The sequence below is a fragment of the Serratia sp. CY37869 genome, assembly GCF_052168895.1.
Lineage (GTDB): Bacteria > Pseudomonadota > Gammaproteobacteria > Enterobacterales > Enterobacteriaceae > Serratia > Serratia ureilytica.
Window position 1 is genome coordinate 1,978,812 of the sequence record NZ_JBJNLU010000001.1, and the last position, 107,822, is coordinate 2,086,633.

The 107,822-nt window shown below is 56.9% G+C and carries 126 protein-coding genes, 5 tRNA genes, 4 other RNA genes and 1 pseudogene (1 of these 136 only partly in view); 43 read left to right on the forward strand and 93 right to left on the reverse strand.

The window, feature by feature from the left end; all coding sequences use genetic code 11:
* The 6 genes from ACJ8J1_RS09480 to ACJ8J1_RS09505 all read left to right on the forward strand — a co-directional run.
* On the forward strand, positions 1-232 hold the 3' portion of the coding sequence (locus ACJ8J1_RS09480) for a fimbrial protein (protein WP_033642747.1). 302 nt of this gene lie to the left of the window's left edge; only the last 232 of its 534 coding nucleotides appear in the window; the start codon falls outside the window, past its left edge; it ends in the stop codon at positions 230-232.
* A gap of 89 nt (positions 233-321) precedes the next feature.
* Positions 322-1,044 carry a fimbrial biogenesis chaperone gene (locus tag ACJ8J1_RS09485; RefSeq protein ID WP_033642746.1) on the forward strand — a complete coding sequence of 241 codons (723 nt, stop codon included), beginning with the start codon at positions 322-324 and terminating at the stop codon, positions 1,042-1,044.
* Between the two features lie 20 nt (positions 1,045-1,064).
* The gene (locus tag ACJ8J1_RS09490) at positions 1,065-3,599 is read left to right on the forward strand and encodes a fimbria/pilus outer membrane usher protein (protein ID WP_033642745.1); all 2,535 of its coding nucleotides are present in this window, start codon (positions 1,065-1,067) and stop codon (positions 3,597-3,599) included.
* Positions 3,600-3,626: 27 nt separating this feature from the next.
* Positions 3,627-4,967 (forward strand): fimbrial protein, encoded by a 1,341-nt coding sequence (locus ACJ8J1_RS09495; protein ID WP_033642744.1) that lies wholly within the window; start codon positions 3,627-3,629, stop codon positions 4,965-4,967.
* Positions 4,967-5,716: a fimbrial biogenesis chaperone gene (locus ACJ8J1_RS09500; protein WP_033642743.1), complete on the forward strand. Its 750-nt coding sequence runs from the start codon at positions 4,967-4,969 to the stop codon at positions 5,714-5,716. The genes ACJ8J1_RS09495 and ACJ8J1_RS09500 overlap by 1 nt, the downstream gene beginning before the upstream one ends.
* 44 nt (positions 5,717-5,760) lie before the next feature.
* Entirely contained in the window at positions 5,761-6,627 is an 867-nt protein-coding gene (locus tag ACJ8J1_RS09505) for a hypothetical protein (RefSeq protein WP_033642742.1), read from the forward strand.
* Between the two features lie 5 nt (positions 6,628-6,632).
* Here ACJ8J1_RS09505 and ACJ8J1_RS09510 read toward each other — a convergent pair whose 3' ends face one another.
* From ACJ8J1_RS09510 to ACJ8J1_RS09530, 5 genes are all read right to left on the reverse strand, one after another.
* Positions 6,633-7,226, reverse strand: coding sequence for an ATP-dependent Clp protease proteolytic subunit (locus tag ACJ8J1_RS09510; protein ID WP_033642740.1), 594 nt, complete (start codon positions 7,224-7,226; stop codon positions 6,633-6,635).
* Positions 7,227-7,271: 45 nt separating this feature from the next.
* The gene (locus tag ACJ8J1_RS09515; protein WP_033642738.1) at positions 7,272-7,601 is read right to left on the reverse strand and encodes an SRPBCC family protein; all 330 of its coding nucleotides are present in this window, start codon (positions 7,599-7,601) and stop codon (positions 7,272-7,274) included.
* Entirely contained in the window at positions 7,598-7,912 is a 315-nt protein-coding gene (locus ACJ8J1_RS09520; protein ID WP_033642736.1) for an ArsR/SmtB family transcription factor, read from the reverse strand. The genes ACJ8J1_RS09515 and ACJ8J1_RS09520 overlap by 4 nt, the downstream gene beginning before the upstream one ends.
* Positions 7,913-8,022: 110 nt before the next feature.
* The gene (locus ACJ8J1_RS09525) at positions 8,023-8,448 is read right to left on the reverse strand and encodes a universal stress protein (RefSeq protein ID WP_033642735.1); all 426 of its coding nucleotides are present in this window, start codon (positions 8,446-8,448) and stop codon (positions 8,023-8,025) included.
* A 147-nt stretch (positions 8,449-8,595) separates the two neighbouring features.
* Positions 8,596-9,114 carry a hypothetical protein gene (locus ACJ8J1_RS09530; RefSeq protein WP_033642734.1) on the reverse strand — a complete coding sequence of 173 codons (519 nt, stop codon included), beginning with the start codon at positions 9,112-9,114 and terminating at the stop codon, positions 8,596-8,598.
* Positions 9,115-9,350: 236 nt separating this feature from the next.
* On the opposite strand from ACJ8J1_RS09530, the gene metQ reads away from it, so the two are divergent.
* Entirely contained in the window at positions 9,351-10,166 is an 816-nt protein-coding gene (gene metQ / locus ACJ8J1_RS09535) for a methionine ABC transporter substrate-binding lipoprotein MetQ (protein WP_015377546.1), read from the forward strand.
* 46 nt (positions 10,167-10,212) lie between these two features.
* Here the strand turns inward: metQ and ACJ8J1_RS09540 are convergent, their stop codons facing one another.
* The 5 genes from ACJ8J1_RS09540 to ACJ8J1_RS09560 all read right to left on the reverse strand — a co-directional run bounded on the left by ACJ8J1_RS09540 (position 10,213) and on the right by ACJ8J1_RS09560 (position 15,646).
* A complete protein-coding gene (locus ACJ8J1_RS09540; protein WP_033642733.1) occupies positions 10,213-10,977 on the reverse strand; it encodes an SDR family oxidoreductase in 765 nt (254 codons plus the stop codon).
* A gap of 137 nt (positions 10,978-11,114) precedes the next feature.
* Positions 11,115-12,035, reverse strand: a complete 921-nt coding sequence (locus ACJ8J1_RS09545; protein ID WP_033642732.1) for a sugar ABC transporter substrate-binding protein — start codon at positions 12,033-12,035, stop codon at positions 11,115-11,117.
* A 65-nt stretch (positions 12,036-12,100) separates the two neighbouring features.
* On the reverse strand, positions 12,101-13,141 hold the full coding sequence (locus tag ACJ8J1_RS09550) for an ABC transporter permease (protein ID WP_033644254.1): 1,041 nt from the start codon (positions 13,139-13,141) through the stop codon (positions 12,101-12,103).
* 15 nt (positions 13,142-13,156) lie between these two features.
* On the reverse strand, positions 13,157-14,641 hold the full coding sequence (locus ACJ8J1_RS09555) for a sugar ABC transporter ATP-binding protein (RefSeq protein ID WP_033642731.1): 1,485 nt from the start codon (positions 14,639-14,641) through the stop codon (positions 13,157-13,159).
* A 75-nt stretch (positions 14,642-14,716) separates the two neighbouring features.
* Complete coding sequence (locus tag ACJ8J1_RS09560; RefSeq protein WP_033642730.1) at positions 14,717-15,646, reverse strand: sugar ABC transporter substrate-binding protein; 930 nt, start codon at positions 15,644-15,646, stop codon at positions 14,717-14,719.
* Positions 15,647-16,142: 496 nt separating this feature from the next.
* Here ACJ8J1_RS09560 and ACJ8J1_RS09565 point away from each other — a divergent pair, with 496 nt between their 5' ends.
* From ACJ8J1_RS09565 to dcuR, 3 genes are all read left to right on the forward strand, one after another.
* Positions 16,143-16,985 (forward strand): class I fructose-bisphosphate aldolase, encoded by an 843-nt coding sequence (locus tag ACJ8J1_RS09565; RefSeq protein WP_033642729.1) that lies wholly within the window; start codon positions 16,143-16,145, stop codon positions 16,983-16,985.
* Positions 16,986-17,110: 125 nt separating this feature from the next.
* Positions 17,111-18,724 carry a sensor histidine kinase gene (locus tag ACJ8J1_RS09570; protein ID WP_033642728.1) on the forward strand — a complete coding sequence of 538 codons (1,614 nt, stop codon included), beginning with the start codon at positions 17,111-17,113 and terminating at the stop codon, positions 18,722-18,724.
* A complete protein-coding gene (dcuR, locus tag ACJ8J1_RS09575; protein WP_033642727.1) occupies positions 18,717-19,436 on the forward strand; it encodes a two-component system response regulator DcuR in 720 nt (239 codons plus the stop codon). Before ACJ8J1_RS09570 ends, dcuR begins: the two co-directional genes overlap by 8 nt.
* Before the next feature lie 37 nt (positions 19,437-19,473).
* On the opposite strand, the gene ACJ8J1_RS09580 is transcribed toward dcuR, so the two are convergent.
* The 6 genes from ACJ8J1_RS09580 to fabV all read right to left on the reverse strand — a co-directional run bounded on the left by ACJ8J1_RS09580 (position 19,474) and on the right by fabV (position 23,409).
* Entirely contained in the window at positions 19,474-19,809 is a 336-nt protein-coding gene (locus ACJ8J1_RS09580) for a hypothetical protein (RefSeq protein ID WP_033642725.1), read from the reverse strand.
* Positions 19,810-19,842: 33 nt separating this feature from the next.
* Positions 19,843-20,268: a hypothetical protein gene (locus tag ACJ8J1_RS09585; protein ID WP_050440156.1), complete on the reverse strand. Its 426-nt coding sequence runs from the start codon at positions 20,266-20,268 to the stop codon at positions 19,843-19,845.
* 61 nt (positions 20,269-20,329) lie between these two features.
* The gene (locus ACJ8J1_RS09590; RefSeq protein ID WP_033642724.1) at positions 20,330-20,629 is read right to left on the reverse strand and encodes a hypothetical protein; all 300 of its coding nucleotides are present in this window, start codon (positions 20,627-20,629) and stop codon (positions 20,330-20,332) included.
* 637 nt (positions 20,630-21,266) lie between these two features.
* A complete protein-coding gene (locus ACJ8J1_RS09595; RefSeq protein ID WP_025302459.1) occupies positions 21,267-21,482 on the reverse strand; it encodes a helix-turn-helix domain-containing protein in 216 nt (71 codons plus the stop codon).
* 7 nt (positions 21,483-21,489) lie between these two features.
* Positions 21,490-22,053 carry a DUF2975 domain-containing protein gene (locus tag ACJ8J1_RS09600; RefSeq protein WP_033642723.1) on the reverse strand — a complete coding sequence of 188 codons (564 nt, stop codon included), beginning with the start codon at positions 22,051-22,053 and terminating at the stop codon, positions 21,490-21,492.
* A gap of 156 nt (positions 22,054-22,209) precedes the next feature.
* A complete protein-coding gene (gene fabV, locus ACJ8J1_RS09605) occupies positions 22,210-23,409 on the reverse strand; it encodes an enoyl-ACP reductase FabV (RefSeq protein WP_033642722.1) in 1,200 nt (399 codons plus the stop codon).
* Between the two features lie 276 nt (positions 23,410-23,685).
* Here fabV and ACJ8J1_RS09610 point away from each other — a divergent pair, with 276 nt between their 5' ends.
* Positions 23,686-24,642: a DUF4225 domain-containing protein gene (locus ACJ8J1_RS09610; protein ID WP_181006764.1), complete on the forward strand. Its 957-nt coding sequence runs from the start codon at positions 23,686-23,688 to the stop codon at positions 24,640-24,642.
* Positions 24,643-24,813: 171 nt separating this feature from the next.
* Here the strand turns inward: ACJ8J1_RS09610 and ACJ8J1_RS09615 are convergent, their stop codons facing one another.
* Complete coding sequence (locus ACJ8J1_RS09615; RefSeq protein WP_033642720.1) at positions 24,814-25,164, reverse strand: DUF4377 domain-containing protein; 351 nt, start codon at positions 25,162-25,164, stop codon at positions 24,814-24,816.
* 248 nt (positions 25,165-25,412) lie between these two features.
* On the opposite strand from ACJ8J1_RS09615, the gene ACJ8J1_RS09620 reads away from it, so the two are divergent.
* A complete protein-coding gene (locus ACJ8J1_RS09620; protein WP_033642719.1) occupies positions 25,413-25,757 on the forward strand; it encodes a hypothetical protein in 345 nt (114 codons plus the stop codon).
* Between the two features lie 74 nt (positions 25,758-25,831).
* Entirely contained in the window at positions 25,832-26,050 is a 219-nt protein-coding gene (locus tag ACJ8J1_RS09625; protein WP_004940942.1) for a hypothetical protein, read from the forward strand.
* Here the strand turns inward: ACJ8J1_RS09625 and ACJ8J1_RS09630 are convergent.
* The 3 genes from ACJ8J1_RS09630 to umuD all read right to left on the reverse strand — a co-directional run bounded on the left by ACJ8J1_RS09630 (position 26,047) and on the right by umuD (position 28,587).
* Entirely contained in the window at positions 26,047-26,451 is a 405-nt protein-coding gene (locus ACJ8J1_RS09630) for a hypothetical protein (protein ID WP_033642718.1), read from the reverse strand. The genes ACJ8J1_RS09625 and ACJ8J1_RS09630 overlap by 4 nt on opposite strands.
* Positions 26,452-26,896: 445 nt before the next feature.
* Positions 26,897-28,165 (reverse strand): translesion error-prone DNA polymerase V subunit UmuC, encoded by a 1,269-nt coding sequence (gene umuC, locus ACJ8J1_RS09635; protein WP_442520337.1) that lies wholly within the window; start codon positions 28,163-28,165, stop codon positions 26,897-26,899.
* Complete coding sequence (umuD, locus tag ACJ8J1_RS09640) at positions 28,165-28,587, reverse strand: translesion error-prone DNA polymerase V autoproteolytic subunit (RefSeq protein ID WP_033637997.1); 423 nt, start codon at positions 28,585-28,587, stop codon at positions 28,165-28,167. The genes umuC and umuD overlap by 1 nt, the downstream gene beginning before the upstream one ends.
* A 449-nt stretch (positions 28,588-29,036) precedes the next feature.
* Here umuD and ACJ8J1_RS09645 point away from each other — a divergent pair, with 449 nt between their 5' ends.
* Genes ACJ8J1_RS09645 through ACJ8J1_RS09655 form a run of 3 tightly spaced genes read left to right on the forward strand, consistent with a single transcriptional unit; the run spans position 29,037 to position 31,757 of the window.
* Positions 29,037-29,393, forward strand: coding sequence for a GtrA family protein (locus tag ACJ8J1_RS09645; RefSeq protein WP_122004117.1), 357 nt, complete (start codon positions 29,037-29,039; stop codon positions 29,391-29,393).
* Positions 29,390-30,301 carry a glycosyltransferase family 2 protein gene (locus ACJ8J1_RS09650; RefSeq protein ID WP_060447306.1) on the forward strand — a complete coding sequence of 304 codons (912 nt, stop codon included), beginning with the start codon at positions 29,390-29,392 and terminating at the stop codon, positions 30,299-30,301. Before ACJ8J1_RS09645 ends, ACJ8J1_RS09650 begins: the two co-directional genes overlap by 4 nt.
* Position 30,302: 1 nt before the next feature.
* Positions 30,303-31,757: a glucosyltransferase domain-containing protein gene (locus tag ACJ8J1_RS09655; RefSeq protein WP_240993284.1), complete on the forward strand. Its 1,455-nt coding sequence runs from the start codon at positions 30,303-30,305 to the stop codon at positions 31,755-31,757.
* A 13-nt stretch (positions 31,758-31,770) separates the two neighbouring features.
* Here ACJ8J1_RS09655 and ACJ8J1_RS09660 read toward each other — a convergent pair whose 3' ends face one another.
* The 24 genes from ACJ8J1_RS09660 to ACJ8J1_RS09775 form a co-directional block, all read right to left on the reverse strand.
* Positions 31,771-32,328 (reverse strand): tail fiber assembly protein, encoded by a 558-nt coding sequence (locus ACJ8J1_RS09660; RefSeq protein WP_122004116.1) that lies wholly within the window; start codon positions 32,326-32,328, stop codon positions 31,771-31,773.
* A 2-nt stretch (positions 32,329-32,330) separates the two neighbouring features.
* Positions 32,331-33,842, reverse strand: a complete 1,512-nt coding sequence (locus ACJ8J1_RS09665; protein WP_342183463.1) for a hypothetical protein — start codon at positions 33,840-33,842, stop codon at positions 32,331-32,333.
* A 1-nt stretch (position 33,843) separates the two neighbouring features.
* Positions 33,844-34,431: a DUF2612 domain-containing protein gene (locus tag ACJ8J1_RS09670; protein ID WP_089191830.1), complete on the reverse strand. Its 588-nt coding sequence runs from the start codon at positions 34,429-34,431 to the stop codon at positions 33,844-33,846.
* Position 34,432: 1 nt separating this feature from the next.
* Positions 34,433-35,680 (reverse strand): baseplate J/gp47 family protein, encoded by a 1,248-nt coding sequence (locus tag ACJ8J1_RS09675; RefSeq protein WP_122004114.1) that lies wholly within the window; start codon positions 35,678-35,680, stop codon positions 34,433-34,435.
* Positions 35,677-36,033: a hypothetical protein gene (locus ACJ8J1_RS09680; protein WP_038875867.1), complete on the reverse strand. Its 357-nt coding sequence runs from the start codon at positions 36,031-36,033 to the stop codon at positions 35,677-35,679. Before ACJ8J1_RS09680 ends, ACJ8J1_RS09675 begins: the two co-directional genes overlap by 4 nt.
* A complete protein-coding gene (locus ACJ8J1_RS09685) occupies positions 36,033-36,719 on the reverse strand; it encodes a Gp138 family membrane-puncturing spike protein (protein WP_342183467.1) in 687 nt (228 codons plus the stop codon). The genes ACJ8J1_RS09680 and ACJ8J1_RS09685 overlap by 1 nt, the downstream gene beginning before the upstream one ends.
* 1 nt (position 36,720) lies before the next feature.
* Positions 36,721-37,566: a baseplate hub protein gene (locus tag ACJ8J1_RS09690; RefSeq protein ID WP_342183468.1), complete on the reverse strand. Its 846-nt coding sequence runs from the start codon at positions 37,564-37,566 to the stop codon at positions 36,721-36,723.
* Positions 37,563-37,865: a phage baseplate plug family protein gene (locus tag ACJ8J1_RS09695; RefSeq protein WP_182264660.1), complete on the reverse strand. Its 303-nt coding sequence runs from the start codon at positions 37,863-37,865 to the stop codon at positions 37,563-37,565. Before ACJ8J1_RS09695 ends, ACJ8J1_RS09690 begins: the two co-directional genes overlap by 4 nt.
* Positions 37,865-38,671, reverse strand: coding sequence for a phage baseplate protein (locus tag ACJ8J1_RS09700; RefSeq protein WP_342183470.1), 807 nt, complete (start codon positions 38,669-38,671; stop codon positions 37,865-37,867). Before ACJ8J1_RS09700 ends, ACJ8J1_RS09695 begins: the two co-directional genes overlap by 1 nt.
* A complete protein-coding gene (locus ACJ8J1_RS09705) occupies positions 38,668-40,602 on the reverse strand; it encodes a transglycosylase SLT domain-containing protein (protein ID WP_342183471.1) in 1,935 nt (644 codons plus the stop codon). The genes ACJ8J1_RS09700 and ACJ8J1_RS09705 overlap by 4 nt, the downstream gene beginning before the upstream one ends.
* A gap of 208 nt (positions 40,603-40,810) precedes the next feature.
* A complete protein-coding gene (locus ACJ8J1_RS09710) occupies positions 40,811-41,215 on the reverse strand; it encodes a hypothetical protein (RefSeq protein ID WP_342183473.1) in 405 nt (134 codons plus the stop codon).
* On the reverse strand, positions 41,215-41,652 hold the full coding sequence (locus ACJ8J1_RS09715; protein WP_284595102.1) for a phage tail fiber protein: 438 nt from the start codon (positions 41,650-41,652) through the stop codon (positions 41,215-41,217). Before ACJ8J1_RS09715 ends, ACJ8J1_RS09710 begins: the two co-directional genes overlap by 1 nt.
* Positions 41,652-43,136, reverse strand: a complete 1,485-nt coding sequence (locus ACJ8J1_RS09720; RefSeq protein ID WP_342183475.1) for a DUF3383 domain-containing protein — start codon at positions 43,134-43,136, stop codon at positions 41,652-41,654. Before ACJ8J1_RS09720 ends, ACJ8J1_RS09715 begins: the two co-directional genes overlap by 1 nt.
* Positions 43,117-43,668: a phage neck terminator protein gene (locus ACJ8J1_RS09725; protein WP_149572530.1), complete on the reverse strand. Its 552-nt coding sequence runs from the start codon at positions 43,666-43,668 to the stop codon at positions 43,117-43,119. The genes ACJ8J1_RS09720 and ACJ8J1_RS09725 overlap by 20 nt, the downstream gene beginning before the upstream one ends.
* The gene (locus tag ACJ8J1_RS09730; protein ID WP_047730615.1) at positions 43,653-44,018 is read right to left on the reverse strand and encodes a hypothetical protein; all 366 of its coding nucleotides are present in this window, start codon (positions 44,016-44,018) and stop codon (positions 43,653-43,655) included. The genes ACJ8J1_RS09725 and ACJ8J1_RS09730 overlap by 16 nt, the downstream gene beginning before the upstream one ends.
* On the reverse strand, positions 44,015-44,494 hold the full coding sequence (locus tag ACJ8J1_RS09735; protein ID WP_038875748.1) for a hypothetical protein: 480 nt from the start codon (positions 44,492-44,494) through the stop codon (positions 44,015-44,017). Before ACJ8J1_RS09735 ends, ACJ8J1_RS09730 begins: the two co-directional genes overlap by 4 nt.
* The gene (locus tag ACJ8J1_RS09740; protein WP_038875751.1) at positions 44,495-44,965 is read right to left on the reverse strand and encodes a DUF4054 domain-containing protein; all 471 of its coding nucleotides are present in this window, start codon (positions 44,963-44,965) and stop codon (positions 44,495-44,497) included.
* A gap of 3 nt (positions 44,966-44,968) precedes the next feature.
* Positions 44,969-45,313 (reverse strand): hypothetical protein, encoded by a 345-nt coding sequence (locus tag ACJ8J1_RS09745; protein WP_038875754.1) that lies wholly within the window; start codon positions 45,311-45,313, stop codon positions 44,969-44,971.
* A gap of 3 nt (positions 45,314-45,316) precedes the next feature.
* The gene (locus ACJ8J1_RS09750) at positions 45,317-46,345 is read right to left on the reverse strand and encodes a DUF2184 domain-containing protein (RefSeq protein WP_038875757.1); all 1,029 of its coding nucleotides are present in this window, start codon (positions 46,343-46,345) and stop codon (positions 45,317-45,319) included.
* Positions 46,345-46,827 (reverse strand): structural cement protein Gp24, encoded by a 483-nt coding sequence (locus ACJ8J1_RS09755; protein ID WP_342183481.1) that lies wholly within the window; start codon positions 46,825-46,827, stop codon positions 46,345-46,347. Before ACJ8J1_RS09755 ends, ACJ8J1_RS09750 begins: the two co-directional genes overlap by 1 nt.
* Before the next feature lies 1 nt (position 46,828).
* The gene (locus ACJ8J1_RS09760; protein WP_342183483.1) at positions 46,829-48,154 is read right to left on the reverse strand and encodes a DUF2213 domain-containing protein; all 1,326 of its coding nucleotides are present in this window, start codon (positions 48,152-48,154) and stop codon (positions 46,829-46,831) included.
* A gap of 3 nt (positions 48,155-48,157) precedes the next feature.
* Positions 48,158-48,841 (reverse strand): phage head morphogenesis protein, encoded by a 684-nt coding sequence (locus ACJ8J1_RS09765; protein ID WP_342183630.1) that lies wholly within the window; start codon positions 48,839-48,841, stop codon positions 48,158-48,160.
* A 40-nt stretch (positions 48,842-48,881) separates the two neighbouring features.
* Positions 48,882-50,423 (reverse strand): DUF1073 domain-containing protein, encoded by a 1,542-nt coding sequence (locus ACJ8J1_RS09770; RefSeq protein ID WP_342183484.1) that lies wholly within the window; start codon positions 50,421-50,423, stop codon positions 48,882-48,884.
* The gene (locus ACJ8J1_RS09775; RefSeq protein WP_342183632.1) at positions 50,423-52,042 is read right to left on the reverse strand and encodes a TerL protein; all 1,620 of its coding nucleotides are present in this window, start codon (positions 52,040-52,042) and stop codon (positions 50,423-50,425) included. Before ACJ8J1_RS09775 ends, ACJ8J1_RS09770 begins: the two co-directional genes overlap by 1 nt.
* Positions 52,043-52,116: 74 nt before the next feature.
* Here ACJ8J1_RS09775 and ACJ8J1_RS09780 point away from each other — a divergent pair, with 74 nt between their 5' ends.
* Together ACJ8J1_RS09780 and ACJ8J1_RS09785 are read left to right on the forward strand one after the other, a co-directional pair.
* Entirely contained in the window at positions 52,117-52,305 is a 189-nt protein-coding gene (locus ACJ8J1_RS09780) for a YodC family protein (RefSeq protein ID WP_099782372.1), read from the forward strand.
* The gene (locus ACJ8J1_RS09785) at positions 52,292-52,558 is read left to right on the forward strand and encodes a DUF6953 family protein (RefSeq protein ID WP_099782373.1); all 267 of its coding nucleotides are present in this window, start codon (positions 52,292-52,294) and stop codon (positions 52,556-52,558) included. Before ACJ8J1_RS09780 ends, ACJ8J1_RS09785 begins: the two co-directional genes overlap by 14 nt.
* Positions 52,559-52,601: 43 nt before the next feature.
* Here the strand turns inward: ACJ8J1_RS09785 and ACJ8J1_RS09790 are convergent, their stop codons facing one another.
* From ACJ8J1_RS09790 to ACJ8J1_RS09910, 25 genes are all read right to left on the reverse strand, one after another.
* On the reverse strand, positions 52,602-53,624 hold the full coding sequence (locus ACJ8J1_RS09790) for a terminase small subunit (RefSeq protein WP_213928133.1): 1,023 nt from the start codon (positions 53,622-53,624) through the stop codon (positions 52,602-52,604).
* A 145-nt stretch (positions 53,625-53,769) separates the two neighbouring features.
* Complete coding sequence (locus ACJ8J1_RS09795; RefSeq protein ID WP_154746957.1) at positions 53,770-53,973, reverse strand: hypothetical protein; 204 nt, start codon at positions 53,971-53,973, stop codon at positions 53,770-53,772.
* A gap of 93 nt (positions 53,974-54,066) precedes the next feature.
* A complete protein-coding gene (locus ACJ8J1_RS09800; protein WP_154746956.1) occupies positions 54,067-54,549 on the reverse strand; it encodes a hypothetical protein in 483 nt (160 codons plus the stop codon).
* A gap of 208 nt (positions 54,550-54,757) precedes the next feature.
* Positions 54,758-54,991 (reverse strand): hypothetical protein, encoded by a 234-nt coding sequence (locus ACJ8J1_RS09805; protein WP_213928134.1) that lies wholly within the window; start codon positions 54,989-54,991, stop codon positions 54,758-54,760.
* Entirely contained in the window at positions 54,978-55,247 is a 270-nt protein-coding gene (gene lysC, locus ACJ8J1_RS09810) for an Rz1-like lysis system protein LysC (protein ID WP_422663727.1), read from the reverse strand. The genes ACJ8J1_RS09805 and lysC overlap by 14 nt, the downstream gene beginning before the upstream one ends.
* Positions 55,147-55,533: a hypothetical protein gene (locus tag ACJ8J1_RS09815; protein WP_342183488.1), complete on the reverse strand. Its 387-nt coding sequence runs from the start codon at positions 55,531-55,533 to the stop codon at positions 55,147-55,149. Before ACJ8J1_RS09815 ends, lysC begins: the two co-directional genes overlap by 101 nt.
* A complete protein-coding gene (locus ACJ8J1_RS09820) occupies positions 55,530-56,060 on the reverse strand; it encodes a lysozyme (protein WP_213587103.1) in 531 nt (176 codons plus the stop codon). The genes ACJ8J1_RS09815 and ACJ8J1_RS09820 overlap by 4 nt, the downstream gene beginning before the upstream one ends.
* Positions 56,060-56,314, reverse strand: coding sequence for a phage holin (locus ACJ8J1_RS09825; protein ID WP_342183490.1), 255 nt, complete (start codon positions 56,312-56,314; stop codon positions 56,060-56,062). The genes ACJ8J1_RS09820 and ACJ8J1_RS09825 overlap by 1 nt, the downstream gene beginning before the upstream one ends.
* 123 nt (positions 56,315-56,437) lie before the next feature.
* Positions 56,438-57,160 carry a PACE efflux transporter gene (locus ACJ8J1_RS09830; protein ID WP_342183491.1) on the reverse strand — a complete coding sequence of 241 codons (723 nt, stop codon included), beginning with the start codon at positions 57,158-57,160 and terminating at the stop codon, positions 56,438-56,440.
* 590 nt (positions 57,161-57,750) lie between these two features.
* Positions 57,751-57,825: transfer RNA gene (locus ACJ8J1_RS09835), tRNA-Gly, on the reverse strand.
* A 2-nt stretch (positions 57,826-57,827) separates the two neighbouring features.
* Positions 57,828-57,902 (reverse strand) — tRNA-OTHER (locus ACJ8J1_RS09840).
* 2 nt (positions 57,903-57,904) lie between these two features.
* A tRNA-Ile gene (locus tag ACJ8J1_RS09845) sits at positions 57,905-57,981 on the reverse strand.
* A gap of 197 nt (positions 57,982-58,178) precedes the next feature.
* On the reverse strand, positions 58,179-59,015 hold the full coding sequence (locus tag ACJ8J1_RS09850; protein ID WP_172756092.1) for an antitermination protein Q: 837 nt from the start codon (positions 59,013-59,015) through the stop codon (positions 58,179-58,181).
* A complete protein-coding gene (locus ACJ8J1_RS09855) occupies positions 59,012-59,299 on the reverse strand; it encodes a DUF1364 domain-containing protein (RefSeq protein ID WP_342183494.1) in 288 nt (95 codons plus the stop codon). Before ACJ8J1_RS09855 ends, ACJ8J1_RS09850 begins: the two co-directional genes overlap by 4 nt.
* On the reverse strand, positions 59,296-59,889 hold the full coding sequence (locus ACJ8J1_RS09860; protein WP_342183496.1) for a DUF1367 family protein: 594 nt from the start codon (positions 59,887-59,889) through the stop codon (positions 59,296-59,298). Before ACJ8J1_RS09860 ends, ACJ8J1_RS09855 begins: the two co-directional genes overlap by 4 nt.
* A 69-nt stretch (positions 59,890-59,958) precedes the next feature.
* On the reverse strand, positions 59,959-60,150 hold the full coding sequence (locus tag ACJ8J1_RS09865; RefSeq protein ID WP_342183498.1) for a hypothetical protein: 192 nt from the start codon (positions 60,148-60,150) through the stop codon (positions 59,959-59,961).
* 156 nt (positions 60,151-60,306) lie between these two features.
* Positions 60,307-61,134: a hypothetical protein gene (locus ACJ8J1_RS09870; RefSeq protein ID WP_342183500.1), complete on the reverse strand. Its 828-nt coding sequence runs from the start codon at positions 61,132-61,134 to the stop codon at positions 60,307-60,309.
* Between the two features lie 86 nt (positions 61,135-61,220).
* Entirely contained in the window at positions 61,221-63,392 is a 2,172-nt protein-coding gene (locus ACJ8J1_RS09875) for a DNA cytosine methyltransferase (RefSeq protein WP_342183501.1), read from the reverse strand.
* Positions 63,393-63,498: 106 nt separating this feature from the next.
* Positions 63,499-63,744 carry a hypothetical protein gene (locus ACJ8J1_RS09880; RefSeq protein ID WP_274851939.1) on the reverse strand — a complete coding sequence of 82 codons (246 nt, stop codon included), beginning with the start codon at positions 63,742-63,744 and terminating at the stop codon, positions 63,499-63,501.
* Positions 63,745-63,747: 3 nt separating this feature from the next.
* Positions 63,748-64,170 (reverse strand): hypothetical protein, encoded by a 423-nt coding sequence (locus ACJ8J1_RS09885; protein WP_342183502.1) that lies wholly within the window; start codon positions 64,168-64,170, stop codon positions 63,748-63,750.
* Between the two features lie 44 nt (positions 64,171-64,214).
* Positions 64,215-65,630, reverse strand: coding sequence for a replicative DNA helicase (locus ACJ8J1_RS09890; protein WP_342183504.1), 1,416 nt, complete (start codon positions 65,628-65,630; stop codon positions 64,215-64,217).
* On the reverse strand, positions 65,620-66,357 hold the full coding sequence (locus tag ACJ8J1_RS09895) for a helix-turn-helix domain-containing protein (protein WP_342183506.1): 738 nt from the start codon (positions 66,355-66,357) through the stop codon (positions 65,620-65,622). The genes ACJ8J1_RS09890 and ACJ8J1_RS09895 overlap by 11 nt, the downstream gene beginning before the upstream one ends.
* Positions 66,358-66,359: 2 nt before the next feature.
* Positions 66,360-66,578, reverse strand: coding sequence for a hypothetical protein (locus ACJ8J1_RS09900; RefSeq protein WP_047568246.1), 219 nt, complete (start codon positions 66,576-66,578; stop codon positions 66,360-66,362).
* Positions 66,579-66,602: 24 nt separating this feature from the next.
* Entirely contained in the window at positions 66,603-67,055 is a 453-nt protein-coding gene (locus tag ACJ8J1_RS09905; RefSeq protein ID WP_195880698.1) for a toxin YdaT family protein, read from the reverse strand.
* 60 nt (positions 67,056-67,115) lie between these two features.
* Positions 67,116-67,349: a YdaS family helix-turn-helix protein gene (locus ACJ8J1_RS09910; RefSeq protein ID WP_072269162.1), complete on the reverse strand. Its 234-nt coding sequence runs from the start codon at positions 67,347-67,349 to the stop codon at positions 67,116-67,118.
* Positions 67,350-67,458: 109 nt separating this feature from the next.
* On the opposite strand from ACJ8J1_RS09910, the gene ACJ8J1_RS09915 reads away from it, so the two are divergent.
* From ACJ8J1_RS09915 to ACJ8J1_RS09955, 9 genes are all read left to right on the forward strand, one after another.
* Positions 67,459-67,917, forward strand: a complete 459-nt coding sequence (locus tag ACJ8J1_RS09915) for a helix-turn-helix domain-containing protein (protein WP_195880699.1) — start codon at positions 67,459-67,461, stop codon at positions 67,915-67,917.
* A 536-nt stretch (positions 67,918-68,453) separates the two neighbouring features.
* Entirely contained in the window at positions 68,454-68,768 is a 315-nt protein-coding gene (locus ACJ8J1_RS09920) for a hypothetical protein (RefSeq protein WP_342183510.1), read from the forward strand.
* 10 nt (positions 68,769-68,778) lie between these two features.
* Positions 68,779-69,057 (forward strand): hypothetical protein, encoded by a 279-nt coding sequence (locus ACJ8J1_RS09925; protein ID WP_338910070.1) that lies wholly within the window; start codon positions 68,779-68,781, stop codon positions 69,055-69,057.
* Between the two features lie 108 nt (positions 69,058-69,165).
* Positions 69,166-71,280 carry a hypothetical protein gene (locus tag ACJ8J1_RS09930; RefSeq protein ID WP_442520338.1) on the forward strand — a complete coding sequence of 705 codons (2,115 nt, stop codon included), beginning with the start codon at positions 69,166-69,168 and terminating at the stop codon, positions 71,278-71,280.
* A complete protein-coding gene (locus tag ACJ8J1_RS09935; protein WP_077038959.1) occupies positions 71,277-71,777 on the forward strand; it encodes a siphovirus Gp157 family protein in 501 nt (166 codons plus the stop codon). Before ACJ8J1_RS09930 ends, ACJ8J1_RS09935 begins: the two co-directional genes overlap by 4 nt.
* A gap of 41 nt (positions 71,778-71,818) precedes the next feature.
* Complete coding sequence (locus tag ACJ8J1_RS09940) at positions 71,819-71,995, forward strand: hypothetical protein (RefSeq protein WP_168166355.1); 177 nt, start codon at positions 71,819-71,821, stop codon at positions 71,993-71,995.
* A gap of 50 nt (positions 71,996-72,045) precedes the next feature.
* Entirely contained in the window at positions 72,046-72,252 is a 207-nt protein-coding gene (locus tag ACJ8J1_RS09945) for a hypothetical protein (protein WP_060450650.1), read from the forward strand.
* Positions 72,218-72,559 (forward strand): excisionase, encoded by a 342-nt coding sequence (locus tag ACJ8J1_RS09950; RefSeq protein WP_080435747.1) that lies wholly within the window; start codon positions 72,218-72,220, stop codon positions 72,557-72,559. The genes ACJ8J1_RS09945 and ACJ8J1_RS09950 overlap by 35 nt, the downstream gene beginning before the upstream one ends.
* Entirely contained in the window at positions 72,534-73,616 is a 1,083-nt protein-coding gene (locus ACJ8J1_RS09955) for a tyrosine-type recombinase/integrase (RefSeq protein WP_342183515.1), read from the forward strand. The genes ACJ8J1_RS09950 and ACJ8J1_RS09955 overlap by 26 nt, the downstream gene beginning before the upstream one ends.
* Positions 73,617-73,932: 316 nt before the next feature.
* Here the strand turns inward: ACJ8J1_RS09955 and ACJ8J1_RS09960 are convergent, their stop codons facing one another.
* From ACJ8J1_RS09960 to ftnA, 4 genes are all read right to left on the reverse strand, one after another.
* Positions 73,933-74,274, reverse strand: coding sequence for a YebY family protein (locus ACJ8J1_RS09960; protein WP_016928154.1), 342 nt, complete (start codon positions 74,272-74,274; stop codon positions 73,933-73,935).
* A gap of 69 nt (positions 74,275-74,343) precedes the next feature.
* The gene (gene copD, locus ACJ8J1_RS09965; RefSeq protein WP_033642717.1) at positions 74,344-75,225 is read right to left on the reverse strand and encodes a copper homeostasis membrane protein CopD; all 882 of its coding nucleotides are present in this window, start codon (positions 75,223-75,225) and stop codon (positions 74,344-74,346) included.
* A gap of 2 nt (positions 75,226-75,227) precedes the next feature.
* Entirely contained in the window at positions 75,228-75,611 is a 384-nt protein-coding gene (gene yobA / locus ACJ8J1_RS09970; protein WP_004940886.1) for a CopC domain-containing protein YobA, read from the reverse strand.
* A 326-nt stretch (positions 75,612-75,937) separates the two neighbouring features.
* Positions 75,938-76,456 carry a non-heme ferritin gene (gene ftnA, locus ACJ8J1_RS09975; protein WP_033642716.1) on the reverse strand — a complete coding sequence of 173 codons (519 nt, stop codon included), beginning with the start codon at positions 76,454-76,456 and terminating at the stop codon, positions 75,938-75,940.
* A 340-nt stretch (positions 76,457-76,796) separates the two neighbouring features.
* Here ftnA and ACJ8J1_RS09980 point away from each other — a divergent pair, with 340 nt between their 5' ends.
* On the forward strand, positions 76,797-77,027 hold the full coding sequence (locus ACJ8J1_RS09980; protein ID WP_033642715.1) for a DNA polymerase III subunit theta: 231 nt from the start codon (positions 76,797-76,799) through the stop codon (positions 77,025-77,027).
* A 31-nt stretch (positions 77,028-77,058) separates the two neighbouring features.
* Here the strand turns inward: ACJ8J1_RS09980 and pip are convergent, their stop codons facing one another.
* Positions 77,059-78,012, reverse strand: coding sequence for a prolyl aminopeptidase (gene pip / locus ACJ8J1_RS09985; RefSeq protein ID WP_033644252.1), 954 nt, complete (start codon positions 78,010-78,012; stop codon positions 77,059-77,061).
* Between the two features lie 177 nt (positions 78,013-78,189).
* Positions 78,190-78,615: an RNA polymerase-binding protein DksA gene (dksA, locus tag ACJ8J1_RS09990; RefSeq protein ID WP_033642714.1), complete on the reverse strand. Its 426-nt coding sequence runs from the start codon at positions 78,613-78,615 to the stop codon at positions 78,190-78,192.
* Between the two features lie 369 nt (positions 78,616-78,984).
* Here dksA and ACJ8J1_RS09995 point away from each other — a divergent pair, with 369 nt between their 5' ends.
* On the forward strand, positions 78,985-79,731 hold the full coding sequence (locus ACJ8J1_RS09995) for a carbon-nitrogen hydrolase family protein (RefSeq protein WP_033642713.1): 747 nt from the start codon (positions 78,985-78,987) through the stop codon (positions 79,729-79,731).
* Positions 79,732-79,757: 26 nt separating this feature from the next.
* Positions 79,758-80,426 (forward strand): exodeoxyribonuclease X, encoded by a 669-nt coding sequence (gene exoX, locus ACJ8J1_RS10000; RefSeq protein WP_033644251.1) that lies wholly within the window; start codon positions 79,758-79,760, stop codon positions 80,424-80,426.
* A gap of 35 nt (positions 80,427-80,461) precedes the next feature.
* Here exoX and ACJ8J1_RS10005 read toward each other — a convergent pair whose 3' ends face one another.
* The 6 genes from ACJ8J1_RS10005 to ACJ8J1_RS10030 all read right to left on the reverse strand — a co-directional run bounded on the left by ACJ8J1_RS10005 (position 80,462) and on the right by ACJ8J1_RS10030 (position 87,351).
* On the reverse strand, positions 80,462-82,495 hold the full coding sequence (locus tag ACJ8J1_RS10005) for a S9 family peptidase (RefSeq protein ID WP_033642712.1): 2,034 nt from the start codon (positions 82,493-82,495) through the stop codon (positions 80,462-80,464).
* 68 nt (positions 82,496-82,563) lie between these two features.
* Positions 82,564-83,217 carry a tellurite resistance TerB family protein gene (locus tag ACJ8J1_RS10010; RefSeq protein WP_033642711.1) on the reverse strand — a complete coding sequence of 218 codons (654 nt, stop codon included), beginning with the start codon at positions 83,215-83,217 and terminating at the stop codon, positions 82,564-82,566.
* A gap of 149 nt (positions 83,218-83,366) precedes the next feature.
* A complete protein-coding gene (locus ACJ8J1_RS10015) occupies positions 83,367-83,945 on the reverse strand; it encodes a TorD/DmsD family molecular chaperone (RefSeq protein WP_033642710.1) in 579 nt (192 codons plus the stop codon).
* Positions 83,946-83,987: 42 nt separating this feature from the next.
* Positions 83,988-84,725: a phosphatase gene (locus tag ACJ8J1_RS10020; RefSeq protein ID WP_033642709.1), complete on the reverse strand. Its 738-nt coding sequence runs from the start codon at positions 84,723-84,725 to the stop codon at positions 83,988-83,990.
* 90 nt (positions 84,726-84,815) lie between these two features.
* On the reverse strand, positions 84,816-85,757 hold the full coding sequence (gene ghrA / locus ACJ8J1_RS10025) for a glyoxylate/hydroxypyruvate reductase GhrA (RefSeq protein ID WP_033642708.1): 942 nt from the start codon (positions 85,755-85,757) through the stop codon (positions 84,816-84,818).
* 127 nt (positions 85,758-85,884) lie between these two features.
* Positions 85,885-87,351: a peptide MFS transporter gene (locus ACJ8J1_RS10030; RefSeq protein WP_046686867.1), complete on the reverse strand. Its 1,467-nt coding sequence runs from the start codon at positions 87,349-87,351 to the stop codon at positions 85,885-85,887.
* Positions 87,352-87,797: 446 nt separating this feature from the next.
* Here ACJ8J1_RS10030 and ACJ8J1_RS10035 point away from each other — a divergent pair.
* The 6 genes from ACJ8J1_RS10035 (at position 87,798) to ACJ8J1_RS10060 (ending at position 89,169) form a co-directional block, all read left to right on the forward strand.
* Positions 87,798-87,887: transfer RNA gene (locus ACJ8J1_RS10035), tRNA-Ser, on the forward strand.
* 44 nt (positions 87,888-87,931) lie between these two features.
* Positions 87,932-88,052, forward strand: a non-coding RNA gene (locus tag ACJ8J1_RS10040) — RtT sRNA.
* A 529-nt stretch (positions 88,053-88,581) separates the two neighbouring features.
* Positions 88,582-88,671, forward strand: a tRNA-Ser gene (locus ACJ8J1_RS10045).
* 46 nt (positions 88,672-88,717) lie between these two features.
* Positions 88,718-88,837: non-coding RNA, RtT sRNA (locus ACJ8J1_RS10050), on the forward strand.
* 46 nt (positions 88,838-88,883) lie between these two features.
* A non-coding RNA gene (locus tag ACJ8J1_RS10055) (RtT sRNA) lies at positions 88,884-89,003 on the forward strand.
* A gap of 46 nt (positions 89,004-89,049) precedes the next feature.
* Positions 89,050-89,169, forward strand: a non-coding RNA gene (locus ACJ8J1_RS10060) — RtT sRNA.
* 223 nt (positions 89,170-89,392) lie between these two features.
* Here ACJ8J1_RS10060 and ACJ8J1_RS10065 read toward each other — a convergent pair.
* Positions 89,393-89,749 (reverse strand): helix-turn-helix domain-containing protein, encoded by a 357-nt coding sequence (locus tag ACJ8J1_RS10065; protein ID WP_033642706.1) that lies wholly within the window; start codon positions 89,747-89,749, stop codon positions 89,393-89,395.
* 297 nt (positions 89,750-90,046) lie between these two features.
* On the opposite strand from ACJ8J1_RS10065, the gene sdeA reads away from it, so the two are divergent.
* Together sdeA and sdeB are read left to right on the forward strand one after the other, a co-directional pair.
* Positions 90,047-91,234 (forward strand): multidrug efflux RND transporter periplasmic adaptor subunit SdeA, encoded by a 1,188-nt coding sequence (sdeA, locus tag ACJ8J1_RS10070; RefSeq protein ID WP_033642705.1) that lies wholly within the window; start codon positions 90,047-90,049, stop codon positions 91,232-91,234.
* Between the two features lie 24 nt (positions 91,235-91,258).
* Entirely contained in the window at positions 91,259-94,402 is a 3,144-nt protein-coding gene (sdeB, locus tag ACJ8J1_RS10075; RefSeq protein WP_033642704.1) for a multidrug efflux RND transporter permease subunit SdeB, read from the forward strand.
* Positions 94,403-94,622: 220 nt separating this feature from the next.
* Here the strand turns inward: sdeB and ACJ8J1_RS10080 are convergent, their stop codons facing one another.
* The 7 genes from ACJ8J1_RS10080 to hinT all read right to left on the reverse strand — a co-directional run bounded on the left by ACJ8J1_RS10080 (position 94,623) and on the right by hinT (position 100,154).
* Positions 94,623-95,927, reverse strand: coding sequence for an NAD(P)/FAD-dependent oxidoreductase (locus ACJ8J1_RS10080; RefSeq protein WP_004928794.1), 1,305 nt, complete (start codon positions 95,925-95,927; stop codon positions 94,623-94,625).
* Positions 95,928-96,259: 332 nt separating this feature from the next.
* Positions 96,260-96,802, reverse strand: a complete 543-nt coding sequence (gene ycfP, locus ACJ8J1_RS10085) for an alpha/beta hydrolase YcfP (protein ID WP_015377468.1) — start codon at positions 96,800-96,802, stop codon at positions 96,260-96,262.
* A 79-nt stretch (positions 96,803-96,881) separates the two neighbouring features.
* A complete protein-coding gene (gene nagZ / locus ACJ8J1_RS10090) occupies positions 96,882-97,901 on the reverse strand; it encodes a beta-N-acetylhexosaminidase (protein WP_033642702.1) in 1,020 nt (339 codons plus the stop codon).
* Positions 97,902-97,938: 37 nt separating this feature from the next.
* Positions 97,939-98,805, reverse strand: coding sequence for a thiamine kinase (thiK, locus tag ACJ8J1_RS10095; RefSeq protein WP_033642701.1), 867 nt, complete (start codon positions 98,803-98,805; stop codon positions 97,939-97,941).
* On the reverse strand, positions 98,786-99,376 hold the full coding sequence (gene lpoB / locus ACJ8J1_RS10100) for a penicillin-binding protein activator LpoB (RefSeq protein ID WP_025302429.1): 591 nt from the start codon (positions 99,374-99,376) through the stop codon (positions 98,786-98,788). Before lpoB ends, thiK begins: the two co-directional genes overlap by 20 nt.
* Positions 99,377-99,402: 26 nt before the next feature.
* On the reverse strand, positions 99,403-99,792 hold the full coding sequence (locus ACJ8J1_RS10105; protein ID WP_025302428.1) for a YcfL family protein: 390 nt from the start codon (positions 99,790-99,792) through the stop codon (positions 99,403-99,405).
* 11 nt (positions 99,793-99,803) lie between these two features.
* Complete coding sequence (gene hinT / locus ACJ8J1_RS10110) at positions 99,804-100,154, reverse strand: purine nucleoside phosphoramidase (protein ID WP_004928776.1); 351 nt, start codon at positions 100,152-100,154, stop codon at positions 99,804-99,806.
* 221 nt (positions 100,155-100,375) lie between these two features.
* Here hinT and ACJ8J1_RS10115 point away from each other — a divergent pair, with 221 nt between their 5' ends.
* Positions 100,376-101,281, forward strand: coding sequence for a transporter substrate-binding domain-containing protein (locus ACJ8J1_RS10115; protein ID WP_033642700.1), 906 nt, complete (start codon positions 100,376-100,378; stop codon positions 101,279-101,281).
* Here ACJ8J1_RS10115 and ACJ8J1_RS10120 read toward each other — a convergent pair.
* Positions 101,278-101,655, reverse strand: coding sequence for a winged helix-turn-helix transcriptional regulator (locus ACJ8J1_RS10120; RefSeq protein WP_080273385.1), 378 nt, complete (start codon positions 101,653-101,655; stop codon positions 101,278-101,280). The two genes, ACJ8J1_RS10115 and ACJ8J1_RS10120, sit on opposite strands and share 4 nt — an antisense overlap.
* A gap of 99 nt (positions 101,656-101,754) precedes the next feature.
* Here ACJ8J1_RS10120 and ACJ8J1_RS10125 point away from each other — a divergent pair, with 99 nt between their 5' ends.
* Entirely contained in the window at positions 101,755-102,504 is a 750-nt protein-coding gene (locus tag ACJ8J1_RS10125; protein WP_033642698.1) for an SDR family oxidoreductase, read from the forward strand.
* A gap of 49 nt (positions 102,505-102,553) precedes the next feature.
* On the opposite strand, the gene ACJ8J1_RS10130 is transcribed toward ACJ8J1_RS10125, so the two are convergent.
* Positions 102,554-103,072: a YybH family protein gene (locus ACJ8J1_RS10130; RefSeq protein WP_033642697.1), complete on the reverse strand. Its 519-nt coding sequence runs from the start codon at positions 103,070-103,072 to the stop codon at positions 102,554-102,556.
* Between the two features lie 158 nt (positions 103,073-103,230).
* On the opposite strand from ACJ8J1_RS10130, the gene ACJ8J1_RS10135 reads away from it, so the two are divergent.
* Positions 103,231-104,136, forward strand: coding sequence for a LysR family transcriptional regulator (locus ACJ8J1_RS10135; RefSeq protein WP_033642696.1), 906 nt, complete (start codon positions 103,231-103,233; stop codon positions 104,134-104,136).
* 9 nt (positions 104,137-104,145) lie between these two features.
* Here the strand turns inward: ACJ8J1_RS10135 and ACJ8J1_RS10140 are convergent, their stop codons facing one another.
* Positions 104,146-105,450 (reverse strand): Nramp family divalent metal transporter, encoded by a 1,305-nt coding sequence (locus tag ACJ8J1_RS10140; RefSeq protein WP_033642695.1) that lies wholly within the window; start codon positions 105,448-105,450, stop codon positions 104,146-104,148.
* A 230-nt stretch (positions 105,451-105,680) separates the two neighbouring features.
* Between ACJ8J1_RS10140 and mntR the strand changes: the two genes are divergently transcribed.
* Positions 105,681-106,151: a manganese-binding transcriptional regulator MntR gene (gene mntR / locus ACJ8J1_RS10145; protein WP_016928182.1), complete on the forward strand. Its 471-nt coding sequence runs from the start codon at positions 105,681-105,683 to the stop codon at positions 106,149-106,151.
* A gap of 14 nt (positions 106,152-106,165) precedes the next feature.
* Complete coding sequence (locus ACJ8J1_RS10150) at positions 106,166-106,531, forward strand: DUF4180 domain-containing protein (RefSeq protein WP_033642694.1); 366 nt, start codon at positions 106,166-106,168, stop codon at positions 106,529-106,531.
* Between the two features lie 187 nt (positions 106,532-106,718).
* On the opposite strand, the pseudogene ACJ8J1_RS10155 reads toward ACJ8J1_RS10150, so the two are convergent.
* A pseudogene (locus tag ACJ8J1_RS10155) lies at positions 106,719-107,822 on the reverse strand (hypothetical protein); the annotation flags it as partial.

Consider the following 107,822-nt stretch of genomic DNA (forward strand, 5'->3'; position numbering starts at 1 on the left):
CCTGGGCAACGCGGGCGATGCGGCCAAGGTTTCCATTCAACTGCTGGACAGCGACGCCACTACACCGTTGTCATTCGCCAGCGGCTCTACCGTCACCACGTCGGCGATGACGCTGGCGAAAGACGCCACGTCCACCTCGCAGAACCTGGTGGCTCGCTACTACGCGGAAGATACCGGCGTAGCGGCCGGTTCGGTGATCGCCACCGCCCAGTTCGCCATTACCTACAGATAAGCCGGCGTCAGGCGCCATACCTGTTGATGACAGCGCCGTTCCTTAGCGGACGGCGCTGAATGACTCGCTCCCTTTATCGGTTCACGTTTATGCAGCAGATAACCCGTTACGCCCGCCGTTGGGCCGCCCTATCGTTTTGCCTGATGAGTTTTGCCGCCAGCTACGCGTCGGCCAGCGTCACGCTGCTCGGCAATCGCGTGATCTACCCCGCCGAGGCGCGGGAAAAAACGCTGCAATTCACCAATGACGACGGCGCCCCGGCGCTGATGCAGATCTGGCTCGATATCAATAACCCCAAGTCCACGCCGGAAAACGCCGATGCGCCTTTTGTCGCCTCGCCGCAAATCTTCCGCATGAATCCGCACAGCGGGCAGATGGTGCGGCTGTCGTTCGTCGGCCAGCCGCTGCCGCGCGATCGCGAATCGCTGTTCTACCTCAACTTCCTGCAGGTGCCCGCCGTGCGTCAGACGGACAGCGACAAGAACAAACTGCTGCTGGTGGTCACCAATCGCCTGAAAGTGTTCTATCGCCCGGCCGGGCTGGCCGGCGACGCCAATCACGTCATCGATAAGCTCAGCCTGCGCCAGGTCGGCAACGCGCTGCGCGTCGATAACCCGACCGGCTACTACGCCAACGTCAGCCAGGCCGCGATACTCAGCGGCGCAAAACGCACCGCGATCCCGCAGGCGGACCTGATCCCGCCGTTTTCGCAGGCCAGCTGGCCGGTGAACGGTGAGGTGCGGCAGATCGCGCTGCGCGTCATCAATGACTATGGGGTGGAAATCACACGCACCCTGAACGTCGCGCGCTGAAACCAGACAGGGAGGTTTTCATGTTCGATGCTCGCAAGGCGACGCCGCTTCCCGCACGCTGGTGTTGCGCGCTGCTGGCGCTGCCGCTGGGCTGCGCCGCCGCCGATGGCTACACCTTCGATCCCGCGCTGCTGCGCGGCAGCGTGCTGAGCAACAGCGCCCTGAGTCAATTCAACCAACAGGACGCCGTCGCCCCCGGCAGCTATCAGATCGATCTGTACCTCAACGGCCAGTTTCTTGAGCGCGATCAAATTCGTTTCGTGCGCGATGGCAAGCAGGTACTGCCCTGTTTCGATCGCGCGCAGCTGACGCGCTTCGGGCTGAAAAATCCGCCGGCGGCCGCCGAAGCAGAATGCCTGCTGCCCGGTCGGGATCTCAAGGACATCGCGGTGAACGCGGACATTTCGCGGCTGCGGCTGGATCTGAGCATTCCGCAGGCGCTGTTGAACGGCCAGCCGCGCGGCAGCGTCAATCCCGCCAGCCTGGACAGCGGCGAATCGATGGCCTTCGTCAATTACAACCTCAACCAGTACCACGTCAGTTATCGACAGGGGCAAACCCGCGATCTCGACTCGACCTACGCCAACCTGAACGGCGGGTTCAACCTCGGGCTATGGCGCTACCGCCAGCAGTCCAGCTACCGCTACGATCGGGAGTTCGGCGGCCACCTGGACACCAGCCGCCGCTACGTCCAGCGCGCAATTTTGCCCTGGCGCAGCGAAATGCTGTTGGGCGAAGGCTTTACCGACGGGCACTTCTTCTCCGGCCTGGGATTTCGCGGTATTCAGCTCAGTTCGGACGACCGCATGCTGCCGGATTCGCAGCGCGGCTATGCGCCGGTGGTACGCGGCGTGGCGAAAAGCAACGCGCGCGTGACGGTGCTGCAGGGCAAAAGCACGCTGTATGAAACCACCGTCGCGCCGGGGCCGTTCGCCATCAACGATCTGTACGCCACCAACTACGCCGGCGATCTCACCGTGGTGGTGACGGAAGCCGACGGCAGCGTCAGTACCTTCACCGTGCCGTTCGCCGCGGTGCCGGAATCCATCCGCCCCGGCCAGTCGCGCTACTCCGCCATCGTCGGCCGTTCCCGCTACGTCGGCGACAACGATCTGTTCAGCGAAGTGACCTGGCAGCACGGTCTGACCAACGCCCTGACCTTCAACGTCGGCAACCAGCTGGCGGACGGCTATCAGGCGATGATGCTGGGCGGCGTGTACAGCAGCGAACTGGGCGCCTTCGGCATGGACACCACCTATTCCCACGCCAGCCTGCCGGACGGCGGCGCCTCAGGCTGGATGCTGCATCTCTCTTACAGCCGAACCTTCAGCCCGACGGACACCACCTTATCCATCGCCGGCTACCGTTACTCCACCGAAGGCTTCCGCGATCTCAGCGACGTGCTCGGCGTGCGGCGCGCCGCCGTCACCGGCCAACGCTGGCAGTCCGACTCCTACCGCCAGCGTTCGCGTTTCGAGGTGGCCGTCAATCAGGGCATGGGCGCGTTCGGCAGCTTGACGATGTCCGGCTCGACCCAGGACTACCGCGATCAGCGCGGCCGCGACAATCAGCTCCAGCTGGGCTGGGGGAAAACCTTCGGCAACGGCGTGGCACTTAACCTCTCCGTCACCCGCACCCGCAGCCTGGGCTACAGCAACGGCGACTATCGCGGCTACGGGCCGTTGGATAACGTCTACAGCGCGCCGCTGGCGCAGAACACGCAAACCGTCACCGCCCTGTCGCTCAGCTTCCCGCTCGGGCGTTCGTCATCCGCCCCCAGCGTCTCGCTGCTGGCCAACCACAGCCAGGGTCAGGGCGGCAACTATCAGGCTGCGCTGTCGGGCAGCGTCGGCGACGAACAGCCGGTCAGCTACGGCCTGAACTTCACCACCGACGACGATCGCCAACAAAGCATCTGGGGCGGCAACCTGCAAACCCGCCTGCCTTACGCCAACGTCACCGGCTCGTTCTCCACCGCGCGCCAGTATCGACAAGGCTCACTGTCGCTGCAGGGCGCGGTGGTGGCGCACCGCGGCGGCGTGACATTAGGGCCGTATGTCGGTGACACCTTCGCCCTGATAGAGGCGCCCGGCGCCAACGGCGCGCAGGTGATGGGCGGCCAAGGCGCGCGCGTCGATCGCTTCGGCTATGCGCTGGCGCCGGCGCTGGTGCCCTATCACTACAACACCGTCGCGCTGAACCCCGAGGGCATGAATGATAAAGCGGAACTGGAGGACGGCCAGCAACGCGTCGCCCCGTACGCCGGCGCCACGGTGCGCCTGCGCTTCAACACCGTGCGCGGCCAGGCGCTGCTGATTACCGCACAGCGTCCCGACAACGCGCCGATCCCGATGGGCGCCAACGTGTTGGACAACGCGGGCAACAGCGTAGGCATGGTTGGCCAGGCCAATCAGGTGTATCTGCGCAGCGACCGGAATGCCGGCACGCTGATGCTGAACTGGGGCGACGCGCCCGGCCAGCAGTGCACGCTGCACTATCGCCTGCCCCCCGCGGAAGACAGCCCGATTCAGCGGCTCAGCGCTCCGTGCCGCTAACCCGTTTAACTTATCTCAGGAGAGACGATGAAACGCATTTCTTATCTGGTCGCCGCCCCGGCGCTGTTCGCCCTGTCGCTGTTCGGCGCGCCCGCGGCGCTGGCGCAATGCACGCGCGTCGCCCCCTGGATCGACTCCGGCTGCGATCCTTGCGGGGTGGGCACGGCGCTGGGTCGGGTCAACCTGACCAGCACCTATCTGCAGCCCGTCGGCACGCCGCTGGGCACCAGCGTGTTCGATCTGACCTCTGGCACCCGCTATCCCGACCCAAACAAGGTGCTGTATGAATGCGATGCCGGCGATGTTGGGCAAATTTATGAAGTCTTCGCCACCAACGGCGACGATCGCGTCGGCGGCTATTACGATCTGGGCGCCAGGGACGGCAACCCCAACTATTACGCCACCTACTTCCCTTACGTCGGCATTCGTTTGACCCATCTGGATTCCGGCAAGGTTTTTACCCGTTACTGGCAGTCGGCGCCGATTACCCGCTACGCCACCGTCGGCAGCAAAATTCAGATCCGGGTGAAAGATTTCAGCGCCATCCGTGCCGACCTGATCCGCATCAGTTCGCTGCCGGGCGCGGGCGCCAGCAACTACTGTGGCTACAGCGCCGGCAACCCGCTGGTGGGTATGGCCTCGACCACCGGCAATTCGAACTATACCTGCACGCAGCCGAACGGCTATGTCACCTTTCAGGGGCCCGGCATCGCCTCGGATCCTATCGGCAGCGACTCCGCCACCAACTACGCCACCTGGGGCACTGGGCGCTGGAACGCGATGGGCATGGGCACCGCACCGATCTCCTCCTTGACCTATACCGCCACCTGCGTGGCGCGCAACGTCACGCCGCTGGTGATCCTGCCGACCCTCTCCGTCAGCCAGTTGACCGCCGGGCAAACCTCACAGGCGCAGTTCACCCTCAATATCGAATGCGACAACGCCGCCGTGTCCGGCGTCAGCAGCAACAATACCGCCCTCGGCCTGCAGGTGCCGTATGAAAGCTATGTCGCGGCGCAGCGGCTCGGGTTGGTCAGCGCCAACGGCGGCGTAAGTTACCTGCTCTCCAGCGGCTACGGCACCGACAGCAGCGTCGCCACCGGCGTGGGCATCGCGCTCGCCAACGCTGGCAACGGCGCGCCGATGAACTTTGTCGGCTGGGCGCGCTGCAGCGCCGGGCAATGCCCGCAGGGCAGCGACGCAGGCTGGTATCCGGTGCTCAACGGCGCCAGCGGCGGCGGCAGCACCGCAGCGGGGTTTACCCACTACACCACCCAGCTCACCGCCACGCTCGCCCGGCTGCCCGGGCAAACCGTCACCGCCGGCAAGGTGGATGCCAGGGCCTACGTCTGGGTTAAGGTGCAATGATGAGAAAGAAATACCTGATTATGGGATGCGCCCTGCTGCTGGCGCTGGCCTCCATCGGCGCGCAGGCGGGCATCATCGCCTCCGCCACGCGGGTGATCTTTCACGAGGGCGAGACGGAAAAAACCCTGATGCTGCTCAACACCAACGGTTACCCGATCGTGGCGCAAACCTGGGTCGATAACGGTGACGTCAACGCCGCCCCCGAACTGTCTCGCGCGCCGTTTGTCGCCCTGCCCAGCGTATTCGCGCTGCAGCCTTCGGCGCTGAAAGGGCTGCGGATCCTGTTTGCCGGCGCGAACCTGCCCGCCGACAGAGAGTCGGTGTTCTGGCTTAACCTGTATGAGATCCCGCCCACCCGGCCGGCCACGCCGCCGCTGGCGTCGCGCGTAACGCTGGCGATGAACACCCAGATGAAAATCTTCTACCGGCCCAGGGCGCTGAAGGGAAAAGCCGAAAACGCGGCCGAGGCCGTCTCATTCACGCTGCAAAAATCGCCGGACGGTTATCTGCTGCGCTGTCAAAACCGATCGGCGTTTTATCTCTCGTTCGCGCGCATCGCCGTGCACGCCGACAGGCGCGATTACCCGGTGCGGCAAGAAAGCGACATGATGACCGCGCCATTCAGCTCGCGGGATTATCACCTCGACGGCGTTTCGGCATCCGAGTTCCCTTCTCGGGCCACCGTTCAGGCCACCCTCATCAACGACCAGGGCCAGCAGATCGTCAAGCCATACACAGCAAACCCATAACGATAAAAAGCAGCGCATTTTTTTAAGTACAGGAAATAGGGAAAATGAGTCTAAGCAGATTCCAGCTACAGTTTCATCTGGAGAAACAGGCCAACAACATCAGGCAGTCAGCGGCGTTTCACACCGCTATCGTCAAACACGGGGAATTATTGAGAGAGACCTACAAGAAGCATCCGCTGTTTTACAAAATCATTTTCAGGAACAGCCGGTTCATCATCTGCTCCACCATCCTGTCCATTTATTACCACCAGCCCGCCGCCGCGCTGAAAGACATCAAAGCCTTTTTCAAAGGGAAGAATATGATCAGCGAGAACTCCCTGGATTCCTTTCTGTTCTTTTTACGGGTCGGGCGCCGGCTGGAGGTCAAACCCTGCGAGCATGACAAACGCCAGTTGCGCTATAAGCCTACGCCGCACGCGCTGGCGGAAACTCAGGCGCTGATCGCCTCAATGGCGCGGCCTTATCAGGCGCTGGCGCCACAGATGCCCATCGCGGCGCTGCTGACGGCGCCCGACTTTCTCCCCGCCTTTTTCGCCGCCTACGGGCAACTGATGCTCAAGGAGATCTACCTGATCGATCTGGTGCCACAGTCCGGGCTGTTTATCAGCAAGGACGCCGGCCACATGGTGCTGCTGATGCTGCATATCGAAAGCATCCGACAGGACTCCCCGTTTCTGCTGCTTTCCTCGGCGAAAATCGCCAAGTCCTGCTCCGTTTCACGCGCGCACGTGAATCGCATTCTGCATACGGCGGAAAAATCCGGCCTGCTGACCACCACCAATAACGTGGTGATCGAACTCAACAGTTCGTTTTTCATCATGGCGGAGCGCTATTTCAGCCTCTATTTCGCGATGGTCGAATTCGGACTTGAACACGTTTGGCAAACGCAACAATCCGCCACGCACTCCTGAGCCCTTTACCGCGCCCGCAATACCCGATCGATCAATCCCCAGGCCGCCGCTTCGTCGGCGGTCATAAAGCGATCGCGATCCAACACCCGCTCCACTTCCTCTTCGTTCAGGCCGCAATGTTGGGCATACAGCCGGATCACCCGGTCTTTGGTGCGTTTCATTTCCTCTGCCTGGATCAGAATGTCGGACGCCTGCCCCTGAAAGCCACCCAGCGGTTGGTGCACATGCAGGCTGGCGTTGGGCAGCGCCATGCGGTGCCCCGGTTCACCGGCCATCAGCAGGAACGACCCCATCGAGCGCGCGGTGCCCATGCACAGCGTATGCACCGGGGCGCGGATATACTGCATGGTGTCGTAAATCGCCAGCCCGCTGGTGATCGCCCCGCCCGGCGAGTTGATGTACAGGTGGACCGGTTTTTCCGGGTTTTCCGCTTCCAGAAACAGCAGCTGGGCGCACAGCATTTCGGCCACGTCATCGTTGACTTCGCCGTTGAGGAACACGATCCGATCGCGCAGCAGGCGCGAGTAAATGTCAAAGGAACGTTCTCCCCGGCTGGTCTGCTCCACCACCATCGGGACGAGCATCATCTTCTCACGCATCGGTGAACTCCTGGGTTGGCAACAAAGAGAAAGGTGTTTAACGCGTCAGGCGGCGCGCATTACCGTCGTCGGGCCATCGTTGGCGGCGTCGAGCTGATGGATCACCCGCAGCAGGCTGCCGCCGCCGGCGTCCGGCACGATCTGCAGGGTGACGACGCTTTCGAGAAACGGCGGTTGGTCGTCGCGCAGGCGATAGCTCACCACTTCGCCCGGCGTGGCGGCCAACGGTTCTGCCTGCGCCAGATCTCCCGTCGGCAGCCACTGCTCGCGCAATTCGGGCACGCTGAGCGCTCGCCACACTTTTTCCGGCGGCGCATCAAGCGAATATTCCAACACCAGCCGTTCCTGCGGCGGCGACTCGGCCTGTTTGTTCATTGATCCATGTCCTTCAGCAAGGTTTGCAGCGCGTCGATGCGCGCCGGCCAGTAAGCACGGTACTTCGCCAGCCACTGCGCGATCTGCGCCAGCCCCTCCGGGTCGACCTGGTAATTGACGAAGCGCCCCTGTTTCGCCTCGCGCACCAGTCCGGCATTGCGCAGCACCGCCAGGTGTTGCGACATCGCCGACTGGCTGATGGTCAGCCCTTCGCGCAGCGCGCTGGCGTTCATGCTGCCGGCGGCGAGTTTGTCGAAGATGCAGCGGCGGGTCGGATCGGCCAACGCCTTGAAGATGTCATTTTCGTTCATACAAACACATTAGTATTCACTTATGTATTATGCAACCGAGCAAGGCATTTTTTGCTGCAAAAGAAACTCCGCACCGCAGCGCGGAGTGAATGGACGAGGCATGATCGCGCTTATGAACGGATCGGGATCACCAGCACGTCGATATTCAACTGGTTGATGGCGTTGCGGGTGGAAGAAAACAGATTGCTCCACAGATCGTGGTGATGGCCGAACACCAGCAGATCGATGTCTTTATCCACGATCGCCGTGCGCAGTTCGTCAACGAAGCCGCCGCGCCCGATAATCACTTCCGCGATCGGGTAATTGACGTTTTGCGTGGTGGGTTCCAGCTCTTTGCGGATCTTCTCTTCGAACGGCACGCCGTCGTCGCTGCGCTCAGAAAAGCCGATCGCCGCGTGGTAGGTGTCGTAATGAACGTCCACATAGATCAGCGAGAGTTTGGCCTTCAGCGCTTCCGCCAGCAGCGCCCCCTTTTCGACCAGCCGTTTGCCGTCATCGCTCAGATCGGTGGCGATGACAATATGGTGGTAACACATAGCGCCTCCTGTCATGGACTCGGTAGAGCCGAGGCTCCGATATCACGCCGGGGTCATATCGTTATGGTTAATTTTAGTTCAGAAATGGCACTCGTGGCGGGAGGTGATGCGGTGGGAAAGCCCCGTTGCCGGGGCTGAAGGCAGAAATTACTTCTCGCGCTGCGCCTCAAACCAGACGTTGCACAACGACAGGATCAGCGTGTTGGCGTCTTTCACCAGCACGTTGTCGCCGGGCACCCCTTCGGTGCCTTGATCGGTGATGCCTTTGATAGCGATATCGGCATGCTGAATGGCCACGCGCTCGACCGACGGCGTGCTGATGCCCAGCATCGGGAAATCGATGTAGGAACTGCTGCCGGCGTTGTCCTCGACAAACTCCTGCGCCTCTACGGTGCTGACGGTAGCCCCCTCGCTTTTCAGCGCCGTGCCGTTCCAGCTGAACGCATCCGCTTTATAGCTGATCTTGCCGCCGATCAGGCTCTGCGCCTGCTGCTGATCCCAGCAGCCGGTGGTTTGGGTCGGCACGATTTTGCTGACGCGCCAGTTGCCCAGCAGCTGTTTAGGGATCGGCCCGGTATCGCTCTCCGCCGCCCGAACCTGAGTCGCCGAGACGCAGGCCAACACCACCAGCGGCAGCAGCGCCTTGCTCCAAGTGTTCAATCGCATTGTCTTTTCCTTCGTTTCAGTACCCAGTCTGCCCTCGCGGGCCAGCGGCTATCATAATAAGCCCGCCGATTCGCCGTCAAAGCAATCCGCATCGCGCCGGGCGGCGGCTACTCATAGCCAATCGCTATTAGTCATAGTGAATCAGTATTTTGTTTTAGCTCAGCGATTACCTACAGTCACTGCCACTATTCTGCCCGCCTAAATTAGCAGGCAATGTTGACAAGGACCCTGGGGAAATGACATTTACGCTGAAAAACCTCACGCTGGCGCTGGCCGCCGCCGGCACGCTGTTGCTGACCGCCTGCGGCCCGACCGCACAGGACGATCACCACATCAAGGTCGGCATCAGCGCCGGCATCGATCAGTCGCTGTGGGCGGTGGTGCAGAAAGTGGCCAAGCAGAAATACGATCTGGACGTGGAGGTGGTGACCTTCAACGATTACGTGCTGCCGAACGAAGCGCTGAACAACGGCGATCTGGACGTCAACGCCTTCCAACACAAGCCGTATCTGGACAAACAGATGCAGGAGCGCGGCTACAAGCTGGCGGCAGTAGGCAACACCTTCGTCTACCCGATCGCCGGCTATTCGAAGAAAATCACCGCGCTCAGCCAACTACCGGACGGCGCGCAGGTGGCAGTGCCGAACGATCCGACCAACCTGGGCCGCTCGCTGCTGCTGTTGCAAAAACAGGGGCTGATTACGCTGAAAGACGGCGTCGGCCTGCTGCCGACCGCGCTGGACATCGTCAGCAACCCGAAAAAGCTGAAAATCGTCGAGATTGAAGCGCCGCAGCTGCCGCGCGCGCTGGACGACCAGCAGGTGACGCTGGCGATCATCAACACCAACTATTCCAGCCAGATCGGTCTGTCGCCGGCGAAGGACGGGCTGTTTGTCGAGGACAAAAACTCGCCTTACGTCAACATCTTCGCCAGCCGCATCGACAACAAAGACAGCGAGAAAGTGAAGGATCTGGTCAAGGCCTATCAGACCGATGAAGTGGCGGCCAGCGCCGCCGAAATCTACAAGGGCGACGCCGTCAAAGGCTGGTAACGCCGCGCGTAGGGCCCGTGGCGCCTGGCCACGGGCGATGACAGCCTCAGCCGCGCTGGATGGAAACGCCGCCGTCCACCAGCATTGCGGTGCCGGTGACGAACGAGGAAGCGTCAGACGCCAAATACAGCGCCGCCTGCGCGATCTCCTCCGGCATCGCCAACCGCTTCAGCGCGTGCAGCTGGGCCACCTGCGCCAATGCTTCCGGGGTATTGCTCATCTGCCGCCCCATCGCCGTGTCGGTGCCCCCCGGCAGCAGCGCGTTCACCCGAATGCCGTGTCCGCCAAACTCCACCGCCAGCGCCTGCGTCAGGCCGATCAGCCCCGATTTGCTGGCCGCATAGGCCGCCGTACCGGGAAACGCCGCGGTGTGGCCGACGAACGTGGAGGTGAAGATCACCGAGCCCGCGCCGCGCGCCTGCATGGCGGGGATTTGATATTTGGCGCTGTAGTAAGCGCTGGACAGGTTGGTTTCCAGCACGTCGCGCCATTCTGACGCGCTGAGCGCCAGCGACGGCCCCAGCGGCCCCAACGTGCCGGCGTTGTTGAAGGCGATATCCAGCCCGCCGAATTCATCGACGGCCGTCGCCGTCAACCGTTCGGCGAAGGCTTCGTCGCGCACGTCACCGGCTACCGCCAACGCCCGGCCGCCCTCGCGCCGAATGTCCCCCACCAGTTCAGCCAGTAGCCGCTCGCGCCGGGCGCCCAGCACCAGCGTCGCCCCCTGCCGGGCGAACAACAGCGCCGCCGCCCGCCCGATCCCCGAACTGGCGCCGCCAATCACCGCCACCTTACCGTTCAATGCGTTCATCTCTTATCCTCACACCGTAAAAGAGCCTCAGTGTGAGGCAAGATCCCGCGCCGCGCTGGCCGCAAGCGGACATGCAATTGGCGCCATGAAAAAGGCGCTGCAAGCAGCGCCCCGGCAACGCGGATCCGACGGCGAACTCACGGTTTGGCCGCGTATTTCTCCTGATTGGCCGGCGTCACCAACTCGAACGGGATCCAGTAATACGGCTCAAGCTTTTCGCCGTTGATCATGCGCTGCGCCACATCGACCGACGCCTTGCCCTGGCCGACCGCATCCTGGAACACCGTGACCTGCATCTTGCCGGAGGCCAGCGCCTTGAGGCCGTCGGGCGTGGCGTCGATGCCGCCGATCAGCACGTTCTTGTCCGCTTTGCCGGCCTGCTGCAGCGCCATGATCGCGCCGATCGCCATCTCGTCATTGTTGGCGGCGACGATGTCGATCGTTTCGCCGTTGGTCAGCCAGTTCATCATCAGGTCCATACCTTCACTGCGTGAATAGTTGGCGCTCTGTTTCTGCACCACCTTCATCTTCGGGTATTTGGCCACCACCTGCTCCACGTCTTTGGTGCGCTGCAGCGCGCCGGCGTCGGTCAGGTTGCCGATCATCACCGCCACATTGCCCTGATAGTTAGCCAGCCGCGCCAGTTCTTCCATCTGCAGCGTGCCGGACTCCCGCTCGTCGGAGCCGACGAACACCACCCCCTGCGGCAGCCTGGCGTCGCCCGGCGTGCGGTTCACGTATACCAGCGGCACGCCGGCGGCCTGCACCATTTTGGTCATCACCGGCGTGCTGGCCGAGTTGACCGGATCGACGATAATCGCGTCCACCCCGGCGCTGATAAAGCTCTGCACCTGATCGGTCTGGCGGCCGACGTCGCCGCGCGCGTCCTCAAACTGCACTGTAATGCCGCGCGCTTTGGCCTCCTTGTCGATCGCCTGGCGGATAATGGTGAGGAAGTTCTGGTCGAAATAGGCCATCGATACGCCGATGGTTTGCGCCCATGCCGGCGCGGAAGCGCACAGCGCCGCCGCCAGCCACAGCCCTTTCAGAAAGTTCATGATGTGTCCCCCCGGGTAAAAAAACGCCGCCGGCCAACCTTGGCGCCGGCGGCAATTCACGGCAATCAGTGTTTTTTGCAGTTGCGACGCATGTCGATCGACACGGCGGCGACGATAATCACGCCTTTGATGATGTCCTGAATGTAAGAATCGACGCCGATAAAGGTGAAGCCGCTTTTGATAAGGCCGAGGATCACCGCGCCGATCAGCGTGCCGGTAATGCGCCCGACGCCGCCCATCAGGCTGCTGCCGCCGATCACCGCCGCGGCGATGGCGTCCAGCTCATAGGACATGCCCATGCTCGACTGGCCGCTGCTGACGCGCGCCGCCAGCACCACGCCCGCCAGCCCCGCCAACCCGCCGGCGATGGTGTAAACCGTCACCAGGTACTTATTGACGTTGATGCCGGAAACCCGCGCCGAGGTCATGTTGCCGCCGATGGCGTAGATGTATTTGCCGTAGCGGGTATGCTTCAGCGCGATGTGGAAGATCACCGCGATCACCAGGAAGATGATCACCGGCATCGCGCCCTGGCCGATCGCCGTGAAGCCATCCGACAGGAAGCTGACCGGGTTGCCCTTGGTGTAGTACTGCGCCAGACCGCGCGCCGATACCATCATCCCCAGCGTGGCGATGAACGGCGGAATGCCGGTGCGGGTGATCAGGAAGCCGTTGATAAAGCCGCAGACGATGCCAACCCCGATCCCCGCACCGATCGGGATCGCCGCCGGCAGATCGAGCAGCCCCGGATACATCGGCGAAATGCTGTCCGAGGTCTGCGCCAGGCTGGCCGCCACCACCGCGGTCAACGCAATCAGCGAACCGGATGAGAGATCGATGCCGGTGGTGATGATGACCTGGGTGACGCCCACCGCGATGATGCCGATGATCGCCACCTGCAGCACGATCAGCAGCAGGCGGTTCGGGTTAAGCAGGAACGACTGATCGCGCATGTACCAGCCGAGGATTTCGAAGATCAGCGCAATGCCGAGCATCACGATGAAAATACCGGTGTCTTTCGGCATTTTGCCGCTCAGCCCGGAGAACAGCGATCCCTTGCCCGTTGAATCGGCGGAGAGCGGCTTCTCAATCTTTACGTTACTCATGATGTTCACCCTTCGTTATTCTGAGGCCAGCGCCAGGATCTTTTCCTGGTCCGCGTCGTCTTTGTCCAAAATGCCGGTGATGCGGCCGCCGTGCATCACCATCACCCGATCGCTCATGCCGAGGATCTCCGGCAGCTCCGAAGACACCAGAATGATGGCGACGCCGCGGTTGGCCAGCTCGCTGATCAGGCGGTAGATTTCCGCTTTGGCTCCCACGTCGATGCCGCGCGTCGGTTCGTCGAGGATCAGGATTTTCGGCTGCGCCAGCAGCCAGCGCGCGATCAGCACCTTCTGCTGGTTGCCGCCGCTGAGGTTATTGATGATCTGATCCATGGTCGGCGTTTTGATGTTGAGCTTCTTGATCTGCGCCATGCAGTCTTTGGCCATCTGCACATGGCTGACGAAGCCGTTCTTGCCGATGTATTCCGACAGGTTGACGATGCTCATGTTTTCGACCACCGACAGCACCAGAAACAGGCCGGACTTCTTGCGATCTTCGGTGAGAAACGCCAGCCCGCTCTCGATCGCCTTCGCCGGGGAATCCACCTTCACCGCCTGGCCTTCGATAAAGATCTCGCCGCCGTCCGCCGGGTGCATGCCGAACAGGCTTTCCATCACTTCGCTGCGTCCGGCGCCCACCAGCCCGGCGACGCCGAGGATCTCGCCGCGTTTGACGCTGAACGAGACGTCGTGGAACCAGCCGCTGCGGCGCAACCCGGCCACCCGCAGCACTTCCTCGCCGATGTTGTTGTTGAATTTGGGGAACATCTGCGTCAGCTCACGCCCCACCATCATGGTGATCAGCGACTGTTTGGTCAGATTTTCGGTTTTGTCGCAGGCGATGAAGGTGCCGTCGCGGAAAATGCTCACTTCGTCGGTGATGGCGAAGATTTCGTCCATCTTGTGGCTGATGTAAATGATGCCCTTGCCCTGCTCGCGCAGCTCGCGAATGATGGCGAACAGGTGCACCACTTCACCTTCGGTCAGCGCCGAGGTCGGCTCATCCATGATCAGCACGTCGGCGTTGTAGGATACGGCCTTGGCGATCTCCACCATCTGCTGGCTGGCGATGCTCAGTTCGCCCACCAGCGTTTCCGGCCGCAGTTTGATGTTCAGCCGCGCCAGCAGCTCGCGGGTTTGTTCATTCAGCTGTTCGTGGTTGACGAACCCCAGCCGCGCCGGCTCACGCCCCAGCCAGATGTTTTCCGCCACCGTCATGTAGGGCACCAGGTTCAGCTCCTGGTGAATCATGGAAATGCCCGAATGCAGCGCCTGCAGCGTGTCGCTGAAGGTCACCGGCCGGCCTTTGATTTTGATCGAGCCCTCATCCGGGTGATAGATGCCGATCAGGCATTTCATCAGCGTCGACTTGCCCGCGCCGTTTTCCCCCATCAGCGCGTGCACGCTGCCGGGTTTGATTTTAATCGAGACCTTATCCAGCGCTTTGACGCCGGGGAACTGCTTGCTGATGCCTTCGGCCTCAAGAACATAAGGGTACATACCGCTTACCTCCGCACTGACCCACGTTTTCTGCGGCGGGCGCTCAGGTGGAGCGCCTGCGGCAGGCTTCAAGGCTTATTTTTTGTTTTTATCGGCGAATTGCTGGTAATTGGCCTGGGTGATCAACTGATAAGGGATCAGCACGTTGCTCTCCACCTTCTCGCCTTTCACCAACTGAACGGCGGTTTGCACCGCGCCTTCGCCCTGGCCTTTGGCGTCCTGGAACACGCTCAGCGCCAGATCGCCCTTCTTGATGAACTCCAGCGCGTCCGGCGTGCCGTCAACGCCGGCCACCAGCACGCCGGATTTCTTGGCCTGCTTCAGCGCCAAAATAGCGCCGATGGCCATTTCGTCGTTGTTGGAGGCGATGGCGTCTATCTGCTGGCCGGACAAAATCCAGTCGGTGGTAACGTCCACCGCCTCTTTGCGGAAGAACTTGGCGGTTTGCTTATCGACTATTTTGATGCCGGGATAGTTGGCCGCCACCTCTTCCACGCCGCGGGTGCGGTCGCGCGTGGCTTCACTCGACAGCTCGCCCATCAGGATCATCACGTTGCCCTTGCCGTTCATCAGCTTGGCCAGCGCTTCCATCTGCAGCTTGCCGGCCAGCTTGGAGTCGGAGCCGACGTAGGCCATGCCGGCCGGCAGCGCCACTTCCGGCTTGCGGTTGACGAACACCAGCGGGATCTTGGCCTTCTCGGCCAGCTTAATCATCGGCTTGACGCCCTGGGTATCCACCGGGTTGAGGATGATGGCGTCGACGCCCTGGCTGACGAAGTTTTCGATTTGTTGAATTTGCTGCGCGATGTCGCCCTTGGCGTCTTCGAACTGGCCGCTGACGTTGCCGTCGGCTTTCATTTTGTTTTGCATCGACTGGCGCAGAATAGTGAGGAAGTTGTCATCGAAGTAAGCCATGGAAACGCCGATCTTGATGTCTTTCGCCAACACGCTGGCCGGCAGCATGCACATCAGTACGGAGGCGGCGATCAGTTTCTTCAGCTTCATGTTCGTTACCCTTTAATCGTTAGAATGAAGTGGTCTGTTGATTGACAGCTAATGAAAGATATTTTTTACATTCAAACAACATTACGGTCGGTGTTATCCCTTTGATACGGCGAAATTACCGCGTTATCACCGTATTAAGGCCGTGAACAAAATGGTGATCGATATCTCAAAACAGATTAAAAACAATCAATTGAAATAAACCCCTGGCAGAGCAAGCCGCGTCTTCGCCGCTTTTTTAAATGTTTATTTCATAATTGAGATTATTGAAACTTTTTAACCCAAACAAGCGAAACATGCGTTTTGGAATGGCTTATTAACAAAAACATGACACGGATCTAACAAATGCAGTGAAAGCCATCGGGTAACGCGCCCCGCGCGTGCGCCACGCCGGGCGTCGGCAAAAACTGCGAGCGGGCGCGCAGTTTGCGGTTTCCGCGTTTCCCGACCATCCTTACTCGGCAATAATGGACATATCCCTATCTCAGGAGGACCTGACATGCAGCTCAGCAGTAAGGTGCGGATGAACCGCCTGTTCAATAACGGCAAGTGCCTGGATGTGGCGATCGATCACGGCATCGCCAACGAACCGGATTTCTTAATCGGTCTGGAAGATATCGAACGGGTGATGGGCAACCTGATCGCCGCGCGCCCCGACGCCATTCAGGTCAACTACGGCCAGGCGGAGCTGCTGCAGCGCGCGCCGCAGCGCGAAAAGCCGGCGCTGGTGATGCGCACCGACGTCGGCAACGCCTATAACGCCGCGCGCCACCGTGAGATGTGGGCGGTGTTGCACAACCCGGAAGCGCCGATCCTCGCCGCGCTGCAAATGGACGCCGCCGCGGTGGTGGTCAACCTGTATATGATCCCGGATGAACCCGGCATTTTCCGCCAGTGCGTAGAGAACATCGGCCGCCTGCGCCACGCCTGCGATCGCTACGCCATGCCGCTGATGATCGAACCGCTGGTGATGGCCCCGGCCGGCCAGGGCGCCGCCTACGGGTCGCTCGGCGACGTGGAAAAGATCGTGCCGCTGGTGCGGCTGGCGCGCGAACTGGGCGCCGACATCATCAAGGCCGACCCGACCGAACGGGTGGAAGATTTCCACCGCGTGGTGGAAGCGGCGCGCTGCCCGACGCTGGTGCGCGGCGGCGGCAAGGGGGAGCTGGGCCCGGTGCTGGAGAAATCCGCGGCGCTGATGGCCCAGGGCGCGTCCGGCATGGTCTATGGCCGCAACGTCTATCAACACAGCAATCCGTCGCAGGTGGTGCGCGCCCTGATGGCGATCATCCATCAAGGCGCCAGCGGCCAACAGGCGCTGGAGATCTACCACCAGCAGTGACCCGCTTTTGTAACTAAAATAACCCCTTCGCGACCCGGCAGCATGCTATAACCTGCTGCCGGTAACTGCAGCTTGCCTCATTCCTCGCTAGAATACGCCGTGATATCGCCATTCGGAGAACCGCCATGCCAAAACAACGGGTGCCGCTCAAGCTGAGCACCTCCATCACGCTGATGGTGTCCGCCATCATCGCTTCGGTGCTGCTGGTGGTGTTCGCGCTGTTTTTCGTGCAGATGAGCCGCGAAGGGCAAGATCAGCTGCAGCAAAAAGCCATCGCTATCGCCAACACGCTGGCGCTCTCGAGCACCGTGATAGACGGCCTGCAGCGACGCGATCAAAGCGGCGCCGTGCAGCGCTTCGCCGAGCAGGTTCGCCATCAAAACGAGCTGCTGTTCGTGGTGGTGGTGGATATGCAGGGCATCCGCTATTCGCATCCCAAACCCTGGCTGATCGGCAAACATTTCATCGGCGAAGATCTGGCGCCGGCGCTGCAGGGCAACGTCAACAGCGCCATCAACCGCGGCACGCTGGCCCCGGCGCTACGGGTGTTCGTGCCGGTGTATGACGAGCAGCGGCGGCAAATCGGCGTGGTGGCGCTCGGCATCGCGCTGGACACCGTGCAGCGGGTGGTGGCGGAAAGCCGCTGGATCATCTATTGGACCATCGCCTTCGCCGCGCTGGTCGGCAGCCTGGGCACTTTTTTCCTGGTCTCCGCGCTCAAACGCATCATGCTGGGTTTCGAGCCTTACGAAATCTCCACCCTGTTCGAGCAGCGCAACGCCATGCTGCAGTCGATTAAAGAAGGCGTGATCGCGGTCGATAATGATTCCCGCATCACCATCGTCAACGACGAGGCCAAGCGCCTGCTGCGCCAGAGCGGCCCGGTGGAAAACCTGCTGCTGGACGCCGCCAGCAAGCATTGGCCGGCGCAGCTGCATCTGGCGGAAGTGCTGGCCAGCGGCAAACCGCTGCGCGATCGACAGATCAGCTTCAACGGCAGCGAACTGCTGACCAATACCGTGCCGGTGATCGTCAATGGCCAGGTGACCGGCGCCATCGCCACCTTCCGCGACAAGACCGAGGTCAGCCGGCTGCTGCAGCGCCTGAGCGGCATGGCGCACTACGCCGATGCCCTACGGGTGCAGTCGCACGAATTTATGAACAAGCTGCACGTGATACTCGGCATGCTGCACATGAAGGCTTATCAGCAGTTGGAAAACTACATCATCAATACCGCCAGCAACTACCAGGAAGAGATCGGCGCACTGCTGCGCAAGATCCACTCGCCGGAAGTGGCGGGCTTCTTCATCGGCAAGATCAGCCGCGCTCACGAAGCCGGCATCGAACTGACCATCGAGGAAACCAGCCTGCTGCCGGAAACCGACGACGCGGAAACCACGCACGTGCTGATCAGCGTGCTCGGTAACCTGATCGAAAACGCCATCGACGCCATCGACGGCGTTGAAGGCCACGAGATCGGCCTGAGCTTCCATCACCACGACGATCAATTACACTGTATCGTCAGCGACGACGGCCCCGGCATCGATCCGGCGATCGCCGCGCACATCTTTGAACACGGATTTTCCACCAAGGGAACGGGACGCGGCATCGGCCTGGCGCTGATCCGCAGCCATCTGGAGAAACTGGGCGGCGGCATCGATGTCGAGTCCGAACCGGGCGAGCTGACCCAATTTTTCGTGCACCTTCCCTATCAGGCCAAGAGCGAAACCCATGATTAACGTACTGATTGTCGACGACGACCCGATGGTGGCGGAGCTGAACAAATATTACCTGAGCCAGATCGGCGGTTTTCACTGCCAGGCGACGGTCGCCACCCTGGGCCAGGCGCGCGCCCTGCTGGCCGACGCCAGCGTCAGCATCGATCTGGTGCTGCTGGATATCTACATGCAGCAGGAGAACGGGCTGGATCTGCTGCCCGGCCTGCGCGAGCTCGGCGAGAAGACCGATGTGATCATCATCTCTTCCGCCAGCGATGTAAACACAGTGCAAAAGGCGCTGCACTACGGCGTGGTGGATTACCTGATCAAGCCGTTCCAGTTCAGCCGCTTCAAAGAGGCGCTCAGCCACTATCGACAACAGTCGCAGCTGCTGGCGCAGCGCGAGTTTTCGCAGGCTGACGTCGACAGTCTGCTGCGCCGCCAGCCCGGCGGCCAGGAGAGCAAAAAGCTGCCGAAGGGCCTGACCAGCATCACCCTGAGCACGGTCTGCGAGTGGATAGAACAGCAGCACGACAGCGAATTCTCCACCGACAACCTGGCCAACGCCATCGGCATTTCGCGGGTGTCCTGCCGCAAATACCTCATCTATCTGGCGGAAAGCGGCATTCTCGGCACCCGCATTCTGTACGGCGCGACGGGCCGCCCGGTTTATCTATATCAGCTGAAGCCGGACGCGATCGCCATGCTGAAAGAGCATTGCCGCCCGGCATAAACGACGCCGGGCGCTGCAAGCGCCCGGACGTTGAAAGCTAGAAGTTGTACATGTAACACCTCGCCTCGCGGTGGGGATCTTTCGAGTGTATCCGCAGGCAGCGCTGCTTTTTCTGCTGTTGCTCCAGGTGTCGCTGCTGCCGCTTGGCGGCTTCTGCGGCCTCGCGCTGCTGTTCGCGTGCAATCGCCTGCTCATTGGCCTGCGTCAGGCTGTCGACATTCCACACCTTGTGGCGCAGCGCGCTGCGTTTTTTCTGGTACTCCTCGGGGACTTTATTGTCCTTCGGCGGCGCCGCGTGGTATTCCAAATCCACCCGCGCCTGCGCAAAGCAGGCGCAACACAGGGCCACGCCGACCAACACTAGCCTTTTCATCGATAAACTCCTGACAAATCCCTGTTCTCATCTTTAGCAATTCAGCGGCCGGCCATTCAGCCAGGCGCGGCAATAAACGCCGACAAACGGTCGATGCGGCCCCGTCAGAGACGTCCTCCGCAGACGCAGCGACAGGCAACGGACGATATCGGCACCCTGCTCACAGGCCGATCGGGCGCTCTGATGCCCCTGTGCGGAAGGTCTCGCCGCTTCCTGCGTTTGCAACCGGATTTCCAACGCTTCCCGCTCCGCACGCAGCAGCGCCAGCTGCATGCGCTCCGCCTGAATCTGTTCAGCCAACCAAATATGCTGCAACAAGCCATCCAGCCGCGCCGGACACCCCGCCGCAGAGGGACTTTCCGTCGAGGCGCCGGGCGAGGAATGGCGATCGATGAACGCCTGACTGCAAAATGAGGCCAGCAGCGCCAGCGCCGCAGCGATTAACGAAGGTAGTTTCAATACACAAGCTCCATGAATAAGCCGACTGGGGCGCGCCGCGAAAAACGACGCAGAGAACCGTTCAACAGCCGTTGAGTGAAGACACCTGAGGCTCCGCGGGATCGGGCGCATGTTGCCCTCCCGTCGCCGGCGCTTTCGCGTTTTCGGCATCGCATTCCGCCAGACGCGCCAGGGTTTCGGCCTCATTCTCCGTGGGCGGGGTCGGCTCAGCCATCTCTTGTCGCAGGCCATGCGCCAGCTCTTTCAATTTCTTCTGAAACAGCACGGGAGAAATTCCCTCGCATTGCCGATCGTAACGGGCCGCATTTGCTTGCAGACTCAACAACGACATTATCAACATGGCGACAATACGCTTTGCCATTGAAAACTCCTGTAAGGATGTCTGGGTATGTTGATATATATTCAACAAGCAGAGATTCATCGTTTAAAGATAAATAACGCATCGGAAAAACAGAGTAGCGAATTAATAATAAACCGTTCCACAATATCTTTGAGATAACGTCTGCCGCCCCGCCGAATAAAGAGCGGCGGTTAGCGCCCCCCTATTTTCGACCAGTCCAGCGTACCGCCGATACCGACCCGGCCTTCATTCAGCACGGCAGCGGCGGATTCGCCGGCGATAATGCGCTGTTTCTGTTCTCGCGTTGCGGGCTGCGGTGTCCCCCAATTCCCCCAGTGAGTGGAGGAGGATGAGGATGAAACAGTGGGGTGAATGGCACTGCATCCGTTTAATACAAGACACAATGCCAGAAGAGAATTACGCCATGTCATACTATTTCCCTTAAAATAACGCTATTGGTAGTGACGGTAAATGAAAAACGAGTTTATTTAGTTTAATAACTTTCGCCGTATGCAATCGCCTGCGACAAAAAGAATACGCAAGTGTTAATCACCCGTTATTTTAATTAACCTGAATCAAACAAATATCGTTCAATAAGACAACGCTAATCGCAGAAATGGGCCAGCAGGCTCAGCGCACTTCCGAGTGCGCTGGGATCTTACTCTTCGCCGTCCGGCTGCCAGGCCAGCAGATCACCAGGCTGGCAGTCGAGAATGCGGCAGATCTTGTCCAGCGTTTCCAGCCTGACTCCCTTGACCTTGCCGTTTTTCAACAGAGACAGGTTTTGCTCGGTGATCCCCACCTGCTCCGCCAGCTCCTTTGAACGCATCTTCCTTTTGGCCAACATGACATCAAGACTTACGATTATTGCCACTCTATTCTCACACGAAAGAAAGCTGTTCTTCATTCAGCCGCAACGCTTCCAGAAATACCCGGCTAAATACCAGGATTGCGCAGCCTACGATCAGCGAGCGCACCGACTCGCTATTGACGCCATAATAAAGGATAAACAGCATTTTTTCATCGGCGGTCAATACCATTACCTGCAGCAGACCGGCTAACGACGGGAACAACACATCTACGATCAGCAAGATGCCAATGATCTGCAACAGCACCATATTGTTACGATGCCACACGTTGCCGCGGAAGAATTGATAAAACAGCCCGGCGCCGCACAGCAGCGCGCTGTAATAGGGCAAATAACCGAGCATGTCGATAACCAGCGTGGCGAACAGCGCCCAGCGTTGCTGCGGGATCGCGTAGGCGAGCAGCTCCGGGTAATATTCCCGGTAAGAGGCGACGATATCGCGATAGGCTACGCCCTGCAGCCAGTCCCGCACGATGATGAACATCTCAACGCCGGTGCTGACGATCAGCATCGCCATAATGAGCAAACACAGACAACGCACATACAGCGGCAGATGGATCCTTGGCGCAGCGCCCATAATTTTCTATCCCTTAATCAACAGCAATAAATTATCGTAAAACGATAATTTATTGCTGTCAATGATCAAGTGGACTGATGAGTCAGGCGGTGGTCGCCAACGCGCGGACAATAAAAAGGCCGGGCTAACCCGACCTTGTTTGACCGCTCGACGCGCTTAGACCAGTTCGATCACATCGAAGTTGGCTTCGCCGCTCAGATCGGCATCGTAATCAACGCCCTGCAGACCGAAGCCGAACAGGCGCAGGAATTCCGCCTTGTAGCCCTGGTAATCGGTCAGTTCGTTGATGTTGCTGTCGTTCAGCTGCTTCCAGATTTCACGGCAGGTTTCCTGCACTTCGTCACGCAGTTCCCAGTCATCCAGGCGCAGACGGTGTTTCTCGTCGGTATCCGGCGCCGCACCGCTGTACAGCTTGGTGGCGAACAGACGCTGGATCTGCTCGATGCAGCCTTCGTGAATGCCCTGCTCCTTCATGATCTTGAACACGATGGAGATATACAGCGGCATCACCGGAATGGCGGAAGAAGCCTGCGTCACCACCGACTTGAGCACCGCAACGTAAGCCGCGCCGCCTTTGGCCTGCAGCTTCTGGTTGATGGCGTGCGCCGCGCGATCCAGATCTTCTTTCGCCTTGCCCAGCGTACCGTGCCAATAGATTGGCCAGGTCAGATCGGTACCGATGTAGGAGTAAGCGACAGACTGCGCGTTATCCGCCAGCACGCCCGCTTCGTCCAGCGCGTCCATCCACAGCTGCCAGTCCTGGCCGCCCATCACCTTCACGGTGTCGGCGATTTCTTGCTCGTTGGCCGGCTCGACCACGGCCTCAACCAGCACGTCTTTGTTGGTGTCCAGCGCGACGGATTTGTACGGCTCGCCGATCGGCTTCAGTGCGGAACGCACCACTTCGCCGGTTTCCGGCATCTTACGCACCGGCGAAGCCAGCGAGTAAACCACCAGGTCAACCTGACCCAGGTCTTTCTTGATCAGATCGATAACGGTCTGACGGCACTCGTTGGAAAATGCGTCACCGTTGATGCTTTTCGCGTACAGGCCTTCTTCTTTAGCTGCCTTGTCGAAACCGGCGGAGTTGTACCAACCGGCGGAACCGGTTTTGCCTTCGCTGCCAGGCTTCTCGAAAAATACGCCGATGGTGGCCGCACCGCTGCCGAAAGCGGCATTGATGCGCGAGGCCAGACCGTAACCGGTGGATGCACCAATGACCAGCACCTTTTTAGGCCCGTTTTTCAGTTCGCCGCGCGACTTAACGTAGGCGATTTGCTCACGGACGTTGGCTTCACAGCCTGCCGGGTGAGCGGTGGTGCAGATAAAACCACGAATTTTAGGTTTGATAATCATAGTAATTTTTTCTTGGTAGCTAAAAACCGAAGGACAATATACCTGATTTTCTCGATATACTTAAGAAAGTGCGAAAACAAGCGCAGTGAACAGACCAGTTTAGTCGAGGGATCAGGGTTGCCCAACTCCGCATCGTGATGCCTCCACGCGCCACGCTTCGCACCCTCAGCGCGTTCAAGCCTTCCCTCTTAAAATCAGCAAAAGTTGATCATGCTTCTGGCGTTGCGTTATGGTGTGGCTGTTTTTCGGTCGAAATCCAGGGAGGAACAAAGAAAAATGGATAATCCACTGTTACTAAAGGAACGTTTAAATACCTACTCGCAAACGATGGCTCGTCAACAAGGACGTATGCTTTTAGAACTCTCAGAGCGCGTTAATAGGGACTTTTTAAAAGATCGGACAGTCGGTAATGCCTTCAGACATGAGATGCACTGCTTTGTGAATGATAAATTGCAAAAATGCCAACAAGTAGGTGAAGCGGCGAATGTTGCAATGAGAGAAATGAAGCAAGAATATCAATCGCTTTCTGAGCAAGAGCGCTTATTGCGAACTGACGCCGTGACACCTTATGCCGTAATGAGAAAGAAAGTCAGTCATGACGCCGTAGTGACCTACGTGTTAGCCGGCGTTGGCTTCCTCTCGGGAATAGCACAAATTTTACTCGGCGTGGGCTTGGATTGGACTGGCGTCGGAGCCATTCCAGGAACGTTACTTTTAATCAATGGCATCAATAATGTCTACGAAAACGGTTATACGCTGTTATTTGGCAAGAATACTATTGGTCCAGGCCGAATGATGTACCGTTCTGCGGCTTCAACGCTAGGCTATTCCCATTCAGCAGCAGACATGGCGTTAGGTGGCGTAGACTTACTGTTATCAGGCTATGGTTTACTAAAACTGTCGCTGAAACCAGAAGCCTGGCGATTATTTCGCTACATCAATACAGACTATATTCGCGGTTGGAGAAACATGGGAAGAACCAGCTTGATGCTTGAAGGTGGCGCAGATGTCTCACCCTTAATTCCATTTAAAAAGGCAGCCAGGAACAGTGATGGAACCAACTTTATATTATATTCTTTCTACTCTCGCTGCCGCGGCCTGTCTGGCCGTGAAATACGGCTTCAGACCGCCTCTGGGTTCCAAGGGTTATGTCGTTCTGGTTACGATATGTTTTTTAATCCTTTGCTGGCAATTTACCCTTTTTGCCAACGGCAACGCGATGTTTATTGCTGACTCTGAAACATGGACCAAAGAAAATTGGCCTCTACGCTACTGTGCGTTGGGGTTTGCTCTTGCACATGCCTTCGCCACTTTCGAATCCTCCAGAAGAAAGAAAAAAGACAAACTTTCCTGAAGTTGTCACCACCAAATGAAACGCCATTTGGTGGTGACAAGGTAGATCCATTACGCCTTGTTCTTTTCCAACTGCTCGATCAGCGTGTAACGCAGCGATGAGGCGTCGGCCGGTACGTTCTCCACCGGGGTGACGCGCACTTTCAGCCGATACTGATAGCCCGGTTCGAAGGTGAAACCCTCGATGCCGGTATAGAACAACTCCCACGGCTGCTGCGCGGAGCGGCGCACCTGCATGCACTTCATCGGGCCGACGCCCACGCAGTCCACCAGCGCGCTGTTGACCAACAACACTTCCGTTTGGCCTTCTTTCGCGTTTGCGGGTTGATTCATCGAGGTTCCTTCCTGGCTGCAGCCGGCCAGCGCGGCCAACGCAACAAATAACAACGCTTTAATTTTCAATGTACTGCACCAATAGTCATCCAGGGGCGCCATGCTAACAAATTAACCGGCTCAAGAGAACGGATAGCGATACGGATCCACACGCCCAAAATATCATTCCTCGGTGCTCTATCAGTCTGGAAAATATCGCAAAATAAACCCCCTGTTCTTATCCGAACCGGTAATTACCCCCGCTATTTTTTCTGTTAAAAACAGCTGGCTTGCGCAAGCTTTACTGAATTTAACTGAATCGATAAAGAGGGAATTTTATGCAAGAGATCGATGCCAAACACTTTCACCTGATCGCCGGCGCCGGTAACTTTGCCGACAACCGCGGCAGCAATGGCCGCGTCAACAACAACGGCGGCAACAAGAACGGGGGCGGGTCATCCAATCAGGGATTCTACGGCAAGCACACCTCGCCGGATTGCGTTAACGGCGTGATCACCGGTTCTCTGGGCGGCCTTGGCGGCCTGGCGGTGGGCGCGCTCAACGGCGGCTGCTTCAAGGAAGGCAGCAAAGGCGGCGGCAACGTCGGTATGGGGAAAGGCGGCAACAAAAACAGCGGCAGCAACTGCAATAGTAATAAAGGCGGCAATACCTGTTCGCGCTAAGCGGTTTTAATTAATCAAAGCCCCGGCTGAGCCTCTCCGTTCGGTCGGTGCTTTCCGTATTTTTGGTGATAACCATGTTTAAACTGTTTCGTACCTTATGCCTGCTGCTCGGCTTCTGGATCGCCACCCTGCTGCTCAGCGGCGCGGGGGTCTCCTTTACCCACGGCTACGCCGCGCCTAAAAATCTGTCGCATTTCGTCGTCTCGCTGGTGGTGGTCGGCGCCATCCTGCTGTGGACCCATAAATTGCTGCGGTTCTTTTTTGCCGAGAAATTTGAGAAGAAACCGCGTTAAACCGTGTTCTTATTGGGAGCGCTGCCCGCAACGATAAAACCGGCATCGCGAATCGCCGCCTTAACCTGCCTGGCGTCCATCACGGCCGTTTTCACATAGCCAAAAAAGGCCACCCGTGCGCTGGGCAAACGGATTGGCGTCGCCAGTTGGACCATCAGATCACGATTGCGCTGCGCCATCAGCTCGGCGCGCGCATGCCAAAACGCGGTGGCGTCGGCGCGTGTTTCAGTGGCGGAGTCGAACCGAGAGGCCAACTCGCTGAGCGCCTCCCACTCCGCCAACAGGGCGGCGATCACTTCAGGATTAGCCACCTGCTCCCAGTCAGAGGGTAAGGCCCCCTCACGCCACGCCTCGAGATAGCCGGGCAACATCATCTTTAATTGACTCAGTTGCTCGTTCACTGCGGGTTACCTTTTATAGCGCCTGATGCCGGGATATTTCCCATAATGACACTCTCGTTAAACCGTTGATGGGAGCAATGGTCGAAGCTTATCAGCGCCATAGATGACGTAATGACTTTTGGTGCGGCCAAATTAGCGATAGGTGCGGTTGGGGAGTGAGACGGGAGCTCGGGCTGATGGCTGTGACGCGAAAAGAGAAACGGGGATTGTTGCTGGCGTCTTAGGTAAAATTTACTTATAAATCAATCACACAAAAAAAGACCGAATACGATTCCTTTATACGAAGAAGAATGAAAATATCCTTTTTTAACAACGACTTATCAACCTTTCGGTCTTTGCAATCCCTTGCTATACCTTGCATTCCATGCTTTTAATTTCAGATAGTTACCAGAACCCTCGGAGCAATTCGGAATAATTTAGGTACTAAAACTCTCAATCACAAACGCTAATATACTCGCGCACGCGGCAGATCACTCAGCCGTGTCGTGTATGCCGGCGACAGTAGCTCACGCTTCATTGACCACACCTGATGCGCCCCTTGTCCTGCAAACCACAGTTTTGCCCTCCCCGAGTTATTGATCCGATCAAGCACCCCCATCAGTTGCTCGCTGTTATGCCGTGGCTTGTACTCATCGAACAACCCCAACTGAGCCACACCTTGACTGTAAAAATCCTGCAGCATCACCCCGCCTTTCTGATATCGATGGCCAGGTTGCCAAACCGCATCCAGGCAACGCATAGCCGCAGCGATAATGTCCCGAGTATCCTGCGTTGGCGTGCTCAGTTTTATGCTTGCGGTGTTGCCATAGTATTCCTCATTGATGGCAAATGGGCTGGTTTTGAGCCACGCGCTGACATGCCGGCAATACTGATGCTCCTCCCTCAACTTCTCCGCTGCACGCGTCGCGTACATGCAAATAGCCTGATGCATCTGGCCATACTCGGTGATCCGATCTCCGAAGCTGCGGCTGCAGATGATCTGTTGTTTTGTCGGCGCAAACTCCTCCAGCTCGAGACAAGGCTGACCACGTAGCTCGCGGACGGTTCGCTCTATCACAACGCTGAAATGCTTGCGGATCATCGTAGTGCTTGCATCGGCCAGTTGTAGTGCCGTTTCTATACCCATCATGTTGAGCTTTTTCGATATCCGGCGTCCGATACCCCAGACCTCATCGACAGGCACGAGGCCCATCAATTTGCGCTGGCGCCCTTCATTGGACAGATCCACTACTCCGCCAGTCTTGTCCCACTTCTTCGCCGCGAAGTTTGCCAGCTTGGCTAACGTCTTGGTTTGGGCAATGCCAACGCCTACAGTTAGCCCAGTGTTGCGCAGTACCTTGGCCCTCACCTGGCGGCCGAAAGTATCCAGATCAATGCAGTTACGAACTCCAGTCAGATCAAGAAAACTTTCGTCAATTGAATACACTTCTACGCGTGGCGCCATCTCTTCTAAAACAGCCATCACACGCTGAGACATGTCGGCGTATAGCTCATAGTTGCTGCTGAACGCGATGCCACCTGCGCGCTCAAATTCCCGCTTAATTTTGAAATAGGGTTCTCCCATCTTTAACCCTAACGCCTTCGCTTCCTTGCTCCTTGCTACGACGCATCCGTCATTATTCGACAGAACGACGACAGGACGCCCTCGCAGATCTGGGCGCCACAACGTTTCGCAGCTCGCGTAGAAGCTGTTCACATCAGCAAGCGCGTACATCACTTGAGCCTCGTTATCGAAGACACAACAACGCCCATCACCTCCAGATCGTCACCGCCATCATGAAGCAGGATCGGCTCATACTTCGGGTTCATGGGTTCCAATTGCGCACGAGGATGCAAACAGAGACGCTTCACGGTGAACTCGCCGGCTATGCTGGCAATAACAATATCTCCATGGGCTGGGCTGATGCTGCGGTCAACAACAAGCATAGAGCCCTCAGTGATCCCGGCCTCAAGCATGGAATCACCTGTCGCATAGAGAAAATAGGTCGCATTGGGATGGCTGATGCAGTACTCGTTCAGATCGATGCGCGAACTGACGTAATCTGCTGCAGGACTGGGAAACCCCGCCGGCACCTTGTCGGCGAAAAGCGGGATTTTGAGCTTGGTTGGGTTTGGTGTTGGATAAAAGAAAGTCATAATGTTGCCTTGTTACTGTGTTTTTATACAGTATATGCGCAAGATTTTGACGGGGGAAAGTTCGGATTTTTGTTAGAAAGGTAGGATATTGATCGGTAAAGAAAGATAGTTTCGATGAATGGCCGAGTTCCCTCCAGGCTACAACTCACGATCGAAGTTCGACCTTCAGCGCGTTTTCGCATCCACAAGTAGAACACTGTGCTGATGTTTATCGCGACATTATCCCTTGAGATATCAGTCTGAGAGGAGCGCCAGAACCCAACTATCAGGTGGCGTGAGGCAACGCTGACGGACGGCGTGCTGGGAGTCATACGTTGTTACTACAGTAAGTCACCATGCCCCAACGATAGTGATTGTGCTTACTTATCATCTTGATGGGCTAGAAAATTTTGCCATCAATATCATGCGATGGCAGAATATAGCAAACCAACATTTAAGAATTTTACGCATTGAATACTTTTATACGTTATGCATCTGTAGGGGTAATGAATACCCTGGCTCACTGGGCTGTTTTTGGGCTCATGCTCTTTAGCGGTTTCTCACAATCAGTTTCAAATGTTGTCGCTTTTGGCATCGCTGTAACCGTTTCGTTCTTTGCTAACGCCAAGTGGACGTTCAAGGCACAAGCTACAACTTACCGCTATATGGTGTATGTGTTGTTTATGGGAGGTATGGCATTCTCTGTCGGTTGGGCAGCAGATATGCTACATGCAAACCCAATTGTAACTCTCGTTACTTTTTCAGTGATCAGCCTAATCTGTGGCTTCATTTATTCTAAGTTAGTTGTCTTCAGGGAAGATAAATGAAAATTTCACTTGTAGTTCCCGTATTCAACGAGGAAGAAGCAATTCCTCTATTCTACCAATCTGTGCGTCAGTTTAAACCTTTTCAGCATATAGATGTAGAGATCGTTTTCGTCAACGATGGTAGCTCAGATAGAACGGAAGAAATACTGTCTTCCTTATCTAATGATGATCAAAATGTTAAATCGATAAATTTTTCCAGGAATTTCGGGAAAGAACCTGCATTATTTGCTGGTTTGGAAGCCGCTACCGGTGATGCTATTATCCCAATTGACGTTGACCTTCAAGATCCAATTGATGTTATCCCACTATTATTGAATAAGTGGCAAGATGGTGCAGACGTGGTGTTGGCTAAACGTATGGATAGGCAATGCGATGGCCGAATGAAGAGAAAAACAGCAGAATGGTTTTATCGAGTACACAATAAAATAAGTAAACCGGCCATAGAAGAGAATGTAGGTGATTTTAGGCTGATGACCAGGGAAGTGGTAGAAAGCATTAAATTACTTCCAGAGAGAAACCTATTTATGAAAGGTATCCTTAGCTGGGTTGGCGGAAATGTTGAAATTGTTGAATACTCTAGAGCCGAGCGAGTCGCAGGAACCAGCAAATTTAATGGCTGGAAGCTTTGGAATTTGGCAATAGAGGGAATTACAAGTTTTTCCACCTTCCCTCTTCGTGTTTGGGCTTACATTGGATTTTTTGTTGCTGCAATTTCCTTCATGTATGGCGCATGGATGATCATAGATAAGGTTATTTGGGGAAACCCGGTAGCTGGCTACCCTTCAATTATTGTTTCCATTCTTTTCCTTGGCGGTGTACAGCTTATAGGAATCGGAGTGCTTGGGGAATATATTGGTAGAATATACATTGAAACCAAACGTCGCCCACGCTATATAATAAAGAAGTGAGATGAGAATTAAAATGTTTTGTAAAATCGACAAAAAAGCACTGCTCCTTTACTCAGGGATTGCTCTTCTTTTTATTTATCCATTAATCCAAGCTGGTATTTTTTATAGGGATGATCTAGATAGAGCCATAACTGGTCAGTATGGATGGAGAGGATTAGGTCGGCCTGTTGCAGATATTCTCATGAAAGTTTTATCCGCCAGTGGCCACTATAACCTTGATCTATATCCCTATACTATGATTGCTTCCTGCTTGTTTATCGGTGGGGCATCGCTTTTACTTAGCGACCATTTATCGAGGTTAGAAATTCCTTCACACAAATTAGTTGCGGCTCTTCTAATTTTTAATCCATTCATGCTGCAAAATATCGCTTACAGATATGACTCTTTAGGCATGTCCATTGCTTTTTTCCTAGCGGTTATGGCTTATACCTATACAGCCAGTAATCCTACCAGACAAACTTTAGTAAAACTTTTCGCTGGCGTACTATCTTTAACCATATACCAACCATGCGCAAATGTATTTATTGGTTTACTTGCTGTAGACGTAATGATCGCAGCAGTAAAAAATGACTGTAAAGCCACTGACATTATAAGAAGAATACTTAAAAAAACAGCTTTATTCGTCTCTTTTTACATGGTTTACATGTTATTCTTTGCTGCAAAAAGTAATTCACGCGCAGAGATCATATCAGCTAATACTGAAGGGCTAGAGCATTTAGCCTCTACGCTTAGTTCATTAAAAAACATGGTGCTATCATATTTCTATGGCCCGGTTTATATTTATTTTTTGATTCCAGTTGTTGCTGGCTTGATTTTCATGTTGTTTGCAAATCGCCATAAGAAAAAATCAATATTATCATTCAGCCTTTATTTGGTTATTTCCCTAATTATATTTTTAGTTTCACTGATGGGGCCAACCATATTTCTTAAAGATGCTCCGGTATTCCCCAGGACTTTAGTTTCCTTCTCAGCGTGTCTTGTTTTAATTTCGATTCCCATTGTTTATTTTTTACCAAAAATGAAATATTTATCACTAATTCCCGTTATTACAGCAATTGCATTCAGCGCACAATTAGGCAGTGCCATTAAATCACAGCGCGAGTATGAAGATTTTATTTTTAACATGATCAGTCGTGACTTGCTCACTCATAATGAAATTACCACCATCGGAACAGTTGGCCAGGTCAATATAAATGAAAGGGCTAAATTGTTAGTGGACAACAAACCATTAATAGGCTATTTCCTTAGCCCTGCATCTGAGTTTTTAGCCTCTTTTCAACTAATTAACAAAGGGTTCCCGCAGACTCTGCATGGTTATGGAGATGAACAAAACAATAAAAATGTGCTTTCTCGTATGATTAGCAGTGGGATTAAACCAATCTCAACTAATAAGGAATATTCTCTGTTCATTTCAGGTAATACAGCCATTGTATCATTGGGAACGGATAATAATTGACCTATTCAGCCCTCTACCATGAGGGCTTTATTTTTGGTTCCGGCCACACGATTTTTTCAAGATCTGTGTCATCGCTGATCTTCTCGATCTCGTTAACGTAGTCCATCCATACCCGCAATTTGGCTTTCTCTTCATCGGTAGCCATACCCAATAGCAACTTGCTATTGAGGGTTTGCGTAACGTGGTTAACACGTGCGATACGACGTTCTTTCTCCCCCTGTAACATCTTGCGTTTTTCAGCAGAGCTGTAGGTGCGCTTAATCACCCTTCCGTCACGATATACCCACGTCATATCGTTGCACGCTTCAGGTGGGGTTTCGCTAATCGCCACCTCTGCTACTGAGAAACCAGGAGGGAAAATTGCTGTGACGTCTTTTGATATACAGACGATAATGCCATTCTCGTCATACATGACCTTCAGCGTGTCTGGACTAAAATCCGCCTGACAGGCGTACCAGTCTCGCCCATTTTTATCTCTGGCGTAAAGAATATCAGGTCTATATGCTGGCTCATTCTCTTCGGTGGATTTAAAATCAGGCTTGTAAATAGCAAAGTTTTCAAATTTAACCATGATTAAGAAGTCCCTATATTTCGCCAAGAACCATTAATTAAAACTTGGACATATGAATAAGAAGCCCAAATAGATGGGTTATAGTTGGCCCCAGACATACCAGTAAACACGCAACCGTCAGGAGCTCTAACTTGCCCCCCAGTATCAGGCTGGTTAATTCGTCCAGTGAGCCTGACGTTTTGGACAAGATTTTGATAAGCCCAGTTTTGAGCGTTATTTTGCGCATTTGATATATTTTGATTCAGCCAGTTACTAAGATACCCACCCCAGATATTACCGGTAATATTACCGTCGACATGAAAAATAGCATTATTTGCATAAACTCCGCCTGGACAATAGAAGTTCCCGCCATTTGCGTCAAATCGCCAATTTACATCTGTATTATCGCCCTTTGCATGGATGCAGGCTTGTGCAAAGCTTGGCGTACCACTGAGCAAATATCCAAAACTCACTGCAGTTGGATAGCCTTGCCCTTGTCGAGTTGACACCCCTTTAACTATTGGCACATAAACACCGCCTGATGTTACAGGCCATTGCCAATTAGGCTGAAAGAATGGCGCCTGATTGTTCAACTGTTCGGAAAATGGCCCAGCTCCCCACGGAATTGCTCCTGGCGTTGTGGAAATAGCGGGGGAAAACAATTGTCCCGTCATAGTGTCGCCAGTCTTAGCAACAGCATTAATATCAGCAGCAGTAGGTTTAAACTTATCGGTATAAATTCTCGCCCAGGTAATCCCACCAGCCACTGCTTGAGAAACACCAACATACGCAGCCATATTACCGCCAACAACAGCAACGTAGCCTGAGGACGGTGCGGCATCCATAGGCAAGCATACAACGCCAGCTGATACGTTCCCGGACACCGCTGGGGGCTTATTAGCTGCCGAGGCATTTACGCGGTAAAACTGCGCGATGTTACTGTAAGCGTCGCTTTTGGCTATTGGCCCGACACCCAAACCCGCCGTGCCCATTTCCATTACATTACCACTGCCAGTGCCGACGTTTTTCGTCGCAGCAGTACCGAGCTCAAGATTTTTCCGGCCCTCCGCTTTATTTTGTAAATCCGCCAGGTTTTGTGACTTTTGAAGAAACAGCCCATTGGGATCCGCCAACAGATTTTTCCAGCCCGCTGCACTGGCGCCATCCGGATCTGTTGTGTTCGCTTCAACTGTATTCCACCAGATTTTCGAGCCGTCAGCGCTTAATACCGTTGCGCCTTTTGCATATCCGCCGATAGCCTGAGCAAAAGCAGAATCAAAGGTATAATGGCCGCCGGCTTGAGAAAAACGAATTGCCGCAGTGATGTCGTTCAGCAGTCCGTTAAAATCCTTCCCGTGCGGTGGGATACCGCCAGCCGCGATTGCTGTCATTGTGAGTGGCGGAAAGCCAGAGTCATAGGCAGCTTTGCCCTTTTCCTTGGTTTCCTGCGTGGCATTATTGGGGATCGTGTTTTTGTCAGCTGTACCGCTGGCGAACGGCACTGCAATCTGACGCGGTTTATCTGTCAGTTTCATTTTATGCCTTCTGAATTATTGAAACGTTAATACCTGGCGGCGCCGGCAGCGCGCCGGAGGACTGGACGATAGCCAGCTCTGCGGTCGACAGTTCAAACTCGAACACATAGCTCATCTTCATTCCGCCATCGTTCTGGATATAGGCGCGCCCCCGATCGCCGAACATGTAACGCAACATCCGATTGATATTCGGTATTGAGCAATCGGTGATATTGCTCATGGCTTTCATCATGATCAGACGGCGATAGATCGGGTCCGCAAGTTCAATGGTCTGCGTTGTGCTCTCACCGCTATAGAACGGCGCCTGGTCAAATGGGCGGGGATCTGTCCGCGTTGGCGTATCCAGCCGCGCCTCACTGAACCCCAAATAATTAAAGTCGTCGTCGACCGTTAGCCGCCGGCTTACGTCCACAATTTTTCCCCACACATCGAGGCCATAGGTCTCTGCGGTTTCGATGTTCCAGATCAGATCGTAAAAATCATCGACGAACTTGTCGGGGGAAACGGCTTCGTTGAAGCTGCCGATCAGGGCGTTAAGGCGGGGGCTGGCGGCGTACTGTGCGAGCACAGTGGCGGCCACATTCTGCAATTTAGACCTCCTGCAGCTCTACGCTGATATTGTTCGGATCCAGCGTCGGAATTTCGTCGATTCCAAACTGGAGGGATGAGGAAAAGGCGTTACCATCCCTGCTCAGTGCCAGGCTGAGAATATCGATGTTTGAAGGGTCAATGCTGTAAATGCCCGCATAGAATCGCCCGGCGGCCAGCGCAGCCGCTGCACGCGCACGATTGCCCCCATCAGCGCCATTGAATGCCGCGATCACTTTACCCTTTACCTGATCGGTAATGTCCGATGGTAAATATTCGCTTTTTTTCAGGATACCCCTCACTGACACGCTCACCGGCTTCAACCCTTGCCAGGTGATCACATACTCCGGGTATGGCGGCTCATAGCCGTCGGTATCTGCAATCGTGTATGAAGAATCACCGTTCATGTCGACACCGGGCGGCGCCTTGCGCCAGATAGCATCCGCGATATCCTCAGCCTTTCCGCCATATACGCCAACGTAGAACGAGTTTTTCTTCAATGTATATTTGGATGAGCCGACTTGTCTGTCTACCGGGGTCGGGTTATGCGTAACGTATACATCCACTACGTTGGGAACTTTGGCGAGGATCTCGCCGCGGATCGCGTTCAATGTGTTCCGGGCATTGTTGGCAACGGAATTGCGTCGGCGGTGCTCAAAGTCGGCTCTGCTCTCCTCATTGTTGCCCGGCACCCCGGCGGCGCGGTTCGTCACACCAGACCAGCCAGGGATCGCTTTGTAGACCTTGCTGAGCGCACCAATGGGGCAACCGATCGGGCCTGTCGTGAGGTTCTGGAAAACCACATCAACGCTACCGGCGGCGCCGATCGTGGCGTCGGACAGGCTGGCGTAGAGATACCCTGCTTCATCCTGTGCCAGGCTTCCAGCAGGGATCAGCGTATCCACCAGCCCTGAGCACGTCCCGGTTACTGTCGTGCCGGTGGCACCGATGCGGTCGAGGAAATAAACCCGGCCAATCGCATCCTGAAACCTGCCGCTGCTGTAGTCCGCGTTCACCTGGTTCGCGATCGCCAGCAACTGATCGTTCTTATCGGCGATGATGGCCGAATCGCTCATCGCCAGCTGTCCCTGTGGGCTCGTAAGGCTGGTCCCCATCGAGCTCCCCAGCGCGGTGGAGAAATCGGTTAGCCGGCCGTTTAGTATGTCCACCTCATCCGGCACCAGCAGCCCCGTTTTTGAAAACGTAACCGCCGGTACCGCAGTTGTGTAATTGGTGTTTTCATCCGTCATAACAGCACCGTGTAATCGTTGAAATTGGTATCGGTGATCGTCATTACGCCACCAATGCGGCGATCGCCATCTGAGACTGCCGTACACAACGCGCTGGAGACCGTCGGCAGTTTCATCGCCTCCTGCTGCATTTTTGTGTTAATCAGCTGCGTGCCGGGCCAATGGCCGAGGATCCGCGGGTAATAAGGAATTCCGAGCGTGTTGTCATACCAACACTCGCCAAGGAAAGTGCTGCAGGCGCACGCCACATCCTGCGCCACCGCATAAGGATTGTCCGTGACCGCCAGGTTGCCTTTGTCGTCCAGCATCAGATCCCAGGTATTCGTATCGAGAAGAAGTGAGCGAGTTTGCATCATGCCCCCTGTTGCGGTTTATTCGTCTGCGCGCTACCTGATTGCACGCCACCATGCACGTGGTCACCAAACTCGATGCCACCAATCGTGGCGCCGCCGGACAAGTCCGCTTTGCCTTTAGCTGTAAACTTCTGGCTCACCTCGGTCGCGCCGTTCAGTGCGATTTCCGGCGAGTTAACGGCAAAGCGCTTCGATGCACTGGTTTCAACATCCGGCGCATTCAGCGTGATTTTCCAGGGTGAAGTTACATTGATCTGCTGATCAGCAAACTCGACAAATTGCACCGGGTCGCCATTCAGCACACCACCCAGATAGATCGCATCTGACAGGCTGTGCGTGCGCCTTGATCCCGGCATCGCGGGCTGGCGCGTGGCTTTAACCCCGCTGATATCCCGATCGCAAATCGCTATGAACCCAATATCACCAGCTTTCGGTGGCATAATCACCGCACTTTGGCCACCCTGCAGACGCCATACCGGCACGTTGTAAATTACCTCATGCGGGATAGGTGAGCCGTCACCAGCGACGGCCATCACCATAGGGCGAATGTCCACGTGCTCCCCATTGGCATTGATCACCCTACCCAACGTGATAAACGCATGACGCCCCAGAAACTGGCGCATAACGAAGTCCTGCGCGTTGATATCACCATTCAGATCGGAGCCGTTTACATGAAAATTTTCCATATCAGCCCCCAGGTTGCCGCAACAATTCGCAGGATGTTGAACATTGGCCGCCCTCAATCCATGAGGTTAACGTGTGCATTGCACCGAGCACCGCATAGCGGCCGCTGGCGTTCGGGAGTGAGGTCACCAACGACAATTTGCGACCAATAAAAATATCAGGACAGAACAGACACGAAATGCTCAGCCCAACATTGGTAAAAATGGGATACCCGATTAATCCGTGGTCGGGAGAAACGAGCAATGCCGGCTCTTTTCGGGATACTCCCTTTGGCCAGAGCGTCACCTTCTCCACGTTGATATCGATCTCGGCATCAACAGCCCGTGCCGCCTCGATCATCTGCTGCGTGATATCTCCCTGGAAATACGGATCGGGCAGTGTGCGTTTAACGCCCTGATTCTCATATTTCAGCCCCACTGATGATGCCATTGGCATCAAAATGTCATCGATCGAAACGGGACCTTGCGCACTGAATGGCGACACCTTTTTCGCCCGCAGATAAAACATCATGTTCGCCGTAATAATCAGCGGCACATCCGGCGCCTGGTTGTAATCCGCATATGCATCGCTGATAAACCCTTCGAAAATCAGGCGGTCAGCAGCCCATACGCGGATCCGATTAGGCTTGGCCCCATCAATCCAAATCCCTTTGTAGCTCAGCGCCGCCATCTGCTGGGCCACGAGCCCCCACAGATAAAGCGTAATTTGCGTGCCGGCAATCCCGCCATACGCCGCCAGGCTTATATAGCAGCGCGCATTCTTGACGGTAAGCACGTTACCCCGATCGTCAAACGTTCGCCCCTCTGCCAGGGTAAACTCCACCCTGATATCCCGTTGTTGATAGCTCACGGCATTTCCTCCGGCGCAAGGTAGTAAAGTTTGAAACGCTCACCCAGGCCGGACCATTCAGGATCCGCGTTTCCCGCCAGGTCAGCGAAAAATAATTCGCCGGCGAATGGCAGATAGACGTAACGCACGATCTTGTTGCCGTTCAGGCACAACACCCCCTGCAGGCAGGGAGTGCCGTTAACGGTCAGATCGATATATAGCCCCGTGGTACGCTGTGCCAGACGAATTTCACAGGCCTGATTATTCAGGGAGACGGTGAATCGTTGAGACTTGAGGGGCTTGAGTACAATTTCCAGCATCAGGTTAAACTCCGCGCCAATTGCTTAACCGCCGCATCCAACTTTTGCGTCGCGCTGACGGTGACCTCTCCGAGAGGTTTGGTCACATCCTCGACCGCTGACGAAACCTTATCGGCAATGTTCCCAACCAATTCCGACGCCGAGCGCTGCACGCCGGAGATCGCTTTCTTCACATCAGAAAGGGTGGAACCACTCGTTGAAGAGGTAACGAGCTCCGTTTTGGCGCTCGCTCCCAGGGTGATTTGATTATTGGTAGTGTCGGCCTGCGATGTCTCGCTGCTGACGGTCACCTCGGCCACGTCCTGCACGTCCTGAAAAACCGCCGTTACCGTAAGCAACGTCGGGCCGCCGTCGCTTCGGATCCGATAATCGTATTTGGTCAGGTCATAGGACGAATAGGTTTTGTCGGGGGTTTCGATGTCATAAACCTCCGCCGTTGTGCGCATCGTCTCCAGGGTGGCCAGCACGTCCGAGCGGGATGTCAGCGTGAGATTGGTCAGGTTCGGAAGCCCGCCTGAAAACCCTGTCCAGCCTTCCACGGTAAACGTAATGTGTAATTCTGCCGGCCGCTGCACCTTGTTGAATGAGGTGTAACCACCTCGCTCGATCGGCGCCGTGGTGATCGACGCTTCGCCCCCCACTTCGATAACGACAAATGACGTTGGCGAAAAGGGCTTCGTGCCGACACTGGCGCCGGAGGCATAATAAACTCCGTATCCCGGTGCCAACACGCTGTTAACGACAGACAGCAGGCCACCGCCCCGCACAGCATTCAGTACAGTGGCCTGATTCAGGGAAAACCTCATGTCGATACTCCCGATGCATACACGCCCACAAGGCTGGAGCGATTAATTTTTTGCCTTGCGTCGTCAATGATCCCTTTCGTGCTGTCCGCCGGCGAATTCACCTGCAGAGTGCCGATATGGGTTGTTTCGGTGATCGTGGATTGCGAACCGCCGACCGGCTGGCGCGCCTGCGCCGCCATGCCTGCGCCCGGCTGCGGCAAGTTGGATAACACCTTCGGCACGTATTCCCGCGTTTCCTGCGGGGCCGCGCCGAGCCCTTTGCGCTCAACATTACCCTGGCCCCAGTTATACGCCGCCAGCGCCTTACCCAGATCACCATCGAACATTTTCAGCAGCTGCGACATGTAGCGCGCTGCAGCATGGGCTGATTTCTCCGGATCAAAAACGTCATCGCCGACCAGTCCGAAGTCCTTCGCCGTGCCGGGCATGAACTGAAATGGCCCTTTGGCGCCCGCTTTCGATACGGCCTGAGTATCGCCGCCAGACTCCGTGATCACCATGCTGCGCAGCAGCCCGGCAGGGAGCCCGAACGTTTCCTCCAGCTTGCTGAGTTTCGGCTGCAGCCACGCCAGCATTTCCTCACCGGCCTTTGTTGGCTGTGGCCGGCGTACAGATTGAGCAAACTGCGTCGGAGCCTGGTCTTGCCCGTAACCATCACCACGCGGAAGATTGATCCCGAATGTATCCTTAACCCAATCGTGAGCGGATTTTCCCCACCCCTCTACCTTGTCACTGAATGGCAGATTGTTCAGGGCATCCGCAACGGGGTTATTTTTCAGCGCAGGGTATTTTTCCTCGAGGGGTTTAATGACAAACTCCTCAAGCGCCACCAGAGCTGCAATAAGGCCGGCAGGCCCCATCAGCGCCCCGCTCAGTCCTTTAAACAGGGAAAGCAGCTTGCCACCCACCGATGCGCTAACCAGCAGCAGAATGGCGTTCTGCCAGCCTCCTACCGCATTGGCGGCTTCACCGGCGATACCGACAATGCTCGACAGAACATCGAACACGCCCTGCACTGCGGCTTTGATTTCATCCGGGTGCTGTGCCATCCAGCTCGCCAGATCGTTCAGCCACGCGTTGAACTGTTTGATGTAAGGCAGCAACGCGTTAAAGAGGATATATCCCGTTTTCTCAAAGGCCTGGCTGATCTCTGCCCACTGCTGGCGAAACTTTCGCGCCGCCGCGATTGACTGATCGTCAACGCCTGAGCGCGCTGTAAATCGGTCAACATCGCTCAACGCATGGCCAGAGCCGAACCATTGCTGCGCAGCGTAGCCATACCCCAGCTCACTGCCATAGGCCTGCTGCTGATCCTTATTCAGGTTTGGAAACGCGGCTGCCAATTTGCGGACAATATCTTCAGTCCCATCCCGGCCCAGATCGATATTGGCGCCCGCCTGGTTGGCGGCCAGTAGCAGGCTTTGAAGTTGTGGATCCAGCCCAAGGCCAGATTTTAAGCGTGCCTTTGCATCGTTGATGCGGGAGAACGCGCCAACAATCTCATTGGCACTGACACCGAACGCCTCGCCCGCCTTGGTCCAGCCATCCAGCGATTTGGCCGACATGCCAAAGGCATCGGCCGCCGTCGCCAATTGGTTCAGGTTACTGGTGAATCCGGTAACAAAGCTTTTGAGGCCGCCCAGCGACAACGTGACGCCGGCCAGCGCCAGCACCTGGGCGCGAATACTGGAAAAGAACGACGCCGCTTTTTTGCCGCTGGCTTCCATGTCTTTGGCTGTTTTGTCGGCTTTTTTCCCGGTTTTATCCAGCGCCTCGCTGCTTTTCTTCTCGCCGGTGTCGAACGCCTGCGCAACGTTCTCCATGACCGCTGTCAGGCGGTCAAGCCCGGCCACTACCGCCTGCTCGCCAGCGCTGAAGTTTTTGTCGTCAATACCCAGGGCGAGGACGAGCTCGTCAAGTACCATTGCCACTATTTCCCCTCCTGCATTACGCGTGCGTTATGGGCGTCCACCTGGATGATTTCCAACAAATCCCACAGGTCCTGCACACCAAGCACCGCATCCAGCTCAGCCTTGGAGGCTTTGCCGGCGGAAATCACGGTGGCGATGGTGTGCGGGACATTGGTGTAATCGACAAGCCCAAACGGCCTGTCAGGATTGGCAAAACGAGGCGGGATATCTAGCGGCCGGCGGTAGCGAAAAAATCCACGTGCAGTTTGAACACCTCCGCGCGCAGGTTAAGGCGTGTGGCCACTTCATCGATATCGGCTTCAATCAAAGGGCGAACCACGGTTTTATCCGCTGGATTCGGCACGGCCTGAACACAGGTCATCAACTCATCAAGCAGCGGCTTGGCCTCATCCGGGGGGATCTTCGAAATCGCCTTTAAGCCCTCAACAGCCATCGCCGCGATCCCCATGCTGCGTAAATTATCGGGGATCTCGACGCCGCCGCGCCCCATCGCCATGAGCGCCCGCAAAGCCCACCATTCGGCCTGTGACGCCGACATTTCCTTGATGTTGAAAACCTTGCCCTGATCGCGCCCGGCGGCGTCGATAGTGATAAACGTCTCTTTACGTGCCATCAGTTAAACGCCTCCGGAGTGATGGATTCCCATTCGATGATCGCCTGGCTGGCCTGCAGAATGCGGCCGGCATCCGGTAGCGCCTTCCACTGCTTCAGCACGCCGTTCACGCATTTATATTTGCGCTTGAGCGCCGGCAAGATAACCGTTGCATTGCAGCGGAACACCGCCACGCTGGCGCGCGATGTGGTCGCCCAGGTATCGAACACGTCCCGGCTTTCCGAATCCGGCATAATGTAGATCGTCTGGTTGATGTTGCCGTAAATGAAGCCGGCCGATAACTTGCCGTCGGCGCCGCGCACCGTTTCCGCCAGGCTCAGCGTGTCGGTCCCGTAGATATTATCCGCAGCGAAGCCCTGCAGCTGCACGCCTGACGGGTACAGGTTCATTACCGACAGCGTAATGATGGCGTCGGCAGAAGTGATGGTGTTGGACATTATTGAACCTCCGTCGATGCAATATTCAATTTCTGGATGCTGCCGCCGTCGCTGTACCACAACGCGCAGTTCGGGCTGGTGCGACCTGGTCGAAGGGCCGGCAGCATTTCACCGACATAGAGGTAGTACCCCGTCGCGAAAATTGTCGCCGACACGTCTTCCCCTACTGCGTTGCTGATCTCCAGTTTTTGCGCCGCGGACAGTGTCACCCCGGCACGAATGCCGCCCCATGCTTTAAACTGCTCGATCACATCGGTCATCGAGGTTGCAACCAGCGCGCGCCCGGCGTTGTTGTAGGGGATCGTCTTGTTGGATTTGAACAGCGCCAGCACCGCGCCCTGCAGGTTGGCGTTCAGCCAAATTTGCCCGGCGAAGCTGTCCAGCCATTTGAAATCGCCGGTGATCGAGCCATCTGCCCAATAATCCTCGACGATGTTATTGGCGGCGTACTTGCCGTAGAAGTTATAGCCATTGGCGATCAGCACGTCGTACTCATCCCCGCTGGTCACATCGGCCGCCAGCCCGTTGTATTCGCGGAATTTGAACGGCACGCGCCCTTCTGGGCGGGTAAAGTCCAGCGCAGCGGCATATCCCAATACGGATGCAGGTTTTTTCACGTCAGTGCAGAACACCGGTACGACACTCCCGTAATTGTTCACGGTGATGATCTTGTACGCGATGTGCTCCTGATTGCCCGTAACTCGGGCTTTTTCGTTGGTGGTCCAGGCCACATAGAAAAAGCGCTCCTCCTGCGCGCTGGCCCATGCGGACAACGCCAGGTGTTCATCATCCTTGCACTCGAAAACGGTCGAAAATGAGGCCCACTGCTGCGACTTGGCGATGATTGCCGTGAACAGCGCGGGAACCACTGCCGCCGGCGCCCCCTGGGAGGTCTTGGCGCCGAGATCGCTGGTCATCTTCATGGGTGCCACTGCGGTGCCGGTCGCATACGCGATAGTCGTCGCTTCCGGCTTGGCGCCGGCAGCAGTGATGATGAAGGCATTGTGCGTGGTGTCATATACCACCGTCGCCACGGCGGCCGTCAATGAGGTTTGCAACGCGGCGGCCGCCTCCGCAAAACTGGTTACCGCGCTGAAATTGACTTCCGCACTGGCATTCTTCCCGCTGATGCTGATCGTGAGCGTACCGGAGATTTTTTTCAGCTCCTCGACCGTCACCCCTTTGAACGATCCGCTGCGCAACCATGCGGCCGCCGGCGCGCGGTTGAATCGGGCGAACAGCAACGCCCCCGGAGATTTTGTCGCGTTGTTGTAGCCCTGAAAATACATGGATGCCATAACGTATTCGTCAGAGTCACCACCGAAATAATCGGCCACGCTCGAGGGTGACGAAAACGAAGGGACGTCGCCGATCGGTACGTAAGGGCTGTCGGTTAAAAGCAGGCCGTTGAGGTCGACCGCATTACCCACGGCGGATAGCACGCCCGGTTTGATTTTTACGTCTTTACTGATTGGAATTGCCATCGATGGACTCCGTTGTGGTCGTTTTGATGGTCACGTTGTCGAAGAACGCCAGAGGCGCACTGACCACCGGTTTGATTTGCGCGATGAATTCCAGCGTCCAGCGCGGTTCGTATTGCCACTCGCCGTTAATCATCGTGGTCTGACGGGGATCGCTACAGTAGAGCGGCGTTAAGACGCCCCCGGAGCAGCGAAAAGCGGAGGTGCCAAACTCCGAGCGGATCAGCGTGGCGAACATCAGGGAATTTCGCTCCGCGCTGTCGCCAAAGAAATCAAGCTGACATTCCCAGCGCGTTGTCCGCGTGATGTGTTGAATACCCAGTCCGGCCTCCAGTGGCGGGGAGTACTTCACCACTGCCGTAGACAACCCGGCGGAATTCAGCGAAGTCATCGCGATAAATTCGCCCTGTGGCATCGGCACCCCGTTTTGCTGGGTGCGCTCGATCTGCGCATCAACAAAAAGCCCCTGGAGAAAATCGCCAAGGGCTTTATAGAGATCGCTTTCAGTGATCGAGAGCGTTACGTTTGCAGACATGCAACAACCCTCGTCCAATCCGGCCAGTTCTCCGGCACCGCCACCACAAGCCACGTTTCGCCCGCGATGACGAATTTGTCACCGCCGACCTGCTTCGGTCGGCTCACACCGCACCAGTTCCCGTTCGTATAGATGGACGTGAACACCCCCTGAATATTCAGGTTGTCCAGGTGCCGTGTGTCGCCCTGGGTAACAGCCTGTTTTTGTACCATCATCGGAATGGGCGCGTCATAGGCCGGCGCCCGGGAATAATCCTCACGTTTTTCAGCACCGAGCGATCGATAAATCTGCGCCTCAACGAAGGGATTAACCGCGCCGACGGCGCGCGAAACAATACCGTGCAAATTCACTCATCACCTCCATCAACGGCATAGTCGACGCTGTTCTGCATGTGGCCAGTGTCGACCAGCGGCTTATCGAACCCTTTGCGCTTAATGGTCGATTCCGCCAACGGCGGAGAGTTGAGCTCACGGATAGAGTCCTGCAGCTGGCTTTTTATCCGCTCCCCCATCAATCCAAGCGCTAACCGCGCATCATAATTTGATGAACGGATAAGCTGCGAAAACTCACCGGGCCACTGCGCACTGTTGGCTGAAATCATGTTGCGGAAAAAAGGCCGCGGCAGCTGAAAATAGGACTCCCCGGCCTTGGTCATCACCATTTTTCCGAACTCGTTCGCGGCGGCCACCAGCGCAACCGGGGTCCCGTCTTCATAGGTCGCATCGGCCAAAAAACCCACCTTGAGGCTCTTGCCCGAAGACAGGCCGTCGGCAATTTGCGCCAGGCGCGCTTTAAACGCGGCACCGCCGCGAACACTGGCACCCATTTAGCGCCCCCGCCTGACCGGCCGATAGTAGTGATCTGGATAGCGCGATGGCGATGAGCCCGGGTGATAAACCATCGTCCTGTAGGGCGCGGTCGCTTGCCAATAATCCGCGCCATAGGGAGTCTGCAGATACCACCATGACTGATCGTTACTGCCGGCGCTGTCCACCGATACAGAAACCGATCCCTCTGAGGCACTGGTAATGCGGCCAACAAGGCCGCTTCCCTGACCGCCCGACTGTCCTGAACCAAATCCGCGCAACGCACAGAGATGAGCAACAAGCAGGAAAAATAACTGCTCGCGCTCTTTCAGATCCTGCACTTTGCTTTCATCGGTATTATCGAGGTAGAGGGTCGAGGCCTGATTGAACAGCGCCTCGAGCAGGTCATCACTTGGCGCCGATCCGCATCCCGTTGCAAACGCCGGGTAAAGCGCCCGAAATGCCTTGATGTTGAAAACCACGGCGCCCATGCATTACTCCTTTTTATTCATCGCTTCATCATCACGCTTGATCCCCGGTGCCGGGTTGTTTTGCGGCAATGGGTCAAGGCCTGACTTCAACTTTTCCTGATCTTTGGCCTGCGCACGGGCGCTGTTGCCATTGTCCTGCGCGAAGATCACACCGTTTTTTACATACGGCTGATCTTTGTGGATCTTCAGCCAGGCGTCCCACAGTTCCTTATCGACCGGTGTGAGGCCATAGCCGCCGATAATGCGCACATCTTCGCCGCGGTAACCCGCGACCGCCTGCCGATGGCCGTCGACTTCCAACACTAAACCGTTAGGCAATTTGCAGCCCACTGTTACTTGCTCTGCCATCTTTTAAACCCCCAACATTTGTGCGTAAGCCAGCGGTTGGCGAATGATCGCCCCCCAGGTACCGGCGGATTTTTTCTGGTGCCAGGCTGAAGACTCCGTCACCACGGCGTGCGCGCGCATTTTCTCGGTGAACGCACAGTAACCGGTGTCGTTCTCCCCGAGACGCTCGGCAATCAGCTGAACCACTTCACCTGCGTCGCTGGAATACTCCACCGCCGTTTCGATGGTCATATTCGGGAAGTTTTTCTGCAGAAGATCTGAAACGTTGACCTTGTATTGGTTGGTCTTCGTCAGGTTGGCTTCCGATGTCGGGGACATATTCAGCTTCATCGCGTCGGTACGTTCGACATGCCCTTTGGTCTGACTGACGAGCTGCTTGTACAGCTTGACGACGTCGTTATAAATTGCGTCGCCATCCTTATCGTCCCACTTCAACTTGCCACCGACGTCAATCGGGGTAATCGGCGCCGACAGCGATGGATCGTTCAGCATGCCGTAGTTCTGCAAGCCCTCGATGCCGTAGAAGTAGGATTTATTCTGGAACTTGTTCAGCACCAGGGCAGACGCGACATTCAACTCCGCCGCCCAGCCGATGCGCGCCGCGCCGTACATATCCAGTTCGCGTTCACCCCAGCGGGTGTGCGTCTGGTAGTGGTAGCTCTGGCGCGGCACCCAGTTTGCGTTCGCGGTTACCATACCGTTGTTGTTGTAGTCGCCGTAAGAGCTGGTGTCACCAGCTGATTCCACGATTGGGAATTGAGTGGTCAGCGTCGTCCAGTCGCCTTTTTTGGTTTCGCCCAGGATTTGAGCCGCTTTCATCGGTGTCACCAGCACGCGAATTAATTCGGGATCAACGTAGTTGGTGAAATAGGCCGGCACGCCGGAGTTTGAGACCGTTACCAGATTAGGCTGCGCATCCATCGCCAGCGCGAAATCGCTCGCATACTCCGGCGGCAGGTAAGCCTGCGCGCCCGGCAGGATGATGCCGTAATCGCGGCTGGCGGTAGCGTAATGCTGCTTAAATTTATTCATCACTTGCTCCAGGTGCTGATTTTGATACGTTCTTTGGCCGCCACGGCGCTGGCCACCGAGAATGCCGTTTCCGCAAAGCCTTCAATGGTCGCGCCGGCGGCACCGGTGGCAATCTCGCCGGTGGTCAGTGACGCAAACACTTTTTGGCCGACAGTGGCCGCTGTCGTGGTAACCGCCCAGTAATCGCCGCCGGTGTGCAACGTGCACTCTCGCCCCGGCTGGATCACATTAGACGCCGCCCCCAGCCATTCAACGATTGACGCCTGGCCATCGCGAGGAACAAACCCCGACGGCGCGCCAGTGCCTTTGTTCGATGCCACGCCCTTCACCACCCAGGCAAACCGCCCAATGGTTAACCCGTCGGCGCCGGTGACCAATGCCCCCTCACCGGCCACATAGCTGGTGTACGGGTTGTTACTGGCAAAAGCCCCCTCAATACCCGGAGCCGGGTATTGGTTAATGCTCGTCTGAAATCTTGACATGTTAATAACCTTTTTTAAGTTTGCCGGCGGTAGGGAAATCGGCAGCGAAAGACGATGCAGCCGCGGAGTCATGCGCCAGTTTCGGCGCCTTGACGGCCTGTTTTTGCTCTACGGCATACTTCACCATGCTGCGGTAAGCGCTTGGGTGTACGTCGGTGATATCGATCCCGGCCTGTTCGAGAGCAGTGCGGTAAACCTCCTCGGCGGAGTCCATCGCCACCACGTCACCAATCAGAGGACGCACCTCACTTTCAGCGGTGCGAACCGCCCGGAAGTTTTTCGCCGCCGCCTTGGTGGCGTTGTCAGCCGCCAGCCTGATAGCCGCGTCCATCGCCGGTTTGCTGACCGTATCGGGATTTGGTTTTACCGGGTCTTTTGCTGGCTCGTTCGGGGTGTCATCCGCAGCCGGCATCAGTACCGCTTTGATTTTTTCCAGCACTTCCTCCGGCACTTTGTCGGACAACAGCGCCAGGATGCTTTCCAGTGGGTTTTCGGTATCAAACGCTGGTCCGTTCTCTTCCGGCTCGACCACCTCTTCAGCTGCCTCCATCAGTTCGGCAAGCTCGGCCGGCTCGATTTCCATATCCTGCGCCAGGCGGCCGGAAAACGCGGATTTGACCGCATTCGCGATCGCGTTGGGGCGTTTATGCTGGCCCACCAATTGCGTGAGGTCTTTCGGCGAGGCGTCTTGCGCCAGGCGAGGTTTAAGATAGGCGCCCAGCGCTGCGCGCATGGCGACACCCTTGCGATTTAATTTCATGTTTTGTAACTCCTTCGGGAGGCAATCAAATACCAGCACATCGGATCCGGCCCGGCCGTCACCGACCAGCGCCACGTGGTTACCGACGATATCCCGCATCACGCCGTCAAATTTGACGCCATCCGGGGTAACGCCTGGGGTCATGTCAGCGACGTACGCATACGACGATGACAGTTCTCGTTGCTCGTCGGTCTCGATACCGGCGATGGCGGAGTTGTCCCAAATCGACAATCCGTTTGTTAGGTAGGTGCCATCAAAATCACTGTTGGCGTGCGTTGTCCCCACCCGAAGCTCACGCGCGGGCGCGCCTGGGTAATCAGGCTTGTGTCGGCAAAGGATGGGGATGTTATTGAAGGTTTTCGCTGCCTTGCGCAGCTCGTCGGGGTCGCGGTACAGCATGTACAGCCGGTCGGGCTCAAGTCCCAGCGCCTCGGAATTCGGGATTTCTCGCCCGTAATAGCCGCACACGTTGGCCTTGCTGATGTTGCTGCGTTCTACCTGCAGCCGTCCGACCTTATCAATTTGCCGTACCGAACCCCGGTCAAATGCCAGTCGTTCAGTCGTCATTCATTACTCCAGTCCCGGTAAAATCGCCTCCCATCCACATCTGCAACGTATTTTTTCGCCTGGCATGATCCACTCGCCATCGATAAACATGCCTTTGTCCAGATCGAACTCTTTGCCGTCGGCTTTCACATGGGAGGGGCGCGGCTCTTTCCCTGCGTGGGAATGGCGCCAGCGCCCGCGGCGGATGCCAAGCGCACGCTGGCGCGCCGACTGCATGGCAGACGTTGCCTTGTTGTTCTGATCCAGCGCGATAAAAGCCGCCCGGCGCCGGGTGACGCCATAGCGCTGTTGCAGCTCTTTGGTAAGGGTGCCGAGATCACGCCCACGGGATACCGACTTCATTACCAGCGTTTCGACCTGCGTGAGGTACTGCTGCGGAATGGAGCGGATCAGATTGACGTTCTCGGTGATGGTCGCCTGCAGCGCGTTGTTCATTTCCGCCGTCATTTTGAATGGCACCGTGAAACCGGCCTGCTGCAATGCAGTGGAAAGCGACGCGTCGCTATTTTTCATCACATCAGAAGCGAAACGCTCAGCCAGTTTCCCGGCCAGCACATCGAATTTTTTTCGCCAGCGCCGCGACAATTTGCGCATGGCATCGCGCATCATGATCGCCGGTGAGGCATCCTGCGCCAGCCCGGTCTGACGGTATTCGGCGCGCAACCAATAAAGCGTGCTGTTGTGCAGCTCCTGCACCGCCCTGTCCAGCTGCCGCCGGTACCAGGCCTCAATCCCCGCGTTGGGTCGGATCTGACGGAGGGTCTTTTTCCGACGCGCTTTCCTCGAGGTTGAAGTTTTCGTCGTCTTCGTCGTCAATCTCAATCTCCCCGCTTAAATCCAGACCGCTGTAGGGGCTGTTCGGATCAGAGGCCAGTTTTTCGCGCACCTCGTTATTCGTCACTGAGCCAATGGCCTCGTAAATCTGGTCCGTCTCCGCTTCTGTTTTGCGGATGGCGGCCTGCTGTTCACGCGTCATTTCGTGCAGGGATTCGAATTCAAAGGTGATGTCCGGATCGATGTCGCCAAACTCCGACAGCTGGATAATGTCCATCACGCGCTTTATCGGGTGCTTGAGTAACCTGGACGCGCTGGCCGCTATCGTGTCGTAGAACACCTTGATCTCGCCCTCGCTCGAGGCATTCAACCCCGTGGGGCTCAGGCCGGCGAACTTCACCGACGGGATCGCGCTGACAAAGAACATGTGCTCTTGTGCCTGCGCCTGCAGCGTATCCAGCCCACTCAGTGGTGTGTTGAACTGGAAGAACTCCTCCTGTTGCTTGTCCAGAATCAACAAGCCGCGCGTGTCCCGCGTGCGGTTATACAGCTCCGCGCGCTTGGCATAGTTGGGATCGTTCTTTCCGCTTAACGCATTCGTCATGTTCGTGCTGATGCCGCTCAGGGAAAAGGAATGAAGCACATCCCCCACGCTATCGCGGGTACGCAACCAGTTATTGACGTAAGGCTCGGCGATTTGTGTCAGCGACAAGCCGCCGAAGTTATAGGCCGGCTTCAACATGTCAGGCACCGGCCTGGAAATCAGATCCAACATGCGGCTGGCGTGCACGGTCTTACCCATCACGAACCACTCCGCCGGCTTGTAGAAATCATCGCTCAGCGGGTTATCGGCGTTGTAGATGCCTGGGTAGGTCCATACCGGCTCAATCACGCGAAAGCCCACCAGCGAGCCGGGTGTGATTTTTTTGTTGGACAGGAACAGCCGGGATTGCAGCTCCTCCGGATCCGTCCATGCGGACAAACCGCGCGGGGAACGCACATCGATGTATATCTGGCCGCGGCCGAAAAATCCGTCGTGCTCAATAGCCAGGCGGAAAACATCCTGCACCTTGTAGCGCTCCATCGCCTTAACGAGTAGCGCGATGCGGTCAGCCTTGCTTTCATCCCCGTCACTGGCCGCTTTAACCTTGATCCATTTGCGGGTCATTTCCTCGGCGATCACGCTCACCATCCGGCGATATTCCGGCAGCTGGGCGAGTTGAGCCAAATAGGGATAGCCTGGGAAGCCGCCGAAAACGTAGTCAGGGTAGCTGCCGTTCAGTGAATCGTATGGCGTTGCATCCATCGCAAGAATTCCACTGCGGATATCGTCAGGGATAACACCGGCCGGCGGTTCGTACTTCTCGAACTCACGCCGCTTTTTGTGTCCGACCTCGGCGAGCATCTCGTCGCTGATCGCAATCCCTGGCGATTTTGGCGCCTCCTGCACTGGCGGCGCCTCGTCACTCGTTTTTTTTCGCTTAAAGGGCCACATCAAATACTCTCCAAAAAGTCGTCGGAAATGAGCATAGGCATTTCCATTGGGGCGTAGGCGATCATTGTCGAGTCGGCGAGGTTCGGTGATTTGGTACCGTCAGGCTTTTTATCAACCACGATTTTCCCCACACCATTCACCGTGTAAGTGGGCTGGGATAATTCAATAACCAGCTTGTCCTTTTTTTTCATCGTCCCAGAGATGGAAATAATTTCGTCAGGATCAAATTCCATCCCTTCAGTCACTGCGCGGTAGGTTTTTTGGAACCGGGTACGCAGTGACCACCACCCCTGTGCTTTGGCATTGGCGAAAAAGTCCTTGTTAAGACGGGCTGGCCGTCCGTTATCGCCACGAACGGCCTCGCCTTCAGGATCGAATACCGCTCCGCTACCGCGGAATGGCACAGCGACAATTGTTGGTATGTCCTCGGTTTCACGATTTTCGTTTATTACCCGTGCGTCGCCGCGCGCCCCGGCCCCCAGACCGTCTGAGTCAAACCTGAAGTGATCAAGCAGTTGCTGATCGCAAATGTTAAAAGCTTTCTGAACGGTTCCAAAAATGTCGTCGCCCTTCCCCGACCACTCGTCGATATCCTCCAGGAGGAAGCCGTGACGGGACGTAAAAGCGTTGGTGTCCTTGCCCTCATCGGCAACATCCAGCGCCCCCATGCGCACGCCCGTTGGCTCGATGCCAAGCACGATGTGAGCGTCGATAGCCGCCTGCACCCATGCAGACGGGATCAGCACACCCTCGACGGATGCGCTGTAGTTGATGTCGATTTCCTGTGCCACGGTGACAGCGTCGAGCTCCTCTACCTGCTTGTCGTACCAAGCCTGGTCTTTGCGAGGGTCATCACGCCAGTGGAACGTAAACACGTCGATCTTGCCGCTATGACGGCGCTCAGCGAAGGAGTTGGCCATGCCGTTCGGCGTTGAAATGTCCTGCCGGCAGTTGGTGGTGGCAGACAGCGACGCATCAACCAGATAAGGCCGCTCCAGGAACGCGGATTCGTCCACGATGTAGAAACTGGTGCGGTCACCACGCCCGATGCCGTCGCCGGCCTCACCGGTCATTGCTGATTCGGTTTCCGGGAATAGGATGCGCATGTGCGGCGCGTGCTGTTTGGCACTCCAGCCGCCGCGAAACTCTACCGGCAACAGGCTAATGAAGTTACGGGCTTTGTCGAACAGCGACTTCGGTGAGCCGATTTTATCAACGTATTCTTCTTTGCGAGAGCCGAAGCCGGCGAAAACGCCCCGATTAAACAGGCAGAGCGACGACGCCATCCCCACCGTCAGCCACGACATGCCCATGTCGCGGGTTTTCTCCGTGATGCCGGGTTTTGATGCCCGCCAGTGCTCTACAAACCACTGGATCCACTCCTCCTGTTTTGGGAACAGCAGAAATGGGATGCGAGCCGGTAAGCCACGCTCGACGTTGCGCGGGTCAACCGTCATTCCCCAATCAATGATGAACTGGGCCGGGTGGTCCTTATAAAAGGCCTTCATGATTGGGAGCGATTCAGGATTAGCCCTGATACGCTGCAGGCGTTCCATCCGCCATTCGAACACCTGGGTGTAGTCCGGGTTTTTGAAGTCGAAGGGGAATGGTATCGGCATAATGAAAACGACCTTGTTGATGTTTGCATGCAAAAGCCACATATTAGATGTGCTTATTAACAAAGGAGATTTTTATGAACAATGCTTTTGATGTTGGTGACTTAGTTAAATTAAAATCTGGCGGTCCAGACATGACTATTCAGTCAGTAAGTGAAACATCGACCTCATATTCATATTGGTGTCAATGGTTTGCTGGGCGCAAGCTTGAGCGCGGCAATTTCTCGGAAGCTTCTTTGGAATCAGCTGAAAATGGAGAGAGCTGAAGTCGCTCAGTGGATGCTAACCGCTCTACGACGCGATAAGTGTCTTTATCAGGATGATGTTGTTGATTACCTGATCAAAAATAATGACGAATCGCACTTGACCGAAAATACAGATGGTAACCAAGTTTTGGGACGCCCTCTCCTGAATGAATTTCTCAACTTAACGAGAAATGATGTTGTTTGGGTTCGTTCCGGGTTTTACTGGCGCTATCGAGTTGCCGAGGATGAGCCAGGCAGAAATGCCCGCGGTTAATAAATTGCTCACATACAAGGGGGTGCAATATCGCCCCTTTTTTTCAACCCATCATTTTCCGATAAAACTCCGCAGCCTCTTCCGTCGTCATATTGACGCTCTCGGTTTTAACCGGGCCACCATCAGGACCGCTCAATTCAGTCTTGGTTTTTATCATTCCAAGATGCTGGGCAACCATTTTCAGTGCGTCGTCCTGATTGCGGGTGATCACCTCAATACCAAATTTACCTTCCTTGATGCCAGCGAACAGGCGGCGGGCAGCCCCTTTTAAATCACGCGTGTCGTGGAAGTGGGCGCGGCCCTCACCGGCACCATTGCAACGTGGGCAATCAGGGTTTGGATCCAGCGTGGAGTCAAAACCGTAGCCACCTTTGTCTCGCGGCGGTGGTTTCTTCGCTGTCTTGGCCTTCTCGCTCGCCTCTTCATACTCAACAGCGTCACGCCACTGGTACTGAAACCCAAAGCCCCAGCAATGGCGACAGCACAACCGGCGGTACTCGGTGATCTGGTTGGCGTCGGCGGTAGCGATGTCCCACCACAGTTTCAAGACTTCATCCTGGGTGATCTGGGTGCGACGTTCGCGAGCAGCCAGCGCGTCGCTGATTGCCCTATTCACCTTAGCGTTTCTATACATGCGGCTGGCGCTGACATAGGCCGTGTTGCCTTCGCCCTTCCCACCCGCACGTTTGTATGCCGCCGTCCTGTTCAGATCGATGAGGTACTCATTCACGAAACGCCACTGCATATCGTTTAACCCGTATTTGCGCGGGTCTAGGCCTGGCGTATCGTCATCCCCATAACCGGCATAAGGATTGATGTCATTATCCGGGGCGACTGCTTCTATGTTGGCTTTGGGACTGGTACGCACCTTTCCATTATGCGTACCGCTTTTGCGTACCTGCGTACCTTTTTGCGTACCGCTCTTTCCCTTGCGTACCCAGCCATGCTTTTTGGCGCGCTTCCTAATTGCCCCCTCACTGAGGCTGTATATCTGTGCCAGGTCGCGGAGAGAAAGTTGACCGGCACAGTAATCGCGCTCAAGGCCGCTTTCTTCCGGTTTTGCCATAACGTTCTCCGTGAATAAAAAAGCCACGGGCAACCATGATCTGAGTGATCGGTGGGTGTCGCCTGTGGCTTTGCTTGCGCATTACGCAGCACCTGGATAGATGCTCTGTGATGGGCAATAAAAAACCGCCCGGAGGCGGTTTAGTTTAAACTCTCTTTTCTAAGACATCTTGTATAGCATCAGCCAAACGTTCAATGCTCTCAGCTACGTTTGCGAGATCAAGCTTTACTTGATGAGCATTGTCACCAGAACCAACAGATGCCTTTGCAATTTCTAATGCAGCATCTACAGCTTTAATTCTCTTCCGCTGCTCTCGAGTTGCAGTGGGGCCATAATAACCATCTAGCATTTCTGACTCCTTCCGATTGATGGGATTATTTATGTTAGCACCCCTTAAACCCTCAATCGATGCCAGCACATCACATTATTAACATCAAGCACTCTACAAAGAAGTATTTAGCAGCTTATCTTCCTTTCTAATTTCAACTATTCTATCAATTATAATTTCATTGTTAATCTTACCCTGCAGGTAATCATAAACTAGCAGGGATATTTCATTATAAATTTCAGATGCTTGATTCCTTAAAACTTTGTTATGGAAAGTTAACGTCCCCTCATAAACCTCGTCAAGACTCTTTAAAATTGAGAATGCTTCATCGACTTGATGCTGAGGTTTATTAGATGAAGCGAACATATTCCTTGAAAAGGTAATTTTCATCTGAAACCGAAAAACAGATAATTTGAGTTTCTTTATTTCTACTGCCTTGTCTTGCAACTTCCAAACACTGATGGCCCGATAGGCAACAATTGCAGCAAAAAGTGTGACCCCTGTAGAGCAAAAGGCAGCAACCATGCCCCAAAAAGCCCAATTTGCTGAGTCTCGAGCCGCCAGCATCGACTCATAAGAAATTAAATCAGCGTCCATTTTCACCTCACGATTTTGACGAGGTGATTTTAGTTACCGTCTCTCCGGCTGTCACACCGTTTCTTCTACCACGGCTGATGTTTCCGCTATGACCGCCCCCTAGCTCGCGGGTTATTAACCGTATTTGATTTCTCCCACCCGCTCACCGTGAGGAGCCCGGGTCGTGGCTAAGGCAGGAGAACGGCGACGGCTCGGCGCTTTGGGTGCATTACTCTTTTTTGCGGCGCAGCAGCAGCTGGCGCACGAAGATGATCACCAGCATCAGGCCGAATACCGTTCCCCAGTTAATTGGCACGATGGACGCCCAGCCAGCGGATGACGCCAAAAGATTCCACGCGGCCAGCATACCCCAGGAGAACAACAAGCCCAGACCGATCACAATGGCAATGGTGCCACCGCCCACCAGCAGAACAGCCAGCACGTCAGTATCATTTTTTTTCACTCGTTTTCTCCAGTAAGCCGGCCCGCCAGGCGTTCAGCGTGGCAACTCTGCCGGCACAAATTTTCAGTGAGGTTTGTAGTGCCAGCGTATAGCCGACGGCGTCGCCCCATGTGTCGCCGGCCATTTCTGGCTGCTCACATAGAGTGAATACAGATTCAGGGGGAAGGAGGATTAACGGCGCCGGGGGTTGTTCCGGTGTCCGGGCGCAAGAGCTCAAGCACGGCGGCAGGCAGAGGCTGAGCAGCACAGGCATCATTCTGGATTGCTTCACGATATTTCCTCTGGTAGTTTTCGCCCTGCTGGCGCAGCTGCTGCTCTCTCCGTTGCTGTTCGGCCATCATTGCGCGATTACGGGCGTCATCCGCGCGCAGTGTGGTGATCAGTCCTGCCTGTTGCGCCAGCGTCTTCTGTTGTTCTGCAGTCTGCTGGCGTGCCAGCTCCAACCGGTGCGACAACAGCGAGCTGTAACCGCCGAGGCAAATTGACGCCACCAGCAGGAGCAGCATTACCCCGCCAGCCAGTTTTAAGAGCCAGGCGCTCATTTGTCTAATCCCCAGCAAGCCAGCTCGGCTTCCTGATCGCGCCTTACGATCTGCCCGTAGCAGTTATTCGAACGGATACGGCAATCTCGGCCGCCATCGTAAATCCAGCCACGGATTTCTCTGCAGGCGCCGATGCGGTCGCCGGCATTCAGTTTTCTGTAAAAGGTGGATGTGAAGCACTTAGCAGGGCCGATATTCCACGGACAGAACGAGGCGATCCCGACTTTTTGCGGTTCGGTCAGCGTTACCTTGACGTTGCGATCCACCCAATCGAGCGCCTTTTTCTGCTCGACTGCGTCAATCTGCTTGCACTGCTCAGCGCTCAGGCGCTGCCCCTTAACGACCTTTTGGCCGTTGACCATCGTCACACCGCCGCAAATTGTCCAGATGCCGACACCGTCTTGGTATGCAGTCAGGCGCTGACCTTCTTTTTCTTCCTGAAACTGCGACATCATGACCGGGGCCGATGCGCCGGCAGCAATCAACGCCAGCATAGCGGCGCTGAGTTTGGTTTTTATCGAAGCCACTACTCGCCCCCTAACAGGTCAACGTCCCGCGCGCTGATGTTCTTGTTTGAGCGGTCAATGAGGTACATTTTCAGTAACCTTTCTCGCCGGCACCTGAACCAAATACCCACGATGCACCCAATAACGGAACTGAAGATGCCGACAAAAATGCCGATCACCATCCACTCACTGGGCGAGAAATAATTTATTGCCCCGAGCAACAGGCCTACCAGCCAGCCGCCATGCGTGGCGCTATCTGCGATTTTTTCCGGCATGGATCTCACCTTTCCCCCTTCCGGGGATCTGTCCCGGTACCGGGCGATAAAAACAAAAAAACCACCTTCCGGTGGCTTTCAATTGCACATTGAAAAATGTGCGGAAATTTAAATACGATACTCTTAGCTAGTAGGCTCGCGCTTAGTCACCAAAATCCAACGAGCGTAGTCGTAACACCAGTTGAAGATGATCGTATAAGGCAGGAAAAAGAGGACTAATCCAATCTCAACAACGAAAGCCTGAACTAAAGGCAGCCCAAGCAGAATCATTGCCATCGGCGTTAACAAAACAATCAGCCCAACCTCAAATGTCACTGCATGCGCTACACGCACCATGAAACTCCGCTCAAACCCATATCTATTCTGAAACTCATCAAAAAATTTGTTGAAAATGTAGTTCCAGATGGTTGCTGTCAAAGCAGAGGTTACAGAAAGCAATGCGGACTGGATCAGGGGAACTTGTAAGGCAAATGCGACAAAACAAGCAGTTAGAACATTTGCTAACAGTTCGAATAGAACTGCATGAAAAACTCTTTCTTTACGACTTTTATTCAGCTCAATCTTCATTTTACCTAACTTTATGTTTCTCAAGAAGAATGGGCGCACATTGTAGACGACTATGATTAAACTTCTTAATAACGAATTACTATGAAGCGTGTTTTTTTTATTGGGAGTGCCACAGTTGAAAGAGTTCAGCCAGCAGCCGTAAACACAGCCGGTAAGAGGGGGAGCCGTGTGTGTCGTCCGTTGGCTGGGGCTGAAATGCAAAAAGCCCCGCACTATGGCGAGGTTTGAATGTGGTGTGGTAGCGGGACTCGAACCCGCATTCAGGATCAGCATTAGCATCATGCCTTCCCTGCCAGATAGCCCGGTTGATGCTTTACTCTATCCATCTAACCCGCAAACGGGAATTGAGTTGCACCACACAGATAAGAACACTGCATTATTCAACAGCTATCAAGCAAATTAGGTTTCTCAGGCCCGCCCGATAGCTGCTCATGCTCCCGCTCTGTATAAAACCCAGCGCTTGCAATACTCTTAACTGTTGTGATCAAAAAAGCCTGGCGATTTCCAGAAATTTCATTTTCAGCTCAAGGCAATGAGACGCGCTCCCCGCTTGATTTCCATGTAGCTTCTTTCAAAGTGAAATACCTCCAACACACCGAACCAGTCTTTTTTAATAGCCGCCTTACGCGGCGACCGATCATCGCTCCATTGACGCTTAAGCGTTCGAATTTGCCACCAGCGCTTTATGGTGATAACCAATATTAGTCTCGATATAAAGGTGGAAAGTGAGTGAAGTGACAGCATAGTCTTTACTACGCTGTCCGCTGTCCGCTGTCCGCTGTCCGCTGTCCGCTGTCCGCTGTCCGCTGTCCGCTGTCCAGGTGGTGGCGTCTGAACAAAAAATGCAACCTGCATTACGGCGTCATGTTTGGAGCGGTCAGCGGGAATCGAACCCGCATCATCAGCTTGGAAGGCTGAGGTAATAGCCATTATACGATGACCGCATTGGTCCGCCATCGAGGCCTCGAACCCCGTACCTACAACTTAATGGTCGTTGCTCTTCCTGCTGAGCTAATGGCGGTTTGGTGGCCCTTGCTGGGCTTGAACCAGCGACCGAGCGATTATGAGTCGCGCGCTCTAACCAACTGAGCTAAAGGGCCGAGGCGCGAATACTAATGCAGTCAGCATAACCACACAATACCCATTGATATTTCTTTACATATTAACCTCCACATAGCAAAAAGCCCGCACAGAGGCGGGCTTGTCAACGTCAGGCGCAAAACACCCATCGTTAGAGAGAAACTACCACAGTTTCGGGAAAAGTAAATAGCTCACGATAAAATAACCCGCTATTTTGTCATCCAGTCGTTGTCCGTAACGCCGTGTTTGCCCACGACTCCTCGATATCCAACTGGGTGATCATCTCGTCATAGAATGGCTTCACCGATTTTTTCCAAGTGTCTAATGAGATACTTTCAGTGATACACGCTATCGCTCTATAAGCCTGGGTCGAGGGAATTCGTTCGTATCCCCGCCCTGAGCAGCGTTTGCAGGGTTTCCTCACCGGTACTCCTTGGCGCTCTGACTCCTCTTTGTCGATGGCCACTCCACGACCGCGGCAGTCATTGCAGGCCGTTTTTATCATCCGCTTGCCGTTGCATTTTGGGCACACCCTGCGGGTGATTTCATAAAAAGCGTGCTTCACCCGCATTTCCCGACCATCCATCTGCGTAATCGATGCCGGCAAATCTCCGCGCACGAAGCTGTCGACAGTGTCGTGGGCCTTAGCCAGCTTGTTCATGACAAATTTCCGCTCTTCGATAAAGCCATTATCACATGCGTCGCATGGGACCTCGCTGGCAGCACTCCGGGAAAAGTCCAGGAAGGCGAATGCCGCCAGGGTAAGTACCACCCGAGCTTTGGTCTCGCCCGGGAGTTTGCGAATGGCTGCAACCTTGTCGCAGCGCGTAATACTATGCCGAGCCAACAAAACAACTGCCTTTATCTTGTCATCCTCGCTGATGCCAACCTTTCCCAAGAACGCCGACAGGCCCAATTGCGCCTGAGCCTGGCACATACCCAGCGCCCCCATAACATCGCTGATCGTTAAAGAATCCGAAGCCGTTGCAGGTGTCGAGTCCCCCAGCACCGGGGATTTCGGTGAGAAGTATTTTACTGCCGACTCGAGATTCATAATTTACCTTCCTTTCTCAAAATGGCCTGCGTACGGAATACGCCCTCGGCGTGGTAAAGGCGCAGGGTTTCACGTTCATATTCAGTTTTTGTACGAGTATCGATCGCATCATGGCAGTTACTGCAGGCCCAGGCGCCCTGTGCATCATCTGGCTTTATTGCCGTTCCGCTGGTGCCCGCCAGGCGGTAATGCGCCAACGCAGTGGTTTCTGGATTGAAATTACAAACTCCGGGGATCCGCACCTGGCATTCTCGACCGCGAGCCTCTTTGGTTAATTTGCTCACGACGTGTACCCCATCAGCTGGGCGGCCGCGTTTTCTGCAGACTGTTGATCGGGGAAAGTGCGAAACAGGATGTAGTTCCAGAGCACATCAAGGACGGCTTTATAAAATTCGCCGAATTCGATGTCGTCCATTTTGGCGAACGAGATCGACTTTGGCTCATTACGAGTGGTTCCGTCAGGCATGATGAATTCGGTGTAGAAGCCGGCCTGAATGGTTACCCAGGCGCGAAACGCTTCGAAGGATTTGGCAGCGCTAATATTTCCGGCGCGCTTATCGGCCACATCAGCCAAATATTCATCGGCAGCAGCCTGCAGCGCATCTTCGCCGCCGGCGTAATATGCGAGGAATTTTACATACCCATTCACAAGCACTTTGTCTGCGGAGGATATGGCGCCACCGGTCGGCTGCCAGTAGTCGAAGCCGAGATTCAGCAACGAGAACAGCTTGCGGTGAAATACCGGGTTTCTGGCCTGTTTGAAATCGGCGTATAAAACAGAGCCGACTTTTTTGGATCGCAGAAAATCCCTGGCATCCCTGGTTGCGGGTACCAGCAGATCACCTGCTGCTTTGATGTACGAATACTGCGCCATTGATAATCTCCAGTAGCGCAGCAGTTGCTCAGAATTCGAACGGGCTGGGTGTTCAGTCCAGCCCGTTAATTATAGCGCGTTTCCATCAGGTCTTACAACCGAATAACCTGCGGATTTTGCCAAATCAATCAACACGTTAAGTGATGCTATGTGCTCATTGTCCTTAACTACGCGGATGCCGGTTATTACTCCATTTTCGCAGGAGATAACCATTCTTCCGGTGCCGGGCAATGATTTAACTAAATCTTTAATATCAATCAATTAACTGTCTCTTTATTATGTACCGCAAGTATATTGCATCAAAATGCTGTACAAATAAACAGTTGTTATTTTTGTGCGAAGCGTCAAACAAAAACCCAAAGAACGAAAAAGCGCTTTGGGCTACAGATCATTCAAATAACGAATTGTCTTTACAACTTATTTAGGCTCTCTAGTTGCAATGGCGCATACTGCCATCATGGCTTCTAAAGTATACCTCTTGTAAAACTTTACAAATCCCTTATAGAAAACAAACGCCAAAACAACAGAGGTAAAAATCGGAGTAAATCCTATACCGACATCCATCCCGTATTTTAGGAAAATCAGCATCCAAAAAACAATAACAAATATCATAGCTATATTTCTTGTGAAACCATACAATGCAACGTAATTTTGTAATTTGGACGCGTGTGCTTCAGAGTTTTCGAATGCGTAATGGTATATCAGCCTAAAGCTATCCCCATCCACCCCAGTATCATTACTCATACCTGATGTGTTCATCTTAAATTTCTTATTCAATATTTCAAGACAGAATTCAAAAACGATAGGTTTAAGACGCGTATCCATTTCTTTATTTTGTCTGAATTTCCAGTGCGTAAAAACATCTGGTAAAGATATTGGCAAAATTGCTAACCAAAGCATAATCCTACCTGTTTTTGACAGAATATCAGCATTATAAAAGTATCCTTTCCCTTTTCCAGAAATCAGATATTGAGATGGAAAGCCATTATTGCAGTTAGAGTATTTCTCAACCATGAAAGATGACACCAAGGCTAAGAAATGACCAACCACATATGATAATATAACCAATGGCAAGAAGTTTAATAATTCACCAAGTGAATTATTGTTTTGGGAAAGATATCCCCTAGCCTCGGTAGCTATACCCCAGTGATAATGCTCCCCTCCGAAATAGAGTATGTATAAAAATAAGGCACCAGGTATCAGGTACCCAAGGAAGTCGTAAAATGAAAATGGATTTTGTTTCATGGCTATCTCACATAAGTAATTCAGAATACAAAATAGCCACATTAATAAAATTTGCAAATTTAAAAGTTAATCATTTAAATTTTGCTTTATGCGGCAATCCTCCAAACGCAATACTGCGGCATATTCGCCCGCACCAGCGCCTCAGCAAATGGCGGCGGCACAGAGTTACCACAACGCGCAACCTGTTCCGATTTAGGCCAGCGGGTGCCGTCTATATCCTGATCGATGATGTAGCTGCGCGGGAAGCCGTTGGCGTTATACAGCTCTCGCGGTTCCAGCATGCGCATACAGATATCGACCACCATGTATTCGCCGACCTGGATAAACTGCGGGCGTGGCGCCGGGAACAAGTGACTGTCGTCCGGATCGTCGCTGAATTCGTCCATCAACCGCGCGCAGCACCATGCGTTATAACGCTGGTCGTCGGTGATCAGCGTTGGCTCGCATTTCACCTCAGTGAGGCCGAACCGATCATGCGTCGGCACTGTGTGCATCGGTGCGTCGACGTCGATCCCGTCTTTCTCGTTGCCGTAGTATTTCTGCAGGTACGCAGTCACGTGGCCAATATGATTTCCGCCAGCGGTGAGCGTTGACGCTGGCGCATTCGTCGGCCGCCCGTCTTTGCATGTTCCACGTAGCTGCACCAGGTGCGACGTACAAAGTGAGTGGTGATCGACCTGCGTCACCGTGTGCATTGGCTCGTCCATTCCCAGCCCGGCGCCGGTGTAGTTCCCGCCGTAGTGCTTGATAAAATGGGCTGCTGCCACTGCGGTATGCGATTCCGTCGGGATGGTCGCCGTTGGCGCGCCGATACTGCGCGGCTTGCCGGAATATGTCGGGCCGCCAGCGCCCACCAGCACCGCACTGGCCAGCTGCGTTTTGCCTCCGCCGCCAGGCATGATCGTGCCCACCGGCGCATCGGCGCGCTGGCCGGTGCTGTTCCCAAACTGGCGCACAACCACCGGCGCCGCCACGGCGAAACCATGGGTTTGCGTGACCGTCTGCAGAGGCAGGCGGCCAGACTGGCCCCGGAAGCAATCGTATTTGGTTCGGTTGGACGTGTGATTGCACTTCACGGCGAACGGCTCGATCAGCAGGTGCTCGGCTTTGCTTGTGACCGTTGTGAGCGGTGTGCCGGTGGCATACTGCCGGCCGTCTCCGCCGAACCCTGTTTGCCCGATTTGGACGATGTACGGATCTGGACAGTCGATAACGTAGCGCTTCAACCCCTTCACGATGCGGCGCAGCGTGTTGTCGGCCAGCGGCTTTTTGCGCCCCATGATGCTGCGTGTTGGGACTGACCAGTCGATGCACTCAGCAGCAGTGCGGTACGGCTGCAGCTGCCCCGCCAGCACCTCGGCGCTGTCCGGCGCTCCATGGGATGGATCCGGCCACACAACGGACTCGCCATCGCAACGACTGACAACAAACAGGCGTTTGCGGATGGTCGGCGCGCCATAATCACAGGCGCGCAGCTCTTTGTGGTCGACGTTATAACCCAGACCTGCCACCAGGCGGCAGGCGTCGTCGCTGTCGATATCGATGCGAAGAAATTCGCATGCCTCGGCCAGCGCCGGGCAATCTGGAGCCACACCGCTGCTCAGCATGCCGATAAACGCCTTGAAGGTTTCACCGGTGTACGCTGGATCCGGGAACAGATTGCCTTTTTTGTCGGCTTTGAGCGGCCCCCATGAGCGGAATTCTTCGACGTTTTCCAGCATCAGGTAACGCGGCCGCACCGCCAGCGCCCAGCGCAGCACCACCCACGCCAGGCCGCGGATCTCTTTCTTGACCGGCGTGCCGCCTTTCGCTTTTGAAAAGTGGCGACAATCAGGCGAGAACCACCCCAGCAGTACCGGCAGTCCACCGGTGGAAATCTTCGGATCAACGCTGAAAATGTCTTCCGGGTAGTGCAGCGTGCGCGGGTGATTCACGGCATGCATGGCCATGGCCACCGGGTTGTGGTTCATCGCGATATGCGGCTCGAAACCCAGCGCCTGCTTGATGCCCTCGCAGCTGCCCCCGCCGCCGGCAAACCCGACAACCACCAGCCCGTTTTCCACATCAGGGCGGAAATCAACGATCTGTTTCTGGCGCGCCCAAGCGTGCGCCGTTTTCTGGATTTCCTGCGGGCTGACGCGGTTGAGGAACATCTGATTAATTTTCTGCAGGACGCCCTGCTGTTCATCGCCGCTCAACGCGTGAACTGGCAGCACGGACGATGCGCACTGCTGAACCTCTGTTGGCCAAATGCTCATAACAGCACCACCAGCGCGACAGTCACCGCAACAGCAGCCCAGAAAATCGCGCATGCATAGAACAGCGCCGCCCATGGGTTGTTGATCGCCCGGCCTTTGAAATGTGTCATTGCCCCTTCCCCTCTCTGCGATCACGCCAGTAATTCAGGCGTGCTCTGAAATGTTCCCGGTATTGCTCCGGCGCCTCTTCAATCGCCACCAGCACCTTTGTGCGGGTGATCTTCCGCGCGAATAAGTCGCGTACCAGGCCACAGGCGCGCAGGTCGAACTGCTCTAAATCGCGCTGTTCCTGCGTCCAGTTGCCTCGATTGAATGGCAGGCCGGGTGGTAGATAGTCCGATTGCCCGGCCATGGTTTATGCCCTCGATTCGGCCGCCAGACGGCGCATGACGTCTTTTTCGCGTGGGGGTAGCCCACTTGCCACGCTTTTCTGTATCTCGCGGCGTACGGGCGTTATAGGCTTCAGGATGTGCAGCACCCGATCGAGGGGCATGCGGAGCATCAGCGCGATGCACTCGGGGGAGCGCCCCAGGCGCTGCAGCTCGTAGATACCGGTCATCACCCGGCGGCCGTAGCTGATACGGTCACCGATTTTGACGATCGGGCCGGATTCGGCTGCCGGCCGGGCGACGCGCTGGGGTTTTGGCGGTGGGCAGTACGGCGCGCGGGAACGGGCGCGAGCTGCCTGGTTGATTCTGTCCATGATGGCCGGCAGGTGATCACAGCCGTCATCCATCACAAACCGCTTATCGCGGATCATTTCGTTGATAGTGCTCATGGTCTTTCCTCGTTTTGGTCTTTCAAGCGCTGGTCAGGCGCCGGTTAAAAACTCTTTGTCGCTTCGTTCTTGTCGGCGTAACGCCGCTCTCTCGTTTGCCCAGCTTGCGCCCGGTGCGCGGCCTCCTCGTCAGTTATGTCTCGGATATATCCGTTTTCCAGCAGTGCATACGCGGTGCCAGTAGCACCCTCGCGGTTCAGGCGCAAAATCACTTCCATCAGTTGCTGGTCTGCACCTTTGGTGTATACGGCGTCGCGGTACAGGCCAATCCACACGTCGCAATCCTGCTCGATCTGGCCAGTGTCCTTACTGTCGCTCGGCACCGGGCGCTTGTCGGCACGGTCTTCGAGTTTGCGGTTCAACTGGGTCAGCAGCAGCACCGGGCAATCCAATTCTTTGGCCAGATTTTTTAGACCAGTGGTGATATCGCCATACGCAATATCGCGGCGCTCGGCTTCCTCGGCTTTCATCAGGGTCAGGTAGTCGATCGCAACCAGCCCCACCGTGCCGCGCTGGCGCTTCACTTTGCGGCACTCCGCCACGATGTGCGCCAGCGTTACGCCCGGCGTACTGTCGATCATCAGGTTTGACTCAGCCAGCTCCGTGGCCTTGGCCATGGCGCGCGCCATATCGCTGTCGTCGTGGGCGCCAACGTAGAAAATTTCGGACTTCACGCGGGCTTCCTGTGCGACCATTCGCTCGATGATCCCCCGGTCGGTCATTTCCAGACTGAAAACGAGCGTCGGTAGTCGATGGTTCAGCGCAAAGTGCGCGCCAACTTTGTTGTAGAACGCCGTTTTGCCCATCTTTGGCCGAGCCCCCACCACCACCAGCGCGCCGCGCAGCACCTGTTTCGGGTACATCAGCCGGTCGAGGCTCTCGATCCCCAGCGTCAGGCCGGCGGCGCTGTCCGGGTCTTGGAAGCGGCGATCCATTTCATCCACCCATTCGCCGATCACTTCCCCCGCCACACGCAAGCCGCCACGTTTGCCGGTTCTCGCATGGTCGGATACCGCGGTGATCATCTGCTGTACGCTGGCGAGTTTGCTCGCAGCATCCATGCCGTTGTTAGCGCCTACCAGCTCAACGCAGGCGTAAAGCTTCTCCAGCGCGTAGCGGAGAACGGCTTTCTCTCGCACGGCATGCGCATAGCTAACCATCGCGGGAACGCTGGTATTCCTGCCGGTTTCCGCCAGATACGCGAATCCGCCTACCTGCTCCAGTACGCCCTTGCTCTCGAGTGAATCGCTCAGGGTGATCAGGTCAGTCGGTCGGCTGGCGTTCACCAGCGCGCGCAGCTCGGTGAAAATTATCCGGTGCGCCGCCAGATAGAACGATTCCGGTTTCAGCAGGCCGAACACTATCGCCGCCCTGTCGTGCTCAGTGTTGTGCATCAGGCTGCCGAGAATGGCCTGCTCAAGGTCGATGTTGTACGGCGCGGCCGGCAGGTTATCGATCATCTGCGCGGCCCTCTTTCACGGCGACATAGCAGCGCTCAGTGATCAGGTAGTCGAAGTTTTTACGGCGCCACAGGCCACCGCGACCGTTCGGCCGGTCTTCCAGCATCCACCGGCAGTTCTCGGCGATAAACTGCAGGTATGCCTGCCAGCGGGTTTCGTTGAACTTGAATTTCTTCCAGAAGTTACGCAGCGTGCGCTTACGGGTATCCGTCAGGATCTGCACCGTCGCCATTTCCGGCAGCGTAGCGTGATAGGCTTCGAGGATTTTTTGATAATCCATCCGATCGGCCTGCGGCTGTTCAGGGTGATCAGCGCCAGCTGATCCACCATCAATCGGTTCATTGACTGATTCAAAAGAGTGACTGATTCTGGGTGCAGGAGCTGCACCACCCCCTGGTGCAGGAGATTCACCACCTGGTGCAGGAGCTGCACCATAGGGTGCAGGATTTGCACCACTGCCAGATAAGGTGATGTGGTAAACATTTGAGCGATTAAGTCCGTTCTCAGCCAGGCGTTTTTCAATGCGCACCAGCCCATCTTTGACCAGCTGTCGAATGTGATTTTGCACCGAGCGTTCGGAGATCTCGCACTGCTCGGCGATGTACGGCACCGACGGCCAGCATTCACCCTGATCGCTGGCATTGTCGGCCAGTTTCAACAGCACTAATTTGCGCAGCGGGTTGCCGACTTTGATTTTCATGGCCCGCACCATCATTTCCATGCTCATGATCAGATCCCCAGCGAGTCTGCAAGCTGGCGGCACGCGTCCTGGTACTGCTCCGGCGATAAGTTTTCTTCACGCAGCGCGGCCTTGCCCTGCTCGTATTGTTCCCAGACGGCATGCGCGGCAGCCTGGCGATCTTCAAAGATCGGTCTGATTTCTGCGGCGTCGGCGGGCATGCCATTCAGGCGCCAGCCGTTCCGGTATGTGATGTGGTTGGCTTGCATTGGTCTTTCCTCGGTACAAAATTTTTACGCGGCGCTGGTCAGGCGCTGGGTTTCCTGCAGGGCGACAAGTGCGCCGGCAATGCGTTGCGGCGTGTCACAGGCGCCGAGCAGGATTGCGATAATCGCGGCGGCAAATTCACGGATGGCCACCGAAAGCAAATACTGTTGAGTCGGGCCAGCCAGTCGGGCGCGCCGTTCCGCCGGCAGCGCGGCGAGCATGGCGTCGGCCAGCTCCTCCACCTTCTCACGCGCGGCTTTCGACTCGCTGCGCATGTGGCGGAAAATCGCCTGCCGGTTGGTGTTGATCGCTCGCCAGTCGGCGGCGCCTGTTTCATCTTCGATCGGATACAGCCGAACCCGACCGCCGTCGGTGCCGAGCTGGAACCATGCGCGGGTGATCTCGATGGCAACGTGTTCCTGCCCCTGCTCCGCCGCCCAGCTCAAGATCTCGTTTTTCAGTTTTTCGATGTTTTCCACTTCGCGTCTCCTGTCGCTCGAACCCGATTACGCATAATCAGATTTCGGTGGGGTTGGTTGTTAAGCTGCTGTCTGTTCAGGCAAACCATCTGTCGGTTTGGGATAAATATCTGGTCGCAAGTCGTGAGGTGTAACTTGGAATTTTGTTGCTGCTGCCCATATCAAAACTGCCGGGCCACCCAACAAGCATTCCCCAGTTGCAACGCGACTTACATACCCTTGGGTTTTACCAACGAGCGCGGCGAATTCTTTCTGCTTTACGCCCGAATCTTTCAAAAAGGACTTTAAATCCATGATCGGCTCCTAGTGTCGATGGCTTACTCGAATATTAGTTTTAATAATATCCGCGTGTCAATAGTAATGCGATTGGCTGATAATTAATTTTGCGAATAACATTGGCAATATGAGAAAAAAGACACTGCTTGACGCTGCTGAGATTGAGGCAGCAAGTCGCCTCAAGAGGATTTGGGACGAGAAAAAAATTACCCTGCGCCTTACCCAGGAGAAGGCTGCGGACGCCCTTGGATTTAGCACGCAGGCTACAGTTAGCCATTACCTGAACGGAAACATACCGCTAAATACAGATGCCACGTTGAAGTTTGCCGCTCTTCTTGGTGTTAAGCCGGAAGATATCCGCCCCGACCTGGCTGAAATGATGAATTACATCAGGAAATCGGGATCTCATACCGAGGATTACGCGGCCCCTGGCTGGAGATTACTTAAGCCTGAATATTCAGAACTCATAGACCTGTATGAGCGTCTACCGCAAAGCGAGAAAGAGCGGCATTTATCTGAATTAAAAGAAAAAACTAAAGACTTTGATCGTCTCTTCGAAGAACTTCTAGCAGCAAGAAAGCAGTAACCCCTCCAAATCCCGGACTTCCGGGATTTTTTTATCCTTATTTTTCAGACGCCTAACTAAAATATTATTTTTAGTATTATTTTCCCCTTGACCTTGAATATGCTCAAAACTAATATTCATTCCATCAACAGCGCACTAACACTGCAGCGGTTGTTCAGAAATGTTCCGCCAGCCGGGCGATACGCGGCAGAGGATTTAAACGTGGTGGTCGTAACTTCGGGGCGTTGTTCTCGGCCACCACAACCCGAAAGACCATGCTGTGTGAGATTTGGCCCCGAGCCTTGGGGCATTTTTTAACGCGGCAATCGAGGAAAGACCAAGGGCCTGACCAGCCTGACAGCCGGGAAAGACCGGCACCAAATTTTAGGCAGTAAAAAGCCCGCACGAGGCGGGCTAATTACCCCGGGTTTACATCTCGGGGAGATGGATGAAAGGGGACCAACCCAATCATCAGGTTGCGCAGGGGACCAACCCTACGCAGAGGAAAGACCAGCTGCTTGCGCTACTGATCAGCAAGCAGTATATCAGGAGTCGCTATGAAAGCACTACAGATACCCGTCACGCTGTTTATTCATGCAACAACATTCCCACTGCCTGAGGGCTTCGCGGTTACTACCGCTGAAATGTCGTCGTTCCGTGGTTATGTTCTGCTGGAAACCCGCACAATCAACATCGACGTTAACCAGCCTGAACCGATCGACATCATCGGGAAACAGGTTGAAGCGTTGCAGCTGGAAAAAGCCCGTCTGGCCGACGCCACTTACAAACGCATTGCCGAGATCGACGATCAGGTGCAGCAGCTGCTTTGCATTGAGCACTGCCCTGTCGACGCCGACGAACTCCCGTACTGAGGGCGCGGCCATGAATATCGAAACCCACAATCTGAGCGCCGAGCTGGCGCTGTGGCAACGCCATGAAGAGGCCGGGCAGCGCGACCAATTCGAAGCCGCGGCGACGCACGGCTATTCCGACGAGGCGATCGACGTTTTCACCCACATCGACGGCACCGCCGCCGACACCCGCGACCGCCTGCTGATGGCCGTAATGATGGCGACGCCGGACACCCTGCAGCAGCGCCAGCGTGAGCTTTACAGCTGGTATTGCGACAACGTGAAAGCCGTAGCGCGCGAGAAGTTTTAACCCACCCCGGCGCCTGACCAGCGCCGATTTTTAACAGAGGAAAGACCAAAAATGCCTATCTACATTTCACTTTTTGAGCCTAAGAAAAAGGCTCAGGTTAACGGCGCCGTGCCGCTGGTGATCGCGTTGGAAGCGCCAAACAAGCGCGCGGCCGAAAGCATCGCCACCGGCAAACTGTATGAAGCCTACCCGGAGGGCGGCGACAACTTCTTCAATCCGAAAACTGTCGAAGATCAGACCGGTCACCCTCGCCCGGCCGTCGGTCAGTTTGATGAAAAGTTTGCCGCTGATAACGTGTTCGACGGCAACGCGTGGACGCCAAAAGAGCCAGAGCCGGAATTGCCGGCCGGGCCTATCGACCTGATGGCGCAACCTGCCAACGTTCGGATCGCCGCCGTTGTGATGTACGGTGATGCTGAGATCGATAATAGTCAGTTATCGCTGGTTGTGGATTTGCTCAATGACGAGGAAACGCCAGATGATACCGGCATGCGCGCGGTGATCGACGGGCTAGTATCGGTTCCCGCTGTCGGCGCCATGTACCCCGCATCCGTCTACAAATTGGTTTCAGCGCTGTTCCAAAACACTACTGCCATGCCGACCGAAGAAGCCACCACCGCATTCGCGCAGGCCTGGGTCGACAGGCCTGACGATCGCGAAAACCTGACGCAGAACAGCACCAGCACCAGCACCAGCACCAGCACCAGCACCAGCACCAGCACCGACAATGCCAGCGGCGCGGCCGACTACAACACCCTGAGCATGCACACGGCGTTATCGATCATGGGCGTTAATCCTGCAGAGGCGAAAGCGGCCGACGTGAAAAACGCCAAAGAGATTATCGCAAACCGCGATAACGCCTGGCGCGCGTGGGACAAAACGCTGCGTGTGATAGTCGGCATTCTCAACGTCGAAACCGACGTGCGCCACGGCATCATTTCCGACGGCCTCAAAAACCTCAAGCTGATCAGCGACGATGCAGAACGCCTGCACTTCGTGAAATCGCGCCTCGCTGGTCACACTGCATGCCCAGAGCTGGATTCCTACGGCAAGAACCCACCACCGGTATCAGTGGAAAATCTCGGCGGCGGCCGCTTCTCTATCGAAGGTCTGATCGGCAGCGGTGAGCAGCAGCATGCGGATCCAGACACGGCGCAATCTACCACCTCAAATCAGGGTGTAAAAACAGAAGTAGCGCAGCAGCAAGTTACCGACGCTGCGGCGGCGCAGGCCAAGCAGCAACTGGATCAGATGGGCTATGGCGTTTACGCCAACGCACCGGCGGAGAAATCCCCGCAACTGCAGCAGGCGGAAGAAAACGCCGACCGCGCCGAAGCTCTGGCGCAGCAACTGAAAGCCGACGATTTCCAACAGCGCGCCGCGCAGGTTGAGCAGGTAATCGCAGAACAATCAGCAGAAGATAGCGACAACCTCGGCATTTGGAACCGCGTTTATAAGACCGATGCCAAGTTTACCAAGGCATTCAGCAATAACGGCGGCGGAACATCGATCAACGGCACCTACATGGTGATGCAGGCCACCAAAGTATTCGGGCCACAGGGCATTAACTGGGGTGTAGAAATCATCGAAGAGCGTTTCGATAACGGCGCTCCAATCATGCGATCGGTGAAGCAGCAGGACGGGAACTTTATTCAAGAGATCATTCCGAACGGCGCCGGCGGTTATCTGTGTGAGGTAAACCACACCGTGAAAATCCGCCTGTGGTACAAGCACAGCGGTAAGACTGGCGAGGTGATCGCTTATGGCTGCACGCCATACGTTTACAAGAGCAAAAACGGTCCACTCAGCGACGGTGAAGCCCCGAAAAAATCTCTTACAGACGCCACCAAAAAAGCTCTGTCACAACTCGGTTTCTCCGCCGACGTGTTCCTCGGACTGTACGACGATCTGACCTACCGCCAGGAGAACGATGCAGAATTCGCGCTCAAGAACGCCAGCGAGAAAGCCGAGGGCGTAACCCGTATGCGCGAAGAGCTGGACGAGCATCTGGCGAAAGTCGCCGAGACTCTCAAAGGTGCGGTTACAGCCAATGAGGCGACCAAGGTTCACGGTTCTGTCGCTCGTGAGATTGAAGCCCATCGCAAGGCCGCCGACGGCAAAGGCGATAAAGAGTTTGCCCAATACCTGGCCGGCCGCCTGCGCCGCCTCACCGCCCTGAAAGATGAACGCATCGCCGCACTGACCGAGGAGAAAGCATCATGAGCATTAACGCCATTGCATTAGCAGCTGATTACGCCAAGTTTCAGGAGCTGATCGAAACCTCCGACGATCTGACGCCGGAGATGATCGCCGACACGCTGGAGGGTATCGAGGGGGCGCTCGGCGACAAACTGGACGCGGCTTTTATCCACGTTCGTAATATCGAGGGGCAAGCCGACACGCTGGCGGCTGAAATCAAACGCCTGACAGACCGTAAAAAATCATTCGAGAACCGCGCCAAGTCGATCCGCAAGTATGTGCTGGCGTGCCTGCTGGCCAGCGGCCAGGGCTCCATTAAAACCACCGCAAATACCTTCACGGCGCGCAAAGGATCCGCCGGTGTGGTGGTCGACAATGCCGACCTGTTGCCGGATGAACTGGTGACGGTGCAAACGGTGGTAGCGCCGGACAAGAAAGCCATCAAAGAGGCAATCGAGAACGGCGTGGAAGTCAAAGGCGCGCATATCGAAATCGGCGAACCGTCGCTGCAGGTGCGTTAATCATCCGGCCCCGGCGACGGGGCCAATACTGAGGATCTCACATGCTGAGAATGTACCTGGCCAAAGGCGATGCGGTGCACGTGACCTTCCCTGACGGTACCACCGGAATCATTGAGGCCGAGAGCCGCGGCGAGCTGGCTTTCCACTTCCCGCAATCTGTACGCCTGACACGCGAGAAAGAAGCCTTTAAAAAACCGATTACGCCTAATCAGAAATAACCACCCCCGCCATGTTTGCATTGTTGGAAACCACACAACGGGGAACAGCAATGCAACCATGGCAACCAGGCGCCCGCCTACTCTCTGATTTCGATATCAAGATCGGCCGGCTATCTGCCAGCGTCAGAAAAGCGACGCTGAGCGATGACGATATAGCCCGGGCGTGTCGTGTGACCGACGACGCAATCGCCCAATTACTGAAGCTGAAACTGAGGAAAGACCATGTCCAACAAATTGATCCAGGGGAGTTGCAATAGTCATCTTCCAAACACAATCAACAGCACTAGCCACGCCGTATTTTTGACCTTAGAGGAATGGTGCAATAGCACTTATCCTGGGAAAAAACCGTCATTGCAAACTCTTCAGCGCTGGGCTCGAAACGGCAATTTTTACCCGGCGGCTGAAAAACACGGTAAGCAATACAGGCTTGTACCTGGTGCCATATACATAGACCCAAGCGATCCTCGCTTAGGCAAAAAAATAAAAGAAGCTCGCAGCATCGAGCCAGCAAGAACAGCGTTTATGGAGAAAGTGATTAATGACTCGGCAAAGGGGGGGGTATGACATGCGACTGCCTAAAAACCTGACATTCCGCCGAAACCGGAACGCGTTCTACTGGCGCAATCCAGTCACCAAAAAAGAGATCTCTCTCGGCCAGATTTCGCGACGCGAGGCTATCGCCCAAGCGATTGAAGCCAACCACTATATCGAGCAAAATTACTCTCCCGTTCTGCTCCTGGAGAAAATCAAGGGCAGCCACGAATACACGCTAAACGCCTGGCTCGATCGGTACGATGTCCTATTCAAGCGGCGAGAACTGGCCGAGAACACATACAAAGTGCGCGCCGGCCAAATTGCCATTATCCGGGAACGCCTGGGCGACATGGTGCTGACAAAAATCTCGACACGCCACATCGCCGAATTTCTCGAGTTTTGGATCGCCCAGAACAAAAAGACAATGGCCGCAACCATGCGATCGGTGCTGTCTGATATTTTCCGCGAGGCGATCGTGGAAGGTCACATCGAAAACAACCCTGTGACCCCTACCCGCGCGGCGAAAGCTGTCGTGATGCGCGAACGTCTGGAACTGAAGCAATACGGGCCGATTCGAGAGGCCGCGGAAACAATGCCGCCTTGGTTCTGCCTGGCGATGGATCTCGCTCTGGTCTCCGGCCAGCGCCGCGAGGATCTGACACAAATGCGCTTTAGCCATATCGTTGACGGCCGCCTGCAGGTTGAACAAGGCAAAACGGGGGCTTTGCTCTCCCTCCCCCTTGATCTTGAACTGAAATGCATGGGCCTGCGGCTTGGCGCCGTTATCGACCGATGCCGATTGGTCAGCACGACTGACTTCATGATCAGCGCCGGCATCAGGAAAAATAGCCCAGATGGCTCGATCCACCCCGACGGGCTAACGAAAAAATTTGTCGCCGCGCGGAAAGCATCAGGTTTGGAATTTCAGGAAAGCCCGCCGACGTTCCACGAGATCCGAAGCCTGTCCGGCCGTCTGTACGAAAAGCAGAACGACAAGGCATTTGCTCAAAAGCTGCTGGGGCATACAACGGAAATGATGACACTGAAATATCTTAAAACGAGGGGAAAAGAGTACGTGATGCTGTAAAAGACCGAATATCAAAATTCGGACATATTTCGGACATTTTCGGACAAACGAAAATAAATCCTTTAAAATCAACAACTCAAAAAAAGACCGAATACGATTCCTATATTCGGTCTAGGGAAATGGCTCTTGGGAGAGAGCCGTGCGCTAAAAGTTGGCATTTAATGCAGGGCTTGTTCAGCCGTGCACTTTAAGAGTAGCCTACCGCGCCAGTTTTGCCAGCCGCCCGGCGGCCGCGTGATAGTTTCGTGACGAAATAACTATGCGGCAAATGCGCATCAATCTGCGCGCGCTGGGCAAGGCGTTGGCAAACAAGCGGTTAGTCAGCGCACAGCTTCTCGGCGCGTTCGATAAACGGCGCCATGCTCATTTTCTTCCCCGGTTCAGCGGGATCGTCCAGCAGGATCACGTCCAGCGGCTGTGCGCGCTGATGGCCCTTCTTCACCTGCTGCTCCGCCGCGTCGTTGAGCGGGTATTGCATCAGGGTGCTGTTATTCAGCACGAACAGCGCGCCGCCGCTGCGGCACTGCAGCGTCACCTCTTCCTTGGTGAACGCCCACTGTTTGCCGTACTCCAGTTTGGTGATGTTAACCAGTTTGTCTGCCGCCAGCGCGCCGGTCGCGGTTGCCAGCAGCGTAATGCCGAGTAATACCGATTTCATGTGATGGCCTTAAGGTTGCTATTCGCGTCGATTTTCCCGCAGCTTGCCGGCCTGCGGCAAGCTGAAATGTCAAACCGGCGCATAGGTTGCAAATAAACTGACCAGCAGCAGCACCGCCATCCCCAGCCCGACTTCGAGCCAGCAGGCCAGCACCACCCCGCGCTGCGCCAGCGCCGGTACGCGGCTCATCGCCGGCACGATGGCGTAGCGATTTGCCAGCGCCACCATCACCATCAGCGCCACCAGCGCGGTTTTGATCAGCAGCAGGCGCTGATAAGGCGAGCTGAGATTAAGCGGCCAACCGCCGAGTATGATCAGGCTGTTGACGATGCCGGTGACGATCACCGCCGCCACCGCCAGGTGCCCCCAGCGCGAGAAACGGATCAGCGTGGTGATGGCGTCGCTGCGCCACTGCGGCGGCTGCAGGTAGCGCAGGCAAACCAGCAGCGGCGCCAGACTGCCGAACCAGTAACCGGCGGCCAGCAGGTGCGCCGCATGGTTGGCGCGGTGCAGCGCGCCCAGCGCGCCTTCGTGCATCGCCGCGTGGCCGATGAACGCCAGGCTCACCAGCAGCAGCGCTGAGCACAGCGCCAACGCCTGCGCGCGCGGCCGTTTCGGCAGCAGCAGGCTCAGGATCGCCAGCAGCGACAGGCCCAGATGCCAGCGCCACACTTCGCCGAAGGTGGTGCCGAGCACCGCCCACCAAACCTCCAGCCGCCAGGTGTCTTGCCAACCGTCGCCCATCTGCCCGGCCTGAATGGCCAGCAGCGCCACGGCGGAAAGCCCGGCAATCCAGGTGCCGGCAAGCAGCAGCGGACGCACATCGCGGGAGAGGATCGGGGAAAGGCGCTGCGGTGCCAATAAGGCGGTGAACAGACTGATGCCAAACATCAGCATCACCGCCGCAAAGTGCACCAAGCGACACAGAACGAACAGAGTCGCCAGACTCACGATCAGTTTACGGTGAAGCTGTACTGGCCTTTGGTTTTATGCCCGTCGACCGACACCACATGCCAGCTGACGTTGTATTTGCCCGCGCTCAGCTCGCCTTCGATCGGCACGTTGACCTGGGTGTTGTTGTTCGGATCGAGCTGCAGCTTGCCGGTTTTCACCACGGCGTTATCCGGGCCGGTGATTTTCACGCCGCTGAAGTTCGGCTCGATGCCTTCGGAGAAGCTGAGAGTCAGCGCCTTCGGCGCCGGGCTGACGCTGGCGTCGGCCTTCGGCGTTTCCACTTTCAGGTGAGCGTGCGCCAAGGCTTGCTGTGAAGACAGGCCAACGAACAGGACGAAAACGGTGGAAAGCAGGCGACAGGAGGAACGAATTTTACCGATCACAGTGGTATCCCTTAACAATATAAAGAGGGTCATAAGGGTTAAGGCCACAGCCAAGGCGATGTATCAGCGGCCCCAACCCACCGCAAATGATTGCGCCACGGGTAAACAGAAAAACGGGTTGTATCGGCTAACCCGCTGTTTTGACTCTACCATCCCTGTAGCGTATCGCGGTAAATCATAACGAGCACGCCTCAGCAAGTCGAGCGCATCACTGGCATTTTGCGATCCGGCAGCACGTATCGCCGCATAACCACGATAAACGCAGGGTAAAAAAAACCACGCGTCGGGTTTGCCCCGCGCGCGGTTTTTCAATGTTCTGTCAGGGATCAGGCCTGGCCGTTGCCGCCCTGGCCCATCGCGCCCATTTTCTTCAGGTCTTTGTCGATGAAGAACAGGCCTTTGCCGCTGGTGCCCACCAGCGCCAGCTTATCCAGCACGGATTTGAACAGTTTCTCTTCTTCGTGCTGCTCCGCCACGTACCATTGCAGGAAGTTGAAGGTGGAGTAATCGTGCGAGGACATTGCCGCGTGCGCCAGCTCGTTGATCTGACGGGTGATCAGCTTCTCGTGTTCGTAGGTCTGTTCGAACACGTCCGCCAGCGACTCAAACGCCACCGGCGGGGCCGCGATGGTGCCCAGCAGCGGCAGAGAGCCGGTGTCGCTCAGGTAGTCGAACAGACGTTGCATATGCTGCATCTCTTCCTGAGAGTGCTCTTTAAGAAATGCGGCGGCGCCTTCAAAGCCTTTGTCGCTGCACCATGCGCTCATCTGCAGATACAGGTTGGCGGAGTAGAACTCCAGATTCAGTTGCTCATTCAGCTTTTGAGTCATTTCTTGCGTCAGCATAATGATTCCTTTTATTTTGCAGGTCATGAATTTAATTTCCGCGCATTATGCCCTGTCGCCGTAAAAATAAAAACACCTTATTTACACTCAAATCATATTAATTACAAAAATCATAAATATCAATAAATTAAAATATCACCAATACATTGAGAATTAACATGAGAATTATTTAGATCTTTTATTTTAATCAAAAAGCGAATCATTCTTATTTAAAAGAATAAATAGATTGCATTACTCTTGGATAAATATCGCCCACCGCCGCGGCGCAACGGGCTTGCCAAGCGCCGCCGGGTGGATTACCTTCTGCGCAGATTCAATGCGGCAAAGTAAGGAGCATAAGGTGGGTTACAATCTGGCCGAGTTGTCCAAAGAAGAAATGGACAGGGTGAATGTGGATCTCGCCGCCTCAGGCGTGGCGTACAAAGAGCGTTACAACATGCCGGTGATCCCGGAAGTGGTGGAGCGCGAGCAGCCGGAGCCGCTGCGCGACTATTTTCGCGAGCGCGTGGCGCACTACCGCGCGGAATCCCACAAGTTTTCGCGTCTGCCTTACGAACCGAAGGCCAAATAACAAAACCCGCCGTTACGGCGGGTTTTTCGTGTCACTTGCCGGCGAATCGGTCGGTGGCGATCATCAGCTGGTGCAAAATGCCCGGTTCATCAAACGAATGCCCCGCCCCTTCCACGATATGCAGCTCCGCCTCCGGCCAGGCCTTGGCCAGATCCCAGGCGTTTTGCACCTGGCAGGCCATGTCATAGCGGCCGTGGACGATCACCGCCGGGATATGGCGGATCAGCGGCACGTTGCGCAGCAGTTGGTCATCGCTCTCCAGGAACCCCAAATGCGTGAAGTAGTGGTTTTCAATGCGGGCGAACGCCAGCGCGAAATCATCCTCGCCGAACGAAGCGGATTCACGGCTTGGCAACAGCGTCACCGTTTCCCCTTCCCACACGCTCCACAGTTTGGCCGCTTCGAGCTGCACCTGCGGATCGGCTGAAGTCAGCCGCTGCCGATAGGCAGCAATCACGTCTTTGCGCTCGTCATCCGACAGAATGGACAGCACGCGCTCCCACTTGTCCGGGAAGAAGCGCGAAGCGCCGTCCTGGTAATACCAATGCAGCTCCTGCTTGCGCAGGGTAAAGATGCCGCGCAGCACCATTTCACTGACGCGCTCCGGGTGGGTCTGCGCATAGGCGAGCGCCAGCGTAGATCCCCAGGAGCCGCCGAACACCAGCCACTGCTCGACGCCGGCCATTTCGCGCAGCCGCTCGATATCGGCCACCAAATGCCAGGTGGTGTTGTTGTCCAGGCTGGCGTGCGGACGGGAGCGGCCACAGCCGCGCTGATCGAACAGCAATACCTTGTAGCGCTCGGGATCGAACAGCTGGCGATGATGCGCAGAGATGCCGCCGCCCGGCCCGCCATGAATGAAGACCGCCGGTTTACCGTTCGGGTTGCCGCTCAGCTCCCAGTAGATCCGGTGGCCATCCCCAGTGTCCAGCCAACCGCTGTCGTATGCCGCTAACGGCGGGTACAAACCTCGTAATTGTTCCATGGCGCTTTCCGTCTCTCTGTGAGTCATGCTTTCATCAAAGCGGAAGCCGCCCGGCAGGTCAACGGTAAAACCTGAAAACTCGAACGCGCGCCGGGAACTCGGCGCGCGTTTGCTCAAAATCGCAACGACCCGCCTGCAAAATGCCCACAGGCCCGATCAGTTCACGTCTTGTTACGCCTACACGCCTTTACGCATATGCGGCTCGCGCATCTCCTGTGCGGTTTTCGCCTCGATGCTCAGTTCCGCCGTCGGGCGCAGCAGCAGGCGTGCCAAGCCGATGGGTTCGCCGGTTTCCCGGCAGTAGCCGTATTCGCCGTTCTGCAACCGCGCCAGCGCCGCATCGATTTTCGGCAGCAGGCGGCTTTCGCGATCCAACTGGCGGAACAACAGGCGCAGCTCTTCTTCGCGCGCCGCCTTGTCGGCTTCATCACCCGTCGCTTCGCCGCTGTCGATCGCCTTCTTCAGCTCATCGATGTGCAACAGCAGTTTTTGCCGCTCATCCTGCAGCAGCTGGCGGAAAAAAGCCCGTTGAACCGAGTTCATGTAATCAGAATCCGGCATGGCCAGCAGTTGCTGCGCATCCGGTAATGTCATCACTGTCATTGCGTTCTCCGAACCCTAAAAGTGTAATATTATAACATAATAATTATTTTAAGCACCCGGTCATCCAAAAACAAAATTTCACGTGCAAACAGCCAGTTACATACTACTTGCACTTTGTCGCTTGCATCCTGTCGGCTTTAGGCGGTTAATGGCTGAGCAAGCCACCCAATCATAGGTAACGAGAGGCCATCATGAGTAAGGGAATGGATAGCAAAAAAAATGCGAAGAAGAAGCCGTTGAAAACCCCAGCCGAGAAACGTGCGGAGAAACGCGCTAAAAAAGCGCATCCGTCTGGTGAGTAAACGTCCTTCCATCCGTCATTAAACCCGCCAAGGCGGGTTTTTTATTGCCTCACTGGAGAGATGGCCAATGCCGTGCTTTACCCTCGCCGCAGCCCAATACCCCGCCGCTGCGGCCAATATCGCCTGCAACCTTGAACGTCACCTTGAATTTGTCGCGCAGGCAGCCGAACAGCAGGTGCAACTGCTGGTTTTTCCCGAACTGTCGCTAAGCGGCTATGAGCTGGCCGATGCCGCCGAACTGGCGCTGACGCTGGACGATCCGCGTCTGCAACCGCTCGCTGCGGCGGCGCAATCGCATCAGATGACGATCATCGTCGGCGCGCCCTTGCGCAGCGGCCAGGCGCTGCATATCGCCGCCTTGATCTTTCACCCCAACGGCGCGGTGGCCGCCTATACCAAGCAACATCTGCACGGCGCGGAACAACAACGGTTCTTGCCCGGTAATGGCGGCACGCTGCTGGAAATACATCGGCAACGCATCGCGCTGGCTATCTGCGCCGACACCTCGCAACCCGGCCACGCAAGCGCCGCCGCGCTGGCGGGTGCGCAGATTTATGCCGCCGGCGTGCTGGTATCTGAAGCCGGTTACGCGAAAGACAGCGCTGCGCTGGCAGGCTATGCCCGTCGTTATGGCATGGTCACGCTGATGGCCAACCATGCGGCGCCGACCGGAGGCTGGATCCCGGCAGGCCGCAGCGCCATCTGGGATGAAACGGGAGCGCTTTTGGTTGCCGCGCCGGATGACGCCCCTGGCCTTGTCATCGCCGACAGGACCCGCGACGGTTGGCACGGCCGCCTGTGCCGGTTAAGCTGAAGCCTGACGGCAACGCGGAGGAAAGCATGACGTTACGCGTAATAGATACCGAGACCTGCGGGCTGGACGGCGGCGTGGTGGAAGTGGCCTCCCTCGATCTGCTCGACGGCCAATTGACCAACCCGATGAGCGACCTGATCAGCCCGGACCGCCCCATCAGCCTCGACGCGATGGCGATTCATCACATCACCGAACAGATGGTGGAAGGCAAACCGCGCATTGCGGTGGCGATCGGCCGCTATCAGGGCAGCCCCTACTATGTGGCGCACAACGCCGCCTTTGATCGCGGGGTGTTGCCGGAGATGAACGGCGCCTGGATCTGCACCCTCAAGCTGGCGCGCACGCTGTATCCGGACATCAAGTACGGCAACCAGTATCTGCGCTACGCGCTGAATCTGGACGTGCAGCTGCCGGCAGACGCCACGCTGTACCCGCACCGCGCGCTGTATGACTGCTACGTCACCGCCGCACTGCTGCAACGCATCATCAAGGATTCGGGCTGGACGCCGGAGCAAATGGTGCAGATCACCGAACAGCCGGTGCTGCTGAAGAAGTTCAAGTTCGGCAAGTATCGCGGGCAGGAGATCGATCGCATCGCCCAGGAAGACCCCGGCTATCTGCGCTGGATGCTGAAATCCATCGACGATCTGAGCCCGGACATGAAACACACGCTGAAATACTATCTGATTGGCTAACACGGCGGGCGGCTCAGGCCGCCCGCCGCACGCCGTTATTCCGCCAGCGCCAGAATGAAGGCGTACTCCAACGCAATATCCTCATAGGCCTTGAAGCGGCCGGATTTGCCGCCGTGGCCGGCATCCATGTCGGTATACAGCAGCAGCTGCCGATCGTCGGTTTTCAGCTCGCGCAGCTTGGCCACCCACTTGGCCGGCTCCCAATATTGCACCTGCGAATCGTGCAGGCCGGTGGTCACCAGCAGATGCGGGTATGCCTGTGCCTTCACCTGATCGTACGGGCTGTACTGCTTGATGTAGTCGTAATAGGCCTGCTCGTTCGGGTTGCCCCACTCGTCGTATTCGCCGGTGGTCAGCGGGATGGACTCGTCCAGCATGGTGGTCACCACGTCGACGAACGGCACCTGCGCCACCACGCCGTGGAACAGCTGCGGCGCCTGGTTGATCACCGCCCCCATCAGCAGGCCGCCGGCGCTGCCGCCCATGGCGAACACCCGCTTGCCGTCGCCGTAGCCCTGGGCGACCAGCGTTTCGGTCACGTCGATAAAGTCGTTGAAGGTGTTTTGCTTGTTGAACAGCTTGCCGTCTTCATACCACAGCTGCCCCAGCTCACCGCCGCCGCGAATGTGCGCCAGCACGAACACGACACCGCGATCCAGCAGGCTCAGGCGGCTGGCGCTGAACGCCGGATCCATGCTGCTGCCGTAAGAGCCGTAGCCGTACACCATCAGCGGGTTGGCGCCGCGCTGGAAGCTGTCCTGGCGATACACCAGCGAGACCGGCACTTCGACGCCGTCGCGCGCCTTCACCCACACCCGCTCGCTGCGGTAATTTTCCGGCGTGAAGTTCTTCACTTCCTGCTGTTTGAGCATCGTCCGCTCGCCGCTGTCCATGTTCAGCTCGTACAGCGTGGTCGGGGTGGTCATCGACGAATAGCCGTAGCGCAGCAGCGCGGTCTCCGGATCCGGGTTATACGCCAGCCAGGTGGTGTAGGTCGGATCGTCGAAGGCGATGCGCTTCTCTTCGCCAGTCTGCCAGTGGATCTGGCGCAGCAGCGTCAGGCCGGCATTGCGCTCTTCGACCACCAACCAATCACGGAACAGGCTGAAGCCCTCCAGCATCACGTCGGCACGCGGGGCGATCAGCGTCTGCCACTGCGCTTCGTCCGCCTGCTCGCTCTGGTACAGGCCGAAGTTCTTGCCGTCCTTGTTGGAGCGGATATAGAAATGCTGGTGATAGTGATCGATGGCGTACTCGTGATCCTTGCGGCGCGGCACGAACAGCTGCGGCTTGGCATCCGCCCGATCGGCGTCCAGCAGCAGGATCTCCGAGGTGGTGGTGCTGCTCAGGTGGATCAGAATAAAGCGCTCGGAGGTGGTCTTCTCCAGCCCGACGTAGAAAGTATCGTCCCGCTCTTCGTAAATCAGCTCGTCCTGCTGCGGATCGCTGCCGACTACGTGGCGATAGACCTGATACGGCAACAGCGTCTTGGCGTGCTTGCGCACGTAGTACACCGTCGAGGAATCGTTGGCCCACTCGAAGCTGCCGGAGGTGTTTTCCAGCACTTCGTCGGCCCAGCTGCCGTCGGCCAGGTTCTTGAAACGAATGTCATACTGGCGGCGCGACAGGAAATCCTCCGCCACCCCCAGACGCTGATTGTCGGGGCTGACGTCCAGCCCGCCCAGGGTGTAAAACTCGTGGTTCTCGGCGCGTTGGTTGCCGTCGATAAGCACATCCCACTGCTCGCTCTCGGCCTGCGGCTGGCGCACATAAATCGCGTATTCGTTGCCCGGCTCGTAGCGCGTCTGATAGCGATAGCCGTGGCGCACGTAAGGCACCGAATGTTCCTGCTGCGGGATGCGCGCCACCATCTCTTCGTACAGGGCTTCGCGCAGCGTCTGCTGCGGCTTCAACATCACATCGGTGTAGGCGTTCTCCGCCTGCAGGTAGTCCAGCACCTGACGGTCTGCGCGCTCATCGTCGCGCAGCCAGTAGTAGTCATCCACGCGCGTATCACCGTGGATAGTGATGGGATAAGGCCGTTTTTCCGCTTTCGGTGGGGTCATCATTGCTAAATCATCCGCTTACATAGATTGCGGCAAGAGTGACACGATTCCCCCCGGCTTGCCAAGCGGCGCTATGCCAGCTCGCGCTTTTTCTCGTTGACGTCGCTCTCGATGCCCTGCTTGACGTCCGCCGGGATCTTCAGCGCCTGCGCCAGCGCATCAAGATAGCCGCGCTCCATAAAGTGATCGACGTCGATTACCAGGCAACTCAGGTAATAAACCTCCAGCGCCTCGTCTTCGTTTTGCACGCTGCGGGCGATTAACGCCGGGTTGAGCGGCTGGTCGAGCGCTTCCTGCACCCAGCCCTGCGCCTCTTCCCCCACCTGCAGTTGCGCCAGGCTGTGATCGATGGCGCGCTGCTCGTCGGCATCGATATGGCCGTCGCTCTTGGCGGCGAACACCAGCGCCTGCACCAAACGCTTGGCGCGCAGATCCACCGGCGTGGTTTGCAAACCGAACTGCGGTTCGTCCTGATGGGTCTCTTTCACCCGCTGCTTGTACTTGTTCCATAGCACCGCGCCCACCGCCGCGCTGCCGCCGATAATCAGCGCATTCTTGCCGAACTTACCCACCAGCTTGCGCGAAGATTTGTTGGCCAACAGCACGCCGACCAGGCCGCCCAGCGCCGTGGGCGCCAGCAGTTTGCCGATGCCTTCTGCCCCGCCCATCGCGCCGGCCTTCTGCCCGATCAACGTTTGAATCTGCTGCATCCAGTTACTTTTCATCATCTACCCCTTGCGTGAGAAAACGCGGCGCGCAGGCGCGGCCGAACCGACGGTAAACCGCCAGATTAGGGGATCTTTTGTCAATTTACGTCTGGGGGATGCAAACCTGTGTTTAGCGGGCCGGGCGGCCCGCCTGGATGGCTGCGACGTTACGCGTCTTCGTCGCCCGCTTCGTCGTCCTGCTCGTACTCGGCCAGCTCGTCGCGCATCGCCTGGAGGGCATCGCGGGTCATCAGCGCCAGCGTGCGGTAGAAACCGGTGGTGGCGTGCGCTTCCACTTTGCCGAGGAAGCGGCCGCACCACGGCAGCAGGAACTCGTCGAACAGCGCGATCTGCGCCTGCGCTTCATCTTCCTGCGACTGATCTTCCAGCCAGGACGCCGCCAGCAGCAGCTGGCCGAAATGGTCGGCCGGCGCCTCAGCCAGCGGCATGCCGCGCTGCTGCAGGAAGGCGCGCACTTCAGCCTCGCTTGCGCCTTCGACATAGTCGGAGCGGAACGGCGGCACGCTGCATTCGCTGCCGACGAACATCGCATTGAAGTCGGTCGCCAGTTGGTTGACGTCGCCGCCCTGCTGCAGGCGCTTGAGCAGGTCATCCTGCTCCAGCGGCCAGTGCTGCTGCAGCTTGCCCTCTTTAATCAGCGCGAACAGCGGCACCAACAGCGGATCCTGCGGCTGGCGGTAGAACAGCGTACCCAGCACGCGGCAGACAATCGAAAACTCATTCATGATAAAGCCTTATTCAATACGGAAAATTTTGCCGGGACGATGTCACAAATCGGCCAATTCCGCAATCGCCGGCTTGCCGCGCCGCTCGAGAAAATCCAGCAGCCGGCGCGGGCTGACGTTGAGAATGCGCTCCTGCGGGAAGCCCACCTCTTCGATAATGCGCTCGCAGTGCTCAAAGTTACCCAGCGAAAAGGCGACGTGCGAATCCGAACCCAGCGCCAGCCAGCCGCCGGCGTCGCGCACCGCGGCGGCGATCGCCCGACAGTTGGCCTCGCTGCCCTTGCGGGAGTGGGTGAACGACGAGTTATTCAGCTCCAGCGCCACCTCATATTTGGCCGCCGCCGCCGCGACGGCGGGAATGTCGATCGGATAACGCGGGTTGCCGGGGTGGCTGATGATATGCACGTCCCCCTGCGCCATCGCGGCGATCATCGCTTCAGTATTGGACGCTTTATCCTGCGGCGCAAACACCGGCTCATGGAAACCGGCGATGATCACGTCGGTGGCCGTCAGCATCGGGCCGGTGCAGTCGATATCGCCCTGCAGGTTTTTGATGTTGGCTTCGATACCGCGCAAAATGCCCACGCCGTTCACCCGGCGCGGCCAAACGTGCATGTTCATAAAGTGCCAGTAGTGCGGCGCATCGGCCATGTCCGGGCCGTGATCGGTGATGGCGAACAGCTGGATGCCCTTCTGCCGGGCTTCGGCGATGTAATCGTGCAGCGTGCTGTAAGCGTGCGTGCTGGCGACGGTGTGCATATGCAAATCAACGGGATACATTGTTTCTCCTTCCAGAGGGCCTGCCCGCAGCGGTGCGGGCGGGCGCGATGACGGTGTCAGCTTATCAGTTACCGAACGGCGGCTGAAGGATCAGTACCCCCGTTGCCTGTCGACCACGCCGGCAGGGGTATGCCCCGCCTCCAGCGCGCGAATGTTGGCGGCGATCTGATCCATCGCCTGCTGCGGCAACGTGATGGCAGCAATATGCGGGGTAATGGTGACACGCGGATGACGCCAGAACGGGTGATCCTGCGGCAGCGGCTCGCGGGCGAACACGTCCAGCGTGGCGGCGGCCAGTTGCCCCTGTTCCAACGCCGCCAGCAGATCGGCTTCCACCAGGTGCGCGCCGCGCGCGATGTTGATGAGGTAGGCGCCCGCGCTCAACTGTGCGAACAGCTCGCGGTTGAGGATGCCAACGGTCTCCGGCGTATTGGGCAGCAGGTTGATCAGCAGTTTGACGCCGTCGAGGAAGGCCGCGCGCTGATCCTCCCCGGCGAAGCTTTGCACGCCGTCAATCTGTTTGGCGCTGCGGCTCCAGCAGCGCACGCTAAAGCCAAACTCGGTCAGCTTACGCGCCACGCTCTGCCCCAGCACGCCGGCGCCGAGGATGCCGATGGGGAAATCATCCAGCGAGTGCGGATCGAGCGGCTGCCATTCCTGCCGCTGCTGCAACGCCTGATACTCGTCGAAACGGCGGAAATAGCGCAGCACATAGCTCAACGCATATTCCTGCATCTGCTGCGCCATGCCGGTATCCTCCAGCCGCAGCAGCGGCACGCCGGCGGGCAGCGTGCCGGGGTGTTTGCGCTCCTGATCGAGAATGGCGTCGACGCCGGCGCCGAGGGCGAACACCGCTTTCAGATCGCGGCGGTTGGCTAACATCTCGTGCGGCGGGCGCCATACCAGCGCGTAATCCGCCGGCCGCTCGTCGCCGCGCTGCCATTCGCGGATCTCGGCCTGCGGCAGACGTTGCTTGATGCCGGTCAGCCATTCCTGGGCGTTAAATAAGGGATGGTAATAGATGATGTTCATACTGCGGGCTCCCGTTTGTTTTTATTGGTTTTCCTTCAGCCTTCCGCGATTCATCGCCGGATGCAAGCGTTAAAGCCCAAAATAAAAACAGCCCCGACCAGTGGGGCTGTTGTGCATGTGCGCAAAATCAGGCGGCAGACGCGCCGTCGCGCCGGATAAGACGCCGCAACAGCGGAATTAAAATCAGCATCGCCACGCCGACGCCCGTCGCCCCCCAACCCAGCGCGCTGAAGATTTCACTGTAGCCGGGATTGGTTTGCAGCGGCGTGCTGCCGCTATTTTCCGGCATCAGGCCGGATACGTAGCCCGCCAACACCGAAGCGACGCCGGTCACCATCATCCAGCAGCCCATCATCACGCCCTGATAGCGCGGCGGCGCCAGCTTGCCGATCATCGCGTAACCGATCGGCGAGATCATCAATTCACCGACGCTTTGCAGCACATAGCTGATGACGATCCATTTAAACGCCACCAGCCCGTCGCCGCCCGCCATGCTGATGCCCAGCGGCAATACCAGCATGCCGAGCCCGATGCAAAACAGCGATCCGGAGAACTGCAGCGGAATGTCGATGTTGCAGCCGCGAGCGCGCAGGCGGTTGAACCACCAGGCCAGCAGCGGGCCGCCCACCACGATCACCAGCGTGTTGATGTTCTGGATCCACTGCGGCGCCACCTGAATGCCGTAAACGTTCAGATTGATGTTGTGCTCGGAGAATAGCATCAGCCCCATCGGCGCCAGCTGATACAGCGCCCAGAACACCAGCGACCCCAGCGCCAGGATCAGATAGGCCGCCATTCTGCGGCGCTCATCGCGCGGATGGTGGCGCAGCGTCACGACGCACAGCATCAGGAAGATCAGCGCGCCGAGCACGATCACGAAATGGCCGCTGAACTCGGCATGGGTCAGCATCACGCGGATAATCGGCACCAGCGCCACCAGCACCGCCAACCCGACCAGCATGCGCCAGCGGTATTGGCTGCGGCTGGCGTCGTGGAGCGGCGTATTGAGATCGGCCAGAATGCGCCAGCGACAGACGGCGACGATGATCGCCGCCGCGTTGCCCAGCGTGGCGAACAGGAACAGCGCGCGATAATTTTCCGTCAGTTGGAAATACCCGGCCACGGTAAAGCCAACGAAGAACCCGAGGTTCATGCCGGCGTAATTCCACAGGAACGCCGATTCGCGCCGATCATCGTCCGGTTTGAAACGCTGGGTGAGCATCATATTGATGCAGGTCACGTTGAGACCGCTGCCGGTCAGGAACATCGCCAGCCCCCAGTACAACCCCCACACGCCCGCGACGGCAATCAGCGCGCAGCCGAACACCTGCAGCACCATACCGAGCACGAACAGGTTGCGGTTGCTGAGGAAACGGCCGCCGAGATAGCCGCCGAACATGTGCAGGCCATAGTTGAAGGCGCCGAACACGCCCATCATGGCATTGGCGCTGCTTTCGTTGAAACCCAATCGCTTGGTGGCGTACAGCACCAGCGTGGAATAGAGCACGGCGAAACCCAGCGTGGCGAAGATCTGGATGAAGAACAGCGCCCCCGCGCCGGGGGGAATGGCATGGCGCGCTTGCGGCGCCGGCATGGCATCTGAAGGAGTCAAAACGAACCTCTACTGCATTATTATGTAATGAGTCTGTCCCTGTCTGCGGTATCGCCGGCCTGTCACCCGGCAATCTGCGCGGCGACGTGATGTTCCTTGCCAAAAACGCCGCGCCGACATGATTCCATTTAGCGACACATCTGACTAATAATCCAGTATTAATGCATATAACAGCAAACAACCCAACCTCAATGGCGAGATATTGAGCTATCTGTACAGAAAAAAGTCAAACAATCGGCTTTCACGCATTTTGCTCGCTGCCGCCCTGTCCGCCGGCGGCCGAGAGTCAGGATATCGTTCGGTAAATCAGCAAATTGCTGCAAGTTTGGCTAAACAGTCATGAGAATGAAATAAGAGGGTTGACGCTGAGATCAGATTCTCCTACATTAGCGCCCGTCGACAGCGCAAGGCGTTATCGGCAACAAAACGGTGAGGTGTCTGAGTGGCTGAAGGAGCACGCCTGGAAAGTGTGTATACGCGAAAGTGTATCGAGGGTTCGAACCCCTCTCTCACCGCCAAATTCAAAGAGAAAGCCTGGATTCGCGTCCAGGCTTTTTTTTTGCATGGTGCACCGCCGAGAGGGGTGAGAAGCCTCGACAGGGTTCGACAAAACGCCCGCGTTTTGGACCGCCAACGGCGGCCCGTAGGGTGAGCGCAGCGAATCAAGCCCTCTCTCACCGCCAAATTTAAAAAGAAAGCCTGGATTCGCGTCCAGGCTTTTTTTTTTGCATGGTGCACCGCCGAGAGGGGCGAGAAGCCTCGACAGGGTTCGACAAAACGCCTGCGTTTTGGACCGCCAACGGCGGCCCGCAGGGTGAGCGCAGCGAATCAAGCCCTCTCTCACCGCCAAATTTAAAAAGAAAGCCTGGATTCGCGTCCAGGCTTTTTTTTGCATGGTGCACCGCCGAGAGGGGTGAGAAGCCTCGACAGGGTTCGACAAAACGCCTGCGTTTTGGACCGCCAACGGCGGCCCGCCGCGAACGCCTCCCGCCTTACGCTGCCGAGGTTCCCCTTTTTCTCGGTTCTCCTCGAACCGTCTCTCTGATTTTCTCGCCCTTTCATGACTTCTGACGTGTAGTTCGCCGCAGTTTTCAACAAAGTGAACACGGCTTGAGCGGACAAGCAAAAACACAGAAATTATTCTTGACCGGATCGGCCCCACTCCCTATAGTAGCGCCCCGTTGCAGCGATGATTTCGCAACAAAAAAATATGGTGAGGTGTCCGAGTGGCTGAAGGAGCACGCCTGGAAAGTGTGTATACGCGAAAGTGTATCGAGGGTTCGAATCCCTCCCTCACCGCCATATTCTACGAAGAAGCCTGAACTCGCGTTCAGGCTTTTTTGTATGCATAGCGCACCGACCGGGAGGGTGAGAACCCTCGACAGGGTTCGACAAAACGCCCGCGTTTTGGACCGCCAACGGCGGCCCGCAGGGTGAGCGCAGCGAATCTATCCCTCCCTCACCGCCATATTCTACGAAGAAGCCTGAACTCGCGTTCAGGCTTTTTTGTTTGCATAGCGCATCGACCGGGAGGGTGAGAATCCTCGACAGGGTTCGACAAAACGCTCGCGTTTTGGACCGCCAACGGCGGCCCGCAGGGTGAGCGTAGCGAATCAATCCCTCCCTCACCGCCATATTCTACGAAGAAGCCTGAACTCGCGTTCAGGCTTTTTTGTATGCATAGCGCATCGAGCGGGAGGGTGAGAATCCTCGACAGGGTTCGACAAAACGCCCGCGTTTTGGACCGCCAACGGCGGCCCGCAGGGTGAGCGCAGCGAATCAATCCCTCCCTCACCGCCATACTCTACGAAGAAGCCTGAACTCGCGTTCAGGCTTTTTTGTTTGCATCGCGTACCGACCGGGAGGGAGGGTGAGAATCCTCGACAGGGTTCGACAAAACGCCCGCGTTTTGGACGGTCAACGTGGGCCACAGGGTGAACGCAGCGAATCAATCCCTCCCTTACCGCCATACAAAAAAGCCCGAACGCAAATTCAGGCTTTTTTATTCCCACTGCCAAACCGCTCAGTGGTGCGTGCATCTCACCGCCGTCGGCTGCGCCAGGGCGCGGCGCCAGTCCCCCGGCGTTTGGCCGAACTGGCGTTTGAAGCTGCGGTTGAACGACTGCTGTGAGTCGAAGCCGAGCGAGATCGCCACGCTGACGATCGGTTCGCCGCTGTTGGCCAGGCGCTCCGCCGACACCTTCAGTTTTTGCATGCGGATATACTCCCCCAACGCATAGCCGGTCTGGCGCTTGAACATGCGCTGCAGATGCCATTTGGAGTAGCCCGCGCGGTCCGCTACGGTGTTGATATCCAGTTTTTCTTCCAGATTGTTGTCGATCCACGTCTTCAAATCGGTAATGAAACCCGTCGTGTTCATGCTGATGCTCCCATCATGTCGGCAGGGTCCCCCTCTGCCCAGTGCGCATACGTTGCAACAGTTTCGCTTTAAATGCAATTTTTATTATTGCATTTACCAGAAAGCCGCCTCTATACTCCACCCAATTAATGTAACCGATATTGATACATTAATGTGACACCAATATGTTTCAAAACCTAACGTTGCGCCATGACAAAGCGCGGCGCCCCTTCCGCCGAACGCCGGCATGAAGGGAAAAGCCCGGAAAACAGGGCTGGGTATGGGGCCAGACAGCGCTTACTTATCGGAATAAAAATAATGCCAAATCAACCAAACTCATCGTTCAACGCCGGCGGCCGCACGCGCGCCTTCGCTCTGGGCCAGCGGCTCTCCGGGGTGGCGCTGCTGGCCGCCCTGCTCGCCGGGTGTGACAACAGCGTCGCGCACAACGCCCCGCCACCGCCGCCGGTGGTCAGCGCCGCCAGCGTGGTGGTCAAACCGATCAGCCAGTGGGATGCGTTCAATGGCCGGGTCGAAGCAGTGCAAAGCGTACAGCTGCGCCCGCGGGTTTCCGGCTACATCGAGCGGGTCAACTACACCGAAGGCGACGAGGTGAAGAAAGGCCAGGTGCTGTTCATCATTGACGATCGCACCTACCGCGCCGCGCGCGAACAGGCGCAGGCGGAGCTGGTGCGGGCGCGCAATCAGGCAGCCCTCGCGCGCAGCGAATCTTCGCGAACCGAGAAACTGATCGGCACTCAGGCCATCTCGCAAGAGGTGTGGGAACAGCGCCGTTCGTCCGCCGCGCAGGCGCAAAGCAACGTGCTGGCGGCGCAGGCCCAGCTCGATATGGCGCAGCTTAATCTCGACTTTACCCGCGTCACCGCCCCGATCGACGGGCGCGCCAGCCGCGCGATGATCACCGCCGGCAACCTGGTCACCGCCGGCGACAGCGCCAGCGTGCTGACGACGCTGGTATCGCTCGATAAGGTTTACGTCTATTTCGACGTGGATGAGGCGACCTTCCTGCGCTATCAGCAGCAGGGCCGACACGACGCGCGCCTGCCGGTGAAGGTGGGCCTGGTGGGCGAAGACGGCACTCCGCATCAGGGGCTGGTGGACTTCACCGACAACCAGTTGAACGCCGGTACCGGCACCATCCGCATGCGCGCCCTGCTCGACAACCGCGATCGCCGCTTCACGCCGGGGCTGTTCGCCCGCGTGCAGATGCCCGGCAGCGCCGAGTTCAACGCCATGCTGATCGACGACAAAGCGGTGATGACCGATCAGAACCGCAAGTTCGTTTACATCGTCGATAAAGACGGCAAGGCGCAGCGCCGCGACATCGACGTGGGCCGGATGGCCGAAGGATTGCGCATTGTGCAAAAAGGCCTGGTGAACGGCGATCGGGTGATCGTCGACGGCATGCAGAAAGTGTTTATGCCGGGCATGCCGGTCGACGCGAAAAGCGTCGCCATGACCACCACCGCCTCCGCCCTTAACTAAGCTCCCAGCAGAGAATTCTGACCCATGGACTTTTCCCGTTTTTTCATCGACCGGCCGATCTTCGCCGCGGTGCTGTCGATACTGATTTTTGTCGCCGGGGTGATCGCCATTCCGCTGCTGCCGATCAGCGAGTACCCGGACGTGGTGCCGCCCAGCGTGCAGGTGCGCGCCGAATACCCGGGCGCCAACCCGAAAGAGATTGCTGAAACGGTGGCGACGCCGCTGGAAGAAGCGATCAACGGTGTCGAAAACATGATGTACATGAAATCGGTCGCCGGCTCCGACGGCGTGCTGGTGACCACCGTCACCTTCCGCCCGGGCACCGATCCCGATCAGGCGCAGGTACAGGTGCAAAACCGCGTGGCGCAGGCCGAAGCGCGCCTGCCGGAAGATGTGCGCCGCCAGGGCATCACTACCCAGAAACAGTCTCCGGCGCTGACGCTGGTGGTGCATCTGGTATCGCCTTCCGGCAAGTACGACTCGCTGTACCTGCGCAACTACGCCACCCTGAAGGTCAAGGATGAACTGGCCCGCCTGCCGGGCGTCGGCCAGGTGCAGATCTTCGGCGCCGGCGAATACGCAATGCGCATCTGGCTCGATCCGAACAAGGTCGCCGCGCGCGGGCTGACCGCCTCCGACGTGGTGAGCGCCATGCAGGAGCAGAACGTGCAGGTCTCCGCCGGCCAGCTCGGCGCGGAGCCGATGCCGACGCGCAGCGACTATCTGCTGTCGATCAACGCCCAGGGCCGCCTGCAAACCGAAGAAGAGTTCGGCAACATCATTCTCAAGAGCGGCGATAACGGCGAGATCGTGCGGCTGCGCGACGTGGCGCGCATCGAAATGGGTTCCGGCAGCTACGCGCTGCGCGCCCAGCTCAATAACAAGGATGCGGTCGGCATCGGCATCTTCCAGTCGCCGGGCGCCAACGCCATCGAGCTGTCGGATGCGGTGCGCGGCAAGATGGCCGAGCTGGCGACCCGCTTCCCGGACGGCATGAGCTGGAAATCGCCGTACGATCCGACGGTGTTCGTGCGCGATTCAATCCGCGCGGTGGTGGATACCCTGCTGGAAGCGGTGATCCTGGTGGTGCTGGTGGTCATTCTGTTCCTGCAGACCTGGCGCGCCTCGATCATTCCGCTGTTGGCGGTACCGATCTCCGTGGTCGGCACCTTCGCCGCGCTGTATCTGCTCGGCTTCTCGCTCAACACCCTCAGCCTGTTCGGGCTGGTGCTGGCGATCGGCATCGTGGTGGATGACGCCATCGTGGTGGTGGAGAACGTCGAGCGCAACATCGAAGAGGGGCTGTCGCCGCTGGCGGCGGCCCACCAGGCGATGCGCGAGGTCTCCGGCCCGATCATCGCCATCGCCGTGGTGCTGTGCGCGGTGTTTGTGCCGATGGCGTTCCTCTCCGGCGTTACCGGCCAGTTCTACAAACAGTTCGCCGTCACCATCGCCATCTCGACGGTGATCTCCGCCATCAACTCGCTGACCCTGTCGCCGGCGTTGGCGGCGCGCTTGCTGAAGCCGCACGGCGCGCCGAAAGATCTGCCGTCGCGCCTGATCGACCGGCTGTTCGGCTGGCTGTTCCGGCCGTTCAACCGCTTCTTCGCCAGCGGCTCGCAGCGTTATCAGCACGGGGTATCCCGCGTGCTGGGCCGACGCGGCGCAGTGTTCGTCGTCTACCTGCTGCTGCTGGTCGCCGCCGGGGCGATGTTCAAGACCGTGCCCGGCGGCTTTATCCCGACGCAGGACAAGCTGTATCTGATTGGCGGCGTTAAGATGCCGGAAGGCGCCTCGCTGGAGCGCACCGATGCGGTGATCCGCAAGATGAGCGCCATCGGCCTGAGCGTGGACGGCGTCACCGATGCGGTGGCCTTCCCCGGCCTGAACGCGCTGCAGTTCACCAATACGCCGAATACCGGCACGGTATTCTTCGCGCTGGAGTCATTGAGCACCCGTACCCGCACCGCGGCGCAGATCAACGCCGAGATTAACGCGCGCATTTCGCAGATCCAGGAAGGTTTCGCCTTCTCGATCATGCCGCCGCCGATCCTCGGCATCGGCCAGGGTTCCGGCTATTCGCTGTACGTGCAGGATCGCGGCGGGCTGGGTTACGGCGCGCTGCAGACCGCGATCAACACGATGTCCGGCGCCATTATGCAAACGCCGGGCATGGGGTTCCCGATCTCCTCTTATCAGGCCAACGTGCCGCAGCTGGACGCCAAAATCGATCGCGACAAGGCCAAAGCTCAGGGGGTGCCGCTCAATGCGCTGTTCAGCACGCTGCAGACTTACCTCGGTTCGTCTTACATCAACGACTTTAACCGTTACGGCCGCACCTGGAAGGTGATGGCGCAGGCCGACGGCCAGTTCCGCGACAGCGTGGAAGACATCGCCAACCTGCGTACCCGCAACGACAAAGGCGAAATGGTGCCGATCGGCAGTATGGTCAGCATCGGCACGACCTACGGCCCGGATCCGGTGATCCGCTACAACGGTTTCCCGGCGGCGGACCTGATCGGCGACGCCGATCCGCGCGTCCTCTCCTCTACCCAGGCGATGAGCGCACTGACGCAAATGGCCGACAAGCTGTTGCCGAACGGCATGAACATCCAGTGGACCGATCTGAGCTACCAGCAATCGACCCAGGGCAACGCCGCGCTGGTGGTGTTCCCGGTCGCGGTGCTGCTGGCGTTCCTCGCGCTGGCGGCGCTGTATGAAAGCTGGACGCTGCCGCTGGCGGTGATCCTGATCGTGCCGATGACCATGCTGTCGGCGCTGTTCGGCGTATGGTTGACCGGCGGCGACAACAACGTGTTCGTGCAGGTCGGGTTGGTCGTTCTGATGGGGCTGGCCTGCAAGAACGCTATTCTGATCGTCGAGTTCGCCCGCGAGCTGGAAATGCAGGGCAAAGGCATCGTCGAGGCAGCGCTGGAAGCCTGTCGCCTGCGGTTGCGACCGATCGTGATGACCTCCATCGCCTTCATCGCCGGCACCATCCCGCTGATCCTCGGCCACGGCGCCGGCGCCGAAGTGCGCGGCGTCACCGGCATCACGGTGTTCTCCGGCATGCTGGGGGTCACGCTGTTCGGGCTGTTCCTGACGCCGGTGTTCTACGTCACCCTGCGTCGCCTGGTGGCACGCAAAACGCAGACGCAGACGGCGTAATCCTCGTCTTAACATGCAAAAAGGTCGGGCATTGCCCGACCTTTCTTTATGCATCAGAACTCGCGATTATTTATCGGCGGTTTAGGAGGAATCTTAAGAATTTTACCCATGTCGGCGACAGCTTATGCTGAAGAATCAAGCAACCGCCGCCGTTAGCCTCGCGCCGCCATAAAAAAACCCGCGCGGGCGAACCGGCGCGGGTTGATCGACAACGGCGGGATCAGTGCATCTTCAGGCGCGGGCGGATCACCCGGTTAATGCCGCCCACCAGCATCATCAGGCCGGTTTTGATGTAGCCGTGCAGCGCCACCTGGTGCATGCGGTACAGCGAGATATAGACGAAACGCGCAATGCGCCCTTCCACCATCATCGAGCCGCGCATCAGGTTGCCCATCAGGCTGCCGACGGTGCTGAAGCGCGACAACGACACCAGCGAACCGTGGTCTTTGTACACGTAAGGCTTCAGCGTCTGACCGTTCATCAGCGCCAGGATATTGGTGGCGCAGCGTGAGGCCATCTGGTGCGCCGACTGGGCGCGTGGCGGCACGAAACCGCCGCCCTCTTTCGGGCAAGAGGCGCAGTCGCCGATGGCGAAGATGTTCGGATCGCGCGTGGTCTGCAGCGTCGGCTCCACCACCAACTGGTTGATGCGGTTGGTTTCCAGGCCGCCGATGTCCTTCATAAAGTCCGGCGCTTTGATGCCTGCCGCCCATACCATCAGATCGGCGTCGATGAACTCGCCGCCCTTGGTATTCAGGCCTTTGGCGTCCGCGCTGGTCACCATGGTGTTGGTCAGCACGCGCACGCCCAACTTGATCAGCTCCTGGTGCGCCGCAGCGGAAATGCGCGGCGGCAGCGCCGGCAGAATGCGCTCGCCGGCTTCGACCAGCGTCACGTTGAGCGCGCTGTTGTCCAGGCCTTCAAAACCGTAGCTGTGCAGCTGCTTCACCGCGTTGTGCAGTTCGGCGGACAGTTCAACGCCGGTGGCGCCGCCGCCGACGATGGCGATGTTGACCCGCTCTTTTTGCCCCGGCTGCGCCGAGAACTTCAGGAACAGGTTAAGCATTTCGTTGTGGAAACGACGTGCCTGATGCGGGTTATCCAGGAAGATGCAGTGCTCTTTCACGCCCGGCGTACCGAAATCGTTTGAGGTGCTGCCCAGCGCCATCACCAGGATGTCGTACGGCAGTTCACGCGCCGGCACCAGCTCGCCGCCCTGCTCGTCGCAGATCTGCGCCAGCTGCAGCGTTTGCGTCTCGCGGTTGATGTTGGTCAACGACCCCAGCTGGAAACTGAAATGGTGATTGCGCGCGTGCGCCAGGTAGCTGAGCGCATCCACGCCGTCATCGAGGGAGCCGGTCGCCACTTCGTGCAACAGCGGTTTCCACAAATGGCTGTGGTTGCGATCCACCAGCGTGATCTCGGCTTTGTTCTTACGGCCAAGTTTATGGCCCAGGCTGGTCGCCAGCTCCAGACCACCGGCGCCGCCGCCGACAATAACGATTTTCTTCTTTGGCGTTGTCAAAATAACCCCCTAAATGTGAACCATTTGTTATCCCAGGGTAAATAAATAATATCCTTAGAATACATAGGGTTCGCGTAAAATAAATCGGCTCTCTGCAGCCAGAATAGCATGTGAGGTTATTTGGTCATACCAAAATTGACGTACATCAATTTTTTTTGGTTAAAGGCTGGACGAGGGCATTTTTTGGGGATTGCGATTCAAATAGTTAGCGCTGAGTCACAGTTTTAAATTTTGCCGATTGCCACGCAAAATCTGGCTTTGGCGCACAAAAAAGCCGCACTTTCCGTCGGTGAAAAACGGGGAGCGCGGCTCGCGGCAGCGTTATGAAACTGTTAACCCAGCGCCTTGAACGCCTTGAGCCGCTGCAGATGCGGCGAGATGTTTTTGAACTTGTGCGTCTGCTGTTCATCCCACACGATCTCGTAGTAGTGATGCAGCAATTCGGCGCTGCGCCGGTTATCCAGCACCTCGTCGTGGCGCGACAGCACCACCAGACAGCGATCGCGGTTTTTCTCGCGGAAATCCTCCACGCACTTGGTGGCGATATCGCGATACTCTTCCGGCCGGTCTATCTTGCCGTGCATGTGCTCTTCCGGGTACAGGTTGGGATTGAACATCGCCTGGCGAATGCCGCACAGGAAGCCGATGCGCTCCGCCCAGAAGCCGCCAAGGCCGACCCCGCAGATCAACGGGTGCGCATCGCCGCCCTGCTGCACCGCCTTGTCCACCTCTTTCAACAGATGCTGCATGTCGTGACGCGGGTGTAGCGTGCTGTAGCTGATAAAGCGCACATCCGGATCGATAAACTGCAGCTGTAACACCTTTTCATGATTGCCGGGGCTGGTGGAATCGAAGCCGTGCAAATAGATAATCATGTGGATCCTCGCAACAAGCCAAGGGCCGCGGGCGCGGCCCTCATCATTTCCGCTCTGCGCCGCGATGCGGCGCCTGGATTCACCCTTGCGAACGCTGCTTGTGCTCCTCCCAGCGTTCGCTCAGCGCGCTGAGCGCCTTGTGCGCCTGCTGCCAGCGCTCGGAGTCGCGCAGTTCCTGACGGGTGAACTGACCGCGATGATATAACCGCTTCACCTTCTCTGCTTTGACCGGGGACAGGTTATCCAACACGCTGATCGCGCCTTCGCGGTGGTTGCACACCAGGATCATGTCGCAACCGGCATCCAGCGCCGCCTGGCCGCGTTCGGCATAGCTGCCCATGATGGCGGCGCCTTCCATCGACAGATCGTCGGAGAAAATCACGCCGTCGAAGCCCAGTTCCTGACGCAGGATCTGCTGCAGCCAGTACGGCGAGCCGCTGGCCGGACGCGGGTCCGCTTCAGTATAGATGACGTGAGCCGGCATGACGGCGTCCAGCAATTGACGATTGATCAGCTCGCGGAAGATCGCCATGTCATGCTCGCGGATCTGCGCCAGCGGCCGCGGATCGCGCGGGGTTTCCTTGTGCGAATCGGCGCTGACGGCGCCGTGCCCCGGGAAGTGCTTACCGGTGGTTTTCATGCCGGCGCTGTGCATGCCGAGGATAAAGCGCTCCGCCATCGCCAACGCCTGCTGCGGATCGCTGTGGAACGAACGCTCGCCGATCGCCGCGCTGGCATGGCCGATGTCCAGCACCGGCGCAAAGCTGATGTCGATATCCTGCGCGATCATCTCCGCCGCCATCAGCCAGCCGGCCTCCTGCGCCAGGCGGCCACCTTCTTGCGCATCGTTCAAGGCGGCGAACGATTGCGCCGCCGGCAAGCGGGTGAAGCCTTCGCGGAAGCGCTGCACGCGCCCGCCCTCCTGATCCACGGCCACCACCAGCCGATCGTGCGAAGCGGCGCGGATCTGGCGCACCAGCTCACGCAGCTGCTCCGCATCGTGGAAATTGCGGGTAAACAGGATCAATCCGCCAACCAGCGGGTGTTTCAGAATCTCGCGTTCTTCTGCATCCAGCTCGTAGCCGGCGACATCTAGCATTACTGGGCCCACGGGCACCTCACTTCATATTGTTCGTTCAGAATTCGGATGATGATAAACAGAATTGCCGGCGCAGCGCCGCGCCCCAGCGCAAAAATTCAACGTCGCCGCTCTGCTGCCAGCGCACTTCAAACCACAGCAGCATCAGATAATCCACCCACGGCAGCCAGCGCTGCACCTGCGCCTGCAGCCGGGCGACGTCGTGATAGCCCTGACGCGCGTAGTGCTGCAAAAAGCGCTGCTGCGGCTCAGCCGCCCAGCCGTTGCCGCGAAACAGCGCGGCGATATCCAACGCCACATCGCCGTCGGCGGCATACTCCCAGTCGATCAGCCGCAGCCCCTCGCCAGTCGCGAGCAAATTGCCCGGGTGGATGTCCATGTGCAGCGGCGCCAGGCGTAATGGCCGCGGCGGCGCGCAGCGTAAGAAATGACGCTGCCAACGCAGCCAGACGGGGGTTAAACGCCGCGTATCCAGCTGCTGCCAGTAGCGGAGGAACTGCCGCCGCAGATCCAGCCGGTAACCGCTGAGCGGCCGCCGATGCAGCGTCGTCGCCATCGCCGCCAGCTCGCCGCGTTGATTCAGCATGTCAAACTCAGCTTCTGTGACGATGTCACCTTCGAGCCATTCGAGGACAAGCCACTGATTATTCTGCGCGAAAACCCGTGGCCCGAGCCCCGACGCGCAGCGACGCAAGACCTGCGCTTCCCGCCGTCTGCTCACGCCCAGCGCGCGTTTCTCCGCGCTGTTTTGCCGCGCCAGCAGCGTAATGCCCGATCCGTCGATGCGCCAGCTCTCGCCGGTCAGCCCCTGCACCGGGCTGAAATGACAACCGGCGGTATTCACCGCCGGCAGTCTGGTTTCCATCAATTGTCGCAGCGCGGCCTCAGCGTTTAACGGCGCCATTGCCCGACCAGACGATCTCGCCGGTTTGCACCAGCATCAGCTGCATATCCAACGCCGGCGACTTCACGTCGCCGCTGACGTCGCTGTACAACACGTACTGCGCGCCGACGATGCGCGCCAGGCCAATCGCCTTGCTGCGCGAGCCGAAGCTGTCATCCGCCGACAGGCCCAGCGTTTGTCTGGCGCTCGTCAGCTTCGCTTCCGGCACCACGCTGAAGGTGGAGTTCGATGCCAGCGCCTTATACAGCGCCGCGGTGGCTTTGCCCATCTGCAGCGAGCCGTTGGTGTTGTTCTTGACGCTGTCCAGCAGCAGCACGCTGCCGGCCGTGACGCCATCGGCCTTCAGCATCTGATTCACCAGCGGCTGAACGCTGCCCAGCCAGTCGAGCTGCTGGATTTTCGGCGGCTGCGGCACCGGCTCGGTGGTTGGCGGCTGCGGCTGCTCGACCGGCGGCGTCGGCTGTTCCGGTTCGACGGTGACCGGCGGCAACGGCTGATCCGGCTCAGGCGGGCGCGACAGACAGCCGCTCAGGGTGAATGCGGCCAGCGCCACTAAGACGTACTTTTTCATGCTTTTTCTCCAAACCTGGCAAGCGCTTACAGGTACAGATACAGACGCGCGCTTTTAGCTTCCAGATTACCGTTAATCGAGTAGATTTTGGCGTCCGAGTTAGGCGCCACGACGATCTCACGCGGTTTCTCGAAGGGGCGAATATCCAGCCCCTGCGCGTCGTACCAATAGAAACGATAATGCACGGTGACCGGCGTCGGTTGGCTGTTATTGAGCACCGAAGTCGCCATCACCCGCCCGGAAGCGTTCGAGACAGAGGGCGTATCGGCAAAAATGCCGGCGGTCAGCACCGAAGGATCCATCACCACCGTTTGCCCCCGGTTAACCGCGATGCCGGATGGCGAACTGCACCCCATCAGCAACGCGGCGGGCAGCGCCAACGCCATCAGACAACGCAGAGTTTTTTTACCGCGCATGATTTCCTCGCTTAACGTGACAGCAGCGGCCCCAGCGAGCGGCCACCGACCAGGTGCATATGAATATGATAGACCTCCTGACCGGCGTGGCGGTTGCAGTTGACGATCAGGCGGTAGCCGTCCTCGGCGATGCCTTCCTGTTCGGCGATTTTCGCCGCGGCGGTGATCATGCGGCCCAATGCGGCCTCATGCTCCACGGTCACGTCGTTGACGGTTGGGATCAGCACGTTGGGAACGATCAGCACATGGGTAGGCGCCTGGGGGGAGATGTCACGGAAAGCGGTGACCAGTTCATCCTGGTAAACCACATCAGCAGGGATTTCGCGGCGGATAATTTTACTGAAAATCGTTTCTTCGGCCATCTGGCGTTCCTTGTTTTACACAATTAGCTGTACGCAGTATGAGTGACAAATTCTACTGCTTTCAACCTGATTGCGCACTTTCCACGTCGAGTGCTGCAGATTCGCGCAGGCCGTCGCCCCGCTTGTGCATCTTTTCACTTTGGTTATTCACTATTGTTGCTTTACTTGCCCCGCACCGCCGCCAATAGTAACCCCATGATTAATAAAGGATAGAGGGCACTATGCCACTGAAGATTGCGGCGCTGTGCGCGCTGTTGCTGAGCGCTGCCGTGCAGGCGGCCACGACGGGCGGTATCGATCTGCAGGCTAACCGAGAGCCGATACACACAGAGAAAAATCCCGCCGCTATCGCGCTGATCCCGGCGAACTTTCACTTCGCGGTGCCCGGCAAGCTGACGGTGGCGGTAGCATTCGAGAACTCCCCGCCGCTGGCGCTGTTCGCCGAAGACAATAAAACGCTGATCGGCAGCGATCCGGACATCGCCCGCCTGGTGGCCGACAGCCTCGGGCTGGAGCTGAATCTGGTGCCCACCTCCTGGGAAGATTGGCCCTTGGGCATCAGCGCGGGCAAATACGATGCGGCGATCTTCAATATCGCCGTCACCAAACAGCGTAAAACCAAATTCGACTTCGCCACTTACCGGGTGGACACGCTGGGCTTTTACGTCAAATCCACCAGCCACATCACCGCGATCAATCGCCCGCAGGACGTGGCAGGGCTGCGGATCATCGTCGGATCCGGCACCAATCAGGAAAACATTCTGCTGGGATGGGATAAGCAGAATCGCGCCGCCGGGCTGCCGCCGGTACAGCCGATCTACGTGACCGACGACGCCGCCACCAACCTCAGCATTCAGTCCGGGCGCGCCGATGCGTTCTTCGGCCCCCACTCCACCGGCGCCTACAAGGCGGCGCTGACCGGCAAAACCAAAATGGTCGGCATCGGCCCCAACGTGGCCTACGTCGCGGTCACCACCAAAAAAGGCAACGGGTTGGTGAACGCCGTCAACGCCGCGATCAATGGCGCGATCGTCAGCGGCGAATACGCGCAGGTGCTGGAACGCTGGGGCGAAGGCGACGAAAAGGTCGAGCGTTCAACCATCAACCCGCCGGGCATCGGCGACTAACCACCGATCAGCTGCGGGGCATGCCGACGCATCCACTCGGCCAACGAGTCCAGCGTCGGCCGCAGCGATTTGCCCAGCGCAGTGACCTGATACTCCACCCGCGGCGGCACTTCGGGATACACCTGCCGCGTCACCAGACCGCGTTGTTCGAACAGCCGCAGCTGGCGCGTCAGCTCTTTTTGCGCGATGGGCGCCACCGCCCGCTGCAGCTCGCTGAATCGCACCGGGCCATCGATTATGATCAGCCGGTACAGGATGGGTATCGCCCATTTGCCCGACACCAGATTGACGAAGTCCACCATCGGGCAGGGTTCGCCCGCCGTCGGCAGCGCCGACAAATTATTTTCCGCCGTTAAGGGCGCTTGCGTCGTCATTTCATCCCTCCTCGTCCTTTAGTATCCAAAAGGTGCCTACTATGCAAAAGGAACTATAGCGCAAATAATGCCGCAACAGACGCTAAAGAGGAATCGGTTATGTCACGACTGCAAGGCAAATACGCATTGATTACCGGCGGCACCAGCGGCATCGGGCTGGAAACCGCCCGCCAATTCATCGCCGAGGGCGCAACGGTGGCGATCACCGGCCGCAGCCAACGCGCCTTGGACGCGGCGGGCCAGGCATTGGCAGGCAACGCGCTGCTGCTGCTGAGCGACGCCGGCGACATCCCACAGCAGCGCGCGCTGGCGCAGCAGTTGGAGCAACGGTGGCCGCGGCTGGACGTGCTGTACGTTAACGCCGGCGACGTCACGCATCGCCCGCTGCAGGAGTGGGATGAGCAGAGCTACCAGCGGCTGATGGACATCAACCTGAAGGGGCCGTTCTTTCTGATCCAGGCGCTGCTGCCGCTGCTGGCCAACCCTTCTTCAGTGATCCTGTGCGGTTCGGTCAGCGCCCATATCGGCCTGCCGCAGAGCAGCGCCTACGCCGCCAGCAAAGCCGGTTTGTTGTCTTTGGCCAGAACGCTCTCCGGCGAGCTGCACGCGCGCGGCATTCGCGTCAACGGCCTCAGCCCCGGCCCGACCGAAACCCCGGCGCTGGGAAAACTGGGGCTGGCGGAAGCGGATGAGCGGGCCTTGCGCGACGATATCCGCGCGCTGGTGCCGATCGGCCGCATGGGCAGCGCGTTGGAGCTGGCCAAAGCGGCGGTGTTTCTGGCGGCGGATGAGTCGGCCTTTATGGTCGGCTCGGAGCTGCAGATGGACGGCGGCGTGGGGAATCTTTAGCCGTCGCGCGACACAATAAGGCCGCTTGCGCGGCCTTTGTCAGTGTCACTCAACTCACCCCTTGAATCGGGTTGGTATTAAAGGTGTAGACCACGATCTTCCACTGGCCCTGCTGTTTCTCCAATACAAATACTTCACGGTTTAAATCGATCAAGGTGGCTCCGTCGCTTATTCGGGTTACCGTCGCGCCGCGATGATGGTGCGTGCGCACATAGGCCATATTCCCGTTCACACTGATGCTGTCATAAGCAAACTCGGTTTCAAATTTCTCGTTTTTAAATAAATTGTCATATTGTTGTCGGCGTTTTTCATTGCTGTCCGCCGTCGGTTTTTCGTTCCATTGCGAGTAACTTTCCGGGGCAAAAAGTGACAAAATTGTTTGCGTATCGCCGGCGTTAAGCGCTGTCTGGTAGCGGTTTATCAGGTTATACACCGCCTTCTGCTCGGCCGCGACGCCCGCCTCAGCGGAAACCCTGTAACTTTGCGATGCGGCCTCGCTGCTTGCGGCATAACTTTGGCCACACAAGCCCACGCCCGCCAATAACAATACGACAGTTAATTTTTTCATATAAATATCCTCTCAGGCGTTATTTCATTATGGCAATACAGGATGCGATTTCAGATAAATAAAAACGCTGGAAATAAATTATCCAATGCCGCGTTAAATTGACAGCCGGCATATTTAAAAATACTCTTTTAATAATTTAAATAATGGAAGCCGTTAACATGAATGAACTGCACGCGCTGCGCGTATTCTGCCAGGTGGTGGAAATGGAGGGGTTCAGCCAGGCGGCAACCAAAATGGGGCTCTCCCCGGCCAGCGTCACATACAGCATCAATCAGCTTGAAAAACAGTTCGGGCAACGCCTGTTCAAGCGTTCAACCCGGCGCTTCTCGCTGACCAGCGCCGGGGAGCGTTGCTATCACACCGCGCAAGAAATTCTGCAGCAGTTTGACCGGCTGAAAAACGACATGTCGTGCGATTTTGAACAACCACGAGGACCGCTGCGGGTCGAGATAGCCTCGATGCTCAGCAGCATGCATATCGCCCCGGCGCTCCCGGCTTTTTTGGCGCAATACCCAGAGTTGCAGCTCAGCGTGTCGGTCAGCGATCGCTTGGTCAATCCGGCGGAAGATCGCGCCGACGTGTTTATTCGCATCGGCGCCGGCAATATCCCCGAGATGGTCAGCCGCCCATTGCTGCAACCCCGTTATCTGTGCTGTGCGTCTCCCGATTATTTTGCGCGCCACGGCCGGCCGGAACACCCGGAGCAGTTGCAACGCCATCAGCGGCTGGGATTTATCCGTTCAGGCGCGGCGGCGGCGGACGACTGGCAGTTCATTCGTGGTGACGAGCGCTACCGTCTGGCGCCCAGCCCGCTGTTGAGCTTCAACCATTCACAATCGCTGTGTGAGGTGGCCAGGAACCATCTCGGCCTGGTTTACTTGCTGGACTGCACGCTGGAAAACTATCTGAAGGCGGGCGAACTGGAACCGATACTGCAGGAGTGGGCGCCCCCTGGGGCGCCGATCAATATTCTCTATCCGCGCCTACGGGATCGCAGCCATAAAATTCGGGTTTTCGTCGACTTCATCAGCGAACTGTTCGCCGGTAAATCCGCCGGGCACTGATCGCGCAGCTCATCCCAACCCGGGGATATCGACGCCAAAAGTCTGCAGCAGCAACACCACGTTGAGCAGCACAATCACCACCGTGCCGACCACCGCCGCCAGGCTGGTCCAGCGACCGTTGGCGAACTCGCCCATGATGTCGCGGCGACGGGTGAACATTACCAGCGCAATCATCGGCGCCGGCAGCGCCAGGCTCAGCACCACCTGGCTGTAGACCAGCGCGTCGGTGGCGTTGACGCCCATCGCCACCACGATGAACGCCGGCACCATGGTGACCAGACGGCGCACCCACACCGGGATACGGAAACCGACGAACCCCTGCATGATCATTTGTCCGGCCATGGTACCCACCACCGAGCTGGAAATGCCGGAGGCGATCAGCGAAGCCAGGAAGATGCCGGCCGCCGCCGCGCCGAACAGCGGCGTCAGCGTATGGTAGGCGGTGCCGATTTCGGCCACGTCGCTGTTACCGGCGTGGAAGGCGCTCGAGGCCATGATCACCATCGCAATATTCACCAGCCCGGCCAGCGCCAGCGCGATCACCACTTCAATATTGGAAAAACGCAGCAGCTTGCGCCGCTCGCCGTTGTCGCTGGCCGGGCTGCGGTGCTGGGTCAGCCCCGAATGCAAGAAAATGGCGTGCGGCATCACGGTGGCGCCGATAATGCCGACGGCGATGGTCAGCGCTTGGGCATCCGGCAACTGCGGCGTCACCATACCGATGCCGGCCGCCTGCCAATCCACCGGCACGATGAACATTTCCACCAGGTAGCACAGCGCGATGATGCCCACCAGGCCGCCGATCATCAGCTCAACCGGACGAAAACCTTTTTTCTCCACCATCAGCAGCGCATAGGTGATCACCGCCGTCACCCCCATGCCCGCCAGCAGCGGCATGTGGAACAGCAGCGCCAGCGCGATCGCCCCGCCGAGAAACTCCGCCAGATCGGTGGCCATCGCCGCCACTTCGCTGAGTAGCCACATGCCGATCACCACCGGCCGTGAAAACTGGTCGCGGCACATCTCCGCCAGATTGCGGTTGGTGACGATGCCCAGTTTGGCCGACAGCGCCTGGAACAGCATGGCGATCAGGTTGGCCATCACCACCACCCACAGCAGGCTATAGCCGTATTTCGCCCCGGCCTGGATGTTGGTGGCGAAGTTACCGGGGTCCATATAGGCGATCGAGGCAATCACCGCCGGGCCGGCGAACAGCAGCGGCGTAAAGGCGCCGCGCTTGCGCCCGGCAAGGGCGGCGCCAATCGCGATGTTGGTCCGTTCGGTTAACGATGAGGGGGTTGCCGCGTCTCGCATGAAGTACCCTTAATCTTTTACTGGTTATTTTTCCACCGATCATGCTGACAATGTAGCATCGGCTACACTTTATGCAACAGGCGAAATTAATGGGCTTTGTGTAGAGATATTTCTAACTACCACAATGCATGGCATCGAATTGATAATGTGTGCTATTTGGACTAACTTAGGGCAACCCTCCCGCTATTGCCGGGAGACGCCTTTTTTATTCTTACAGGACGCCCTACGCTATGGTTACCCGCGCGCCAGATAACGCCGACCGCCACGCCCAGACCGACATGCCGGACGAGGCCGAGCACGCCCTGCGTTTTAGCCGCGCCCGCGAAGCGCAGTCCAATGCGCTGATCGAAGATTACGTTGAGCTGATCGCCGATTTGCTGCAAAGCACCCGCGAAGCCAGAACCACCGATATCGCGCGCCGCTTCGGCGTCTCTCACCCGACGGCGATCAAAAATATCGCACGGCTCAAAAGCGCCGGGCTGGTGGAGTCGCGCCCTTATCGCGGGGTGTTTTTAACCGAGGAAGGCGAACAGCTGGCGCAGAAGGTGCGCCGCCGTCACCGCATCGTGGTCGATCTGCTGATGTGCCTCGGGGTGCCGAGCGAAACCGCCGAGCTGGACAGCGAAGGGATTGAACACCATATCTCGGACGAAACGCTGGCGGTGTTCGAGCATTACCTGCAAAAACATGCCAAACCCTGACTCCCGGAGCACCGATGAGCTACGCCGTGCAGCAAATCCATGATCTGCGCCTGGTGGTTTTCGCCGAAGCCGGGCCGATGTTGAAAGACGAAAACGACGTCAGCCTGTTTATCGCGCCCGCCTTTGAACACGAGGCCGGGATGATTGCCCTCCCCGTCAACCGCCTGGACGCCACCTTTTTCCAGCTCAGAAGCGGCATTGCCGGCGCCGTATTGCAGAAATTCATCAACTACCACCTGCGCGTGGCGCTGCTAGGCGATATCACCCCCTGGCTGGCGAAAAGCAACGCGCTGCAAGATTTCGTGCGCGAAGCCAACCGAGGCGAACAGGTCTGGTTCCTTCCTTCTCTCGCCGAACTCGAACAGCGCCTTAGCGCCTGACGACAGGCAACAAAAAAGGGAGGCTTTCGCCGCCATTTCGAGGGTAAGAAAAACAATCAGTTACAGGATTATCAGTGAGTTAGATACCTGTAACTGCGTGCTTAAAATGGGTGTAGCGTGGGCGTTTGGGTCAATTTGTGGATCAACAATTATTAGGCTAACTATAAGGAGCGCTTACGAAACCCACTCAGAACCCCATCTCTCTCAATATGGTGGACACCACCATTTTGCTCTTTATTTTTTTTGTGTATTCGTTATCTATAAGATCTCTAATTTCCGCCAAGGTAGAAAGATAGTAATTGTAATAGACATCAACGATTTTTTCATCGTAGTTAGGGATAAGGTGTTTATAATCAGCTAGCGCTGCCCACGCCATATTTTTATGTATTGAATTTTCTTCATAATCTACCAAATTAACCTTATTCTCTCCTCCATTAGCGAAGAAATCAACAATGATATTTCTACAGTGCATATGCAAATACCTAGCTACTTTCCCATCGCCTGAATCATTATTTTTCAACCCCAATAACTCACATACATCATTCAATTGAATAATATAGTTATAGAACTCACTCTTACCACTCTTTAGCATCGTAAATGATTGAATGCTACCTATACGATTAGGACTATCATCTATAGTTGCTCCAACCATCCACTCATCAATGACTTCACTAACGTTACCTTTCGTGAGGGGAGCTAAGTCATCACCAACCAATATCCCGTGCAAGCACAAAAAAGGTAGCATAAAGTGCTTGTAAAATCCCATAGGATCTACAAACCTAACTAATGACAGAAAATTAGCGTTCCCTCCGTTTATATCAGAAGTTACATACGTTTTGAAAAATTTGTTTTTTTGTTCATCATTAAATAATGAAACGCATTTCGCAGAGAAATACTCCTGAATAGAACGATGTATGTACACATAATTATTATAACCGTCTTGTGTTATTAAATTGGTACCATCGACGATGTCACAACACACAGACTCTTCAGATGCATCTATTTGCTTTGCGTCACAAGCCTTTGAAAACAACCCATGCATAGACTCAAGTGTAAAATCACTTTTTGAATCCATAAAACTGAAAAAGCTGAAGAAGCCGAATAGTTCCTCGAGTTCCTTATTACCTAAAGAAGATTTCTTTTCTCGTTTATAATTCTTACTTAAATCATGCCTATACATCAATGCTGTAAATAGATGATCGTAGTAGTCACGTATTGAATTCGGCTCATCATCCAATGATAATGAAGTAACAATAAGTATATCAATTAAAATAGGAGTTTTACACTTGAG

Excerpts from the sequence above, each read along its gene's own strand:
- ACJ8J1_RS09900 (WP_047568246.1), bottom strand. The coding sequence starts at position 66,578 with ATGCAAGCCAACCACATCACATACCGGAACGGCTGGCGCCTGAATGGC.
- ACJ8J1_RS09555 (WP_033642731.1), bottom strand. The coding sequence starts at position 14,641 with ATGTACCCTTATGTTCTTGAGGCCGAAGGCATCAGCAAGCAGTTCCCC.
- ACJ8J1_RS09625 (WP_004940942.1), top strand. The coding sequence starts at position 25,832 with ATGTTTAAACTGTTTCGTACCTTATGCCTGCTGCTCGGCTTCTGGATC.
- thiK (WP_033642701.1), bottom strand. The coding sequence starts at position 98,805 with ATGGCGCCGTTAAACGCTGAGGCCGCGCTGCGACAATTGATGGAAACC.
- ACJ8J1_RS09960 (WP_016928154.1), bottom strand. The coding sequence starts at position 74,274 with ATGAAATCGGTATTACTCGGCATTACGCTGCTGGCAACCGCGACCGGC.
- ACJ8J1_RS09720 (WP_342183475.1), bottom strand. The coding sequence starts at position 43,136 with ATGGCAATTCCAATCAGTAAAGACGTAAAAATCAAACCGGGCGTGCTA.
- sdeB (WP_033642704.1), top strand. The coding sequence starts at position 91,259 with ATGGACTTTTCCCGTTTTTTCATCGACCGGCCGATCTTCGCCGCGGTG.
- ACJ8J1_RS09910 (WP_072269162.1), bottom strand. The coding sequence starts at position 67,349 with ATGGATTTAAAGTCCTTTTTGAAAGATTCGGGCGTAAAGCAGAAAGAA.
- ACJ8J1_RS09565 (WP_033642729.1), top strand. The coding sequence starts at position 16,143 with ATGCAGCTCAGCAGTAAGGTGCGGATGAACCGCCTGTTCAATAACGGC.
- ACJ8J1_RS09725 (WP_149572530.1), bottom strand. The coding sequence starts at position 43,668 with ATGTCTGCAAACGTAACGCTCTCGATCACTGAAAGCGATCTCTATAAA.
- ACJ8J1_RS09785 (WP_099782373.1), top strand. The coding sequence starts at position 52,292 with ATGGAGAGAGCTGAAGTCGCTCAGTGGATGCTAACCGCTCTACGACGC.
- ACJ8J1_RS09880 (WP_274851939.1), bottom strand. The coding sequence starts at position 63,744 with ATGGCCGGGCAATCGGACTATCTACCACCCGGCCTGCCATTCAATCGA.
- ACJ8J1_RS09660 (WP_122004116.1), bottom strand. The coding sequence starts at position 32,328 with ATGGTTAAATTTGAAAACTTTGCTATTTACAAGCCTGATTTTAAATCC.
- ACJ8J1_RS09620 (WP_033642719.1), top strand. The coding sequence starts at position 25,413 with ATGCAAGAGATCGATGCCAAACACTTTCACCTGATCGCCGGCGCCGGT.
- ACJ8J1_RS09920 (WP_342183510.1), top strand. The coding sequence starts at position 68,454 with ATGAAAGCACTACAGATACCCGTCACGCTGTTTATTCATGCAACAACA.
- hinT (WP_004928776.1), bottom strand. The coding sequence starts at position 100,154 with ATGGCCGAAGAAACGATTTTCAGTAAAATTATCCGCCGCGAAATCCCT.
- dksA (WP_033642714.1), bottom strand. The coding sequence starts at position 78,615 with ATGACAGTGATGACATTACCGGATGCGCAGCAACTGCTGGCCATGCCG.
- ACJ8J1_RS09735 (WP_038875748.1), bottom strand. The coding sequence starts at position 44,494 with ATGGGTGCCAGTGTTCGCGGCGGTGCCGCGTTTAAAGCGCGCCTGGCG.
- ACJ8J1_RS10120 (WP_080273385.1), bottom strand. The coding sequence starts at position 101,655 with ATGACGACGCAAGCGCCCTTAACGGCGGAAAATAATTTGTCGGCGCTG.
- ACJ8J1_RS09875 (WP_342183501.1), bottom strand. The coding sequence starts at position 63,392 with ATGAGCATTTGGCCAACAGAGGTTCAGCAGTGCGCATCGTCCGTGCTG.
- ftnA (WP_033642716.1), bottom strand. The coding sequence starts at position 76,456 with ATGCTGACGCAAGAAATGACTCAAAAGCTGAATGAGCAACTGAATCTG.
- ACJ8J1_RS09495 (WP_033642744.1), top strand. The coding sequence starts at position 3,627 with ATGAAACGCATTTCTTATCTGGTCGCCGCCCCGGCGCTGTTCGCCCTG.
- ACJ8J1_RS09760 (WP_342183483.1), bottom strand. The coding sequence starts at position 48,154 with ATGACGACTGAACGACTGGCATTTGACCGGGGTTCGGTACGGCAAATT.
- mntR (WP_016928182.1), top strand. The coding sequence starts at position 105,681 with ATGGTTACCCGCGCGCCAGATAACGCCGACCGCCACGCCCAGACCGAC.
- ACJ8J1_RS09485 (WP_033642746.1), top strand. The coding sequence starts at position 322 with ATGCAGCAGATAACCCGTTACGCCCGCCGTTGGGCCGCCCTATCGTTT.
- ACJ8J1_RS10020 (WP_033642709.1), bottom strand. The coding sequence starts at position 84,725 with ATGTATCCCGTTGATTTGCATATGCACACCGTCGCCAGCACGCACGCT.
- ACJ8J1_RS10130 (WP_033642697.1), bottom strand. The coding sequence starts at position 103,072 with ATGAAAAAATTAACTGTCGTATTGTTATTGGCGGGCGTGGGCTTGTGT.
- ACJ8J1_RS09590 (WP_033642724.1), bottom strand. The coding sequence starts at position 20,629 with ATGGCAAAGCGTATTGTCGCCATGTTGATAATGTCGTTGTTGAGTCTG.
- ACJ8J1_RS10005 (WP_033642712.1), bottom strand. The coding sequence starts at position 82,495 with ATGATGACCCCACCGAAAGCGGAAAAACGGCCTTATCCCATCACTATC.
- ACJ8J1_RS09815 (WP_342183488.1), bottom strand. The coding sequence starts at position 55,533 with ATGAGCGCCTGGCTCTTAAAACTGGCTGGCGGGGTAATGCTGCTCCTG.
- fabV (WP_033642722.1), bottom strand. The coding sequence starts at position 23,409 with ATGATTATCAAACCTAAAATTCGTGGTTTTATCTGCACCACCGCTCAC.
- ACJ8J1_RS09795 (WP_154746957.1), bottom strand. The coding sequence starts at position 53,973 with ATGCTAGATGGTTATTATGGCCCCACTGCAACTCGAGAGCAGCGGAAG.
- ACJ8J1_RS09895 (WP_342183506.1), bottom strand. The coding sequence starts at position 66,357 with ATGAGCATGGAAATGATGGTGCGGGCCATGAAAATCAAAGTCGGCAAC.
- ACJ8J1_RS09540 (WP_033642733.1), bottom strand. The coding sequence starts at position 10,977 with ATGAACGCATTGAACGGTAAGGTGGCGGTGATTGGCGGCGCCAGTTCG.
- ACJ8J1_RS09580 (WP_033642725.1), bottom strand. The coding sequence starts at position 19,809 with ATGAAAAGGCTAGTGTTGGTCGGCGTGGCCCTGTGTTGCGCCTGCTTT.
- ACJ8J1_RS09745 (WP_038875754.1), bottom strand. The coding sequence starts at position 45,313 with ATGGCAGAGCAAGTAACAGTGGGCTGCAAATTGCCTAACGGTTTAGTG.
- ACJ8J1_RS09825 (WP_342183490.1), bottom strand. The coding sequence starts at position 56,314 with ATGCCGGAAAAAATCGCAGATAGCGCCACGCATGGCGGCTGGCTGGTA.
- lysC (WP_422663727.1), bottom strand. The coding sequence starts at position 55,247 with ATGATGCCTGTGCTGCTCAGCCTCTGCCTGCCGCCGTGCTTGAGCTCT.
- ACJ8J1_RS09995 (WP_033642713.1), top strand. The coding sequence starts at position 78,985 with ATGCCGTGCTTTACCCTCGCCGCAGCCCAATACCCCGCCGCTGCGGCC.
- ACJ8J1_RS09695 (WP_182264660.1), bottom strand. The coding sequence starts at position 37,865 with ATGCTGGAAATTGTACTCAAGCCCCTCAAGTCTCAACGATTCACCGTC.
- ACJ8J1_RS10115 (WP_033642700.1), top strand. The coding sequence starts at position 100,376 with ATGCCACTGAAGATTGCGGCGCTGTGCGCGCTGTTGCTGAGCGCTGCC.
- ACJ8J1_RS09650 (WP_060447306.1), top strand. The coding sequence starts at position 29,390 with ATGAAAATTTCACTTGTAGTTCCCGTATTCAACGAGGAAGAAGCAATT.
- ACJ8J1_RS09515 (WP_033642738.1), bottom strand. The coding sequence starts at position 7,601 with ATGAACAAACAGGCCGAGTCGCCGCCGCAGGAACGGCTGGTGTTGGAA.
- ACJ8J1_RS10125 (WP_033642698.1), top strand. The coding sequence starts at position 101,755 with ATGTCACGACTGCAAGGCAAATACGCATTGATTACCGGCGGCACCAGC.
- ACJ8J1_RS09490 (WP_033642745.1), top strand. The coding sequence starts at position 1,065 with ATGTTCGATGCTCGCAAGGCGACGCCGCTTCCCGCACGCTGGTGTTGC.
- ACJ8J1_RS09755 (WP_342183481.1), bottom strand. The coding sequence starts at position 46,827 with ATGTCAAGATTTCAGACGAGCATTAACCAATACCCGGCTCCGGGTATT.
- ACJ8J1_RS09610 (WP_181006764.1), top strand. The coding sequence starts at position 23,686 with ATGGATAATCCACTGTTACTAAAGGAACGTTTAAATACCTACTCGCAA.
- ACJ8J1_RS09685 (WP_342183467.1), bottom strand. The coding sequence starts at position 36,719 with ATGGAAAATTTTCATGTAAACGGCTCCGATCTGAATGGTGATATCAAC.
- nagZ (WP_033642702.1), bottom strand. The coding sequence starts at position 97,901 with ATGCTAGATGTCGCCGGCTACGAGCTGGATGCAGAAGAACGCGAGATT.
- ACJ8J1_RS09850 (WP_172756092.1), bottom strand. The coding sequence starts at position 59,015 with ATGAATCTCGAGTCGGCAGTAAAATACTTCTCACCGAAATCCCCGGTG.
- ycfP (WP_015377468.1), bottom strand. The coding sequence starts at position 96,802 with ATGATTATCTATTTGCACGGCTTCGATTCCACCAGCCCCGGCAATCAT.
- ACJ8J1_RS10010 (WP_033642711.1), bottom strand. The coding sequence starts at position 83,217 with ATGAAAAGTAACTGGATGCAGCAGATTCAAACGTTGATCGGGCAGAAG.
- ACJ8J1_RS09925 (WP_338910070.1), top strand. The coding sequence starts at position 68,779 with ATGAATATCGAAACCCACAATCTGAGCGCCGAGCTGGCGCTGTGGCAA.
- ACJ8J1_RS09945 (WP_060450650.1), top strand. The coding sequence starts at position 72,046 with ATGCAACCATGGCAACCAGGCGCCCGCCTACTCTCTGATTTCGATATC.
- ACJ8J1_RS09775 (WP_342183632.1), bottom strand. The coding sequence starts at position 52,042 with ATGCCGATACCATTCCCCTTCGACTTCAAAAACCCGGACTACACCCAG.
- ACJ8J1_RS10150 (WP_033642694.1), top strand. The coding sequence starts at position 106,166 with ATGAGCTACGCCGTGCAGCAAATCCATGATCTGCGCCTGGTGGTTTTC.
- ACJ8J1_RS10015 (WP_033642710.1), bottom strand. The coding sequence starts at position 83,945 with ATGAATGAGTTTTCGATTGTCTGCCGCGTGCTGGGTACGCTGTTCTAC.
- ghrA (WP_033642708.1), bottom strand. The coding sequence starts at position 85,757 with ATGAACATCATCTATTACCATCCCTTATTTAACGCCCAGGAATGGCTG.
- exoX (WP_033644251.1), top strand. The coding sequence starts at position 79,758 with ATGACGTTACGCGTAATAGATACCGAGACCTGCGGGCTGGACGGCGGC.
- pip (WP_033644252.1), bottom strand. The coding sequence starts at position 78,012 with ATGGAACAATTACGAGGTTTGTACCCGCCGTTAGCGGCATACGACAGC.
- ACJ8J1_RS09915 (WP_195880699.1), top strand. The coding sequence starts at position 67,459 with ATGAGAAAAAAGACACTGCTTGACGCTGCTGAGATTGAGGCAGCAAGT.
- ACJ8J1_RS10140 (WP_033642695.1), bottom strand. The coding sequence starts at position 105,450 with ATGCGAGACGCGGCAACCCCCTCATCGTTAACCGAACGGACCAACATC.
- metQ (WP_015377546.1), top strand. The coding sequence starts at position 9,351 with ATGACATTTACGCTGAAAAACCTCACGCTGGCGCTGGCCGCCGCCGGC.
- ACJ8J1_RS09770 (WP_342183484.1), bottom strand. The coding sequence starts at position 50,423 with ATGTGGCCCTTTAAGCGAAAAAAAACGAGTGACGAGGCGCCGCCAGTG.
- ACJ8J1_RS09800 (WP_154746956.1), bottom strand. The coding sequence starts at position 54,549 with ATGGACGCTGATTTAATTTCTTATGAGTCGATGCTGGCGGCTCGAGAC.
- ACJ8J1_RS10030 (WP_046686867.1), bottom strand. The coding sequence starts at position 87,351 with ATGCCGGCGCCGCAAGCGCGCCATGCCATTCCCCCCGGCGCGGGGGCG.
- ACJ8J1_RS09935 (WP_077038959.1), top strand. The coding sequence starts at position 71,277 with ATGAGCATTAACGCCATTGCATTAGCAGCTGATTACGCCAAGTTTCAG.
- ACJ8J1_RS09830 (WP_342183491.1), bottom strand. The coding sequence starts at position 57,160 with ATGCTAATGCTGATCCTGAATGCGGGTTCGAGTCCCGCTACCACACCA.
- ACJ8J1_RS09530 (WP_033642734.1), bottom strand. The coding sequence starts at position 9,114 with ATGCGATTGAACACTTGGAGCAAGGCGCTGCTGCCGCTGGTGGTGTTG.
- ACJ8J1_RS09750 (WP_038875757.1), bottom strand. The coding sequence starts at position 46,345 with ATGAATAAATTTAAGCAGCATTACGCTACCGCCAGCCGCGATTACGGC.
- ACJ8J1_RS09790 (WP_213928133.1), bottom strand. The coding sequence starts at position 53,624 with ATGGCAAAACCGGAAGAAAGCGGCCTTGAGCGCGATTACTGTGCCGGT.
- ACJ8J1_RS09710 (WP_342183473.1), bottom strand. The coding sequence starts at position 41,215 with ATGGCACGTAAAGAGACGTTTATCACTATCGACGCCGCCGGGCGCGAT.
- dcuR (WP_033642727.1), top strand. The coding sequence starts at position 18,717 with ATGATTAACGTACTGATTGTCGACGACGACCCGATGGTGGCGGAGCTG.
- lpoB (WP_025302429.1), bottom strand. The coding sequence starts at position 99,376 with ATGAAAAAGTACGTCTTAGTGGCGCTGGCCGCATTCACCCTGAGCGGC.
- ACJ8J1_RS09740 (WP_038875751.1), bottom strand. The coding sequence starts at position 44,965 with ATGGGCGCCGTGGTTTTCAACATCAAGGCATTTCGGGCGCTTTACCCG.
- ACJ8J1_RS09870 (WP_342183500.1), bottom strand. The coding sequence starts at position 61,134 with ATGAAACAAAATCCATTTTCATTTTACGACTTCCTTGGGTACCTGATA.
- ACJ8J1_RS09780 (WP_099782372.1), top strand. The coding sequence starts at position 52,117 with ATGAACAATGCTTTTGATGTTGGTGACTTAGTTAAATTAAAATCTGGC.
- ACJ8J1_RS10065 (WP_033642706.1), bottom strand. The coding sequence starts at position 89,749 with ATGAACACGACGGGTTTCATTACCGATTTGAAGACGTGGATCGACAAC.
- ACJ8J1_RS09525 (WP_033642735.1), bottom strand. The coding sequence starts at position 8,448 with ATGTGTTACCACCATATTGTCATCGCCACCGATCTGAGCGATGACGGC.
- ACJ8J1_RS09655 (WP_240993284.1), top strand. The coding sequence starts at position 30,303 with ATGAGAATTAAAATGTTTTGTAAAATCGACAAAAAAGCACTGCTCCTT.
- ACJ8J1_RS09560 (WP_033642730.1), bottom strand. The coding sequence starts at position 15,646 with ATGAAGCTGAAGAAACTGATCGCCGCCTCCGTACTGATGTGCATGCTG.
- ACJ8J1_RS09680 (WP_038875867.1), bottom strand. The coding sequence starts at position 36,033 with ATGCAAACTCGCTCACTTCTTCTCGATACGAATACCTGGGATCTGATG.
- ACJ8J1_RS09550 (WP_033644254.1), bottom strand. The coding sequence starts at position 13,141 with ATGAGTAACGTAAAGATTGAGAAGCCGCTCTCCGCCGATTCAACGGGC.
- ACJ8J1_RS09715 (WP_284595102.1), bottom strand. The coding sequence starts at position 41,652 with ATGTCCAACACCATCACTTCTGCCGACGCCATCATTACGCTGTCGGTA.
- ACJ8J1_RS10135 (WP_033642696.1), top strand. The coding sequence starts at position 103,231 with ATGAATGAACTGCACGCGCTGCGCGTATTCTGCCAGGTGGTGGAAATG.
- ACJ8J1_RS09885 (WP_342183502.1), bottom strand. The coding sequence starts at position 64,170 with ATGAGCACTATCAACGAAATGATCCGCGATAAGCGGTTTGTGATGGAT.
- ACJ8J1_RS09570 (WP_033642728.1), top strand. The coding sequence starts at position 17,111 with ATGCCAAAACAACGGGTGCCGCTCAAGCTGAGCACCTCCATCACGCTG.
- umuC (WP_442520337.1), bottom strand. The coding sequence starts at position 28,165 with ATGTACGCGCTTGCTGATGTGAACAGCTTCTACGCGAGCTGCGAAACG.
- ACJ8J1_RS09500 (WP_033642743.1), top strand. The coding sequence starts at position 4,967 with ATGAGAAAGAAATACCTGATTATGGGATGCGCCCTGCTGCTGGCGCTG.
- ACJ8J1_RS09600 (WP_033642723.1), bottom strand. The coding sequence starts at position 22,053 with ATGGGCGCTGCGCCAAGGATCCATCTGCCGCTGTATGTGCGTTGTCTG.
- ACJ8J1_RS09940 (WP_168166355.1), top strand. The coding sequence starts at position 71,819 with ATGCTGAGAATGTACCTGGCCAAAGGCGATGCGGTGCACGTGACCTTC.
- ACJ8J1_RS09505 (WP_033642742.1), top strand. The coding sequence starts at position 5,761 with ATGAGTCTAAGCAGATTCCAGCTACAGTTTCATCTGGAGAAACAGGCC.
- ACJ8J1_RS09950 (WP_080435747.1), top strand. The coding sequence starts at position 72,218 with ATGTCCAACAAATTGATCCAGGGGAGTTGCAATAGTCATCTTCCAAAC.
- ACJ8J1_RS10105 (WP_025302428.1), bottom strand. The coding sequence starts at position 99,792 with ATGCGCGGTAAAAAAACTCTGCGTTGTCTGATGGCGTTGGCGCTGCCC.
- ACJ8J1_RS09675 (WP_122004114.1), bottom strand. The coding sequence starts at position 35,680 with ATGACGGATGAAAACACCAATTACACAACTGCGGTACCGGCGGTTACG.
- ACJ8J1_RS09860 (WP_342183496.1), bottom strand. The coding sequence starts at position 59,889 with ATGGCGCAGTATTCGTACATCAAAGCAGCAGGTGATCTGCTGGTACCC.
- umuD (WP_033637997.1), bottom strand. The coding sequence starts at position 28,587 with ATGACTTTCTTTTATCCAACACCAAACCCAACCAAGCTCAAAATCCCG.
- ACJ8J1_RS09955 (WP_342183515.1), top strand. The coding sequence starts at position 72,534 with ATGACTCGGCAAAGGGGGGGGTATGACATGCGACTGCCTAAAAACCTG.
- ACJ8J1_RS09890 (WP_342183504.1), bottom strand. The coding sequence starts at position 65,630 with ATGATCGATAACCTGCCGGCCGCGCCGTACAACATCGACCTTGAGCAG.
- ACJ8J1_RS09700 (WP_342183470.1), bottom strand. The coding sequence starts at position 38,671 with ATGAGGTTTTCCCTGAATCAGGCCACTGTACTGAATGCTGTGCGGGGC.
- ACJ8J1_RS09665 (WP_342183463.1), bottom strand. The coding sequence starts at position 33,842 with ATGAAACTGACAGATAAACCGCGTCAGATTGCAGTGCCGTTCGCCAGC.
- ACJ8J1_RS09520 (WP_033642736.1), bottom strand. The coding sequence starts at position 7,912 with ATGAACGAAAATGACATCTTCAAGGCGTTGGCCGATCCGACCCGCCGC.
- ACJ8J1_RS09545 (WP_033642732.1), bottom strand. The coding sequence starts at position 12,035 with ATGAACTTTCTGAAAGGGCTGTGGCTGGCGGCGGCGCTGTGCGCTTCC.
- sdeA (WP_033642705.1), top strand. The coding sequence starts at position 90,047 with ATGCCAAATCAACCAAACTCATCGTTCAACGCCGGCGGCCGCACGCGC.
- ACJ8J1_RS09510 (WP_033642740.1), bottom strand. The coding sequence starts at position 7,226 with ATGCGTGAGAAGATGATGCTCGTCCCGATGGTGGTGGAGCAGACCAGC.